General features: G+C 67.3%; 77 protein-coding genes and 6 pseudogenes (2 of these 83 only partly in view). 53 read left to right on the top strand and 30 right to left on the bottom strand.

Annotation, left to right across the window (positions count from 1 at the left end):
• The 15 genes in view from BLU81_RS45535 to BLU81_RS45615 are tightly spaced (at most 34 nt apart) and all read left to right on the top strand, a layout consistent with a single transcriptional unit that may run on beyond the window.
• Positions 1-426 carry the 3' portion of a 2OG-Fe(II)-dependent halogenase WelO5 family protein gene (locus BLU81_RS45535; protein WP_092555737.1) on the top strand. 348 nt of this gene lie to the left of the window's left edge, so only the last 426 of its 774 coding nucleotides appear in the window; its start codon lies beyond the left edge, outside the window; the stop codon is at positions 424-426.
• A gap of 31 nt (positions 427-457) precedes the next feature.
• A complete protein-coding gene (locus BLU81_RS45540) occupies positions 458-682 on the top strand; it encodes an MbtH family protein (RefSeq protein ID WP_092555739.1) in 225 nt (74 codons plus the stop codon).
• Position 683: 1 nt separating this feature from the next.
• A complete protein-coding gene (locus BLU81_RS45545; protein ID WP_092555741.1) occupies positions 684-3,839 on the top strand; it encodes a non-ribosomal peptide synthetase in 3,156 nt (1,051 codons plus the stop codon).
• Positions 3,840-3,847: 8 nt separating this feature from the next.
• Positions 3,848-5,524 carry a carbamoyltransferase N-terminal domain-containing protein gene (locus tag BLU81_RS45550; RefSeq protein ID WP_197686059.1) on the top strand — a complete coding sequence of 559 codons (1,677 nt, stop codon included), beginning with the start codon at positions 3,848-3,850 and terminating at the stop codon, positions 5,522-5,524.
• Positions 5,521-7,263 (top strand): condensation domain-containing protein, encoded by a 1,743-nt coding sequence (locus BLU81_RS48975; RefSeq protein WP_172890758.1) that lies wholly within the window; start codon positions 5,521-5,523, stop codon positions 7,261-7,263. The genes BLU81_RS45550 and BLU81_RS48975 overlap by 4 nt, the downstream gene beginning before the upstream one ends.
• Positions 7,260-8,198 carry a class I SAM-dependent methyltransferase gene (locus BLU81_RS45570; protein ID WP_092555749.1) on the top strand — a complete coding sequence of 313 codons (939 nt, stop codon included), beginning with the start codon at positions 7,260-7,262 and terminating at the stop codon, positions 8,196-8,198. The genes BLU81_RS48975 and BLU81_RS45570 overlap by 4 nt, the downstream gene beginning before the upstream one ends.
• Positions 8,199-8,201: 3 nt before the next feature.
• Complete coding sequence (locus BLU81_RS45575; RefSeq protein ID WP_092555751.1) at positions 8,202-11,423, top strand: non-ribosomal peptide synthetase; 3,222 nt, start codon at positions 8,202-8,204, stop codon at positions 11,421-11,423.
• Positions 11,420-12,652: an MFS transporter gene (locus tag BLU81_RS45580; protein WP_092555753.1), complete on the top strand. Its 1,233-nt coding sequence runs from the start codon at positions 11,420-11,422 to the stop codon at positions 12,650-12,652. The genes BLU81_RS45575 and BLU81_RS45580 overlap by 4 nt, the downstream gene beginning before the upstream one ends.
• Positions 12,653-12,686: 34 nt before the next feature.
• The gene (locus BLU81_RS45585; protein WP_092555755.1) at positions 12,687-13,919 is read left to right on the top strand and encodes a hypothetical protein; all 1,233 of its coding nucleotides are present in this window, start codon (positions 12,687-12,689) and stop codon (positions 13,917-13,919) included.
• Positions 13,907-14,140 (top strand): acyl carrier protein, encoded by a 234-nt coding sequence (locus tag BLU81_RS45590; protein WP_092555757.1) that lies wholly within the window; start codon positions 13,907-13,909, stop codon positions 14,138-14,140. The genes BLU81_RS45585 and BLU81_RS45590 overlap by 13 nt, the downstream gene beginning before the upstream one ends.
• Complete coding sequence (locus BLU81_RS45595) at positions 14,127-15,035, top strand: thiamine pyrophosphate-dependent dehydrogenase E1 component subunit alpha (RefSeq protein ID WP_231953838.1); 909 nt, start codon at positions 14,127-14,129, stop codon at positions 15,033-15,035. The genes BLU81_RS45590 and BLU81_RS45595 overlap by 14 nt, the downstream gene beginning before the upstream one ends.
• Entirely contained in the window at positions 15,032-16,033 is a 1,002-nt protein-coding gene (locus BLU81_RS45600; RefSeq protein ID WP_092555761.1) for an alpha-ketoacid dehydrogenase subunit beta, read from the top strand. The genes BLU81_RS45595 and BLU81_RS45600 overlap by 4 nt, the downstream gene beginning before the upstream one ends.
• Positions 16,026-17,153 (top strand): 2-oxo acid dehydrogenase subunit E2, encoded by a 1,128-nt coding sequence (locus BLU81_RS45605; RefSeq protein WP_092555763.1) that lies wholly within the window; start codon positions 16,026-16,028, stop codon positions 17,151-17,153. The genes BLU81_RS45600 and BLU81_RS45605 overlap by 8 nt, the downstream gene beginning before the upstream one ends.
• Complete coding sequence (locus BLU81_RS45610) at positions 17,150-18,676, top strand: hypothetical protein (RefSeq protein ID WP_092555765.1); 1,527 nt, start codon at positions 17,150-17,152, stop codon at positions 18,674-18,676. Before BLU81_RS45605 ends, BLU81_RS45610 begins: the two co-directional genes overlap by 4 nt.
• 1 nt (position 18,677) lies before the next feature.
• Positions 18,678-20,099 (top strand): amino acid adenylation domain-containing protein, encoded by a 1,422-nt coding sequence (locus tag BLU81_RS45615; RefSeq protein WP_092555767.1) that lies wholly within the window; start codon positions 18,678-18,680, stop codon positions 20,097-20,099.
• 17 nt (positions 20,100-20,116) lie between these two features.
• On the opposite strand, the gene BLU81_RS45620 is transcribed toward BLU81_RS45615, so the two are convergent.
• Positions 20,117-21,052: an acyl carrier protein gene (locus BLU81_RS45620; RefSeq protein WP_092555769.1), complete on the bottom strand. Its 936-nt coding sequence runs from the start codon at positions 21,050-21,052 to the stop codon at positions 20,117-20,119.
• Complete coding sequence (locus BLU81_RS45625; protein ID WP_157752068.1) at positions 21,049-22,377, bottom strand: condensation domain-containing protein; 1,329 nt, start codon at positions 22,375-22,377, stop codon at positions 21,049-21,051. Before BLU81_RS45625 ends, BLU81_RS45620 begins: the two co-directional genes overlap by 4 nt.
• Positions 22,378-22,541: 164 nt before the next feature.
• Here BLU81_RS45625 and BLU81_RS45630 point away from each other — a divergent pair, with 164 nt between their 5' ends.
• A complete protein-coding gene (locus tag BLU81_RS45630) occupies positions 22,542-23,573 on the top strand; it encodes a MupA/Atu3671 family FMN-dependent luciferase-like monooxygenase (protein ID WP_092555773.1) in 1,032 nt (343 codons plus the stop codon).
• 61 nt (positions 23,574-23,634) lie between these two features.
• On the opposite strand, the gene BLU81_RS52215 is transcribed toward BLU81_RS45630, so the two are convergent.
• Positions 23,635-23,877, bottom strand: a complete 243-nt coding sequence (locus BLU81_RS52215; RefSeq protein WP_092555775.1) for an acyl carrier protein — start codon at positions 23,875-23,877, stop codon at positions 23,635-23,637.
• A 78-nt stretch (positions 23,878-23,955) separates the two neighbouring features.
• Here BLU81_RS52215 and BLU81_RS45640 point away from each other — a divergent pair, with 78 nt between their 5' ends.
• From BLU81_RS45640 to BLU81_RS45660, 5 genes are all read left to right on the top strand, one after another.
• Positions 23,956-24,888 (top strand): beta-ketoacyl-[acyl-carrier-protein] synthase family protein, encoded by a 933-nt coding sequence (locus BLU81_RS45640; protein ID WP_092555777.1) that lies wholly within the window; start codon positions 23,956-23,958, stop codon positions 24,886-24,888.
• A 5-nt stretch (positions 24,889-24,893) separates the two neighbouring features.
• Complete coding sequence (locus BLU81_RS45645) at positions 24,894-25,187, top strand: hypothetical protein (protein ID WP_157752069.1); 294 nt, start codon at positions 24,894-24,896, stop codon at positions 25,185-25,187.
• A 114-nt stretch (positions 25,188-25,301) separates the two neighbouring features.
• Entirely contained in the window at positions 25,302-25,547 is a 246-nt protein-coding gene (locus BLU81_RS45650; protein WP_092555781.1) for a phosphopantetheine-binding protein, read from the top strand.
• 51 nt (positions 25,548-25,598) lie between these two features.
• The gene (locus BLU81_RS45655; protein WP_092555783.1) at positions 25,599-26,522 is read left to right on the top strand and encodes an aminoacyl--tRNA ligase-related protein; all 924 of its coding nucleotides are present in this window, start codon (positions 25,599-25,601) and stop codon (positions 26,520-26,522) included.
• 506 nt (positions 26,523-27,028) lie between these two features.
• The gene (locus BLU81_RS45660) at positions 27,029-28,252 is read left to right on the top strand and encodes a condensation domain-containing protein (RefSeq protein WP_203794758.1); all 1,224 of its coding nucleotides are present in this window, start codon (positions 27,029-27,031) and stop codon (positions 28,250-28,252) included.
• 36 nt (positions 28,253-28,288) lie between these two features.
• Here BLU81_RS45660 and BLU81_RS45665 read toward each other — a convergent pair whose 3' ends face one another.
• Positions 28,289-28,585 (bottom strand): hypothetical protein, encoded by a 297-nt coding sequence (locus BLU81_RS45665; RefSeq protein ID WP_231953839.1) that lies wholly within the window; start codon positions 28,583-28,585, stop codon positions 28,289-28,291.
• A 550-nt stretch (positions 28,586-29,135) separates the two neighbouring features.
• Between BLU81_RS45665 and BLU81_RS51255 the strand changes: the two are divergent.
• Positions 29,136-30,799 (top strand): annotated as a pseudogene (locus BLU81_RS51255) (ISAzo13 family transposase).
• Between the two features lie 75 nt (positions 30,800-30,874).
• Here BLU81_RS51255 and BLU81_RS45675 read toward each other — a convergent pair.
• From BLU81_RS45675 to BLU81_RS45690, 4 genes and pseudogenes are all read right to left on the bottom strand, one after another.
• The gene (locus BLU81_RS45675; protein WP_172890777.1) at positions 30,875-32,086 is read right to left on the bottom strand and encodes an IS256 family transposase; all 1,212 of its coding nucleotides are present in this window, start codon (positions 32,084-32,086) and stop codon (positions 30,875-30,877) included.
• Between the two features lie 178 nt (positions 32,087-32,264).
• A complete protein-coding gene (locus BLU81_RS45680; RefSeq protein ID WP_092555787.1) occupies positions 32,265-33,362 on the bottom strand; it encodes an integrase core domain-containing protein in 1,098 nt (365 codons plus the stop codon).
• 350 nt (positions 33,363-33,712) lie between these two features.
• Positions 33,713-33,940: pseudogene (locus BLU81_RS52220) on the bottom strand (hypothetical protein); the annotation flags it as partial.
• Positions 33,941-34,038: 98 nt separating this feature from the next.
• Complete coding sequence (locus BLU81_RS45690; RefSeq protein ID WP_092555789.1) at positions 34,039-36,144, bottom strand: HelD family protein; 2,106 nt, start codon at positions 36,142-36,144, stop codon at positions 34,039-34,041.
• A 745-nt stretch (positions 36,145-36,889) separates the two neighbouring features.
• Between BLU81_RS45690 and BLU81_RS45695 the strand changes: the two genes are divergently transcribed.
• The 8 genes from BLU81_RS45695 (at position 36,890) to BLU81_RS45730 (ending at position 46,048) form a co-directional block, all read left to right on the top strand.
• Entirely contained in the window at positions 36,890-38,158 is a 1,269-nt protein-coding gene (locus BLU81_RS45695; RefSeq protein WP_157752070.1) for an MFS transporter, read from the top strand.
• Positions 38,159-38,206: 48 nt separating this feature from the next.
• Positions 38,207-39,409: a condensation domain-containing protein gene (locus BLU81_RS45700; RefSeq protein WP_092555793.1), complete on the top strand. Its 1,203-nt coding sequence runs from the start codon at positions 38,207-38,209 to the stop codon at positions 39,407-39,409.
• 114 nt (positions 39,410-39,523) lie between these two features.
• Positions 39,524-40,909, top strand: coding sequence for a hypothetical protein (locus BLU81_RS45705; RefSeq protein ID WP_092555795.1), 1,386 nt, complete (start codon positions 39,524-39,526; stop codon positions 40,907-40,909).
• Between the two features lie 131 nt (positions 40,910-41,040).
• Positions 41,041-41,565 (top strand): phosphopantetheine-binding protein, encoded by a 525-nt coding sequence (locus BLU81_RS45710; protein WP_092555797.1) that lies wholly within the window; start codon positions 41,041-41,043, stop codon positions 41,563-41,565.
• Positions 41,562-43,004 (top strand): class I adenylate-forming enzyme family protein, encoded by a 1,443-nt coding sequence (locus tag BLU81_RS45715; RefSeq protein WP_092555799.1) that lies wholly within the window; start codon positions 41,562-41,564, stop codon positions 43,002-43,004. Before BLU81_RS45710 ends, BLU81_RS45715 begins: the two co-directional genes overlap by 4 nt.
• 60 nt (positions 43,005-43,064) lie before the next feature.
• Entirely contained in the window at positions 43,065-43,859 is a 795-nt protein-coding gene (locus tag BLU81_RS45720; RefSeq protein WP_092555801.1) for an HAD family hydrolase, read from the top strand.
• A 93-nt stretch (positions 43,860-43,952) separates the two neighbouring features.
• Positions 43,953-45,290 (top strand): condensation domain-containing protein, encoded by a 1,338-nt coding sequence (locus BLU81_RS45725; RefSeq protein ID WP_157752071.1) that lies wholly within the window; start codon positions 43,953-43,955, stop codon positions 45,288-45,290.
• Between the two features lie 41 nt (positions 45,291-45,331).
• Positions 45,332-46,048, top strand: coding sequence for an HAD family hydrolase (locus BLU81_RS45730; protein WP_157752072.1), 717 nt, complete (start codon positions 45,332-45,334; stop codon positions 46,046-46,048).
• A 6-nt stretch (positions 46,049-46,054) separates the two neighbouring features.
• On the opposite strand, the gene BLU81_RS45735 is transcribed toward BLU81_RS45730, so the two are convergent.
• From BLU81_RS45735 to BLU81_RS45760, 6 genes are all read right to left on the bottom strand, one after another.
• Positions 46,055-47,239: an arginine deiminase family protein gene (locus BLU81_RS45735; protein ID WP_157752073.1), complete on the bottom strand. Its 1,185-nt coding sequence runs from the start codon at positions 47,237-47,239 to the stop codon at positions 46,055-46,057.
• A gap of 118 nt (positions 47,240-47,357) precedes the next feature.
• Positions 47,358-48,407: a tRNA pseudouridine(13) synthase TruD gene (gene truD / locus BLU81_RS45740; protein ID WP_197686062.1), complete on the bottom strand. Its 1,050-nt coding sequence runs from the start codon at positions 48,405-48,407 to the stop codon at positions 47,358-47,360.
• Positions 48,404-49,966, bottom strand: coding sequence for a GMC family oxidoreductase (locus BLU81_RS45745; RefSeq protein ID WP_092555807.1), 1,563 nt, complete (start codon positions 49,964-49,966; stop codon positions 48,404-48,406). The genes truD and BLU81_RS45745 overlap by 4 nt, the downstream gene beginning before the upstream one ends.
• Positions 49,963-50,574, bottom strand: coding sequence for an AAA family ATPase (locus BLU81_RS45750; RefSeq protein WP_197686063.1), 612 nt, complete (start codon positions 50,572-50,574; stop codon positions 49,963-49,965). The genes BLU81_RS45745 and BLU81_RS45750 overlap by 4 nt, the downstream gene beginning before the upstream one ends.
• Positions 50,567-53,077, bottom strand: coding sequence for an aminotransferase class III-fold pyridoxal phosphate-dependent enzyme (locus BLU81_RS45755; RefSeq protein WP_092555809.1), 2,511 nt, complete (start codon positions 53,075-53,077; stop codon positions 50,567-50,569). Before BLU81_RS45755 ends, BLU81_RS45750 begins: the two co-directional genes overlap by 8 nt.
• On the bottom strand, positions 53,074-54,270 hold the full coding sequence (locus tag BLU81_RS45760; protein ID WP_197686064.1) for an acyl-CoA dehydrogenase family protein: 1,197 nt from the start codon (positions 54,268-54,270) through the stop codon (positions 53,074-53,076). Before BLU81_RS45760 ends, BLU81_RS45755 begins: the two co-directional genes overlap by 4 nt.
• Before the next feature lie 1,176 nt (positions 54,271-55,446).
• On the opposite strand from BLU81_RS45760, the gene BLU81_RS45770 reads away from it, so the two are divergent.
• The 5 genes from BLU81_RS45770 to BLU81_RS45790 all read left to right on the top strand — a co-directional run bounded on the left by BLU81_RS45770 (position 55,447) and on the right by BLU81_RS45790 (position 68,007).
• Positions 55,447-56,544: an integrase core domain-containing protein gene (locus tag BLU81_RS45770; RefSeq protein ID WP_092555815.1), complete on the top strand. Its 1,098-nt coding sequence runs from the start codon at positions 55,447-55,449 to the stop codon at positions 56,542-56,544.
• An 846-nt stretch (positions 56,545-57,390) separates the two neighbouring features.
• Complete coding sequence (locus tag BLU81_RS45775) at positions 57,391-59,094, top strand: putative Ig domain-containing protein (protein ID WP_172890760.1); 1,704 nt, start codon at positions 57,391-57,393, stop codon at positions 59,092-59,094.
• On the top strand, positions 58,995-66,377 hold the full coding sequence (locus BLU81_RS45780) for a putative Ig domain-containing protein (RefSeq protein ID WP_092555819.1): 7,383 nt from the start codon (positions 58,995-58,997) through the stop codon (positions 66,375-66,377). Before BLU81_RS45775 ends, BLU81_RS45780 begins: the two co-directional genes overlap by 100 nt.
• Before the next feature lie 131 nt (positions 66,378-66,508).
• The gene (locus tag BLU81_RS45785; protein WP_172890509.1) at positions 66,509-67,351 is read left to right on the top strand and encodes a transposase family protein; all 843 of its coding nucleotides are present in this window, start codon (positions 66,509-66,511) and stop codon (positions 67,349-67,351) included.
• 185 nt (positions 67,352-67,536) lie between these two features.
• The gene (locus BLU81_RS45790; protein ID WP_092555821.1) at positions 67,537-68,007 is read left to right on the top strand and encodes a DUF4259 domain-containing protein; all 471 of its coding nucleotides are present in this window, start codon (positions 67,537-67,539) and stop codon (positions 68,005-68,007) included.
• Positions 68,008-68,198: 191 nt separating this feature from the next.
• Here the strand turns inward: BLU81_RS45790 and BLU81_RS45795 are convergent, their stop codons facing one another.
• Together BLU81_RS45795 and BLU81_RS45805 are read right to left on the bottom strand one after the other, a co-directional pair.
• Positions 68,199-69,134 (bottom strand): transposase, encoded by a 936-nt coding sequence (locus BLU81_RS45795; RefSeq protein ID WP_269461124.1) that lies wholly within the window; start codon positions 69,132-69,134, stop codon positions 68,199-68,201.
• Positions 69,135-69,424: 290 nt separating this feature from the next.
• Positions 69,425-70,144: an IS6 family transposase gene (locus tag BLU81_RS45805; protein ID WP_092555823.1), complete on the bottom strand. Its 720-nt coding sequence runs from the start codon at positions 70,142-70,144 to the stop codon at positions 69,425-69,427.
• 13 nt (positions 70,145-70,157) lie between these two features.
• Between BLU81_RS45805 and BLU81_RS45810 the strand changes: the two are divergent.
• The 3 genes and pseudogenes from BLU81_RS45810 to BLU81_RS45820 all read left to right on the top strand — a co-directional run.
• Positions 70,158-70,502: pseudogene (locus tag BLU81_RS45810) on the top strand (integrase core domain-containing protein); the annotation flags it as partial.
• Between the two features lie 150 nt (positions 70,503-70,652).
• On the top strand, positions 70,653-72,785 hold the full coding sequence (locus tag BLU81_RS45815) for an NACHT N-terminal Helical domain 1-containing protein (RefSeq protein ID WP_157752074.1): 2,133 nt from the start codon (positions 70,653-70,655) through the stop codon (positions 72,783-72,785).
• On the top strand, positions 72,785-75,097 hold the full coding sequence (locus tag BLU81_RS45820; protein WP_092555827.1) for an NACHT domain-containing protein: 2,313 nt from the start codon (positions 72,785-72,787) through the stop codon (positions 75,095-75,097). Before BLU81_RS45815 ends, BLU81_RS45820 begins: the two co-directional genes overlap by 1 nt.
• Positions 75,098-75,152: 55 nt before the next feature.
• On the opposite strand, the gene BLU81_RS45825 is transcribed toward BLU81_RS45820, so the two are convergent.
• The gene (locus BLU81_RS45825; protein WP_231953840.1) at positions 75,153-75,539 is read right to left on the bottom strand and encodes a transposase; all 387 of its coding nucleotides are present in this window, start codon (positions 75,537-75,539) and stop codon (positions 75,153-75,155) included.
• Between the two features lie 52 nt (positions 75,540-75,591).
• Between BLU81_RS45825 and BLU81_RS45830 the strand changes: the two genes are divergently transcribed.
• Positions 75,592-76,824 carry an ISAs1 family transposase gene (locus BLU81_RS45830; RefSeq protein ID WP_231953841.1) on the top strand — a complete coding sequence of 411 codons (1,233 nt, stop codon included), beginning with the start codon at positions 75,592-75,594 and terminating at the stop codon, positions 76,822-76,824.
• 251 nt (positions 76,825-77,075) lie between these two features.
• On the opposite strand, the gene BLU81_RS50075 is transcribed toward BLU81_RS45830, so the two are convergent.
• Positions 77,076-77,651 carry a hypothetical protein gene (locus BLU81_RS50075; protein ID WP_231953842.1) on the bottom strand — a complete coding sequence of 192 codons (576 nt, stop codon included), beginning with the start codon at positions 77,649-77,651 and terminating at the stop codon, positions 77,076-77,078.
• A gap of 226 nt (positions 77,652-77,877) precedes the next feature.
• Here BLU81_RS50075 and BLU81_RS45840 point away from each other — a divergent pair, with 226 nt between their 5' ends.
• The 4 genes from BLU81_RS45840 (at position 77,878) to BLU81_RS45855 (ending at position 81,468) form a co-directional block, all read left to right on the top strand.
• A complete protein-coding gene (locus BLU81_RS45840) occupies positions 77,878-78,519 on the top strand; it encodes an NADPH-dependent F420 reductase (protein ID WP_092555829.1) in 642 nt (213 codons plus the stop codon).
• A gap of 820 nt (positions 78,520-79,339) precedes the next feature.
• Positions 79,340-80,011, top strand: coding sequence for a DUF6308 family protein (locus BLU81_RS45845; RefSeq protein WP_092555831.1), 672 nt, complete (start codon positions 79,340-79,342; stop codon positions 80,009-80,011).
• 195 nt (positions 80,012-80,206) lie between these two features.
• Positions 80,207-80,710, top strand: coding sequence for an NADAR family protein (locus tag BLU81_RS45850; RefSeq protein ID WP_092555833.1), 504 nt, complete (start codon positions 80,207-80,209; stop codon positions 80,708-80,710).
• A 92-nt stretch (positions 80,711-80,802) separates the two neighbouring features.
• Complete coding sequence (locus BLU81_RS45855; RefSeq protein WP_157752075.1) at positions 80,803-81,468, top strand: hypothetical protein; 666 nt, start codon at positions 80,803-80,805, stop codon at positions 81,466-81,468.
• 58 nt (positions 81,469-81,526) lie between these two features.
• Here the strand turns inward: BLU81_RS45855 and BLU81_RS51265 are convergent, their stop codons facing one another.
• Positions 81,527-82,372, bottom strand: a complete 846-nt coding sequence (locus tag BLU81_RS51265) for a hypothetical protein (protein ID WP_231953843.1) — start codon at positions 82,370-82,372, stop codon at positions 81,527-81,529.
• Between the two features lie 162 nt (positions 82,373-82,534).
• On the opposite strand from BLU81_RS51265, the gene BLU81_RS45865 reads away from it, so the two are divergent.
• A complete protein-coding gene (locus BLU81_RS45865; protein WP_092558602.1) occupies positions 82,535-82,870 on the top strand; it encodes a hypothetical protein in 336 nt (111 codons plus the stop codon).
• A 99-nt stretch (positions 82,871-82,969) separates the two neighbouring features.
• Here the strand turns inward: BLU81_RS45865 and BLU81_RS45870 are convergent, their stop codons facing one another.
• Both BLU81_RS45870 and BLU81_RS45875 read right to left on the bottom strand, forming a co-directional pair.
• Complete coding sequence (locus tag BLU81_RS45870; protein ID WP_092555837.1) at positions 82,970-83,749, bottom strand: P-loop NTPase family protein; 780 nt, start codon at positions 83,747-83,749, stop codon at positions 82,970-82,972.
• A 257-nt stretch (positions 83,750-84,006) separates the two neighbouring features.
• Positions 84,007-85,218 carry an ISAs1 family transposase gene (locus tag BLU81_RS45875; RefSeq protein ID WP_231953782.1) on the bottom strand — a complete coding sequence of 404 codons (1,212 nt, stop codon included), beginning with the start codon at positions 85,216-85,218 and terminating at the stop codon, positions 84,007-84,009.
• Positions 85,219-85,412: 194 nt separating this feature from the next.
• On the opposite strand from BLU81_RS45875, the pseudogene BLU81_RS45880 reads away from it, so the two are divergent.
• A pseudogene (locus tag BLU81_RS45880) lies at positions 85,413-85,880 on the top strand (IS701 family transposase); the annotation flags it as partial.
• Positions 85,881-86,036: 156 nt separating this feature from the next.
• Here BLU81_RS45880 and istB read toward each other — a convergent pair.
• Both istB and istA read right to left on the bottom strand, forming a co-directional pair.
• Positions 86,037-86,828 carry an IS21-like element helper ATPase IstB gene (gene istB, locus BLU81_RS45885; RefSeq protein WP_269460971.1) on the bottom strand — a complete coding sequence of 264 codons (792 nt, stop codon included), beginning with the start codon at positions 86,826-86,828 and terminating at the stop codon, positions 86,037-86,039.
• Positions 86,825-88,447, bottom strand: a complete 1,623-nt coding sequence (gene istA, locus BLU81_RS45890) for an IS21 family transposase (protein ID WP_172890773.1) — start codon at positions 88,445-88,447, stop codon at positions 86,825-86,827. The genes istB and istA overlap by 4 nt, the downstream gene beginning before the upstream one ends.
• Before the next feature lie 168 nt (positions 88,448-88,615).
• Here istA and BLU81_RS45895 point away from each other — a divergent pair.
• Positions 88,616-89,248, top strand: a pseudogene (locus BLU81_RS45895) (IS701 family transposase); the annotation flags it as partial.
• Positions 89,249-89,429: 181 nt separating this feature from the next.
• Here BLU81_RS45895 and BLU81_RS45905 read toward each other — a convergent pair.
• Positions 89,430-89,633, bottom strand: coding sequence for a hypothetical protein (locus tag BLU81_RS45905; RefSeq protein WP_092555843.1), 204 nt, complete (start codon positions 89,631-89,633; stop codon positions 89,430-89,432).
• 1,034 nt (positions 89,634-90,667) lie between these two features.
• On the opposite strand from BLU81_RS45905, the gene BLU81_RS45910 reads away from it, so the two are divergent.
• Positions 90,668-92,017, top strand: coding sequence for a hypothetical protein (locus tag BLU81_RS45910; RefSeq protein ID WP_092555845.1), 1,350 nt, complete (start codon positions 90,668-90,670; stop codon positions 92,015-92,017).
• A 3-nt stretch (positions 92,018-92,020) separates the two neighbouring features.
• Here the strand turns inward: BLU81_RS45910 and BLU81_RS45915 are convergent, their stop codons facing one another.
• Positions 92,021-94,660 (bottom strand): tetratricopeptide repeat protein, encoded by a 2,640-nt coding sequence (locus tag BLU81_RS45915; protein ID WP_092555847.1) that lies wholly within the window; start codon positions 94,658-94,660, stop codon positions 92,021-92,023.
• A 95-nt stretch (positions 94,661-94,755) separates the two neighbouring features.
• On the opposite strand from BLU81_RS45915, the gene BLU81_RS45920 reads away from it, so the two are divergent.
• A complete protein-coding gene (locus tag BLU81_RS45920; protein WP_157752077.1) occupies positions 94,756-96,033 on the top strand; it encodes a CHAT domain-containing protein in 1,278 nt (425 codons plus the stop codon).
• Here BLU81_RS45920 and BLU81_RS45925 read toward each other — a convergent pair.
• Positions 96,018-100,262 (bottom strand): hypothetical protein, encoded by a 4,245-nt coding sequence (locus BLU81_RS45925; protein ID WP_157752078.1) that lies wholly within the window; start codon positions 100,260-100,262, stop codon positions 96,018-96,020. The genes BLU81_RS45920 and BLU81_RS45925 overlap by 16 nt on opposite strands.
• A gap of 85 nt (positions 100,263-100,347) precedes the next feature.
• Between BLU81_RS45925 and BLU81_RS45930 the strand changes: the two genes are divergently transcribed.
• Entirely contained in the window at positions 100,348-100,749 is a 402-nt protein-coding gene (locus BLU81_RS45930) for a hypothetical protein (RefSeq protein WP_092555853.1), read from the top strand.
• Positions 100,750-100,955: 206 nt separating this feature from the next.
• Here the strand turns inward: BLU81_RS45930 and BLU81_RS45935 are convergent, their stop codons facing one another.
• On the bottom strand, positions 100,956-103,214 hold the full coding sequence (locus BLU81_RS45935; protein ID WP_157752079.1) for a hypothetical protein: 2,259 nt from the start codon (positions 103,212-103,214) through the stop codon (positions 100,956-100,958).
• A gap of 113 nt (positions 103,215-103,327) precedes the next feature.
• Here BLU81_RS45935 and BLU81_RS45940 point away from each other — a divergent pair, with 113 nt between their 5' ends.
• Complete coding sequence (locus BLU81_RS45940) at positions 103,328-105,787, top strand: tetratricopeptide repeat protein (protein ID WP_092555857.1); 2,460 nt, start codon at positions 103,328-103,330, stop codon at positions 105,785-105,787.
• Positions 105,788-105,803: 16 nt separating this feature from the next.
• On the top strand, positions 105,804-106,571 hold the full coding sequence (locus BLU81_RS45945) for an SMODS-associated NUDIX domain-containing protein (RefSeq protein WP_157752080.1): 768 nt from the start codon (positions 105,804-105,806) through the stop codon (positions 106,569-106,571).
• A gap of 811 nt (positions 106,572-107,382) precedes the next feature.
• Here BLU81_RS45945 and BLU81_RS51745 read toward each other — a convergent pair.
• From BLU81_RS51745 to BLU81_RS45960, 3 genes and pseudogenes are all read right to left on the bottom strand, one after another.
• Positions 107,383-108,480 (bottom strand): integrase core domain-containing protein, encoded by a 1,098-nt coding sequence (locus BLU81_RS51745; protein ID WP_092555861.1) that lies wholly within the window; start codon positions 108,478-108,480, stop codon positions 107,383-107,385.
• A gap of 311 nt (positions 108,481-108,791) precedes the next feature.
• The gene (locus BLU81_RS45955; protein WP_092555863.1) at positions 108,792-110,057 is read right to left on the bottom strand and encodes a hypothetical protein; all 1,266 of its coding nucleotides are present in this window, start codon (positions 110,055-110,057) and stop codon (positions 108,792-108,794) included.
• Between the two features lie 162 nt (positions 110,058-110,219).
• Positions 110,220-110,591 (bottom strand): annotated as a pseudogene (locus BLU81_RS45960) (transposase family protein); the annotation flags it as partial.
• A gap of 1,014 nt (positions 110,592-111,605) precedes the next feature.
• On the opposite strand from BLU81_RS45960, the gene BLU81_RS45965 reads away from it, so the two are divergent.
• Both BLU81_RS45965 and BLU81_RS51750 read left to right on the top strand, forming a co-directional pair.
• Entirely contained in the window at positions 111,606-113,210 is a 1,605-nt protein-coding gene (locus BLU81_RS45965) for an integrin alpha (RefSeq protein ID WP_157752081.1), read from the top strand.
• Between the two features lie 41 nt (positions 113,211-113,251).
• A protein-coding gene (locus BLU81_RS51750; protein WP_157752082.1) for a LamG domain-containing protein crosses the window boundary here: on the top strand, positions 113,252-115,343 show its 5' portion. Its footprint extends 1,436 nt past the window's final position; 2,092 of the gene's 3,528 nt are visible here — the first part of the coding sequence; it begins with the start codon at positions 113,252-113,254; its stop codon lies beyond the right edge, outside the window.

The following is a 115,343-nucleotide window of genomic DNA, read 5'->3' on the forward strand; positions in this document are numbered from 1 at the left end:
GGCACGGCCTGCAACGCCGACGGTGCGGAGTACTTCGCCGGTCTGGTCCGGATCATCAACGAGGCACTGCTGCACTGCGACTGGGCACCGCACGACGCGCCCGGATGGTCCATCGCCTCCGTCACTGGTCAGATCACCTGGAACATCTACTGCAACCTCGCGGCGGAGGGTGGCACGACCGTCGTGTACCGGCGTGGCTGGGACGCGTCGGCCGAGGAGTTCGCCGTCGACGGAAGCTACGGCTACGACCCCCGGCTGGTCGAGGGCGTCCCATCGGTTCGTATCGAACCCCGACAGGGCGACCTGACCTTCTTCAACAGCCGCAACTTCCACCGGGTCGAGGCGAGTTCACCGGACGCCCGCCGGATCTCGGTGAGTTCGTTCATCGGCCGCATGCCTTCCGGCGACCTGATCGCCTGGTCCTGACCCACCGGCACCCCGAGAAGAGGCCCCGTCAATGTACGAAGAAGCGGCGGACGAACGCACCTATGTCGTCGTCGTCAACGATGAGGAGCAGCACTCCGTCTGGCTTGCGGGCCGTCCCCTGCCCGCCGGATGGAGCCCTACGGAGTTCACCGGCAGCCGGCCCGAATGCCTGGCACACATCGACGAGGTGTGGACCGACATCAGGCCGCTGTCGCTCCGGCGGTGGCTGGCCGATCAATCCGGCGGAACCCGCTGAGATGACCGTGACGGATGGTGCCGAAGCGCCGGCCACACCCGGTCAGGAGGAGCTGTGGCTCTTCGAACAGGCGCAGCCGGGCACCGCGACGTACCATCTTCCGGAATTCTGGGTGCTGCGCGGTGACCTCGACCGCGAAGCCCTGGCCGCGGCGGTCGACGACCTCGTTGCTCGTCACCCGGCGCTCCGGACCAGGCTGCACACCATCGACGGTGCCGGGCTGCGCCAAGTCGTGAGCGCACCGCCCGTCTCGGTCCTTCAACAGTACGATCTCAACGACCCACAGACGCCGGCCGAGGCCGAACTGATCGAGCGCTTGGTTCACTCCCCGACGCGGCTCGACCGGGAACTCCCAATCCGAGCGGTGCTCATCCGGCGCCACAGTCAGGAGCACGTCTTCGGCATCGTGGTGCACCACGTCGCCGCGGACGGGTGGTCGTTCGCTGTGCTGCGCCGGGACCTCGGCCGTGCCTACCGAAGCCGGGCCACCGGGTGTCCGCCCGACCTCGGATCCTCCCGCGTGTCCTACCTCGACTTCGCCTCCCGGCAGCACGCCGATGGCACGCGCGTCGAGGCGTCGGGCACCTGGACCGCGGCCGACCCACCTCGTCTGCCACTGTTGCCGGCGTCCGGTACGAGGACCGAGGGCGCCCTCCTCGAAATCCCCGTCGATGACGAGTCGCTCGCCCGGCTTTCGGATTGGGCGATGGATCGCGGCACCACGCTTTTCGTCGTGCTGCTCGCGGTGTTCGGGTGGGTGACCGGACGGTGGACGAATCAAAGCCGCTTTCTGGTCACCACCCCGCTCAGCATCCGCGACGACCCGGCGCTGGACGAGACCGTCGGCTATTTCGTCAGGACCGCAGCCATGGTGGTCGACACCGCGGATACGACGGATCTCGGCGTGGTGGCCGGCCGTCTCCACGACGAAATGCTCCGCGCACTCGACCGTGATCCGGGGCGCGCTCCGCGCCTGACCGACCATGTGTCGTTCTCGGTCGAGAGTGGCCCATCACCCACGATCAACCTCGGTGAACTTACCGTGGACCCTCTCCACGAGCACACCGGAACCAGCAAGTTTGCCTTCGCCGTACGGATCGAACGTAGGCCTGGTAACTCGGCCATTCTTGCCGAGTACGAACCGAGCCGCTTCGGCACCCTGGGCGTCCGCCGCTTCCTGGACCACTTCCGCGAGGTGCTGCGCGTTGCGGCGGTTGAGCCGGCTACCCGGTGGCCGGACGTCCCGGCCGCCGACGCCGAGCTGATCGCCACCGTATCGTCCGGCAAACGCCGGGACGGCACCGCCGACACCGTCGGGCGGATCGCCGACGCGGTCCGGCGATGGCCGGGCGCACTGGCGGCGACCACCCTGGCCGGCACGAACCTTGAGTACGCCCACTTGTGGTCTCGAGCTGGGGACACCGCTCGCGTGCTGATGCGCGCCGGGGTTGAGCCGGGCGCGCTCGTCGCGACATGTCTCCCCATCGGCCCGGAGTTCCTGGTCGCCATCGTCGGCATCATGCGCGCCGGAGCGGCGTTCGTCGCGCTGGATCCGCACGATCCGCCAGTACGCCGAGCGGAGATGCTGCGGTCCGCCGGAGTGAGCCTCCTCGTGGCCGGTCGCGAGGTGGGGACCACGGACGACTGGGCGGGAAGGCGTATCGAGCCACCAGACGTTGCGGACGGCCCGCTGGCCGGTCAGCACGCGGAGCGGTCGGGCCCGTTGCCGGGTGACAGCTTTCATCCCCTCGGGATCGCCTATGTCACCTTCACCTCCGGCTCGACCGGTGCTCCCAAAGGTGTCGTGTCGACACATCAGGGACTCGCGAACTATCTCGACTGGGCGGTCACCGCGTACGGACTGGCGCCCGGCCAGACGGTTCCGCTGCACACACCGGTCGCATACGACCTCGCGATCACCAGTATGCTGGCACCCCTGGTCGTCGGCGCGACGATTCACACCGTCCCCGACACGCCGCGGCGGCACGCTGACGTGGCACGACGATTCGGCGACTACCACCTAGTCAAGACGACGCCGACGCACGTGTCGATCCTGCAGTCCCAGGCGACCGCAGGCCGGGGACCGGCCGTGCTGGTGCTTGGCGGCGAGCAGCTGTCACTGAGCCAGGTGGCGAGTCTGCGACAGGCATTTCCGGCGACGCGGGTGGTCAACGAGTACGGACCGACGGAGACGGTGGTCGGGTCGACGGCTTACAGCTGGGACGGGCCGGCCCCGGCCGGTCAAGCAGAGGGAGCGGCTCCGATCGGCCTGCCGATCGACAACACGGTGGTCACTGTCCTCGACGTGGAGCTGCGGCCGGTTCCGGTCGGCGTCTGGGGTCAGCTGGCCATCGGCGGCCGGGGAGTCAGCCATGGCTACCTCGGTGCGCCCGGCCGAACAGCGGACCGGTTCCGGCCCGACCCGTACTCGGGCGTGGCGGGAGCGCGGATGTATCTGACCGGCGACATCGTCAGGTGGACGGAGGCTGGCGAGTTGGAGCTCAGCGGGCGCCTCGACGACCAGGTCAAGATCTTCGGTCACCGCGTCGAGCCGGGTGAGATCGAAGCAGTTCTGATGGCGGGGGCCGGCGTCAGGCAGGCCGCAGTAGTAGTCGGCGCCGGCGAGCCCCGGCGCATTCGCGCCTTCGTGGCTGGTGGAGAGTCCGCGCAGCTGTGGGCTCATCTCCGGCAGCGGCTGCCGCAGCGGCTGCTTCCGGCCTCGATCACCGTGCTGGAACACCTGCCGATGACGTCGAACGGGAAGGTCGATCGCGGCGAGCTCCTGAGCTTTCCGGTGCCGTCCTCCGGTCCCGGCATTCCTGAACCGGACGAGTCGCCGCTCCGGACGGCCGCCGGTGCGTCGGAGTGGGAAAGCTGGATTGCTCGCGCCTGGGAGGAGGAGCTCGGCTGTTCCCCGGTGTCCGCGAATGACGACTACTTCGCCATCGGCGGCGACAGTCTCGCCGCCGTCCGCATCTGCCGGCGGATCAGTGCCCGCGCCGGACGGGACATCAGGGTGAACGACCTGTTCGCCCATCCCACGCCCGCCAGACTCGCAGCGCATGTCGCTGCCAGTGGTCAGGAACCGATGGCACGACTGCGGAGAGTACAACGGACCAGGATCGCCGACATCGTTAGGAAGACCGACCAATGTTGATCTGCGGCGTGAAAGTCACGCACGACGGCGGGGTCGCCGTGGTGGAGGACGGGCGGCTGCGAACCTCCGTGGAGGTCGAGAAACTCGGCAACCGCGCCCGGTACACCGACCTCCTCGACACCGACCTGATCGCCGTGGTGCTCAAGTCAATCGGATTGCACCCCAGCGACATCGACACCTTCGTCGTCGACGGCTGGGGTTTCGGTGGACCGACCGAGGTCAACACCATGGCCGCGGGTGAGCCGCTGGAACTAAGAGTCGCCGCCTATCGCGAGGCGCAGCTGGCCGACGACAGCCTGCGCCACGAGGTTTTCGACGGCCTGCGCATCGGTGGCCGGGAACACCGTTATCACAGCTACCACCACACCACGGGGCACGTCATGTCGGCGTACGCCACGAGCCCGTTCGCGGCCCGCAGGGAACCCGCCTTCGTGGTGGTATGGGACGGGGGAACCCTGCCTCGCGGGTACGTCGCAAGCCCGGACGGCGCCATCGAGAACCTCGGCCCCATCTTCGGCCTGATCGGCAACCTCTACGCCACGTTCTCGATGCGTTTTCCCCCGTTCCGGCCGGAGGACATCGGAGTGTCCGACGAGCGCCTGCCCTACATGCAGCTGTCCGTCCCCGGAAAGGTGATGGCATACGTCGCCAAGGGGCAGCCGAGACCCGAGCTGTGCCAGGTGCTCGACGACATCTATCGCGACGAGCTCGACGTCTCATTGGGCTTCGCGGAGGTGTTCGCCGAGTCGTTCCTCAAGCGGGCGGAACATCTTGCGGTCCGGCCGGAGGACGCTCTCGCCAGCATGCAGCACTGGTTGGGGGAGCAACTCGTCGACAGTGTGCGGACCATGCGGAGCTTCCGGCCCGGCCTACCCGGCAACCTGTGCCTCGCGGGCGGGTGTGCTCTGAACATCAAGTGGAACACTCGAATCCGCACCAGTGCCGGATTCGACGAGGTCTACGTTCCACCCTTCCCGAACGACTCGGGGTCCGCCTTTGGCGCCGCGTGTGCCGAGCACGCCCGGATCTCGGGCTCCGCGGCCGTCCAGTGGTCGGTGTTCGCGGGCCCGCGGCTCACCGACGAGGACCGGCGAACGTATGGCTACCGGCGCCGGGAGTGCGACATCGAGAATCTCGCGCGGATTCTGCACGAGACCGGTGAGCCGGTCGTCGTGTTGCACGGGGCCGCCGAACTCGGACCCCGAGCCCTGGGGCATCGCAGCATCATCGCACCGGCGACCGACCCGGCCGCCAAGGACATCTTGAACGAGATCAAGGTGCGGGAGTCGTACCGGCCGGTGTCACCGATCTGCATCGAGGACCGCGCTCCGGAGATCTTCGACCCCGGGACACCCGATCCATTCATGCTCTTCGACCACACTGTGCGGCCCGGCTGGCGCGATCGCATTCCGGCCGTCGTGCATTTGGACGGGTCGGCCCGGCTGCAGACCGTCGACCCGCAGATGGATCCGACCGTCGGTGCGCTGCTAACCGCGTACGACCGGCTCAGCGGTGTGCCGGTGCTCTGCAACACCAGCGCCAATCTGAACGGCAGCGGGTTCTTCCCCGATGTCGCATCGGCCTTGCGGTGGGGCCGTACCCGCCTGGTGTGGAGTGAGGGATGGCTGTACGAGAAGGAACCCGGCCGTGGCGACGAGCGTTCGACGGAGATGAATGCGATATGACCACTCCTCACGAGGCCCGCGTCGCGGGCTTGTCCGAGAAGCGCCGCGCCCTGCTGGCACAGTGGCTGGATTCGGCCGGGACACCGGAGCCGCCAGCCGCTGATGACCTCCCGGTGACCGACACCGAACGCGTCCTCGCCGAAGTATGGGAGGAGGTGCTGCAGATCTCCCCGGTACGGGTGACCGACGGCTTCCTCGCTCTGGGCGGCGACTCCATCACCAGCCTTCAGGTGGTCGCCAAGGCGACGTGGCGCGGTCTGCACCTGACCTCCCGGCAGGTCATCGAAAGTATGGACCTGCGATCACTGGCCGCCGCCGTGACGCCGATCAGCCCCCGCTCCGTCGAGGACGACATCGCGACAGGGAGGGTGGGGCTCACCCCGATCCAGCAATGGTTCTTCGAGCAGGAGCTGCCGAACTCCCATTACTGGGACCAGGCGATCCTTCTGGATGTCGATCCGGGGCTCGACTCTGGCGTCCTCGCCGCCGCCCTCGACGATGTGATTCGTCATCACGACGCGCTGCGCAGCACGTTCCGGTGCGTCGACGGCTCCTGGGAGCAGACGGTGACCCTCGACGCCTCGACGGTCGGCGTGCAGGTCAGTACCGGCGTGTCCCTGCCGGCGGCGATCCGGAGTGCGCAGAATCGAATCGACCTCGCCTCGGGCCGGATGGTGTCGGCGATCATCACCACCTCGTCGGACGACCAGCGGCCCATACTCCTGCTGGCCATTCACCACCTCGTCGTCGACGGCGTGTCGCTGCGGATCCTGGTGGATGACCTAGAGACGGCGTACCAGGCTCGGGTGCGGGGCCGTGTCCCGGTGTTGCCGCCGAAGTCGGCGTCGATGCGGTCGTGGTCGGACGCCTTGCGCGAGTACGCGAGGACACCTCGGATCACCCGGCAGCTGGATTACTGGCGGGCGGTGCCGGATGCCGCCGCGACTCAGCTTCCGGCCGACTACGACACGGTGTCGGATACGATGGCCACCTGCCGTACGATCAGCGCGGTCGTCGGTCCCGAGGTGACCGCCCGGCTCCTTCACGAAATCCCTCGGCGGCACGGCCGGCAGGTGCAGCACCTTCTCCTCGCCTCCCTGTTGTCGGCGTTCCGCCAGCGCACCGGACGCCAGCGGTTGCAGCTGGACCTGGAGGGTCACGGCCGCGAACCGCTGCATTGGCCGATCGACGTGTCGCGCACCGTCGGCTGGTTCACCACGATCTACCCGGTGTGTCTCCCGATCGACCGGACACCGCTCGCCGTACTGGCGCGGGTCGAGCAAGAGATGGCGGCGGTTCCCGACCGGGGCATCGGGTACGGCCTCTTGCGGTATCTGGGCGGCGAGGAGTCTCAGCGGGTGCTGGCAGGGCTTTCCCGTTCCCGGCTGTCCTTCAACTATCTGGGACGGTTCGATCGGGCGACGCTGCCCGGTTCGGTTTTCGGCGTACCCGTCGAGGTCCCCACCGTCCTGCAGAGCGACGAGGCGACCCGGCCGTACGCCGTCGAAGTCGTCGCGACGGTGGTCACGGATCGATTGACCATCGAGTGGCGCTACAACTCTTCCGCGTTCGCCGAGTCCACCGTCCGCTCCTTGTTGCAGGCTCAGGTGCAGGCCATCACCGAGTTGGCGGATCTGGTCGAAGAGGCGGCGCCGGGTCCCTCGGCTTTTCCGCTAGCGACGATCAGCGCGGATCAGATCGAGTCGGTGCGGCGGCAAATCCAGGGCGACGGCCGATGACGCCGATGCCTACCGGGGTCCGACCGGGTTCACCGCTCGCGCAACTCCTGACGACCGTGATACGTGTCTGGCCGGAGCACCACCCATACCTGTGCCGACGGTTCGCGGAGCCGGCCGACGGTGGCGAACCCGTCGCGCAACTGCTGGCGGAGCGGATCCTGCGGATCACCGGCGATGCGCTGGAGCGGGTGGTGGACGACTACCGATGGACCTGTTCGGTGATGCTAGAGGAGGAGCAGCACTTCCGCAGGCACGGACGGTACCGTCACACATCCTTCGCCGAGGTCCGGCGCCAGGTGTACGACGATCCGGCCTACATGCGGCGGTACACCAACGGGCTTCTGATGTCTCAGCTGCTCTGGACCAACCATTTCCGCGCCATGGTCACCTTCCGGAACGAGTTCCTGCCGGGGCTCGCGAAGGACGCTTCGCTGCTGGAGGTCGGGCCCGGTCACGGTCTGTTGCTCGCCCTCGCACGTGAACATCTTGTCGGGGGGCGGGTGACCGGCTGGGACGTCAGTCCGGCCAGTCTCGCCGCTACCCGGGCGGCGCTGGACGCGATGGCGACCGGCGCAGTGACCCTGGCTCAGCACGACCTCCTGGCAGCACCGGTGGCCACCGCGTTCGACGCCGTGGTGGCGAGTGAGCTGGTCGAGCACCTTGAGGACCCGGTCGGCGCGGTGCGGCGACTGGCGGCACTGACCAAGCCGGGTGGAACGTTGTTCCTCAACATTCCCGTCAACAGTCCCGCGCCGGACCACATTTCGCTGTGGCGGTCGCCGGCGGAGGTGCGTGAGCTGGTGACCGGCATCGGACTCGCGATCGTCGAGGTCCGTGACTTCCCGATGACCGGGAAGAGCATGGCCGAAGCGGTGGCTCACCAGCTGACCGTTTCGTGCGTGATGATCTGCCGCCGCTCGGGTACGGAGGGTTGAGACATGGAGAACCACTATCTGTTCGACCGCGTCGCGTCGATCATCGACGACATCCTCGGGTGCGGACCGGTGACACCGTCCGACCAGTTCGGTGCCCTCGGCGGTGACTCGATTCAAGGCGTGCAGGTGCTCTCCAGGTGTTACACCGATCTTGGTGTGGACCTTCCGCCCCAGGCACTGGAGGCACGGACGACTGTCGGGAGACTCGTAGATGCGATCAGCGAACACCTCGGTGCCGGGGAGGCCGAGGATTCCGTTTCGGCCGAGATCGTGCACCGTGCCGGCGATCCGGCCTGGACAACGGCGACCGAGCGGCAGGCCGTCCTGTACTCGGCGTTCCAGGCCAGGCCGGACCTTCCGCTCTACAACGTCCCGGTGGCTCTCTGGTGCGACGGTCCGCTGAATCACGATCGTCTCCAGCGGGCGCTCGACCAGGTGGCCCAGCGGCACGAGGCACTTCGCAGTGTCTTCAGCGTCGACGACAACGGCACGGTGCTGGTCCGGGCCGTACCGCCGGAGTCCTACTCGGTCGCCGTGGAGCGGATCGATCTGAGGTCCGGCAGCGTCGACGAACTCCTCCGGCGCGAGGCCGAGCGCCCGCTGGACCCGGCGACGTCGGTCCTGCGGGTCTGTGTGATCACGACCGGTCCGGATCGGGCCGTCGTCCTCGTGGTGGTGCACCACATCGTCTGTGACGGCTGGGGCCTCAACCTGCTCCTCGCCGACCTCGGGGACCAATACCGGACAGACGGCCCGGCCGGGCCGTACGCCGGACCGTCCCAGGCGGAGATAGTCGCCTGGGACCGATCGCGGAACGCGACCTCCGACGGAGACCGGGCAGATCGATGGGCGGAGCTGCTCGACGGGGCGAGCCCTGTCGTCGACCTGCCGCTGGACCGGCCACGTCCGGCAACGCGGTCCTGGGCCGGCGACAGAGTGGCTCTCCACGTGCCTCCCGACCTCTATGGCGAACTCCGGGCCCGAGCCGGCGAGTTGAGCGTCACCCCGTTCACACTCCTCGCCCTCACCTACGCGATCACGATGGCCCGCTACACCGGAAGCAAGGACCTGGTAGTGGGCGTACCGGTGGCGAACCGATGGCATGGCGCATCACTTAACGCGGTGACCTACCTCTCCATCACCCTTCCGGTCCGGCTGGACCTGCGTCACCAGTCCACCCTGGCCGGCGCCGCCGACCGGGTCTCGGCAAGTGTCGCGGCCTCGTCGGAGCTTCCCTGGGCGCCGCCGGAGCTGATCGCCGCAAGGATGGGCGCCCCCCGGTCGGCCGGTTGTCATCCGGTGTTCCAGACCGCTCTCGTCTGGCTCACGAACGCGGCTGCGAGCCTCGACCTGCCAGGCGTCGCGGTCCGGCGGACCGACCTCGGCACCGGGACGGCGAAGTTCGACCAGAGCTGGTACCTGGAGGAATTCGGTGACGAGATCGTCGGCTATCTCGAGTATTCGACCGAGCTTTTCACCGCCAGCACCGCCGCTCGGATGCGCGACCACTTCCGCCACGTCCTGACTCGCGTGGTGACCGATGCCGTCGACACACCGCTGGCCGACATCGCCCTGACCGGAGCAGAGGAGAAGGCGACGTTCATCGCCTCGTTGTGTCCGCCTTCCCCTGAGGGTGCTCACGCCTCCGTCGTCGACGCCTTTCTGGCCCAGGCGGAGCGGCAGCCGGAGGCCCAGGCCGTGTGGAGCGGCGAGGGCAGCCTGACCTACGGCGAGCTTTCCCGTCGCGCCCACGAGATCGCCGCGTCGCTGACCGCCCGGGGGGCCGGTCCCGAGCAGGTGGTCGGCGTGCACCTGCCCCGATCAACCGAGCAGGTGGCGGCGGTACTGGCGGTGCTCCTGACCGGGGCCGCCTTCCTGCCGCTGGACCCGGCGTATCCTCCGGACCGGCTCCGGTACATGATCGATGACAGCCAGGTCCGAGTCGTAGTCACCAGCGACATCACGGACCATTCGCTCGTCGGGGCCGCCGGCCGGCCGATCACCCTCATGGCGATCCGAGATGATGAGTGGCGCGGGACGCCGCCACCGGTCCGGCCCATCCATCGGAAGAGCCTTGCCTATGTCATATACACCTCCGGCTCCACCGGGGACCCGAAGGGTGTCGAGCTCACCCATGACGGGCTGATGAATGTCATCGAGGCGTCCCGGCGGTCGTTCGGGCTTCGAGCCGGTACGCGGGTGCTCCAATTTGTGTCTCTGAGTTTCGATGCGGCTGTCTGGGAGACCTTCATGGCGCTGGGCGCCGGTGGGACGCTGTGTCTCGGGCCGCCGGACCTCGCGTCGACGGCCGGCCCGATAGAGTCTGTCGTCGAACGTTCCAGCGCCGAGGTGGTCTTCCTGCCACCGGCTCTGCTCAGCATCCTGGACCCCGCGAAAGTGCCACAGGTCCGCTTGGTCCTGACCGGCGGCGACCGGGTCAGCAGCGCCCTCCGCGACCGCTGGGCCGGGCGGGTCGGCTTCTTCGCGGCGTACGGGCCCACCGAGGCGACGATCGTGCAGACCTGGGGCCAGTGTTCACCCGATCAGACCGGACCGGTGCCGGTGGGGCGGCCGTTCGGCGGCGTCCGTCTGTACGTGCTGGATCCGGATCTTGAACCCGTTCCGCCGGGCGCAGTCGGCGAGGTCTACGTCGGCGGCATCGCGGTCGGACGCGGCTACCGGGGCCGGCCCGGGCTGACGGCCGACCGGTTCGTGCCCGATCCATGGGCAGCCGCGCCCGGGACGAGGATGTACCGCACGGGCGACCTGGTGCGCCGGCGGCCGGATGACGAACTCATCTTCGTGGGCCGGTCGGACAACCAGGCGAAGGTCCGCGGCTTCCGGATCGAACTGGGCGAGATCGAGGCGGTCCTGGTCCGGATGTACGGGGTGGCCGCCGCCGTCGCGAGGGTCCGGGACGCGGGCACCAGTAGGGCACGGCTGGTCGCCTGGGTGGTGCCCCGGGAACAGGCCGGCGACGATCTCGCCACGCAGCTCCTCGAACGGATGCGCCGGCAGCTTCCCGCGCACATGGTGCCGCAGAGCCTGACCGTGGTGCCGGAGTTTCCCCGAACCGTGAACGGCAAGGTCGACTATGCGGGCCTGGAGGAGGCGGGAGGGGGCGGTACGGATATCGGCAGTCTGCTGGACCGGATCGAGAACCTCTCCGACGACGAGGTCGAGGAACTGCTGGCCGCGCGCGAGATGGGCAGGACATCGCGGTGATCGTCTTCCGCAACAGCCGGTTCGGGCTGATCTGGACCGCGACGCTATTGTCGAACACGGGCAATTGGCTCATGATCGTCGCCGTACCGGTCTACGTCCTCACGATGACGGGCTCCGTGCTCAGCAGCGGGCTGGTCTTCGCCGCCGAGACCCTTCCGGCCATCCTATTCGCGCCGCTCGCCGGTGTGCTGGCCGACCGGCTCGACCGGCGGACGGTGATGATCGCGGCCGACCTGTTGCGAATGGTGGCCGTTCTGGCTCTCGTCTGGGCCGACGGGCCGGACACGCTGTGGATCATCTACCTGGCCCTGTTCGCCGAGAGCGCGATCGGCCAGTTCTTCCTTCCGGCGTCCCGGGCGGTCCTACCGGCCATCGTGGGCAGAGGCGCCGACCTCGACACCGCCAACTCATGGCTCAATGCGGCCCTCGGGGTGGTCCGGCTGGCCGGGGCGCCGCTGGGCGGCGCGCTCTACGCCTTCGCCGGCTTCGACACGTTGGTGATCATCGACGCGGCGACCTATCTGTTGTCCGCCCTGCTGCTGCTCGGCATCGGCCGGCAGCCGGTCAGCCGTACGACCGGAAGTGCCAGGACAGGGTCGGCTGTGGCAGTCCTGTGGCGGCAGATGCGGGAGGGCGTCGCGTTCCTCGCCGGGCATCACGTCCTGCGGAGCCTGCTGGTCGTGTCCAGTCTGTTCCTGCTGGCGAACGCGGTGCTCAACGTCCTGTTGGTGCCATACGTGCTCAACCGGCTCCACGGCGGCGCGCGGGAGGTCGGATGGCTGATGTCCGCCCTGGGCGCCGGCTATCTCATGAGCGCCTGGTTGGGCAACGCGCTTTCCCGGAGCGGCCGACTTCGTTTGGCGGTAGCCGGGTGTCTCGCCGCCATCACCGCCTTCTTCGCCGGTCTCTTCTTCGTCGTACACCTGGCCGCGGCGTTGGTGTTCATCGGGCTGGTGGGCCTGGCCGGCGGATCGGTCCTCATGCTGCTGCAGGTGCAGGTGCAACGGCAGACTCCGGATTCGAAGATGGGCCGGGTGAGTTCCGCATTCGGAGCCGTCGAGATGCTCGCCACGGTTGTGGGAGCGGTGGTCGGCAGCGTGGTCGGACAGTATCTCCAGTTCGGCCTCGCCGTGGGGTTCGCACTGGTGACGGTCGCGGTGAGCGCCGTCTTCGCCGCGTCTTCACTCCCGGACCGGGTCGCGGTGACGACACCCGAGCCGATCCCGTAAGCGGGCGTGGTAACGGAGGAGAGGAAAGGCTGAGATGACCCAGGACTCGTCCTTCGCGGTGACGATCATGAGCTCCTTCACCGCCGGCCCGATGGAGCCGGCGTTGCAGTACTGGTGGAGCCGGCTCGGGCTGCCGGCACAACCGTCGTTCGCGCCATACGGGCAACTCACCCAGTCGTTCCTGGAGCTTGCCGCCCGAGGACCAGCAGAAGGGTGGACCAGCGTCGTCGTCCTCCTCCGATGGGAGGACTGGCTGCGGCATCGCCCCGACCTGATCGATCCGTACCGCGGCGGCGTCGCGCTGGAGGTGTTGCTCGCGGACCTTTGCTCTTCCATCGCCGCAGCGCGGCCGGCCATCAATGGCTTCATCGTCATTCTGGTATGTCCGCCATCGGCTGCCTGGTCGACGCCGGACCGGACGGGTGTCCTGTCGTATCTGACGGAGCGGTTGCGCTCCTCGACGCGGAGTCTCGACGTCCACGTTTCCTACGCCGCCGTGACGGCGGCGGCTTACCGGCCTGCCCGGATCCATGACGAGCATGCGGACCAGCTCGGTCACATGCCGTATCAGCCGGCCTACTTCACCGTGCTGTCCACCGTGGTGGCCCGGCATCTCCTGGCAGCTTTCGGACGGTTCCGCCGGTCCGTGGTGCTCGACCCGCTGCGGACACTCTTCGCGCCGGTCTCGGTCAGCACTGCGGACCGGGCGGCAATCTACGATCTCTTTTCGGTGATCGGTGTCGATCGACGGCTCGAGCTGCTGTCCGTCCGGCCGGGTGTCATGGTCAACCTGCTGATCGCGGAAAATCCGGGGCTGCGGATCCTGCAGGCGCGCGGCGCGCTGTACGGCCGGGGCGGATCAGCTGACGAGACCATCGAGGATCCGATCCGGGATCTGCGCCAGCTCTGTGCCACCGGCGTCCTCGACCCCCACGAGACTGTTCTGCTGGACGTCCGCCCCGATGTGTGCTCGGCCGCGATGGCCGCGTTCCCCGGGCTCGTGGCGGTACCACCCGGCGCGGATCCCGGCCACGCCTTCGCTCATGTGTGGGCCTGGGACCCGGGTCGGCTGCTGCCCATCCTGCCGGGCGCAGTCCCGGCATTGGACCCGGAATCGCCGGTATTGCCGGCCGGAGATCCCGGGCTCACCGACGCCGACAGTCTGCACCGCGAGGTGCTTCGCCATCGCCGTACGGTCCGCGACGCGGCCGCCCAGGCCGGCTCAGACGCCGTACCGACTCCAGAGAGGACCCCATGCGCCCCCTAGAGGAACTGATCGCCGCCGTTCTGACGGTATCGCGGGAGGAAATCGACGGTGGACTGAGCCGCACCACGCACGGCGACACGTGGACCAGCATGCGGCACGTCGAGCTGATGGTGGCGGTCGAAGAGCAGTACGGGACCTCGCTGACGGCCAGGGAGATGGCGGCGGTCGACAGCGTGGACGACCTTCGAGACCTCCTGGCGGTGAAACTTGCGCGCCGATAGCGGGCCGATCGATGACGTCGATCTGGCTTCGATGCTGCTGATACGACGGTTCGAGGAGCGTTTGCTGGAGCTGTTCGGCCAAGGACTGATCACCGGAACCACGCACACGTGCATCGGGCAGGAATACGTACCGGTCGCGCTGGCTCCGCTGACTGCGGCGGACTACGTGTTCAGCAACCACCGCGGTCACGGTCATTTTCTCGCGCGCTTCGACGACCCGGTGGGGCTACTGGCAGAGATCCTGGGTCGTGAGGGCGGCCTGTGCAACGGGGTGGGTGGTAGTCAGCACCTGTATCGCGGCGACTACCTGTCCACCGGAGTGCAGGGACAGAGTCTTCCGGTGGCGGCCGGTGTCGCACTCCATTTGCGACGTCACGAACCCGGGCGTGTGGCGGTCGCCTACATCGGTGACGGGACCTGGGGGGAGGGCGCCGTCTATGAGGGACTCAATCTCGCGGCGCTGTGGAAGCTGCCACTTCTGGTAGTGGTCGAGAACAACGGCATTGCCCAGTCGACATTTACCGCGAGGCAGATGTCGGGCAGTATCGCAGGCCGTGCGGCGGCCTTCGGTATCCGGTACCACAAAATCGTGCACCAGGACGTTCGGCGGATCCGGGCGGAGGTTTCACCCCTGCTGACCGCGGTGCGAGACGGTGAACCGGCAGTCGTGGAATTCGTGACCCACCGGATCGGACCGCACAGCAAAGGTGATGACAGCCGGGGCGTGGACGAGGTCGCCGCGGCCAGGGCGGCGGACTGGGCGCAGCATTACCGTGCGGCCTGTCCGGAACGGTTCGCCCGGACGGACGAACGCCAGCGGGCCCGGCTGTCTCAGATCGAGGCCGAGGTCCTGGCCCGGCCGCGGAGTGCCTGGACGGGGGCTGGCGCACCATGAGGATCGCTGACGAACTGAATCAGGCGCTGCACGATCTGCTCGCCGATGACGAGCGGATGTATCTGCTGGGAGAGGACATCGTCGATCCCTACGGCGGCGCATTTAAGATCACCAAGGGTCTTTCCACCCGTTTTCCTGATCGGGTGCTGAGCACGCCGATCAGTGAGGCTGGTGTGGTCGGCATGGCCGGCGGTCTAGCCCTGCTCGACAACACGGTGCTGGTGGAGATCATGTTTGCCGACTTTCTCGGCCTGGCCTTCGACCAGCTCGTCAACTTCGCCAGCAAGTCGGTGACCATGTACGGAGTCCGGCGCCCGATGCGGGTCGTCGTCCGCTGTGCGACCGGTGGCGGCCGTGGGTACGGCGCGACGCACAGCCAATCGCCGCAGAAGCACTTCTTCGGCGTCCCCAACCTCACTGTCCACGAATTGTCACCGGTGCACCCACACATCGAGACGCTGTCGCGGGCCATCAACACCGGCGCACCCGCGCTCCTCGTGGAGGACAAGACGCTGTACTCCACGGTGGCAGTGACGGAACGCGAGTATGCCTCGTTCGCCAAGCGGTTTCTCGACCCGGGACGCAATCTCGGATGGTTGTACATCGAGGGAGCCGGTGACCCGGACATCGTCATCATCTCGCCCGGCGGCATGGTGGACCGGTGCCTCGCGGCGGCGCACCGGGTCTTCGCAGCCGAGGAACTGGTCTGCGCCGTCCTGGTCCCGGCTCAGCTGTATCCGCTCCGGCTGGACGAGGCGCTGCCGCAGCTCGCGGCCGCCAAGCGCCTGTGTGTGGTGGAGGAGAGCACGGCGGGCGGAACTTGGGGTGCGGAGGTGGCCACTCTGCTTTACGACCGGCTCTGGGGCCACCTGACAGAACCGGTGCGGCTCGTGCACTCGGCCGACAGCGTCATTCCCGCCGCCGCCCACCTGGAACAGGAGGTCCTGGTCCAGGAACACGACATCGTCCAGGCTCTGAAGGGGGACATCCGTGCATGAGATCCGCGTCCCGCGGCTCAACGCCAACGACACGACGTACACCCTGGTCGAGTGGCTACAGCACGACGGCGCCTATGTGGAGGCCGGCGATCCGATCGCCGTCGTCGAGACGACCAAGGCGACTGAGGAACTGGAGATGGCCAACGCCGGGTTCCTGTTGCAGAGAGTCTCGCCGCCGACCGATCTTCCGGTCAATGCACTGATCGGGTACGGGTTCGACACCGCCGATGAGCTGGCGGCCGGCCGTTCTTCGACGGCAGTTCCCGCCGTGCCGCGGGTACCGGAGACTTTCGTTCTGAGCGATTCCGCCCGAGAGCTTGCGACCACCCACGGAATCAGCAGCAGTCAGCTCGCCAGGCTCGGGCTCCGGCTCATCCGGGCCGCCGATCTCGACGGCCTCATCACCCGTGTCCGTGATGACGAACCAGAAACGTCCGGGCGGCGTCATCAGCAGGCGGTGGCCGAGGTCGTCACCAGGTCACATCGCGAAATCCCGGCCGCCTTCACCGTGACCAAGGTGCTGCTGGACCGGACTGTTCATGCCCTGCGCGGTTTCTCCCGCCACGCCGAGGTGGTCGCAGGCATCCCCGAACTGGTGGTGGCGGCAGTTGCCCGGGCGGGTGCGGCCTTCCCTCGGCTGTTCGCGCCGTTCGGCAGCGGGACTGAACCCACTGGATCCAAGGACGTCGCCGTCACCATCGACATGGGCACCGGCCTGTTCCTGCCGGTGGTGAAGGCTGCCTCGGATTTGGGTCTGGGGGAGATCTGCGAGATCATGATGGACTTCCGGCGGAAAGCCCTGCGTAGCTCCTTCCGCGCCGCGGACCTGAGTGCCGGCGGGGACATCGCCGTTTCGCTCACCGTCGAGCCGGACATCGTGTTCACTCAACCGATAGTGTTTCCCCAACACTGTTGCATGGTGTCGATCGGCGCCACCCTCAACGAGCTTCGGTTCGACGAGAACCGGCAGGTGCACGAACGCTCCTATCTCTACCTTGGTCTGAGCTACGACCATCGGGTGGTCAACGGCGCTGAGGCGACGCGGTTCCTAAGTGCCGTCAAGGCGGATCTCGAGGACGCCGAACGCTGGCTGCCGATGCCAGACGGAGCGGCGTCTTGACGGCGGCGTCCGACCTGCTGTCGATCCGGTCCCGATGGCGGGAGCTGTCGGCGGACGACGCCGGAGCGGCGCTGAGCATTGCGTTGCTGGGTAGCTACACCATCGATCCGATCGCCCCGTACCTCGGTGTGGACCTGCACGACGCCGGCATCCGGGTGGACATCAGCGTGGCGCCGTTCAACCGGATCGTCCAGGAATGTGCCGACGACAGCAGCGCCACCGCGCACAAGCGTCCCCACGCGATGGTGGTCTCGCCTCGTGTTCAGGAGCTCGGGTGGACGGCGGGGTCGACCGCCGAGGAGACAGGCGAGGCGTTGGTCGCACTGGTCGACACTGCGGTGCGGGCCGCGCAGCGGTGGGAGGCGGCTCTCATCGTCGTGGTTCCGATGCTGGCCGACGCCGGGATGTCACCCCATCTGCAGACGCTCATACGGGATCGGATCGCCGGTCTCGCCGGGGTCGACATCGTCGAGGCCGACGACGCGGTCGCCGGCCTCGACGATGCGGAGCTCTTCCATCCTGCCCTGTACGAGTTCGCCAAGATCCCGTTCCGCGAAGCGGTCTTCGCCCGCATCGCGGCGCGGATCGCGCGGGTTCTCGTGTGCCGGCGGGCTGGTCCGATCACCGGCTTGGTGGTGGATGGCGCAAGCCCGGCCTGGCCGTCGGCCGCCGAGGCCGAAGCCTTGATGAACACGGTTCCCGCCGAAGTCCGGATCGCGGTGCGGTACGACGCAACGTACGCCTCGGTCCCGCCCTGGATCCCGGCCCGCTCCGAATGGTGGGATCCCGAATCCTCCTTGAGCGATCAGCTCGGCGGATTCGTCCGGCGTTGTGGTGGTCACCCGGCCGGCGTCCTCCTCGTGTCCCCCGAAGCGAAGGAAGCGGCCATCGCCACCGGCGTCACCCCGTGGTCGATCGACGAGCCGTTGCCGTCGTACCGGGGATCCGGCACCGGCCTCCGTCCCTCCGGCCCGGCGGCCGCCGAAATGGCGGGATCCGACGGCCTGGCGGGCTATATCGAATCTCTGGACGTCCGGATCGTTCCGTCGCGCCTAGGTGCCGGCGGACTGCCGACGTTCAAGGACCTGCTCCGGAAGACTGCCGAATTCAGTCTCGGCCCCCTTTCCGGACAACGGTTGCTCGAGGCTCTTTCAGCTGTCCGGATGTCACTGGAGGTGTTCGAGATCAGCGATCGGATGGGCGCGTACGGAAGGGCCGCGGCATGGTTGCTGCGTGCCGACCGGCAGACCTGTCATGTTGATGCGTTCCTGATCACCTGCCCGGCACTCGGACGCGGGGTCGAGGCACGTCTGCAACGGGAGATCGTCCGCTGGGCCAAGGAGCAGGGATGCGTCCGGATCGTCGTGGCGGCCGAGGACACTGGACGCAACGGCGCAGCCCTCGCCTATCTGCGTGACAACGACGACTGGGGTGGCATGGACATCACCCTGCACATCGGCACCAGCGACCGTCGTGCCGGTGTGTCGGCGGCCGCCCCGAGCACTCACAGATCTGGGGTGTGAAATGACGACGATCTGGTCCCGTTTCCTCGAGCAGGTTGAGAAGCGCCCGGAGGATCCGGCGATGGCCGGGCCTGGCGGGGTTTTCAGCTATGCCGACCTGGCCGGCCGTACGGAGCAGCTAGCGTCGATGCTCGCCCGCCGCGCCGGACCGGGTGACGTGGTCGGGATGTCTGTGCGGACCACGTACGGTGCCGTGCGAGGGATGCTGGCGGCGAGTGCGGCGGGCGCGGCGTTTCTGCCCCTTGGCGAGGACGACCGCAGTGCGCGGCGCCGGATGCTGCTCGACGACTCCGGCGCAGTGGCGTTGATGCACCAGCCGGCGCCGGGCGACGACATCGAGGTCGACCAGCTCGGCGGTGGGGAGCCGGGCAGCGTCCCACAGGGATCGGCCTACCTCATGTACACCTCGGGGTCCACCGGCCGGCCGAAGGCCGTCGTGGTCTCAGAGCAGGCGTTGTCCGACCGCCTCACGGGTCTGTCCAGGATGCCCGGGTTGCAGGCCGGTGAGTCGATCCTGGCCCTGACGGCCTTCACCTTCGACATCTGCCTGGCCGAATTGCTTCTGCCGCTGATGGTCGGCGCGACCGTTGTGGCCTCCAGCCCTTCAGCGCAGCAGGATCCCGCGGTATTCGCCGAGGACGTCGCTCGCCACCGTCCCGACGTCACGCAGGCGACACCCAGCTTCTGGCGATTCGTGGTACGGGCGGGCTGGACCGGTATCGGTGCGCGACGGATCTGGTGCGGTGGCGAAGCGTTGTCGCCCGCGCTTGCCCGGGATCTGCTGGATCGTGGCACCGAGTTGTGGAACGTCTATGGGCCTACCGAGGCCACCATCTGGGCCCTGGCTGACCGGGTCAACGACGCGAACAGGATTCGTCTCGGTGTCCCGGTGCCCGGTTCGGGTGTGCGCCTGATCGCAGGGAACGGCTCAACGGTGGAGGACCACACGCAGGGCAGCGGCGAGATCGTGTTGACCGGGGAGGGTATCGCGACAGGCTACCTCAGGCGACCCGAACTGACCGCGGCTGCGTTCGGATCGGTCGGAACCTTACCGCTGCCGCATTACCGCACGGGGGACTTCGGTCGCTGGGACAGCAGCGGCGCCCTGGAGTTTCTCGGCCGGCGCGACGCTCAGGTGAAGATCCGCGGCCATCGTCTCGAGCTGGGGGAGGTGGAGGCTGTCATCGAGCGGCATCCCGAGGTCAGTGAGTCGGTCGTCTTTCTGGTGCACGGTGACGATCCGGTTCGCGCCTATCTCGTCGCGGTGATCGTGGGTTCATCAGCCGGTGCCGTACGGACCTGGGCGAACGAGAATCTCCCCGGCCACGCGGTCCCGCGTCGCATCGTGGTGGTCCCGGCTCTGCCGCGCACGACTGCCGGAAAGGTCGATCGTGTCAGCCTGGGCGCGTCTTTGGGCCTGTGAGGAAGTGCTGCCGTTCATCACTGCTCCCCGGTGGACAACCGGGTGACGGCGGCGGTCAGCGTCGTGAGAGTCGGACAGTCGAACACGTACCGCATCGCCATGCGTTCGGTGAAGCGCTCCCGGATCTCGGCCACGAGTTCCAGAGCGAGAAGAGAATGACCACCCAGGTCGAAGAAGTCGTCGTCGGGCTGGACGCTGTCCACCTCCAGCAGCTCGCACCAGATCGCGGCTAGTTCGCCCAGGACGGCGCTGGCCGGGCCGGGCGCCGCCACCGGCGCCAGTTTCGCGGATTCGGACGCATGGCCTGCCTGTATCAGGGCCGCGCAATCAGCGAGCGGGTCGTCGACGAGGGATGCGACGAGCCGGGCGACCCGGTCGGCGGCCGGTACGCCGCCGGTCGGCGTTCGGCTGACGACCCGCAGGGTGACACCGTCGGTGTCGATGCGTCCGGTCAGCACGAGTGGCCAGTCCGCCTGGACCGTCTGGAGTGGCTCCACAACCGAGACCATGGTCACGCCGTGTGCCGCCGCGGCGGGACATCCGTCCGCTGCGTGAAGCACGTCGGTCAGCGATCCGAGGAACCGGTCGAGCAGTCCGGCCAGCGAGTCGCCGGGTTGTACCGGAACCAGTACGGGCAGCAATCCGCCGTCGGCGTCTGGCGTGGCCGTGCCTACGATCCGGTCACCCGGCTCAGCCGCGAAGAGTCCCGCCAGCAGGCTGAGAAGCGCGAGCAGCCGAACCGGCGCGTCGCCGGTGAGGGTTTGCAGATCGGCGGCGAGCGAGGCGGTGAGTGGGACGGAGACGACGCGAGGTTCGGCGGTGAGGTCCTCCCGAGGGACGCCGGCGGCCCGAGCGGCCGTCGGCTGCTCGGCCCACCATCGCCGGGAGCGGATGCCCTCGGTGGAGGTTTCCCGCAGGCGACGCAGCAGGAGCGGCGGGACAGCGGCATTCATCGCAACCGGCCGTCGTCGAAGCTGAATCCGTGCAGATCACGGACCGGGTCCGGACGAAGGTCGGCGAGTGTCGCGGTGTCGTCGGCGGCGAGCTGTAGCAGAATCGCCTCCATGGCGCCCAGCATCCGTGGGATCCCTTCCGTTCCGAGATAGGACCGACTAGCCCTCAGCGTGATGGTCAGGCCCGCTCCGGTGCTCATTGCGAGGTGGAAAGCCGGTCCGCTCTGGCGGCGGGGACGCTCCCATGAGATGGCGGTCACCGCAGGATGGTCTGGCGGGAAATCGGCCGGGCTGTCGCCGAGGAAGTTGAAGTAGCAGTCGAATTCCAGCGGGTGCGGCGCCGGCTGGCCGGCAGCACGAAGGTGTTCGCCGAGAGCATCGACGCTGTACTCGGCGTTGCTGTAGGCCTCCATGCTGCCCGCATAGACCAGCCGGACGAACTCACCCGCTGGTTGCTCCGGGCGATCCACCGCAGTGAGGGGAGCAAGCTGATTCATGGACGTGACCATGGTTGCCCACCGCCTCTTGAAGCGGTTCGACGCCATCAGGCCGAACGTCGTCGCTGACCTGCCAGTCGTCCGGAACAACGCGAGGTAGCCCGCCGACAGCGCCACCGCCTGCAGGGAGACGCCGAGACGGGAACTGACCGCGGTGGCCGCCGCCTGCGATCGGGTGGAGAACAGCGTGGCCTGACTGCGTGGAGTGCGGTCGGTGCCCTGCCGGTCGGCAGGGACGAACGACGCCCACCGCTGGGTCCAGAACGCCAGGGCCATCTCGTGCCGGCGCGTAGCACCGCGCTCGGCTTCGGCGAGCTCAAGCGGTTGGGCCGGGACCTGCACGGTGTCGCCGGCCAGGCAGGCCCGGAACTGCGAGGCAGCCGACCGCATGCCTGTGTCGTCGGCGGCGACGTGGTGGAACACCGCGATCAGACCGGTCACCCCGCCTTCGCGCTGGACTACCGCGGCCCGGCATGGCGGCTCGACGCCTACATCGAAGGGTTCCTGGGCCGGCGGCAGCGTTGTCCACCAGCCCGGTGCCAGATCCCATCCTGAGGCGTCAATGACCGGTAGCGAGGCTCTGGCGTGAATCCCGACCCGTTGCCGAGGGTCGATCGAATCGACACGCGAATACGTCGTCCGTAGCGATTCGTTAGCCTCTACGACAAGGTTCCAGGCGCTCTCCACCGCGGCGGCCCCGATACCTGCGGGTAGTTCCCAGAATTGCGCGGTATTGGCGTCCACCGGGCCGGGCGGCCCCAGATGTTCGACGGATCGCAGAACGGACAGCTGCCCGAAGGTGACGGGCCCTTCCTTCGCGACGATCAACTCGCCTCCAGTGCAATCATCCGATCCTGGTTTTCGGGTGACTATACCGGCGACCGGGTGGCCGTGTCCTTTGTGCAGAAGTCACCCGCGGTCTGGTGGATGCGATACGCGCTTTCCGCTTAAGATCGCTTCATCTCGGTCCCGTACAGGAAACGGGTGACTCTGTGGACTTCAGTTTGTTCTACTTCGCGGACGGCGACGCCTCGTCGGCGCAGGGATACCGGCTGCTTTTGGACGGTGCCCGATTCGCTGATGCAAACGGGCTCGTGGCTGTGTGGACCCCCGAACGGCATTTCCATCCATTTGGCGGCCGATATCCGAACCCGGCGGTCACCGGTGCGGCGGTGGCCGCGATAACCGAGAGGGTGCAGATTCGGGCAGGCAGCGTGGTCGGTCCGCTGCACCATCCGGCTCGGATCGTCGAGGATTGGTCGGTGGTCGACAATCTGTCAAACGGCCGGGTGGGTATTTCCCTCGCATCCGGCTGGAGCCCTGCCGATTTCGTCCTGCGCCCCGACGCCTATGCCGACCGCGGCCAGCGGGTGCTGGACGCGGTGACAGAAATCAGCACGATCTGGCGCGGCGGCGGTTTCGTCGGAACCGACGGCAAAGGTGCCGAGGTCACCACGTCCGTGTATCCGCGCCCGGTGCAGCGCACCCTTCCGATCTGGCTCACCAGCGCCGGGCGCTCGGAGACATTCAAGAACGCGGGGCGGCTCGGCGTGGGAGTGCTCACCCATCTGATCGGCCAGGACCTGGACCGGCTCGCGGAGTCCATCGCCGCCTACCGGGCAGCCCGGGTACGGCACGGGCATGCCGGGCGCGGGCACGTCGCCCTGATGCTGCACACTTTCCTCGCCGCCGATGTCGACGAGGCGCGGGACATCGTCCGGGCGCCCTTCTCGCGCTATCTACGCAGCAACTTCAGTCTGGTGGAGAAGAGTTTCGGACGGTTTGCCTCTCGTCAGCCCACTGCTGCGGACATCGAAATCCTCATCGATCGTTCCTTCGAGCGGTATTTCCAAACCGCCGGGCTGTTCGGATCTATCGACGACGTGCGTCCGATGGTTAACCGGCTTGCCCAGGCGGGGGTGGACGAGGTCGCCGCGCTAATCGATTTCGGAGTCGACCATCAGATGGTGCTCGACAGCCTCCCCCTGCTGGCGGAGTTGCAGGAAGCATCGATCAAGAATTAAATGTGGAGCACCATGGGCGCTGTGCAACTGCGCAAGTTACGCACTTGCACAGATGCTTCCGCTAACGGGGAGGGTTGTCGAAAACGGCTGCCATCGATCGGACCGTGGTCCTATCGAGCAGGACGTCCAGGGGCAGCTCGGAGTCGAATGCCTCATTCAATTCGAGTATGATTTGGATGAGCTCCACGGAGCCCCCCACATCCATGATGTCCATGTCGACCGCGATGGCCGAAGTCTCGCACTGGAGAACCTCGGCCCACACGGACCGCACAGTCCGCTCGGTGGCATTCAGGCCCGTTTCCATGTTGCCTCATCCCTATCGGTGCCCGGTTCCCTCTGTATACCTCACCGTCGTTCGACGAACCACCATCGAGGAGGTTCCGTGGCCGTACATCCGTTGCCGGTCGACGTGGAATGTCATCTGTCGGCGATCCGATTCGCTGTCGGCCGGCCGGTCCCCGTCGAGCAGGTCGCCGGCGGGTCGCTCGCCGGCAACGGCGAGACCCTGTCCGCTGAGGGGATCGACTTCTGCCGCATCGACGAGCGCCCTCCGGCTGTCATGGCCGCGGAGACCGCGCGAGCGACACTCGAGGCGGCTCCGGAGGTGTCGGTCGGTGCGGTCGTGTACTGCACCGACACCCCGACGGGGGCCACTCCCACCATGGACATGTGGACCTTTCTCGAGGGCGCCGGACTCGTCGATGTGTCGGCGACGGCCGTCAGCGGCGGCGCCTGCGGGAACCTCGGGCTAGGGCTCGCAGCGGCACGGGGAATCCTCGCGACCCAACCGGTCGACGCCGTGTTACTGGTGACCTCGGACGCTGTGCGCGACGGCACTCGGTTCAACCCGGACGGGCTGACGGTCATGAGCGACGGCGCCGCATCCTGTCTGGTCACCCGCCAGCCGTTCGGCGGATTCCGGCTGACCGGGCTCTCGTCGGCCACTCAGCTGGACATCGACATGAACCGCGGGTTCAACCAGGCCCGCACTATGAACCGCAACATCGGCCAGGCCGTCCGGCAGGCGTTCGCCGGGCTGGACCACCGGCCGGTGGACTGCCGTCATTTCGTGACCGCCAACTACGGCACCACACCGCGATCGTTCCTGGCCATGGCTGCGGGATGCCGTCCGGCACAGATCTTGACGCCGACGGCCCGGGAGGTCGGGCATTGCTTCTCCGCAGACATCCTGATCAACCTGTTCGCCCTGCTGGCCGAAGGCGACATTCGGCCGAATGACCGGCTGTGCATGCTGGCGACCAGTCGGCGGTCCTGGCACGCAATGGCGGCGGACTACGTGCCGGAGAAGCGGTGACCGGCGTGACGACCGCACTGCACCGGCTTCTGAATGATGCCACCGAGTTTCCGGATGATGCTGCCGAACAAGAGTTCATACCGGCTTTGAACTCGGAGAACGTGGTGCTCGGCGTTCTCCTGGACATATCGCACGAGGTGCTGATGCTCACTTTCCGTGCCGACACCCGGATTCTGCCCCGGTTTGAGGTGGCGCACGTCCTGGCGAGTCTCGACCTCCTTCTGGTGGCGGCGCTGGAGAGAGAGCGGCTGGAACGCACCGACGTCGTCCGTCTCATCGGCAACGGGGACCGTCGATGAGGATCGCGAGCCTCGTCGACCTTGCTCAGCCGTATCGCTGGGTTGTTGCCCAGGCGGTCCGCCGACGTCGAATCCGTTCGGCCGGGACCGAACAATCGCACCGGGAGCCCACTGATGGATGATCGCGTACTGGCCATTGTCGTCAACTGCACCGGGCTTACCGAGATCGGCCTGGACACCGACCTCTGGGCGGCCGGGATGTCGTCACTGCAGAGCGTAAGCGTGATGCTGGCCGTCGAGACCGAGTTCGACGTCGAGCTGCCCGAGAGCCTGCTTGTCCGAACCACCTTCTCGACGGTCGCGCGCCTCTCCGCGGCGGTCTGGGCGCAGCTCTCCGGCGATATCGATGTGGCTTCGTGATCCCAGAACCCGCACCTCCCCGCACCGTCTCGCCTCAGGAGAGAGCCGCCAATGACTACCGTCGAGCCGCCGTCCTGGCAGAGTCTGCGAGCAGCCGAAGCTCGCCTGATCAATACCGGGGTGCCGGGCGTCAGCGTCGGCAACGCCGTGTTCGAGAGCATCGTCACCGGGCTGCGCGAGTCGCTGCTACGTCTGGCCGCCCCCCAACAGGCACAGGCGCTCGGCGTGCCGCCGGTCGTGTCGAGGGGTCTGCTCGAACGGGTGGGATACATCGACGGATTCCCGAATCTGGTCGGTACGGTGTACTCCTTCACCGGCTCCGGCGCGGACTGGAACCGCCTTCAGGAGGCCCGGGCCGCAACCGATGCCGCCTGGTATCAGGAACAGCAGATCAGCGAGGTAGCGCTGCTTCCGGCAACCTGCCACCACATCTATCCGCTCTTCGAGGGCGTGGACCTGCCGGGCCCGGCAGTGCTTACCGCGGAAGCCCACTGCTACCGGCACGAGGGCACGCACGAACTAGGCCGGTTGCGCAGTTTCCGGATGCGGGAGTTCGTTCGAATCGCCGCCCCGGACGACTGCATACGGTGGCGCGACGACTGGATGGAGCAGCAGCGAGCCTGGCTGACGTCGCTCGGCCTGGAAACCTCCGTCGAGCCGGCATCGGACCCGTTCTTCGGCAGCGCCGCACGCCTGATGAAGGCGACTCAACGCGAGCAGGAGCTGAAGTTCGAGCTGAGGGTTCCGGTGGGCGATGGCCTGGTGCAGGCCGTAGCGAGCTGTAACTACCACAAGGAGCACTTCGGCGAGCCGTTCGGCATCCGGGTTGCGGGGGAACCGGCACATTCGGCGTGCGCGGCGTTCGGGCTCGAACGGATCGTGCTCGCGCTGATCGCCGCGCACGGCGACATCCCGGCCGACTGGCCGCAGCACGTGCGATCTGTGCTCTCGCTGGATGATGCCGGCGTCGCGTGACCCGGTCGTCGGACGCCCTGAGCCGTCCCGTGGACACCTCCCAACACCGGCACGGACTGAATACCGTCACCACGCTGGCCGCCGTGACCAGCAACGAAATCGGCCGACAGTGGTCCGGCGAAGAATGCTCCCCCGGAAGTATCTGATTCCCGCTCCCATCATCCGGGTCGCAAGCAAGCACGGTTCGTGGCCGGCAGGAGCGACGAGCGGTCATCCCGTGACCTCCCGCCTGCGTCGAGCATTTTCCGAAACCCAACGGGGCGTGTCGGACGACCCGTACGGATGGCGGCATATCGCGACAACCACCGCACCCTCCGGCAATCGATGACCACGGGGTGAAGTGATCTGCGGAGCCTAAATCGCCAGGCTCTGTATTGGTAGCCAGCCAAGGCTGAATTCACAACGGGAAGGGTGGAAATGCTGTGGGTACCGACGCTCAGTTTTATATCGTCAATTACCACGGGTTGGCGACCAGGGCCCACGGGCTCACTTGGGGTCAGCGTCATATGAGATCGCATTTCGACGATGGTGCGCACCAGACTCCAAGGACCGACCTTTACCGCCGGTGGCCGGTGCCGCCAGGAACTGATCTGCAACGCGCTCTCGCTGCCATCGCGGGACTCGTAGAGCGACACGAGGCTCTACGAACTCGGATTGTCTTCGAATCCGGAGACTGGACGCAACACGTCCAAGGGGAGGGAAGCCTTCCGGTCGCAACGCTGGTCGGACCCTGGACTGAGCAGACTGCCGAACGTGCAGCGTTCCAGGTGGCACACGAAGACCTGAAACAGGCGGCCGGCCCACCCGTCAAGTTCGCCATTCTGATGTCCGGCCGCCACGCCCGTTGGGTCATCTTGGCGGCACCGCACGCGCTTCTGGATGGACACGCCTTCGAGATTCTGGAATACGAGCTCCGCACCCTGATCGAGACGCCGGGAAAAATGGCGGAGCCGAGTGCGCAACCCGCGGACTGGACGGCCAGCGAGGGCGGGGCGGCGGGACGTCGCCAGAGCGAACGGAGCATCGGGCACATCGTAAGGGTTTTACAGCGGTTTCGAACGCCACTGTTCCCGATGCCAGCAGGGCGCGAGCGCGGTGCGATCAATGTCGTCAGGGGCGTGGGGGCCGGCTTCGGCGTCCACATCCGCCATGTCGCCGAGAACTCTGGGGTTTCCACCGCGGCCGTGTCGATCGCCGCCCTGTCTCTCTCGTTTTCCCGGAATTCAGGCTCGACGGCTTTTGCCCTCGGTGTTACCTCCTCGAATCGCTTCATGCCGCGTTCCGAGTCCTACGTGGGAATGATGGCTCAGAATGGTGTTCTCGGTGTGGACGCGTCGAGTGGGAATCTCTCCGAGGTCTCCGCGGAGGTCGCCTCATCTCTGATGAGTTGCTACCGGTATTCCCGGTACGACCAAGATGACCTCGGCGCGGAGCTACGGCAGCAGTCGCTGGACTTTGACTACATCGCCTTCGGCGCAGTCGGTCACTTCGTCAACTTCATACCGGACGGCCCAGGGCGGCATCCGGACTTTGCGGACGACACCCTTGCGGTGAGTCTGTCCGAGGAGTCGCTCGCCGAGTCCCGGATTCCCAGATTCGGTGTGGTAATGAACGCAGGCGAGACGGACGTCCGGATCCGCATATTCGCCGACGAGGGCGCCATCAGCGGACAAACCGCCAAGGCGATAGTGCGCGACTTCTTCGATGCCCTCACTTCCCACACCGGGTAGAGCACAGGGCCTCTGCAAGATAGAGGTTTGACCGTTTCAGGCAATTCCGAGGAGTTGTAGCGGTCGGTGGGGGTTGCGGCTATTTCGGCGTAGTGCTTTGGCGATGTTGGCGATGCCCGCCTGCCGGAGCAGGCTGATCACGAGGTTGCGGATAGCGGCGAGGGCGCGGGGTGCGTTGCCGGTACGGACCTGGCTGGCGTCTTCGCCGAAGGTCACGTCGCGGACGTGGTGCAAGGATTCGATCAGCCAGTGCCCGCGAAGCCATCCGGCCAGGTTGGCGGGCTTGGCCTGAGCGGCGATGAGGTTGGTGATCGCGTAGACGGTACGGATCATCCGACACGTCCGGGCAGACGTGCGGACAAACTCCTGATCAACGATGATGACTCCACGAGCGCGGTCCCTCGGTACTCGATCATTTGGCCTAGACACCTGAATGATCAACCGAAGGCACGCTCTTCTACGCACCACCTGATACCGGCGTGAATAACCCAAACCCGACTAGCCGGCCATATTCCTATCTTGCAGAGGCCCTGGGGTAGAGCGAGCGTGTCGAATTATCGAAAAGTGGGGACTACACATGTTTCCGAACGGCGCGTATAACGTGATCACCTGTGTGACCGGCGAGGCCTCGGTGCAGCGGGCCGAGCAGGAATGCCTGGAAGGGTGGGCGGTGACCTTCAGCGGAACGAGACAGGAGTGCATGGCATTTCTGTACCGGTTGGAAGGCGCGTGGATCTCATGGCCACGATAGGTTGGCCTCGGCTGGCTTCGTGTAGTCCGCTCCGGCCACGCCGAACCCTAAGGCGTCGCAGAGAAACAAGCCGTAGCCTCCGGGATCGTTGCTCGTTGATCTGTTACGGCGGTGACGGATGAGACGCGGTCGATGTTGGCGGCGAAGTTCGAGGTGATCTTCCCGCATCTGGATGAGCGGCAGCGCCGGCTGTTGATGGCGGCCGAGGCCCGGACGCTCGGTCATGGCGGTATCCGGGCGGTTGCCCAGGCTGCAGGCGTTCGCGAGGCGACGGTATCGGCAGGCGTGGACGAACTCGACGCCGGTGCGCCGCCGCTGGGACGGGTCCGCCGGCCCGGCGGCGGCCGCAAACGAGCCGTCGATCTCGATCCGGGACTACGGCCTGCCCTACTGGCGATGGTCGAGCCGGACGAACGCAGCGATCCGATGTCGCCGCTGCGATGGACTACGAAATCGACCCGGAACCTGGCCGCCGCGCTCACCCGGCAAGGCCACCGGGCCAGCGCGGACACCGTCGCCGACCTGTTGCGCGGCGAGGGCTTCAGCCTGCAGGCCAACGTCAAGGCCATCGAGGGCCGACAGCACCCGGACCGCGATGCGCAGTTCAGCTACATCAACGAGCAGGTCACCGCCCACCAGCACACCGGCGACCCGGTGATCAGCGTCGACACCAAAAAGAAGGAACTGGTCGGCCAGTTCACCAACACCGGCCGGCAGTGGCGCCCACCGGCGAGCCGATTACCACCCTGACCCACGACTTCCCCGGCGACAGCGACGGCAAAGCCATCCCTTACGGCGTCTACGACCTGGCCGCCAACACCGGCTGGGTCAACGTCGGCACCGACCACGACACCGCCACGTTCGCCGTCGAATCCATCCGCCGCTGGTGGACCACCACCGGCCGCAACGACTACCCACAGGCCACCCGACTGCTGATCACCGCGGATGCGGGTGGCTCCAACGGCTACCGCACCCGCGCCTGGAAAGCCGACCTCGCCGGCCTTGCCGCCGAGACCGGCGTGCAGATCACGGTGTGTCACTTTCCGCCCGGCACATCGAAGTGGAACAAGATCGAGCACCGGCTGTTCTGCCACATCACCATGAACTGGCGCGGCCGGCCGCTGACCAGCCACGAAGTCATCGTGCAGTCCATCGCCGCGACCACCACCCGCACCGGCCTGCGCGTTCACGCTCAACTCGACACCGGCAGCTACCCCACCGGCCGCACCGTCACCGACACCGCCATGACCGCCCTGCCCCTGGCCCGGCACACCTTCCACGGCGACTGGAACTACACCCTGCACCCGGCAACGATCCCGGCCGCCCCAGCCGACCGGGACCAGCAGCCCACCAGCCCGGAAACCGAGATCACCGCTCTGTCGGACCCGTTGCTGACCGGAATGAGCCCACACCAACTCGACGAACTGACCGATCACCTCGACACGCTCCGCATCCAGAACGACCAGGCAAAACACCAACACCGCCGACAACAGGCACTCGCCGCGGGCAAGAAACCACACCTCCCGCGATCCGGACGCCCGCTTCAACTCGGCTTTCCCGATCGGGTCCTGGCTACCGTCCTGCATCGAAGACTGCAGCTACCTCATGACGTTCTGGCCGTGCTGTTCCACTCCCACCGCAGCACCATCCGCCGAGCCGTCACCGAAGTCCGGCAACTCCTGCACCAACACGGCACCACCATCACCCCGGCCGCGCTACCACCAGCCGCGACAGCACTCCTGCGCACCGCAACCAACCGGCACTATCCAGGCACGGAGATCAAAGCCGCGAGTTGAAAACCCGCACTGCCTTAGCGGTCCGAGCCGTAAATCCTTGGGCGTGTACCACGAGCGGTGTTTTTGGCGTTCTCGTTAGTAGGTCTCGGCTCCTGGCCATCGGTCACTGAAGGTGATGGCGAAGGCATCGATGGCAGGTTTCCACCGCATCGTCCATCGTGTACGGCCGGCTCCGGTCGGGTCCAGGCTGCGTGTGACCAGGTACAAACACTTCAACGCAGCCTGCTCGGTCGGGAAATGCCCGCGGGCGCGGACCGCCCGCCGATATCGGGCGTTCAACGACTCGATGGCATTCGTCGAACAGATCACTTTCCTGATCTCGACATCGTAATCCAGGAACGGGATAAACTCGTTCCAGGCGTTGCGCCACAGCCGGATCATGGCCCGATATTTCTTCCCCCATTTCTCGTCGAGATCGTCCAGTGCCGCGAGTGCGGCTTCGGCGTTCGGGGCGGTGCAAATCGGCTTGATGTCACGTTTTATCGTGTCGGCGTCGGCGCGGGACGTCAGCCGGAAGGTATTACGGATCAGGTGAATGATGCAGGTCTGGACCACGGCCAGGGGCCACACGTTCGTCACGACTTCGGGTAGGCCTTTCAACCCGTCACAGACCACAAAGAACGCGTCCCGCACGCCACGGTTCTTCAGATCGACCAACACGCTCATCCAGAACTTCGCCCCCTCTCCGCCGACGCCGGCCCACAGGCCCAGTACGTCCTTGCAGCCGTCCAGGGTGACGCCGATGGCCGCGTAGATCGGCCGGTTCGCGACCTGGCCATCCCGAACCTTGACCACGACGGCGTCGATGAAAACGGCGGCGTAGACCGCGTCCAACGGCCGGGCCGACCACTGCGCCTGCTCATCGAGGACCTTGTCGGTGATACGCGATACCGTCTCCTTGGAAACGGATGCACCATAGATCTCCGCGAAATGCGCCGAGATCTCGCCAGTAGTCAAACCCTTCGCATAAAGCGACAATATCACCTGGTCCACTTCAGAAAGACGACGTTGGCGCTTTTGGACGATCTTCGGTTCGAATGTCCCCTCCCGATCCCGGGGAACATCAATGACTACTTCACCGACGGCATCAGAGACGACAACCTTCGAGCGACTGCCGTTCCGCACGTTCACCGACGGCCGGCCCACCTCGGCACGATTCTTCTCGTGACCGAGATGTTCGGTCATCTCCTCATTCAATGCCGTCTCCAAGACATTCTTGGTGAACAGCTTCAATAACCCGTTCGGGCCGGTCAGCTCCAGCCCGCGAGCCTTCGCGTCAGCCATCATCGCCGCGACGGCGACCTGCTCCGGAGACAGCGTCCGGTCCGTTCCGGTGACCTTCTTCGGCGCGCTCGTGATCCCTGATGCCATTACTCACAGTGCCCATCCCGCCGACCCTCAAGTCCGGCGAATCAGGCCAAAAACACCTTTTGGGTTACAGTCCCGATAATGCCATCCGCGCTGTTCAAGCGGCATGTTCGTATTCGTGGATGAGTCCACCGAGTCGGTCGTGTCGATGGATACGGAGCAGTGCGAGGGCCTCCGGGTCGGTGGTCGGTTCGGGCAGCGGTGCGCGTGGTCGTGCGTTCGCGATGCCTCGGTGGGGGCGGTGCTCGTTGTGGTGGCGTTCGTACTCGCGCAGGGCGTACAGCAGATGTGCCTGGTTGAAGATCAGGGTCCGGTCGAGTAGTTCATGGCGGCAGGACTGGATCCACCGCTCCATGATCGATTTCATCCGCGGCATCCGGACGCCGCTGAGCACCTCTCCGATGCCGGCATCGGAGAGGATCGTGTCGAACAGGGCCGGGTATTTGCCGTCTCGATCGCGGATCAGGTACTTCACCTGGTAGCCGGTGTCCTCGAGGTCCATGACCAGGTTCCGGGCGGCCTGCGCGACCCAGGCGGCGGTCGGATGGGGCGTGATACCGAGAACCCGGACCCGGCGGTTGGCGTGCTCGATCACGGCCAGCACATACAGACGGGCGCCGGTCAGCGTCATGGTCTCGAAGAAGTCTGCGGCGATGAGCGCTTGAGCTTGGGAGCGCAGGAACGTCGCCCCCGTACTGCTCGTACGATCCGGTGCCGGGTCGACGCCAGCGTCTTTGAGTATCTCCCAGACGGTGGACGCGGCGACCTTCAGGCCCAGGGTGAGTAGTTCGCCGTGGATACGACGGTAGCCCCAGCCGGTGTTCTCCGACGCCAGGCGCAGTACGAGGGTGCGGATCGATCGGAGGGTTCGTGGCCGTCCGGTCCGGCGGGGCCGGGAACTCACGGCGTGTCGGCGGGCGATCAGATCACGGTGCCAGCGCAGCACGGTGTCCGGGCACACCAGCAGCCGCAGCTGGTTCAGCACGGTTCGCGGTAGCGGGTGCAGCAGAGCGGCTAGCCACGCCCGGTCGGCTGGGTTGAACCGGACCCGGTCGCCACCGAGTTGCCGTTCGAGCACCATGATCTGGTGACGCAACACCAGGATTTCGGCGTCCTTGTCGCGGTCACTCATCGGCAACAGCCGCAGCAGGGCCAGAGCGTTGGTCACACCGAGGTACGCCAGTCGCAGCAGCACAACCGATCATTCTTGCCGAGCACTCTGCAGAGAACGTCGCCGAGGTCCGCTCGCTGAAACCAGCCCGGGGTCCCGTTGGGGAGCATCGGCGATCAGAATGGCTGTGACCAGGACGGATGAGATTTTCGGCACCCGCAGGACCCTGTTGCCTAATTCGTTGCCTGCTCAGGGACACTTTGAGGTGGTAGGGCTACGGCGACGGCTGGTGGTCCTGGGGTCAGGGCCCGCGGCGCGCGTCACGCGGCTGACCAGACGGAGCGTTCAGCCGTGACGCCGCGCTTCGTGATCATGGCCGTGGCCAGGCTCGACACCACTGAACTGAATTAGGCAACAAGGTCCCGCAGGGTGAACCGGGCCGCATCGGCCAACAGCGGTGTGAACCGCTGCACCCACCGGTACACGGTGACGTGATCCACCTCGATACCGCGCTCGGCGAGTAGCTCCTCGACGTCGCGGTAGGACAGGTTGAAGCGCAGGTACCAGCGCACCGCCACCACGATCACCTCCGGCGGAAACCGGAACCCCGCAAACGCCGACGGCCGAGAAGACCACGAACGCGACCGAGTTGAAGACCTCACCGATCAACGGTGCCCGACCACCCAGCCGAGCCGGTACAGCAGCGCCCGATCCCTCAACGCAACGGCTCCGCTACGGACGGCAGGGACCCCTTTCGCCGTCACCGTGCCACCCAGCCTGGCGCCCCCCACAGCGGTGCGGGAAGCGGCTCAGCGTGGACGATGTGCAGACTGGTGACGGCGCGGGTGAGAGCGACGTACAGGCGTTGCAGGCCGCGCGGCCCGGCATCGACGATGCGGGCCGGTTCGATGACCACGATGGCGTCGAACTCCAGGCCCTTGGCGAGGCTGGCCGGGACGCACACCAGTCGGGAGGTCTCCAACGCGTCGGCGGTGGTGCCGAGCAGCGCGGCCTCGAGTCCTTCGGCCAGTAGCCGCTGGTAGATGCCGCCGATGTCGGAGTCGGCGGCGATCAGGCCGAGCGACCCGTCGCCTTTGAGCTTCTTCCGGACGGTCAGGACGAGGGATTCCGGCAGGTGTTCGTGGCTGATTTCAGCGATGGTCAGGGCTCCGGGGTTGCTGCGTATCGAGGTGGGGTTGTCAAGGCCGGGTGCGATGTACGGCAGCAGGCGGGCCGCGTAGTCGAGGATCTGGGCGGGCACCCGGAAACCGCGATCGAGTACGACGATGTGAGCGTCGGGTTGGTCCAGGTGTTCCAGCAGCGTGCGCCAGTCGTCGACAGCCCAGGGGCTGGTGCCCTGAGCGAGGTCACCGAGGACGGTGAACGAGCCGTTGGTGCAGCGGCGGGCGAGAGCGCGGCACTGCATGGGGCTGATGTCCTGGGCCTCGTCGACGACGATGTGGTTGATGGACGGGGTTCGTTCGATCAGGTCGGCGAGTTCGTCGAGCAGGGCGGCGTCGGCGGTGGTCCATTTCGCCGACTTCGGCGAGCGGTACGGCTTGGACCACAGCACCAGGGCCTGCTCGTCGGAGGTTAGTAGCCCGTCAGCGGCCTGGGCGAGGAATGCGGCGTCCGACAGCAGCCGGTGCAGGACCCGCTCGGGGGTCAGCCTCGGCCAGGCCCGGTCGACGATCTGTTTGACGGGTTTGGAGCGCGCGACGGCGTTCTGATCGCGGTCGTCGGGTGTAGCTCCGCGCCGTTCCATCTGGACGAGGACGAGGTGGGCCAGGCGCTGGGCGAGTGCGGTGCGGCCGACATGGTAGCGGGTGGCGCCGCGCAGCGTCTGGATGGTTTCGCTGACGCGGGAGGTGGTCACGCGGTACCGGTAGGAGCCTTCGGCGTAGACGAGTTCGTTGTCATCGCCGGTGGTGACGTGCGCCCACAGCGCCCGGTGTAGGACGGCGGCCATCCGGGCGCTCCCTTTGACGCGCTGGACCTCCGGAGCCTCGGCCTGGCCGGAGTCGGCACGGCCGATGAGGTCCTCGACGGTGGTCTGTGCGACGTCGACCTCGCCGAGAGCGGGTAGTACGTGCCGGATGTAGGTGAGGAAGGAGCGGTTGGGGCCGATGACGGCGACGCCGCCGGCGAGCCGGTCGGGTGAGGTGTAGAGCAGGTAGGCGAGACGGTGCAGGCCGACGGCGGTCTTTCCGGTTCCGGGAGCGCCCTGGATGCAGACGGTGGGGTGCAGCGGGGCACGGACGAGGTGGTCCTGCTCGGGTTGGATGGTGGCGACGATGTCGCGCATCGGCCCGACGCGGGGGCGCTCGATCTCCGCCACGAGCAGGGCGCTGGCCGAGTCGGCGCCGGTGGCGGCGCCGGTCAGCGGCTCGTCTTCATAGGCGGTCAGTTCCGCCGTGTCGGAGAATCCGTAGCGGCGGCGCAGTCGCACGCCCTGCGGGTCGTCGCGGGTCGCCCGGTAGAACGGGGCGGAGACGGCCGCTCGCCAGTCGATGACCATCGGCCGGCTGTCGGCGTCACGCACGTGGCGTCGTCCGATGTAGACGCGATCCGCGTCGGTGGGCGGGACGCCGGCGTCCCGCTCGTACACCGTCCCACTCCGGTAGTCGAGGCGGCCGAAGAACAGCGGGACGTCGGGAAGGTCGACGAGCGCCTCGGCGCGGCGCTCGCGCGCCAGCCGGTAGACCGTGTTCTGCCAGATCTCGTCAGAGTCCTCCGAGGAGATCTGCGGGGTCTCGGTTTCGACCACGCTCCGATGCATGCGTCGCAGGGCGGCACGGGCCGCGGACAGGAACGCACGCTCCGAGTCGATGTCGTCCTCGGCTGGGCGAGTGGCGGCGTCGGACATGGTGATGGTCAGCCTCGACTTTCTCCGGATAACACGGCAAGCGGCAAGCAAGGATCACAAGCTGCGGCAGCGAGCCGGCGCCCACGATCGTCGGTTGTCCGGGGGCGAGCTGCGTCGCCAGACTGCCGAAGCCGCTGCGCGGTCACGAAAGGATGATGGGGCCGGCGCTGATTTGCGGCCAGTGTACGCATCGCCGTCGACGGCGATTGTCGGTCTCTTTGGTTCTCCATAATCGTATCCGGCGTCCGTGGCGAAGAATGCGCCGACGCGTCAGCCATGGTCAGGGCACTGCTGCGCAGCCTTCCTTTTTGGAAGGCTTTTCCGGGTGGCCATCCCGGGTAACCATGTTCCGAACAATGTCGCCGCATTCCCGGCCCGCCCTGCGCGCCATTCGACGGCGTTCAGGATGCCCGCACCGCGACGAACGCCTCGCCGTCATCGGCATCGCCGGACCGCGCTACAAGCCCCTGAGCAGCACAAATTCGGCCGTCTATCGGCGCGCCGCACTTTCGTGGACCGATCGACGTTTTCGCTGGTCAAGCGCGCCTATGTGCCGAGGCCATAGCGCAACCGCATATAGTTTCAGCAGGCCAGCGTGGGTGTACGGCGCCCTTTCGCCGTTCGGTGACGGCGGGTAACCAGGTTGACCACGAGACGGGCTGGCATTACAGTAAGCTGCGGCTAGAGATCAACGTTGATTGATGGCGCTGTGATTGTTTCCGGGGATATCGCTGCGGGTGGACCTGTGACGGGGGATTTGTTGCAAGAGGAAGTGTCACAGACGAAGGATCGTCCCGGTCTCTCCGTTGCGAAGCGCAACATATTTCTCCTCTCCGTCGTCATCGATTCCCTCGGCAGTGGCATGTGGATGCCTTTCGCCATCATCTTTTTCACGCGTTCCCAGGGAATGGATCTCGGTGACACCGGCCTTGCGATGACCATCGGGGCGTTCGTCGGCCTCATGGCCGGCTTCGCCTCCGGGCATGTCGCCGACAGGTACGGCGCCGGTCTCGTCGCCATCTCCAGCCACGTCGTCCGTGTGCTCGCCTTCGCGGCATATCCGTTCGTCGAGTCACCCTGGCAGATCACGGTGGTCGTGGCCGTCACCGCGTGCGGCGAGCGCATGTTGTGGACGGCCAACACCCCGATGATCTCCAGCATCTTCCGGGGCCGCAACGTCGACAACATCCTCGGATTCGCCGGCGTCCTCGGCATCATGGGCCTCGGCGTCGGCGCCGGCATCGCCGGTCTCCTCGCCGACTCCGTGAGCGGTCTGCGCCTCATCGCCTGGCTCAACTCCGCGTCGTTCGCCATAACCGGCGTGCTGCTCGTCATCGCCCTCGGCAGTCGCCTGCTGGATCGGCCCGCCGTGGCGAGCACGATCGACGGTCTCACCAGCGTGGGCTCGGTCTGGCGGAACCGGCCCTATCTCCAGCTCTGCCTGATCCAGATCCTCTTCGTCCTGGCGGCGTCGTCGTACGTCATGATCCTGCCGCTGGTGATCATCGATGTGCTTCATGGGCCGGCCTGGTTGCCCGCGGCCTCGATCGTGATCGGCAACGTGGCGATCGCCGTGGCTCAGCGGCCGGTGCTGAAGGTGTCGCGACGACTGCCACGCTCGCGGATGCTGTTCGTCTCCGTCGGGCTCTACGCGGTCTCGCTCCTGCTCCTGGTGCCTGGTGACCTCTTCGGCGCGATCCTGATCGTGCCGGTCGTCGCTCTGGTGGTCGTCATCGGCGGCGTCGCTGAGGCGACGGCGACCCCGCTGATGTTGTCGGCTGCCAACGAGGCCGCTCCGGAGGGGCAGAAGGGCAGGTACAGCGCCGTGTTCCAGACGGCCTGGGGCGTGGCGGAGGTGGCCGGCCCGCTGGTCTACACCACCCTCCTGGCGGTGGGGAATGCCGTGCTGTGGCTGTCCGTCACGGCTGCCGTGCTTCTCGTCGCACCGATGTTGCTGCGCGTTCGGCCGATGCTTCCTCCGAAGGTGCTGCTGGAGGCACCTACGGCTAGCTGAGTGTGACCTGTCAGCGTCGACGTCGCTGGAGTACGAGAGGGGCAAGGCATGTCTGCTAACGGGATGTGGCCGGTCAGTCACACCCAGGGCAGCTTTGCGCACCGCTTCGCCGAGGACGGCGCCGGACCGGCCAACGTGGCCACTGCGGTCGCCGTCGAAGGCGTCCCGACGGAGAACCTGCGGGCCGTTCTTGATGCCGTCGCGGCGAGCCAGCCGCTACTGAGGACCTCCTTCACCGGCGACTGCCTGCACGTCGCCGACCGTCCGGTCGTCGCACCGCAAGAGTGCGGCTTCGTCACCGAGGACGAGGCACTGGCGCTGCTCCAGGAGCAAGCCGAGGAGGTCCGGCGACATGACGAGCCGCTGTGGACGGCCCGGGTCCTCGACCTGCCGCATGGGCGGCGGATTCTCGGCTTCGCGTTTCACCACATCATCTTCGACGGCATGTCCGGGCGCGCGTTCTGGGAGCACCTGCGCAATCCCGGCGCCGCGCCACCCGGCCGATCGTATCGAGAATTCGTTCAGTGGCAGCGTGACCGCTTCGACGATCCGGGAGCCGGTCTGGCCTTCTGGCGCCGCCATCTCGACGGCCTGGCTCACAACCAGCACACCAGGCTCCGGATCGCCCGGCGACTCGAAGAGCCCCTGCTCGGCCCATCCGACAACGTGAAGCACATCCTGACGGGCCGGCGGCTGCAGAGCGCGGTGGCCCTCAGCCGATCGCTGCGCCTCTCGCTCTTCGCGCTCACGATGTCCGCCCTGACCATCGTGATGGCGAATGTCTCCGAGGATGACGAGGCTGTGGTCCGGATAGCCTTCCACGGCAGGCCGGCTGGCTTCGAGACGACCATCGGTGCCTTCGCCCACGACGTCACCGTGCGGCTGCCGACCGTACCCACGTCGTTGACCCGAGCGATTCAGACCACCACCCGGGTCTGGGACGACCTCGGTGAGCACCGGTTCACTCCGTACTCGCTCGTCCGGCGCGCCGCAGGGGCGAGTGGAACGCCGTACCGGCCGGTGGTCGTGACCCTCAACGCTCGGCGCCTGGCGGAACGCATGACCGTCCTCGGCCTGCCGGCCACCCCGGTGACCATCCCCGCCCCGATCACCGAGGAAGGCCTCCACATCGCCTTCGTACAGCGCCTCAACTCCCTGGAGCTCTCATGTTCCTTCCATCCGACCCGCTTCGACCGGGCGGACATCGTGGCCTTCGTGGACGACCTCGCCCGGGTGATCCAGGGCGGCTGATCTTCCGGTTCACCGAAAGGACCTTCTCAGAACGATGACGACCGATGGCACGTCCCATGACGCAGGCGCTCCCCGCGTGGCCGAAGACGCCTTCCATCAGGAAGGTTCGCTCCCGTGGTGACCCGCCATGAGCCGGCGTCGCGCCAGCCCCCGGCCGGCCTCGTCGGCCTCACCGACCTCGTCCGTTCCGCGTGGCGTGGCCGATACGTCGTGCTGACCGAGTCACTCGGCTCCGCGGCCGACTCGCTCGTCAACGAGATAGCCGCCGCCGGCGGCGTGGTGCTCGGCATCCTGGCGGCCAACGGCGGGCCGCGGCCCGCCGGCACGACTCCCGTCCACGTCCTGGCCGAGCCGGGCACGCGCGGGCTGTCCCGCGCGGGCTTCGCGGCACAGCTTCGTGACCTTCCGCGGGCGGCCACGGACTGGCTGCTGGCGGTCGACCCGGACGGTGAAGCGCAATGCATCGGCACGAACTTCCTCGAGGTCACGGCTGTGGGCGGCCGCACCGTGGTGGGCGGGCGGAGACCACGGTGGGCGGCGTACGAGGACAAGACGGTGACCGACGACGTCTTCCGGCGCATCGGTATCCCGGTTCCGCCGTCGACGGTCCTCGCCAGCGATGATCCGCGGATCGCCGCTACCGTCCGAGGGCTCTCCTCCGCCCACGGCGCGCTCGTGGCACTCGACTCGTCCTCCGACTACCGCGGCGACGCGGAGGGGCTGCGCTGGATCCGCCGGGGCGACAGCGTTCCGGACGCGGTGCTGGCCTGGGCGGCGACGCACGCCCGCCGGATACGGGTGTCGGCCTTCTATGAGGGCACACCGTGCAGTGTGCTCGGCATCGTGACGGCCGGCGGGATAGGCGTCTGCGATCCGATGGAGATCGTGACGCTCCGGGTGGCGGGATCCGGGCGCCTGGTCTTCGCCGGCTCGTCCAACCGCTGGCGCCCGGCGCCCGGCGCCGCCGCCGAGATACGCCGCGCCGCCCGGCTGCTGGGCGAGGAACTGCGCTCCGCGGCGGACTACCGTGGCTTCTTCAGCCTCGACGGCATCCTCGGCGACGAGGGCTTCCGCGCCACCGAGGTTAATCCGCGGCTGGCGTCGGGGCTGGGCCTGCGGGCGGCCGTACCCGGCTTCCCGATCTATCTGTTCTCGCGATCCCTGCAGCTCGCCGGTGACCCGCTGGCCGGGCTCGACGCAAAGTCCCTGACGCGCGAGATACGCGAGCTCGTCGCGGCGCGGCCGTCGCACTCCCTGCGGCTGCCTGCCGAGTTGGACGGCTGGCCCACCCCGCTGGCCGGCCTGTGCGGTGCGACGCCGGCGGGCACGTGCCGCCGCACGAGTGCGGGCGTCCGGTACCAGATCTTCCCGGACGGCGTCACCGTCGCCTCGTCGCTGCCCGCCGGCCCGGACGGCGCGGTCGGCGCGGGGGTCGCGGACCTCGGTCGGGAGCTCGGCTGGTCGCTGTTCGCGAGGGCGGACCAGGATGCCCTGACCTGACGTCGCCACTAACCCTCAGCCCGCCGTTCGCGCGCTGCACGTTTCAAGGACGGGACGAGGAGCGGGCGCGCCGCCTCCGGTGTGAACGGAGGTGATCACCCGACAGCTTCCCCGCAGAACCTGGGAGAGACATGGACACGACAACCATCGAGCAGGCCGTCCTGGCGCACGAATGTGTCAGCGAGGCTCTCGTCTGGACCCTTCCCGACACGGGGGAGACCCTGCTGCTGGCGGCGACGCCGGACTTCTTGAGCGGCCTGCAACTCCGGCTGCACCTGAACCAGGCGGGGGCCTCCTGCCCCGGCCTGGTGGTCGTCGTGGAGGAGATCGTCCGTGACGCCGACGGCGCCCCGGACGCGGCGTGGCTGGCCGATGCTCTGGAACAGGGCGCCTACCGATACGTCACGCCGGACGGCCCGGTCGAGACGGCGCTGGCCGAGTGCTGGCAAACCGTGTTGGACGTGCCCCGCGTCGGTGTCGAGGACGACTTCGTGGACCTGGGCGGGGACTCGTTCTCGGCCGTGCTCATCGCCAACCAGGCGGAGGAGCGGATCGGTGCCCCGGTCTCCGCTCCGGACCTGTACGTCGCCGGCACCATCCGAGCGCTGGCCCGGGGCATCACACCCGCCGGGGTGATCGCGGAGACGCGCCCGTGATCCGCTCGACGGTGTGGCGGACGCTGCGGGATCGGGCAGCCACAGCACCGACGTCACCGGCCGTCTCCGTGCGTGGCCAGACGGGACAGTGGCGGACGCTGACCTGGCGCGACTTCGTCGATCTGGTGGACTTTCGCGCCGCTCGGTCCACCGGCGTCCGGGTGGGTGCCCGCGACGCCGTCCTCGTGGAAGAGCCCAACGGGCCGGAGTTCCTGGCGTCCGTCGTCGCCGCCTGGGCAGTCGGCCGGTCTCCGCTGGTGGTGCCGCACGGAATTCCGGAGAACGAGCGAGCCGCACTGCTCGGCAAACTGCACGCGACCGGCGGCGCGTTCGACGGCGGAGCCGAGACGGCGGACGGCTCGGAGCCGGACCTCGCATGGTTCTTTCCGTCCGGTGGCACGACGGGCCTGCCGACCCTGACGCCGGTACGTGGGCTCCCACGGGACCTGGTGGCCAGTCAGCAGATGCTGCTCAGCCAGATGAGGTGGAAGCCCGAAGGCACCCAGCTGGTGATGGGACCGCTGTCGCATACCGCGCCCTTCACGTCGGCGCTGGCCGGTCTGGCGGGGGGCAACCACGTCGTCGTCCTGCAGCGGTGGAGCCTTCCGGCGGTGCTCGATGCGGCTCGCCGGTATCCACCGACGTGGTTCCAGACCACGCCGCACCAGATGAGCATGATCGCCGCGCACGAGCCGGCGTTCACCGCCCTGGTGGCACGCCTCGACGGGATGATGCACACGGCCGCGCCCTGCCCGGAGAAGGTCAAGGCAGTCTGGATGGACCGGATCGGCCCGGAGCGCGTGTACGAGCTGTACGGGTCCACCCAGATGGTCGGCGCCGTGTTCTGCAGCGGCGAGCAGTGGCTGGCGCATCCGGGCACGGTAGGCCGGCCGTTCATGACCCAGGTGCGGGTGGTCGATCAGCGTGGCCGCCGCCTGCCGCCGGGTCAGGTAGGCGAGATCTATCTGCGGTCGGCTGCCACCCAGCGCCTGCAGCCGGCTCAACTGCGCCATGTGCGGACGCTGCCCGGCGGCTTCTGCAGCGTGGGAGACCTCGGCAATGTGGATGCGGACGGCTACCTCTACCTGACCGATCGGGTAGATGACGTGATCATCGTCGGTGGCGCCAACGTCAGCACCCGGGAGATCGAGGCGGTGCTGCTGCGGCATCCACGGGTGACGGACACCGTCGTGGTGGGCCGGGCCGACAGCCTTCTCGGCATGGTGCCGGCCGCGGTGATCGTTGCCGACAATGCCGGGCCTGCTCCGGGGATCCCCGACATTCAGGCACACTGCCGGGCGTCGCTGTCGGCCCACAAGGTTCCGGTGCACGTCGAGTTCGTACCGGCCATCGAGCGGTCGCCGGCCGGCAAGGTGCAGCGGTTCAAGTACCGGGACCATGACGATGCCGGCCGGCGTGATCCGGCCCCGCGGCGGTGACCGGCAGCGCCGCCGGCCCGGCGATGACCGTGACGGTGTCACCCGACGAAACGGTGGATCATGTCCGAGCCAGACCCTAGGCTCGTCGCACTCGACCTGGACGGCACCCTCCTCAACCGGCAGGGGCGCGTGTCGGACCGTGTGGGCCGTGCGCTGCGCATGGCCCGCGGTCGCGGATGGACGCTGGTTCTCGCCACCGGCAGGCCGTGGGCCACGACCAGAACCGTGGCGGGCCAGTGCGCCGACCTGGGTGACTGCTGGGCGGTCTGCGCTGACGGTGCCCTCTTGTACGGGCCCGGCGAGGAGAAGCCGGCCTACCGACGGCTGATCGACGGGCGGGCCCTGGCGGGGCTGACCGTTGACCTGCCCGACTTGCTGCTGGTGGCTGAGCAGCAGTCCGGGATCTACCTAGGCACGGAGGAACTGCCTGCGGGCGAGTTCGCCGGGACGCAGCAGACCGCGGGCTGGGAGGTGGTGTGCGAGGTGGCCGCTCCCCGTCTGTATCTGCGCACCGCCCACGCCGATGTCGCGGATCTGCGGCGGCGGCTCGAGGAGCCCCGGCTGTTTACGCCGGTCGTCTACTCCCGCGACGGCTACACCTGGGCGGACCTCACCGCGGCCGGCGTCTCCAAGGCCAGCACGCTGGAGTTCCTGAGAGCCCGGTTGGGCATTCCGGCCGCGGCCACGATCGCGGTCGGCGACAGCTGGAACGACATCGGCATGCTTCGGTGGGCCAACCTCGGCGCGGCGACCGGGGACGCCGCATCAGAGGTCGTCGCAGCGGCCGACATCGTCATCCCGTCCTGTGCGGACGACGGTGTGGCAGTCCTGCTGGAGTGCGAGGCCGGCGGCTGACGTCACCGTAGCCGCCTCGGCGGATGGACACCGCAGGGCTGCGCGTCGCGCAGCGGTTTCGAACACCTCGACGACATGCGAAGGGATCCGGACGTGGGACCACTTGAGACAGTGCGGCTTCCGCTGGAGGACAACGCGAGCCGCTCCGGGCCGTTCTCCTGGGCTCAACTGGGAATCACCGAGGGATACCTCGAAGAAGTCGATCTACCCCCCGAGGTACGAGCGAAATTCGACCTGCACGCCACGCTCAATCTGCGGGGGCGCTGGCGTTCGCCGGCAGCCGATGTCATCGAGACACTCCGGCGCATCGTGAACAGGCATGAATGCTTCCGAACGACCGTGCATGACCTGCTGGCGGAGCGGCCGAACCAGAAGGTGAACTCGGTGACTACGTTTCCGGTCGTGGTCAGCGAGACTTGTTCCGGCGGCAGCACCGAGGCCCTCAGGAACGAACTCTGTGGAAACTTGATCGATGTCCGCGACCCGCACCTCGTTCGGATCGGCATGGCGAACAGCCAGGACGTCTGCGAGAGCATCGTCATCAGCGCGTCCAGGATGGTGGTGGATGGCTGGGGGTTTTCGAACCTGGCGAGAAACATCATGCAGGAGATCGGGGGAAAGGAGGAGGCGCATTCCCCTGATTTCCATCAGCTCGATCAGGTGGCGTGGGAGGACGGAGCCGCCGGACAGGCTCGGCACATCGCGGCCATGGCGTTCCGGGAGCAGGTACTGGAACAGCTTCTTGCTGCCTCGATCCCGTCTCGGCCGAGGTTGTCTCCCACCCACGGATACGAGGCTCGCTGCGAGGGTTCTGCCATCACCGGCCTATGCGAGCGGATCGCCGCAAGATATTCGACAAGTCCTTCGTCGGTGCTGCTGGCGGCCTTCGGCCATACCGTTTCACGCCTCCTGAACCAGAAGAAAATCGGCATCACCTTGAGCTATGCCGATCGCGGCGACGCATCGCGCAAATCGTCTGTGACGAGGCTGAAGAACGAGGCGATCATGGCCTATGCCGACGGAGACAGTTTTCCCTGCGTGCTCCAAAAGACGTTTCAGTCCGCGCTTTCCGCGTACTCGAGGGCCGGCGTCGACCCGGTCGCGCTTCGCCGGGCAGGTGTCAGCGCTGCGCTGCACGGAGCCCAAGATGTTCGCTTTGAATTCAACGATGCCCGCGGGCCGTTCCATCGAAATGACAGATTGCACGGCACGGCCAGGCCGGCGCACGGGGCGGACGATCGCATAGGCGGTCCGCGCGTACGAACGGTCATCGACGGAAAGCCACCGCGACTCGGTCTCTGGGTGGGCCCTTCGTTCAGTGATTTCGCGGGAAAGACGTCACTGACGGTCCGGACCAACATTCTTTCGAGGGAGGACACCGCGGCGGTCCTCCGTGGCACCATCGACGTTCTGCGGAATCAGGCCGTCTGACCGGTCCGGACGGAGATACTATCAATGGTACTATTTCGCATATGACGAGATATAGCCCGGTCTTCGCCGAGATGCTGGAGGCAAACGACGTTCGAGCGTTTATCTATGACCTCGAAGGCACGATTCTCGACACCGAAGGGGCCTGGGACGCCGCTCAAGAGAAGATGCTGGCGCGACACGGCCGCCGTTACGATCGGGACGGCGTCAAGCATCTCCTCACCGGCCGGTCGGCCGCCTCGGCGACCCGCATCCTGCTCGACTTCCACGGGGTCGACGCTCCACTGGCCGCCGTCGTCGCCGAGCGGTTCAGCATGATCCAGGCCGAACTGGCCGCGGGTGCGCCGTTCGTCGCCGGGTTCCAGGCCTTCCACGCCGCGGTCCCCGAGTGGATCGGCACCTGTGTGGCCACCGGCATGACGCCGGAACTCTTCGAGATCGTCGAGAAGCCCGCGGGCATCTCCAGCCTCTTCGGCGGCCGCGTCTATCAGGCCGATGCGCTTGGTCTGCCGTCCAAGCCGGCACCTGACCTGTTCCGGCACGCCGCCGCCGTGCTGGGGGTGCCGCCCGCCAAGTGTGTCGTGTTCGAGGACGCGCCGAACGGTGTCGCCGCCGCCCGGGCGGCCGGCATGCGCTGCGTGGCTCTGGCTACCACCCACGCGCCGGACCTGCTCGGCCCAGCCGACCTGGTGATCTCCGGCTGGGCCGAGTTGGCCGGGCTGGTACCGGTCAGGCGGAGCGGGCCGGGCCGCGCCGCCTGACCGGGCTCATCCCGGGCCGAAATGCGGGAAGTAGTCGGCACATTCGCCGGTGCGGCGCACGTCCCATGTCGCGCAATGCAGCGATCCGCCGAACTCGTAGACGTTGCGGAACGGCACCGTGATCACCTCGAAGCCCTCGGCCCGCAACAGCCGGTGAACGCCGACCTCCGAATCCTCGCAGATGATGGTGTCCGGGCTGATGCTCAGCACGTTCATCGACAGCCACCTCGACGACTGGCAGTACTTCGGCATCTCGTCGTTGGTGGAGCTGGCCTCCGGCGCGTCCAGGAACCGCCAGTCGTTCTTCGTGAAGAAGGTCGCGTCCTCGTCCTTGATCGGCCGGTCCGGGTTGGTCAGGACCAGCCCGGGGCGCAACGGTACGAAGGTGCAGTCGATGTGCGACGGAAAGAAGTCCAGCGGGAAGTGCACCGGATGGACGCGGAGGCCTCGCGGCTCCAGCTCCCGGCGCAGCCACGCGATGCCCGGCCGGTTGGTCGTCATCGACTCCTGGACGAAGACGTCCCGGCCCATCCTGGTCATGTCGGCGGCGTCGAAGACCGGCTCCTCCTGGCCGACGCAGAACTCGAACTCGTGCATCCGGGCGAACCGCTCCTCCTGCGTCAGCTCCCAGAATTCCTCGCGGTACATGTCGTCGGCCATCGAGGGTTTCGGGGCCGCCGTCCAGATCATGCGGGGGTCGCGGTTCCAGTAGTCGCGGATGAGCCGGCGATACGGCAGGTATTCGAAGTACCGGGCCCGGCGCGACATCGTCGCCTCCAGGACCTGCCGGCCCAGGGTGATAACGACGTCGCGCGGGCAGACCGAACAGTACTGGGTGGGCACGTCGAACTCGGGCGTGCGCAGCGGATGGTCGAAGTTCACCACGTCCGGGCGCCGTACCACGATTCCACGATCGGCCAGCAGCGCGGACAGGTTGTCGAGTTCCTCATTGGCCCGGCGGATCGTCTCGGCGCTCTTCGGGCCGACCGGAAACGTCTCTCCCGGAGCCCGCGGGCCGCGGATCTGCGGCCGGTAGCCGGGCTCGGCCGGGTCGAAGCAGGCGCCGTCGGCCCGGCCGACCACGACCTCCTCGAGCGGGTCCCACTCGTTCCACGAGCTGACCACTGTGGGCACTTCCGGGCCGGAACTGCCGGCGAGGCCGGCATCGGTCGGGGACGTGGTCACGGACATGTTCATGCTCCCGTCGTGGTGTTGAGTGCCTGCGTCGCGCTGGGACACCCCGCGCCCGCCGGATGTTCCGGGCCGAGATCGACGGCCAACCTGTCGGATGGCACGGCGGCGACAGGTGTCACAGCCGGCCCAGGAGCTGGCGGATCGCGGCGGTGGCGTACGACCCGGACGGCAGGAAGAACCGCAAGTGGACGCGGTAGCGGCCGGGCAGGCGGTCGTCCGGCTCCGACGCGCCCACGGCGATCGTCGTCTGCACCACGGTCGACCGGTGCGAAATCCGCGTCACCAGCTCGCCGTCGCGGATGGTGTGCCGGGAGTACGGCAGTGCGGCGGCGGTGCCGAGGACGGCCACGGCGGCCTCGGTGGATCGCACGTAGCGGTACTCGAGTCCGTCGACAGTGAGGTCGAACAGCTCGTCCAGAGCAGCCTTGCCGGTCACCTCCCGCAGCGTCTCGTTCCACTGGTAGGACGCGTCGGCGGCTAGGTAGAAGGACGTCGTCCGCCAGTCCAGACCGGCGAAGAAGTCGGCCGGCCGACCGGTCCAGGCCGCGGCCGACGCGCTCTCCGGCGCGTTCAGCCCGATCAGCTCGGACAACGCCTGGTCCCAGTCGCCGGCCAGGATGGCCGATCCGACGAGGTGGGTCCGTTTGGGGCCGGCTGGCACGCCGAATCGCTGGGTGTCGTAGTAGTTGAGGTAGAACAGGGTGATCTTGCGGGCGTCGGCCAGTGCGGTGGCCCGAGCCTCGTCGAGATTGCGCAGCACGATGCGGAACGCGTTGCCCTCGAGGCCGCCGATCTGCAGTTCCTCGCGGCCGGCGCCGTACGGCAGCACCTCGAGCGACCGGTCCGGATCGGTGTCGAGGCGCCAGCCCTCACCGGTGACCGCCCCGGCCGGCACCGCGATCACCTGCTGGGTGATGCCGTCCTCGTCCTTCAGGCCGCCGTAGGTCACGTCGGTCGAGGCGAGACCGAAGTGCTCGGCGACCAGGCGGATCGCCTCCATCGTGGTGTAACCGCGTTTGCGCAGCAGCAGATAGTGCTGGTCGGCATCCCCGTCGATCAGGTCGACCACGAGGGACTCCTGGACCACGAAGTCCGCCGGGGCGTACTTGAGGATCGGAGCCGTGCCGGCGCCGTTCGGTCCGACCTGCATAAGTTCGGGGGTCATACCCGTACTCCTCCTTGTCGTGTGGTGTCCGACAACAGCCGGAGCGCGGTGTGAGCGACCGCCATGACGGTCAGGTTGGTGTTGGCCCTGATCGGGTCGGGCAGGGCGGACGCGTCGGCCACGTACAGGCCGTCCACGTGCCGTACGGAGAGATCGGGCCTCAGAACGGTGAGCGGGTCGTCCGCCGAACCCGCGCGGGCGGTGCCGACGGGGTGGTGGCCGGGCTGGACGTTGGCCAGGATCCAGGCGTCCAGGGCACTGTTGTCGGAAAGCGTGTCCTCGGTGGGCCGGTGGATCTGTTCGATCATCTCGGTGAACGGCTTCCGGCTGAGGATCCGGCACACCCAGCGGACACCCTCGCGGTGCCTGGCCAGATCCTCGGGGTGATCGGTGAAGCTGTAGGAGATGAACGGGTCTCGGCCACCGGGCGCTAGGTGCACGGTGCCCCGCGAGCCAGGGAGCATCAGGTTGGCGGTCAGCGACGACGCCACCGCGGACACCCAGGCACGGGCCAGATCGGGACGGTAGCTGGGCAGGTCGACATGGTTGATCAGGCAGAGCTGCATATCGTTGCGCCGGCTGCCCGGAGCCGTCGAGGTGTATCGCAGCAGGGCCTGTACACACGGCACACCATCCCGCTCGTCGAGATCGCGGAACAGGAACGGCACCGGGACCTGCGAGTGGTCGGCCAGGTTGGCGCCGACGCCGGGCAGGTCGGCGATCGGGACCACGCCGGCCGCCTCGATCTCGGCACGCGGGCCGAGGCCGGAACGCAACAGGACCACCGGGGTCCCGTACGCGCCGGCCGCCAGCACCACGGTCGGTGCGAGGGCGACTCGCGCTTCCGGCAAACCGTCCGCTGTGTACTCGACGCCGACGGCGCGCCGCCCGGAGAAGACCACCCGGTCCACCGTGGCCCCGCTGAGCACCGTCAGGTTGTCGCGCGCCCTGGCCGGATCGAGAAAGACCAGCCGGGCCGAGAGCCGCCCGCCGTCCACCGTGAGGTTCAGCGGCGCCAGACCGACCCCGGTGGTGCCCGGCTCGTTGTGATCGTCGACCGCGGCGAACCCGAGCGCCTGGCAGGCCGCCACGAACGCCGCCGAGGCGTGGGTCAGCGTTGCCGCCGCCGGTCGCCGGATGGCCAGCGCACCATCCCGCCCGTGGTGTGGCCCGGCGAAGTCGGTGTCGCGTTCGAGGTCCCGAAACGAGCCCAGCAGGTGCTGCCAGTGCCACCACGGCGCGTCCGGGGCCGACAGGGCGGCGAAGTCGGTTGGTTCGGGCCGCAGTGCGATGCAGCTGTTGATCTGCGAGGTACCGCCGACCACCCGTCCGCGGGGCAGCGGGATGCGCCGCCCGGCCGGCCCGTACGCGTTCAGCCCCCAGTCATGGGAGCCGAACGCCGGCGTCGTGCCGTCGTGCAGGTCGGCCGGCAGCGCCCGGACCGAGTAGTCCGGCCCCGCTTCGAGCAGCAGAACACGGTGGCGGGGATCCCGGGACAACCCGGCGGCGAGGACGCACCCGGCCGAACCGGCGCCGACGACGATGTGCGTGAACGTCATCGCGGTGCCTCCGCGCCGGCCGGTTCGAGCGCATCGCGTACCCAGTCACTGAGCTGGGCCGGCGTGCGGAAGCGCCAGATCTGCGGCCCCGCCCGGCCCGGTGTGAGGACGGGCGCGAGGCTGTCACGCAACCGTCGTCCGCCCGAGGTCACGGCGTAGCGCAACGCGTGGTGGGGGTTCCACAGTACCGACAACATACCGCCCTCTCGATTGCCCGCCCACAGCACCTCGTGGTGGATCCGGCGCAACCAGCTCCGCAGGACCACACTGGTCGCGGTGACATGACACGGGTAGTCCAGCCAGATGACCAGGTCGGCGCGCTCGGTCAGCAACGGGATGACCTCGTCGTACTGCCACTCGGTCACCCAGCGAGGCCCGCTCAGCGCTGCCTCGGCGACCTGTGCCAGGTCGTCGCGCCGGGTCCAGCCGGGCCCGTAATAGAGGCTGTCCAGCTCGACCCGTTCCAGGCCGTGCGCCCGGGCCAGGCGGGCCGCCAGGGTGGTCTTGCCGGCACCGCTGGCGCCGGCCACGGCGATGCGGGCGTGCCGCTCGGTCAACCGGCCGGGCGACGTCGCCCGGGTGCCCGGCCGGCGTGCGCGCTCAGCCATCCGGGTCCTCGCAGACCGCCGCGTCAACCGCCGCCGCGACGAGGCCGGCCAAGGTCTTGACCCCCGATTCGTCGATGATCAGTGGTGGGATGGCCATCAGGTGCTGCCGTTGCCGGCGGAGAATGACGCCGGCCTCCCGGGCGAGCTTCTCGGCCCGCTCGGCGAGCGTCTCGGACGTGAATTCCACCGTGACGACCAGGCCGAGGCCTCGCACGTCGTGGACGCCGGGCAGGTCGGCCAGCGACTCCAGCAACACCAGCAGTTCGCCGCCGCGCGCCGCCGCGTTTTCGGCAAGCCGATCGGTCTTGAGTATGGCGAGCACCTCCAGGGCCACGGCGCAGGCGACCGCGTGCCCGCCGGTGGTGTGCCCGTAGCGGAGCACGTCGGGTGGCGTGGCGCTGTCGTAGCTGCGGAAGATGCGGTCGTCCGCGCTGGTCGCGGCGATCGGCACGAACCCGGCGCCCAGCCCCTTGCTGGTGGTGACGATGTCGGGAGTGATGCCCTCGTGCTCGAATCCGAAGATCCGGCCGGTCCGGCCGAGTCCACAGAAGACTTCGTCGAGAATGAGCAGCGTCCCGGTCTCGTCGCAGAGCCGGCGCAGCCCGGTGAGGAAGCCGCGCGGCAGGATGACACCGCCGCCGACGTTGAGCAACGCCTCGACGATGACGGCGGCGACCGGCTCGGCCAGCAGGGCGTCGGAGAAGAGCCGCAGCAACTCGTCCGCCGAGGCGTCGCGCAGCTCGCGAGCGTCGGTTGGCAGGGCGATCCGGGTGACAGGTACGGCGATCGGCAGGTCGGCGGTGTTGCCCGGCAGCCCGGTCAGCGACTTGGCGAGCAGGGTGCTGCCGTGATAGCCGTCGGCGAACGACACCAGGGCCGACCGTGGCTGCCCGATGTTGCGCCAGTAGTCATGGGCCATCTTCACGGCCAGTTCGGTCGCCTCGGAGCCGCTGTTGACGAACACGGTGTGCCAGGAGCGGCCGGCCGGGAGGAGATCGGCCAGCGCGACGGCGAGCCGTCGCGCCGGTTCGTGTGCGGCCACGCCGAGGTCGACGTGGCACAGCCGGCTCAGCTGGGCGGTGGCCGCCGCGACCAGCCGGGGCTCGCCGTGGCCGCAGTTGGCGTTGAGCGCGCCGGACATCGCGTCGATGTAGGTGTGCCCGGCCGCGTCGGTCAGGTGGTAACCGGTCCCGTAGTCGTAGACCGTCTTGCCCTCCTGCGCCGTCGCCGGGTTCCAGGGATGCCAGAGTGCCGTCATGGGTTCCTTCCGATCCTCGTTCGCCCACACGGCGGCTGTGCGCCACCAGGCGTCGTACGCAAGCAGCCGGTCCATGACCCGCGTTGATCCATCGATCTCGAACGAGATGTCGACCACGGCATCGGTCACCGCGTGCGGTCCGTCGAAAGACCGGCCGACCGCTCCGGCACCGCTGTAGCGCACCGTGCCCGGCACGGTGCAGCTCTCCGGCAGGGCGACCAGCGTGCCCCGGTGCGGTGGGAACCATCCCCAGCCGTGCCGCTGCCGCGGGGCGGCGGCGAAGCACTCGGCATGCGGCGCCAGGCCGAGCTGCTGCCGGATCGGTTCGCCGTAGAGGCTGACCCCGAAACTGCGTTCGTACGCCTCGGCGATGCCGGCACCGCCGGCCCGCGACGCGATCTCGCAGAGCACCGGTTGACCGTCCGGGCGGACGAAGTACTCGGCGTGGAACGCGTGCATGCCCTCGGCCGGTGGCAGCGCGGCGACCACGCGGGCCGTCGTCGCCAGCAGCCGGGTGGTCAGGGGATCGGCCGGTGGCAACATCGCACTGAGGTTCGGCCGGGCCTGGTACATGGTTTCCCACTGCTGGTACAGGTAGCGCGACGGCCACGCCTGGACCATCGCGCCGTCGAGCATCAGGCCGTCGACGTGGAACATGTCGCCGACCACGAACTCCTCGACCAGAAACCGGTCCACGTCATCCAGCGTGGACAGCAGGTGGTGCAAATCCGCGGGGGACTCGGCGACGTGGGTGTCCTTGGAGGCCACGCCGGCGACCGGCTTGACCACGAAGCGCCCGCCACGGCCGGTGAGCCGGGCCAGTCCCGGCGCGTCGGTGGCCATCGCCATGGCGGCGGTGCCGAGACCGGCCTCGGCGCAGTGCGACTTCATGACGAGTTTGTTCCGGTAGGCGACGGCGCTGGCCACACTCTGCCCCGGCAGGCCCAGGTCGGCCCGGACCTCGGCACAGCGGATCACGTCGACTTCGGTGGTCGACAGGAGCCGCTCGGCCCGAGAGCGGACGCAGGCGTCACGGATCAGTCCGGTGACCGCGGGGGCGTCATAGTCGTCTAGCACCGTCACCGCCACACCGGCGGCTCGCAGCGCAGCCATCCCGCCGTCCGCGCCGATCGAGTGGTGAGAGGTCAGCAGCGTGACCGCCGCGCCGGACTCACGGATCCACCCGGCCAGCTCGAGCAGAATAGGCCGCCGGTTGACGAGCACGGCGGTGCTGACGGCGCTCATGCCTCGACCGAGTCGGGAAGCAGGAATTCGACGAACCGCTCGGGTGGCGAGAACGGGCGCATGAACGCAGCCGCCTTGACGTCGCGATAGCCACGTTCCAGCGGATGGCCGGCGGTGTAGCTCCGGCCACCGCAGATCTGCATCGCCGCGTCGATGACCCGGTTCGCCGACCGCTCGACGACGATCGACGCGATCAGGCAGTCACGCAGCAGCGACCGGCCGACCGTGACATCGGCCCGGCGGGGTGCGGTGGAGCGGAACATGTCGTCGATGCGGACGAGCGCGTCGCGGAACACCGCGGTCGCTTCGGCGAGAGCGATGGTCAGCTCGGCCATCTGCCACTGCGTCACCACCGCGTCGGACCGGCCACGGGCCGACGGCGACGAACGGCCCTTGGCGAACTCGGTCAACGCCGTGTCCCGGGCGGCCTCGGCCATGCCCAGGTATGCTGCCACGATCGGGATGGATGCGGCCGCACGACCCTCGAAGTCGGTCGGATCCGGGGTTCCCCACCGGCCGCCGGCTCGGACCAACCCGGCTGGCACGGCCACGTCGGCGAACCGGACCGCACCGCTGCCGGAGCCGCGCAGGCCGAGCCCGCGCCAGTCGTCCAGCACGGTGACCCCGGGGGCATCGGCCCGGATCATGGCGGTCGCCATCTCGTATCCGCCGTCGCGCTCGGCGCGCAGCCGCGTGTAGAAGTGGGTTGCCGCCGGGGAGTTGGATACTAAGATCTTGGTCCCGGAGATCACCCAGCCGTCCCCGGCCGGGCAGGCCGTGGTCGTCGGCCGCCACGCTTCGGCACCGGGCTCGGCGACAGCGGATCCCAGCACCATCAGCCGGCGGCCGATCTGGTCCAGCCACTGCTCCTGCGCCGGCCGGCTGCCCGGCTCGGCGGTCTCGACGGTCCGCGCGAAGTAGACCGCCAGTGCCAGGTGCATGGACACCGCCACACCGACCGATCCGTCCGCCGAGGCCAGTTGCTTGACCAGCAGCGAGACATCATGCAGCGAGGTGAGCCCGAGGCCGCCGGCGGCTGGCGGCGCGCTGACCGCTAGGACTCCCTCGTCGCGCAGCCGGGCCATACTCTCGGCCGCGAAGCGGCCCGCGGCATCGTTGGCGGCGGCCTGCTCGCTCAGGAACGGCGCTAGGCGACGGGCGGCCTCGACCGCCTCGCGTCCGGCGTCGGTCACCGGTTCGATCACACACTCGCCGGGTAGCACTCGAAGTTCCTCCATCTGAACACGCGTCCGAGCGCGACGCCCGAACCGGCTGGTCGCTGCCATTCGGTGAAGTCTCCCCAGCGGTCACCTGGATACCGCCGTACGAGATAGCCGGCGCTCTCGCCGCGTATTGACCATCCGAGCGCACCGGCGATTTTGACTTCGGTCAGCATCGGGAAGGTGACTTCGTCACCAGGGAACCGTCATTGTCATTGACGGCGTTTTTTGAGCTTTCTGTCGCCTGTCTCTATTTTCCCCTGGAACTGTTCTGGTGGACGCGTCGCGATATATAGCCGGGAGAATGCGGTCCTCGGTCCACTGGGCGCGGACGCCATGGGCAATGAGATCGAGCCGCTCTATTTGTCCGTACTCCCCCATGCATGTCACGGCCAGATCGGGTTACAAGTACGTAGAGTAGCGATCATCGAAGTGGTGTCAACTGGTCTTTAGTCGACGGCACGCCATTTCGAACTGGTTATCACAAACCTCGGAGCGATCTTCCCAGTTCGGGGCGGACGGCCCGGTGAGTCTCGGTATTCGAGTGTGATCCATATCACAATTCGATTCACTGCGGCCAATGGAAGTTCCGTATCAAATGAATGCGACCGGAGTGATGCCGCTCCCGGATGGCCGCTCAGGACCGTGTCCAGGGCTATCACGGCCCGTTTCAACATCATCCGGCGAGTCTGAGGATGGTGAATGGCCTGGTCATGTTCCGGTTAGCCCAGCGGGTGGCTTCGGTGATGTCGGTGCGGCCGGCCAGGCGTAGGGCGTTGATGGCGAGGTTGCGTAGTGAGGCCAGTACGCGTGGCCCGGAGCGGGTGCGGATACGGGAGTGGTCCTCGCGGTAGCAGGTGTCGCGGATGAAGTGCAGGGTTTCTGATGGCCCACTGGCCGCGGTTGAACGCGGCGATCTCGGCCGGTCCGGCAGTCTCGGCGGTGTGGCTGGTGAGGCCCAGTTGCGCCGCGGCGGATTGCCGGCCGTCGCTGGCGGTGACGTTGTGCATGCCGAAAACCTCATCCACCCTGGTCACAGCCATGTGATCGCCGTGATCACCAAGTGTTGGAGCAGCCGGTTCCCGGCGCGGGTCCGGCCGGCTGAGTCGCGACAGTGGTCGACATCGAGCGCTGCGCGGCAGTAGGGGTGTGCTGTTTCGACTGGCCTGCCTCGGCGTGGCCAACGCCCTCGCGCTGCTACGGCTGTTGCCGATGAGTGACCGCGACAAGGACGCCGAAATCCTGGTGTTGCGGCACCAGATCAAGGTCCTCGAACGGCAACTCGGCGGCGACCGGGTCCGGTTCCCCTCGGCGGATCGGGCCTGGCTGGCCGCTCTATTGCATCCACTATCCCGACCGGTGCTGCACCGGCTGCGGCTGCTGGTGCGCCCGGACACGGTGTTGCGCTGGCATCGTGACCTGATCGCCCGCCGGCACGCCCGAGAGTCCCGGCCCCGCCGGGCCGGACGGCCACGAACGATCCGGTCGATCCGTGCCCTGGTGCTGCGCCTGGCTCGAGAGAACAGTGGCTGGGGCTACCGGCGCATCCACGGCGAACTCCTCGTCCTCGGAGTAAAGGTCGCCGCGTCCACCGTGTGGGGGATACTCCACGACGCCGGCATCGACCCGGCACCCGAACGCACGCACAGCACCTGGGCAACCTTCCTGCGCTCCCAAGCCCGAGGCCTGCTCGCCGCAGACTTCTTCGAGACCGTGACACTGACCGGCACCCGCCTGTACGTCCTCGCGGTGATCGAACACGCCACCCGTCGCGTCCGGGTCCTCGGCGCCACACCCCATCCCAGCTCCGCCTGGGTCACCCAGGCCGCCCGGAACCTGGTTATGGACCTCGAAGACACCGGCTGCCAGGTCACCCATCTGATCCGTGATCGCGACGGCAAGTACCCGGCCCTGTTCGACGCCTTACTCGCGGATGCCGGCATCGAGGTCGTGCTCACCGGGGTCCGCATGCCCCGCATGAACTCGATCATGGAACGCTGGATCCAATCCTGCCGCCACGAACTCCTCGACCGGACCCTGATCTGGAACCAGGCGCATCTACTGCACGCCCTGCGCGAGTACGAACGCCACCACAACGAACACCGGCCACACCGAGGCATCGCGAACGCCCGACCCCTGCGAGCACTACCCGAACCGACCACGGAACCAGCAGCCCTCGCACGTCTGCGCGTCCACCGACATGATCGACTCGACGGACTGCTCCACGAATACGAGCATGCCGCCTGACCAGCACGGATGGCATTCTCGGCACCCGCAACGTCCAGGGTGATCGCGTCGAGGCCGGTGACCCGGTTCCATCCAGTCACGGAATCGGTGAGGCGTCCGACGACGCCAGCCGCGTCGGCGCCGGCGGTGAGTCCTACATCAAGACGTACGGTCGACTCCGCAGCGGCGGCCGGGGTGACCCAAAGCCCGGTCAGCAACACGGCGATCAGGCTGGATGAGATGGCGCGCACGGATGGCTCCCGCATCGAGATCAATGAAGATGCGGGAGACTCTAACCGCAGCGGTACGGTCCCGTCACGTCGTTTCCGTCGGATATTCGCGCGGTCACTGCTGCGCGACCGTTATGGGCGTTAGCTGGCGACAGCGGCAATCTCGGCCTCCATGGCGACGAGAAGAGGCTTGTTCAACATCGCTCACCGTCTGCACCGGTCACACTGTCGACGCCGCCATCAGGCGCGAGCCAAGATCCCGTTGCGCAGACTCACAGGTGATTCTTAGGCAAAATCGGGGAGAGGTTTCTAACCGGGTGCTCGCGGTCGTCTTCTTCGAGGGCGGTGAGGGTATTCCTGTGGCTGTAGCGGTGTTTTGAGGCGGTCCCGGTCCGTGGTGGTCGTCTGAACGGCTGTCCTGGTTCTGTCTTTCCCGGTCGGCTGGCGGCCGGGTCGGTGGGCTGCCTTTCGCTGATCGCATCTTCTCGTCTTATGCCGCAAATCCGTACCGTTCGGGCATCTGTTTGTTGTCGAAGGGTTGCAGATGCTGCGGCAAGAACCTCGCACATTCGTCGGTCCGGCGAGTGGCCGAGCGAGCTGGCGGTCCCGCCGGTTCACCACGCTGACCTTGGCGTGGGTGCTCTCTCTGCTGATCCCCTTCGTCGCGGTGACACCCGCGTCGGCGGCCGACGTGGTCACGGTGAGCAACCCGGGCGGCCAGGTCGGCCCGACCGGCGTCTCGTATGCCAAGTCGATGACCGCGACCGGTGGCACGGCCCCGTATGCGTGGTCGGCGTTGTCGTTGCCGCCAGGTCTGGCCATCGATGCGGGTACTGGTCTGATCTCCGGCACCCCGACCGCGGCCGGTAGCTACACGACGAAGGTCACCGCGACCGACACCGCCGGTACGGCGGGGACGGTGTCGTTCTCCTTTGTGACCGGTGTGATCGTCACCTACCCGAACAGTCGGGGCAGCAAGACCGGCACCCCGATCACCCCGCTGTCCATCAAGGCCGCCGGTGGCACCGGCACCTACACATGGACCGCCACCGGTCTGCCCGCCGGTCTGGCCATCGACGCGGCGACCGGCACCGTCTCCGGCACTCCCACGGTTGACGGCACGTCCACGGTCAAGGCGACCGCGACCGACACCGCCGGCAAGGCCGGCTCCACCAGCTTCCCGTGGACTGTCGGGCCCGGCGCCACGGTGGCCGATCCCGGGACCGTGCACGCCACCACCGGTTTCGCCGTGTCCAAGCAGCTGACCGCCTCCGGCGGCGCCACCCCGTACACGTGGTCCGCGACCGGCCTGCCGGCTGGTCTGACCATCAAGTCCGCCACCGGTGTCATCTCCGGCATCGCGGCCACGGCCGTAACCGAGCAGGCGCAGGTCACCGTCACCGACGCCGCGAAGATCCCCACCACGATCACCATCGCGGTCACGGTCGCCGCCCCGGTCGTGGTGACCGACCCGGGCACCCGCAACGACGTGACCGGAACCCCGATCTCGGTGTCGCTGGCCGCCACCGGCGGCGTCGCCCCGCACACCTGGTCGGCGACCGGCCTGCCCGCCGGCCTGACCCTCGACCCCGCCACCGGCGTCGTCGCCGGCACCCCCGCCGCCGCCGCGACCTCGACGGTGACCGTCACCGCCACCGACGCCGGACAGCGCACCCACACCGTCTCGTTCACCTGGACCATCAGCGGCCCGATCACCGTGCCCAGCCCGGGCGGGCAGGTCGGCCCGACCGGCGTCGCCTACACGAAGACCCTGACCGCCACCGGGGGCACGGCCCCGTACCGGTGGACCGCGACCGGACTGCCGGCCGGCCTGTCGATCGACGCGGCCAGCGGCGTGATCTCCGGAACCCCGACCGCCGCGGGCACCCAGACCGTGAAGGTCACCGTCACCGACACCGACGGGATCACCGGCACTGTCTCGTTCTCCTTCGCGACCGGCGTCATCGTCACCTACCCCAACAGCCGCGGCAACGCCACCGGCACCCCGATCACCCCACTGACGATCAAGGCCGCCGGCGGCACCGGCACCTACACCTGGACCGCCACCGGCCTCCCCTCGGGCCTGACCATCGACGCGGCCACCGGCACCATCTCCGGCACCCCACCGCCGATGGCACCTACACGGCCAAGGCCACCGCGACCGACACCACCGGCACGGCGGGCTCCACCAGCTTCCCCTGGACCATCGCCGCCGCCCCCGACCTGCCCAACCCCGGCACGGTGCACGCCACCACCGGCACCGCGATGTCCCAGCAGATCACCGCCACCGGCGGCAAAGCCCCCTACACGTGGACGGCCACCGGCCTACCCGCCGGCCTGACCATCAAATCCGGCACCGGTCTCATCTCCGGTACCGCCACCAGCGCGGGCACTGCGTCGGTGACGGTCACCGTCACCGACGCCCTGAAGATCACCAACACGGTGACCTTTGCCCTCACCGTCGGCACCCCCGTTTCCGTCGTGAACCCGGGTACGCGTACCAGCACCGCCGGCACCGCTATCCCCGGTCTGTCGTTGACCGCCGACGGCGGCACCGCCCCGTACACGTGGACCGTCACCGGCCTGCCCACCGGCCTGACCGTCACGGCGTCCGGTGTCATCTCCGGCACCCCGGCCGCCGCAACCACAGCGACCGTCACCGCCACCGTCGTCGACGCCGCCAGCCGCACCGCCGCCACGACGTTCACCTGGAACATCGCCGGAGCTGTGACCGCCACCGACCCCGGCGCACAGGCCGGCACCGTCGGCATCGACACCACCCTGCCGCTCGCCGCTGTCGGTGGTTCCGGTGACCTGCGGTGGGCCGCGACCGGCCTGCCCACCGGGCTGAACCTCGACCCCGCCACCGGCGTGGTCTCCGGCACGCCCACCACCATCGGGTCCTGGACCGCCACCGTGACGGTCACCGACGCCAACGGCGGCACCAGCAAAATCGCGATCGTCTGGACCGTGGCGACCGCCGTCGCGGCAATCACCCCCAGTACCCAGACTTCTGTCGCCGGCACCGAGGTGACTCTCACCCTGTCTGCGGGCGGCGGCACCGCTCCCTACGCCTGGACCGCCACCGGCCTGCCCGACGGTCTGAGCCTCGGCCCGGGCACCGGCATCGTGACCGGAACACCGACCGACGCTTCCGCCGGATCCGCCGTCACCGTCATCGTCACCGATACCGCCGGGCGTACCGACCAGACGTCGTTCACCTGGATCGTCGAGCTGACCGCCCCGATCGCGCTGACCGCCGCCCCCGACGGCGTGCAGACCGTCCAGCTAAGCTGGGCCGCGGTCGACGGCGCCACCGGCTACCGCATCTACCGCGACGGCACCCGCCTGACCGACACCGGCGCGGTCACCACCCTGCGCGACTCCCAGCTCGACGGCGCGACCACCTACCAGTACCGGATCGCCGCGCTCAGCAGCGAAGGCCTGGAAACCGCCACCAGCCCCGCCACCACGGTCACCACCCTCACCACGCCAGCCGCCGGTGAGAACTACACCACCTGCTTCACCAGCGAGCCCCGCGGCTGCACCTACACCGTCAGCGGACCCGCCGACCCGATGCACCCGGACGCCGGCCGTGAACTGACCGACGGCATCCACGGCACCCTGGACGCCGGACCGGCGTGGCAAGGCCGCCGCCCGAACAACCAGTACACGATCACCGTCGACCTCGGCGCCAGCCGGTCCCTCACCGAGATCAACAGCAGCTGGCTGCAGAAGCAGAGCCAGGACGTCGCCCTCCCCCTGACCGTCGCCTACGCCTTCTCCAACGACGGCCAGAATTTCACCGACCTCGCCCTGATCACCCGCCCCTACGCCACCGACGCCGACCAGATCAAGACCTACCGCGCCATCGGCCTGGCCGAAACCGCCCGCTACGTCCGCGTCACCGTCAACGGCAGCAGCGGCTGGAGCCTGCTCGACGAGATCGAACTCCGCGGCGTCATCACCGGCATCCAGCCCCCACTGACCCTGACCACCCCCGCCCCGGCCCCGGCCGCCGACCAGGGCCAGCAGATCGCCGCCCTGCAGGTCACCGTGACGGAGTCCGCCGGACCGCTCACCTGGACCGCCGACGGCCTGCCCCCAGGCCTGTCGATCGGCCGAACCACTGGCGTCATCACCGGCACCGTCCGCACACCCGGCACGTACACCGCCACCGTCACCGCCACCAGCGTCAGCGGCCGCACCGGCCGTACGTCCTTCCCCTGGGTGATCTATGCCGGTCCTGCAACCGGGCCGGTCATGGATTCGGGGAAGGTCACCGGGTTCGATCCGGCGGTGAGCAGTGCTGGTGTGGCCGTGTTGAACGGCTTTGCCTACACCGTCGTCGGTAGCAAGGTCGTCAAGTACGACCTTGCCGCGGGAGCCGCAGCGACTGCCCTGCCGGTCGCCGGCGGTGATGTCTACAGCTGCGCCGATGCCGGTAATGGTGGTCAGGCCCGCTTCCACACCGGAGCCCGGGTCATCGGCACCGACGGATCACTGATCTACATCGCCGACACATCCTGCGGTCTGAAGGCGGTCACCCCCAGCACCGGTGCCTCCCGCACCATCTCGGCCCGGTTCACGACCGAGTCGACCATCGCCGGCCGTTACCTGTACACCCTCGACACCTACAAGCAGATCTGGCGCTACGACCTGCAATCCGGCCAGACCACCCGCCTGTTCGAGAGCCTCTCCCTCAGCGGCGCCATCGCCGCCGACAACGACGCCCTGTGGGTCTTCAACAACAGCGACGTCAAGCTCTACCGCCTCGCCTTCAACGGCGCCGAGACCAAGACGTTCCCGCTGCCCAACGGCAGTGTGACCGCTACCCGCCCTGCCGGCGATCACATCTACTACACCGACAGCCGCAACCTGCTCAGCCGTATCAGCAAGATCGACGGCGGTCTGCAGGTCGTCGCCGGCGACGGCGCCCACGGCGACGACCTGCTCTACGGCACCACCGGCATCGCCACCGACGGCACCAACCTCTACACCGCCGGCAACCAAGGACTCGCCAAACTCACCACAACGCCGCGCGTTTTTGCCCCACCGGCCTCTGGTCCGGTCATGGATTCGGGGAAGGTCACCGGGTTCGATCCGGCGGTGAGCAGTGCTGGTGTGGCCGTGTTGAACGGCTTTGCCTACACCGTCGTCGGTAGCAAGGTCGTCAAGTACGACCTTGCCGCGGGAGCCGCAGCGACTGCCCTGCCGGTCGCCGGCGGTGATGTCTACAGCTGCGCCGATGCCGGTAATGGTGGTCAGGCCCGCTTCCACACCGGAGCCCGGGTCATCGGCACCGACGGATCACTGATCTACATCGCCGACACATCCTGCGGTCTGAAGGCGGTCACCCCCAGCACCGGTGCCTCCCGCACCATCTCGGCCCGGTTCACGACCGAGTCGACCATCGCCGGCCGTTACCTGTACACCCTCGACACCTACAAGCAGATCTGGCGCTACGACCTGCAATCCGGCCAGACCACCCGCCTGTTCGAGAGCCTCTCCCTCAGCGGCGCCATCGCCGCCGACAACGACGCCCTGTGGGTCTTCAACAACAGCGACGTCAAGCTCTACCGCCTCGCCTTCAACGGCGCCGAGACCAAGACGTTCCCGCTGCCCAACGGCAGTGTGACCGCTACCCGCCCTGCCGGCGATCACATCTACTACACCGACAGCCGCAACCTGCTCAGCCGTATCAGCAAGATCGACGGCGGCCTGCAGGTCGTCGCCGGCGACGGCGCCCACGGCGACGACCTGCTCTACGGCACCACCGGCATCGCCACCGACGGCACCAACCTCTACACCGCCGGCAACCAAGGACTCGCCAAACTCACCACCATCCCCCGCAGGTTCGAGGAGCCTGCCGCGAGCGCTCCCGTGGAATTCGGTGATGTCCGTCCTGTCGGTCCGGCGGTGAGCAGTGCTGGTGTGGCCGTGTTGAACGGCTTTGCCTACACCGTCGTCGGTAGCAAGGTCGTCAAGTACGACCTTGCCGCGGGAGCCGCAGCGACTGCCCTGCCGGTCGCCGGCGGTGATGTCTACAGCTGCGCCGATGCCGGTAATGGTGGTCAGGCCCGCTTCCACACCGGAGCCCGGGTCATCGGCACCGACGGATCACTGATCTACATCGCCGACACATCCTGCGGTCTGAAGGCGGTCACCCCCAGCACCGGTGCCTCCCGCACCATCTCGGCCCGGTTCACGACCGAGTCGACCATCGCCGGCCGTTACCTGTACACCCTCGACACCTACAAGCAGATCTGGCGCTACGACCTGCAATCCGGCCAGACCACCCGCCTGTTCGAGAGCCTCTCCCTCAGCGGCGCCATCGCCGCCGACAACGACGCCCTGTGGGTCTTCAACAACAGCGACGTCAAGCTCTACCGCCTCGCCTTCAACGGCGCCGAGACCAAGACGTTCCCGCTGCCCAACGGCAGTGTGACCGCTACCCGCCCTGCCGGCGATCACATCTACTACACCGACAGCCGCAACCTGCTCAGCCGTATCAGCAAGATCGACGGCAGTCTACGGATGGTGGCCGGCGACGGTGCTCGTACCGGCAAGCTGCTGTTCAACACCTCCGGTATCACCAACGACGGCACCTTCACCTACCTCGCAGGCGATCGAGGCATATCCAGGGTAACGAATACTGTTCCTGTCCCCGCCTCACCCGCAGCCGGCCCGGTCCTGGAATCTGGCAAGGTCACTCAGTACGGCCCGGACAACTACGCCGCGGGCGTGACAATTATCGACGGCTACGCATACGTCGGCATGGGCTACAAACTCGTGAAGTACAACCTCAAAGATGGCGCGGATACCGACCCCGAGCTTGTCGCAGGTGGCGACAGTTATGGCTGCGTCGACGCGGAAAATCACGGCCAGGTCCGCTTCAATCAGGCACACGTCATCGGCAAACGCAAGGGTCAAATCTACGTCACCGACCCCGCCTGCGGTCTACGGTCGGTCAACCCAGAAGACGGCGCCACCCGCAAGGTCGCAGACCCGGTCAGCAGGAACAGCGTCATTGTCAACAACAACCTGTACAGCACTGACGCCTCCGGCAGGGTCTGGCAGTACAACCTAGACAGCGGAGCCAAACCCACCCGCATACTCGAAGACATTACCCTCAGTGGCCCCCTGGCTGCCGACAACAACTTCCTGTGGGGATTCAACAGCAGCGGCAAGTTCTACGGCCTTTCGCTTGACGGCATTAGGGCCGCAGACAGGGAGTTCGCGATGCCCGCAAATGCGGTCTTCGCGGCGCTTTCCATCGGCAACTTCGTCTACTTTGTAGACGGGCGGCAAATGCTCAGCCGCATCAGCAAGCTCGACGGCAGTCTCCAGATTGTCGCCGGCGACGGCCGTTTTGACGACGACCTGCTATACCTCACCATGGGCATCGCTGCCGACGGGCCCAACATCTACACCGCTGGTGATCGCGGCATGTATGTAATCTCGAGTGCGGAACGGTGGTTCGCGCCGCCAATCGGCGACTCCGAAGGCCCTGAACTGGGCGCCGGGACCGCCCAAAGCTCAGTCACGCATAGCCTCACCGGTGACCGGTCAGGAATTGCTGTCTCCCTAGGCCGCGGTCAATTTGTCTATACCGCGTCGGGTCCGACGGTCTCCATGACCGCAATTAATTCGGGCGATACAATCTCCTTGACTGAAGGCGGCAGGACTGGCTGCACCGACGGAGGGAAAGAGGAAGCCACCTTCTCCAACGCCTCTATCGTCGGAACCGATGGACCGCTGGTCTACGTCTTCGACTCTGTGTGTGGTCTACGTGCTGTCAACCCGAAAACTGGCAACACACGCACCTTGCGGGTAATCGCAAACGAACGATCCTCGATCGCCGACGAGTACCTCTACACCCTCGACTCGACCACCCTTTACCAGTACGGTCTCAAGAGCGGTGTCACCAGAGTCGTTCAACGTAATATTCCTGCCGGTTCGCTCATGGCAACCGACGGATCGATTGTCTGGCTCCTTAACGGCGAGAAACTCACCAGGATCACGGTCAAAGATTCCGGAGGGCGGCTAGTAGGCCAGGATCTCGGCTCCCCGCTGGACAGCAAGGACGGTCTGCCTTACCCCGCCATCGGGACACACGCGACCGTCAATGGCGGCTTCATCTACTACCTATCGAGCGCGGTTAACCCGGCACAGGCACCCACAACCGGCGTTGTTCCGGCCCTTCGAGTCACCCGGACCGACAAGTACGGCAACACCAGCCTGCTTGGCAACGCCTGGCCAGGAGTCATGAGGGGAATCACGGTAACCCGCAATGACGTCTATGCCCTGAGCACCGCCAACGGCCTTACCGGTGTCGAACGCATCCATGAGCCAGGCCTCGAGACTCCCGGCTTCGACGTGGACCTGACCCTCTACATCGAAGAAGGCACTAGATTCGTGCCGAAAGGCGATGAAGGCTTCGCCTACTACCTTCCTGGAGCCGGATCTCCGCTGGTGTGGGACCCCGACACGGGAGTGATGGACCTATTCGCGGGCCGCTGCGTCGAAGGCTGTCAGGGAATTACGTTCCTGGCTAAACAGTTGGCCGCGCAGCGATACGACTCACCAACTTCATTTCTCTGCTACTTCGACGGTGCGCAAGAATGTAATACTGCCGAAGAGTGGGAAAGGGCAATTGTCTATTACTACGTAGACAAGCAGGGGTTTTATGATCACGACGGAAACCTCCTTCCTGAGAAGCGAATCGAAATCATGCAGCAAGAGTGCGGCACGGTAGAGGACGTGCCAGCCGAATGCTCCGATCGAAGTTTCCTTGAAAAACTGAGCGACAATAAGGAGACCATCGCAGAGGTAGTCGAAACAATCCTCGACCTTCTCGAGGCCGGCAACCGCCCAGACAATGAATGTACTGACAGCTTCCGGGCCGATACTCGAGTTCTCATGGCCGATGGCAGCACGGCTGCGATCCGCGACATCAGAACAGGGCAGCAGGTGATGGCTGGTGACCCTGTCGGAAACGCCATCGCTGGCCAAATAGTTACCGAGGTTCATATTAACACCGACACCGAGCTGACCGACCTAACCCTGGCTGATGGCTCAGTTGTCCATACCACAGCACACCATCCTTTCTGGGTTCCTGAGCGCCAGGAGTGGATCGACGCGCAAGACCTTAGCGCCGGCATTAGTCTCAGTAGTGCCGACGGCGGCACTGTCAGCGTGAGTTCGATAGAAAAGTTCACTGGCAGTATGACCATGTATAACCTGACCGTCGACCGCCTGCACACGTACTATGTGCTGGCAGGGAACTCGTCAGTACTCGTACACAACGGCAACTGCCTTGGTTCAAAGTGGGGGGTCCCAAACAGGCCGGGCGTTTACACAATTAAAATGAAGGACGGAACCGTCTATATTGGATCTGCACGAAAGAGTATGCGCGAACGTGTTAACGCCGCTGGCGATGAAGCAGCGCCGGGACGCAAAAAGCATGCACTCGAGAACGCACGATATAAGCATGACGACGTTGAAAGCGTGACATGGGAAGAGATGCCACCAACTTTCGGAAGCTTCATAAGTCGTGACGCTGCCACTCTCCGCGAGCAAGCGAGAATCGATGAAAAATTGGCTGAGGGTGTAGTGAACTGATCTCAGCAAGGAATTGAAGCCGATTCGGGATGACACGGGTGAATAGGTAGTTTCGGACGGTCCTCGAAAAAGACGTGGAGCCATCGATAGACAGGTCTTGCGACAGATCCACGTCTTCGAGAGGGCTCCACGTGCTGGCTTATCGTGCCATGGTCGACGTCCCGAGGGAACTGGTGCAGTACGTGGCGCGGTTGCTCCATGCCGAGCGCCGCGCCCGTGGCACGCGGAAGAAGACACGTGCGCTGACCTGCTTCTACCAGGCGTTACTCGTACTCGTCTGGTTCCGTAAGCAGGAAGACCTGACACTGCTGGGCGCCGGTTTCGGGGTCTCCCGGGCGACCGCGTACCGCTACCGCGACGAGGGCATCGCGGTGCTCGCCGCCCAGGCACAGGACCTGCACACCGCTCTGAAGCGGGTCGCCGCCGACGGCTGGTCGTACGTCATCCTCGACGGCAAACTGTTCGACTGCGACCGGCTGACCGAGACCACCCTGTCGGTCAAGGGAAAGACGATCGACGCCTGGTTCTCCGGAAAGCACCGCGACTTCGGCGCGAACATTCAGGCGATCATGCGCCCGGACGGACTGCCGATCTGGACATCGGCGGCGATGCCGGGGCATCTGCACGACACCAGCTGCGCCCGCGACCTCGGCGTCACCGCCGCCCTGAACTGGTCCGCCGCCGAACTCGACCTGCCGGCCTTGGCCGACTCCGGCTACGAAAGCACTGGTCAGGGCATCAAAACCCCAATCAAGCAACCGGCCGACGGTAAACCCCTCGCCGTCGACAACCGCGCCTACAACCGGCTCCTACGCGGTCTGCGCTGGCAGGGCGAACGCGGCTTCGCGATCCTCGTCGGACGCTGGAAAGCCCTGCGCCGCACCACGATAAGCCCACGCCGCACCGGCGATGTCGTCGCCGCCGCGCTGCACCTGACCCATTTCGAATACAAATACCTAACCGGATCTTGCTGAGATCAGTTCAGTTATGGTGAATCGTGTATACCCTGTAGTGACGGTCGGTCTTCGGGAATCGCGCCACCAGCCAGGATCGCCATGGATGGAGAGTATAAAGCCTCTACTGCCTTACAAGAATTGGTAAAAATATGCATTTCCTCAGGTAGTTTCAGAAGCGTTTCGGGAAAGGATCAAATATAATTATGGGCGCATGGGGTCAAGCGGCTTTTCAGAACGACCTAGCCTTGGATATACTAGAGGAGATCAGTGAACTAGATTCCGCCGCAAAGGCCGAAAAGATCCGTGAGGTCTTAACGGAGGGACTTGAATCCGCGCCCGACAACGCACCACTGGCGCACGAAGTGATCGCCGCGGCGACACTACTCGCAATCGTGCTGCCAGGCGGCTTGGCGCTGGTCATAGAACTCCCAGACGCTGATGAACGCCTGTCAGCCAGCATTGACCCAGACGATCAACAATATGCTAACGACGAATGGTTCCCGGCTTTATTGCGGTCGCCAGGAGTGGACCTTATTGAACTAGCGCTTAGGTCCGTTAATCATGTGACCGCGGTGGATAGCGATTGGCGCAGTGTGTGGGGCGACAGGGACCGTGAACTAGCATTGGAGGAGGTGGGCAAAGTTATTGCCGTACTCGAGCGTGCTGTTCGTTAGCACGCCAGCACGAGATTATTTCTGACCTGACCTCAATCCGTCAGAGGGTTTTGATCCCTGCCTGAACGTTTCGGCTTGACCGTTTTGTCCGCTGGTTTCGGGCGGTGCATCACCACGTGTCGCTGTGGACGCGCGAGGTCTCCGGTCCTCGGGAAGCGGCCTTTCTGCTGGTAGGTGCTGGGATTTGCGGGTCAGGTGGCTGCTGGTAGCTGGGTCAGGCGTTGCCAGCAGAGGGTGAACGCATCAGCCCACGGCCAGGTGCTGGAGATGGACAGGACTCGGCGGCGGGCGTGGGTGGCCAGTTTCGCGGGTAGGTGCAGCAGCCGGTAGCGCAGCGTGTCGGGTTCGGCGTGGGCGAGGTCCGGTCGGTCGTGCAAGCCGAGCAATCTCGTCCAGGCGGTCAGGTCCGCGGCGATGTTGCAGGCCAGTACCCAGCCGCGGTTGACGGTCCAGGCTTTGCTGGGCAGGTTGCGCAGGCCCATCGCCTTTCCCGCGCGGACTTGATCTTCCACCCCGGCGTGAGCCCTGTGGAGCGCATCGATCCATTGCGGCTGGTGAGAGCCGGGCACCCCGGCGATGCGGGCGATGTTCGTGGCCACGATCTGGTACCGCCAGCCGGTGCGTTTCTCCAGGTCGGTGAGCTTCTTGGCGTGCCGGGCCGAAGGCTTCGTGCGCCGCACGGTCAGCCGAAGCCGGCCGCTCCATGCGTGCAGGCGCTGGTTGAGGCCGGTCAGTTCGGCGACGTGCGCGTCACTGGTGGCGGTGCCGTCCTGGTTGAGGCTGTCGCCCCACGCGCCGGCGGGCAACCGGTCGATCGCAGCCTCGTCGGCGTCGGTGATCGTCCAGCCGACGGTGAACTTCACACTGCGCCATGCCCGGTTCATCGCCTCGATGTGCTCGAGCAACTCGTGGGTGGCGCCGGCCCCGTCGATACGGATGAGAATCTTGCGCCGGTAGGCGACGGGCAACTGATCGATCGCGTCGCCGAGAACCCGAATGTGATCAGCGACGGTATTCGTCCCGGCGTTACCGGATCGCAGCAGCATGGCCAGACACTCCGCCGTGTTCGAGCACCACGCGCCGAGCGGATGGAACCCGTAACCCTTCTTGTTCTCTGAGCTATTGATTTGTGGTGTTTTGGGTGGCGCGTCCGGCGATGTTGGAGTAGCTGGGCATGCCGAGGTTGACGGTGTCGCGTTGGGCGGCGAGCTGGTCGAGCTGGTCGAGTTTCTGGCGGGCTCCGGCGAGGCTGATCTGGAGTCCGTCGACTTCGCCGAGCCAGCCTTCGTGTCGGGCTTCGGTGATGCGGGCGTGTAGGTTGTCGCGGATCTCTTCGATGCGGTGGCGGCTGGCGGGGTCGGGGGCTCCGTTGCGTTGTTGGATCGGGAGACGCGTTCAGCCCGGCCAGGTGGCGTGGTCAGATCGCCGTGGTGAGTTCAGCGAACGCGACGGTGACTCGTAGTCGAGGGTGTTCGTCGGCGGCGAGTTCGTAGTGTCCTCGGTGTAGGTTCTGGACGAAGGCGTGTCCGGCGATGATGGTCTGGGCGGTACGGTCGGTGCGTAATCCGCGCATCGATCGGAGTCGGTGTTTGAGCCGGCTGTGATCGGCCTCGACGGGATTGTTCGCGTACTGCTCGACGTGATGCCAGGCGGCCGGGATCAGGTCGGCGAGCACGGCGGGGTAGACCGCTGCGGCGTCGGTTACCACCTCGACAGGCACCGTTTTGAGGGTGGCGAGGGCGCGGGTGAAGAACCTTCGGGCCGCCGCACCGTCCCGGCGGGCGGACACCAGCACGTCGATGACCTGGCCGTGCTGGTCGATCGCCCGGTACACGTACCGCCAGACACCGTTGACCTTGACGTAGGTCTCGTCGACGAACCAGCGGTCACCCGGCGAACGCCGAGCGAAGCGGGCAGCGTCTGCCAGCAGTGGGGTGAACCGCTGTACCCACCGGTACACGGTGACGTGATCCACCTTCACGCCGCGTTCGGCGAGTAGTTCCTCGACGTCGCGGTAGGACAGGTTGAAGCGCAGGTACCAGCGCACCGCCATCACGATCACCTCCGGTGGAAACCGGAAGCCGGCGAACGCCGAAGACGGAGCAAACCACGAACGCGACCGGGATGACGACCTCACCGATCAACTGTGCCGGAGCACGCGGCCAACCCGACACCACAGCACCCGATCGCTCAACGCAACAGCGCCGTTCCGCAGCCGTAAACTCGTCCAGGCGCTGAACCGGCACCACATGATCGGATCGATGGGCCGAGTCGGTGCCGCCGGCGACAACGCCGCCATGGATTCCTTCTTCGGCCTGCTGCAGAACAACGTCCTCGACCGCCGGAACTGGTCGAGCCGGCAGCAGTTGAGGACGGCAATCGTCACCTGGATCGAACGGACCTACCACCGCCGCCGACGCCAACGATCACTGTCCCGGTTGACGCCTGTCGAGTACGAAACCATCATGATTCCACCGGCCAGTCAGGCCGCGTGACTTGAACTGTCACCTATGCGTGCAGCAGACCCCATTTTCCACGGTTGAAGGTCCCGACGGAGCGAACCTGCGCGCGGCGGGGTCGAGCACCTTCTACAGGCCCTACCATGGGTGAGGCTAACGTGAGGTGCTGGAAGGGGTCGACCACTGGTGAGCCGCGTCAGCAAGGCTACCAAGCTGCGGATTGCAGATGTGGTGGTCAAGACGGTCGGTGCCCTCATCCCTGGTCCTGTTGGCACACTTGCAGGTGAGCTGGCCAGTTGGTCCGTGGGGGCGCAGTTCGCGCTCGCCCCGGAAAGGGAGCTGACGATCCAAATCGGCGAGGCCGCCGACACTGTCAGTAAGAGGGCTCTCCGCCATCTTGAGACGACCTTTCCCGGCGATGCGGAGGCCGCTGCCGCGATGGTCGCTCTCACGATGGAGTCGGTCAACATCCAGCTCGACAACCTGGTGGACGTTGGCCTGTCGGCTCGTCGGCTCAATGATCTTTACCTGACCGGTGCGCCGCCGGGTTGGGAGGACGAGCTTGGGGACGCTGGTGGCGCCTACCGCATGCTGCTGGCCGAGGTCTGCTACCGCATGGAGGCCCTGTTCCTGGGGAACAGCTATGTACACGGCCGAATTCTCCGAGAGCTGCTGGAGCGTCGCCGGACTGAGGATGTTGGACTCTTCCGACGCAAGACCGAGTGGGATGACGACGAATTCACGTGGAACTACCGCTTCGAGGCGCGCGAGCTGATGCCGCGGCTCGCGACGACCACGCCGAGCGGCACCCGGATCGAGATTCCTCTAGACGCAGTGTTCCAAGAGCCGCGCGGAGAACTCGACGGCACGAGAGGCCGAATCTTCGAGCTGTTCGACGCAGGTCGCGGCTGGATTGTCCGTGGGCCGGCTGGCGCTGGCAAATCCTTCCTGCTCCGATGTTTGGCGCTCAAGACTATGGTTGGCGGCTTGCCGACCGCGCTCGCCGACTGGCACGGTAGGGTCCCGCTCTACCTTGACCTGACCGACGGCCTCGAGCCGGTGCCGGCCGAGGCACTAGCCCGATTCGATGGGCGTTTGGCGAGTCGTGCTCCTAAGGGCTGGGAGGAGCGCCTGATCCAGAGCGGCAAGGCGTTGCTACTGCTCGACAATATTGACGGGCATCCAGGCCTGAACAAATTGACTCGGCTGATTTCCGACGGACTAGCGGCCGGTTGCGTCGTCATAGTTAACGCCCGGTCGGCCGTACCAGCTGCGTGGACGGCAGAACTGGGACTGCGGGAGATTCGTCTGATGGAGATGTCTCCGTTGGAGATCGATAGGTTTTTGATCCGCTGGCACGAGGCGGTGGCCGAGGAGTGCAGCACCGAGGAAGAGCGCCATGCGGTCCGTGCGGCGCGCGACGAGCTTCTGATGGCCGTCGGTCGATGTATCGACATCCGTCGCTTGTGCGCCAGCCCGATTTTGCTTACCCAGTTCTGCCGCGAGTTCCTAGCTGGAGCACTCACCCTCCCGGCCGATCGGGCGGATTTGGTCGAGCGCGTTCTTCAAGGCACAAGCGGAAAGGATTTACTGGATACGGGTGCACCCGTCCCAGACGATGACTGGGACGACCTGCTTGAGCTGGCGCACTGTTCGGTCCAAAATGATTTGGAATTCACCACAACTCAGGCCGCCACATGGCTGGGTGTTCCAACGGACCGCATCGGCGAACTGACCCACCGGCACCGGTTACTTCGAGCGGAAAACCCTGACCGGCTCGCATTTGCCCAGGACGGTGTCCGCGCCGCGCTAGCGGCCCGGTTTCGTGCGCAGCGTCAGTTTATCGGCGATCTCGCCGCCGCGGCCACCGTCCGTGACAAGCGGGAGGCCGTGGTGGCTGCAGCAGCATGTCTGCCTCGATCTGCGGCGAGCGAGCTTCTGCGCCGGCTGGTGGCCGCCGGTCACCCTGGTGTAGCGCGCGCCGCGCTGCACGTGATGAGACAGGTCGAAACGGACGCCCGAGAGGCGACTTTGGCGGGTACGGCCGAGTTGATCCCGCCGAGTACCCCGGAACAGGTCGCACGCGTCGTGAAGGTCGGGATTTGCCTTCTGGACCTGCTCACCCAACAGGAGCCAGTCGACCCGCATACGGCCACCGCCGTACTCGAACTAGCCGGGCCGGGAGACATTGCAGCGGTAGCGACGGTTGCAGCCAGGGCCGAGGTGGCGACACAGCGAATGATGCTCGAGGCATGGGATGATCACGGGCAGCAGGCGGCTTTGAACGAGATGATTCGGTATAGGGAGGGGCGCAGCTAATGGAAATCCAGCCCTTCTTAACACTCGGCTCCGAAGTTATCGAGGTTCTCACCAGCTATTGGTTGCGGCGGCAGAAGCGGCCTGATGAACCGCTCGCAGACTTCTTGGCAGCTCATTTGCCCGATCCTCTGGACCGCCGTCGCCTCAACCGGCGGCTCGAATCGCTCACCGAGATCGTTGCGGCCGGTCTCGCCGCAGACCCCGGCGACGACCAGCTTGACGTGGATTCCCGCTCGCAGGTCGTCGACGCGGTGCGTAGCACCCTCTATCACGCTTCTCTGTTGCCCAGCGATCTTGAGGAATCGGAGTATCAGCAGGGCCGGGTGTTGGCGCTCATTCACCGGCGGACCGATCTCAACCTCTTCCTCGACGAGCGGGAGCAGGCTGCCCACGACCTCCTTCTCGCCCGGACTGTCGCGGTACTGCTCACCGCTGCTGCCCTGATCCCCCCGTCAAGCCCATACGTCGTGGCCGAACTGCTGCGCGACGAGGACGAGATCGGCAACGCGCTACGAGCCCGGCTCGGCGAATTGCCGTCAGGCGGCGTCGACTCGTATCGCTTGGCCGTGGTGACTGATCTTGACCAGGCCGAGATCGTAGGATTCACGCTGCCCGCTGCGCTGCGCCGGTTCTCGCTGAGCCGTACGTACAGCCGGCCGCGCGTGGCGGTTCGAGGCGAGGACATGCCGGTGGAATGGGCGCTCGCTGACTTTCCTAGATTGTTCCTGACCGGCCCGGCCGGTTCGGGTAAGTCCGCCCTCCTGCAGTGGCTCGCCGTCGACAGCGCACGAAAGGCGCTCGACGGACTCCTTGAGTCCTACAACGGCCTGCTGCCGATCTATCTACCGGGCAGCCGTCTCGGCGAGCTTCCTACAGAGGAGCCACGCTCCGCCGTCGACTTCATTCTCCAGTACGCCAGGCCATCGCTCCGCCACAGCATGGCGCCCGAGGCGCTGGACCGTCGGTGCCTAGACGGCGGAGCGATCCTCTTGCTGGACGGTCTCGACGAGTTCGGACACAAGCAGCTTCCACGTATCCGGCATTGGGTGACCCAGCTAGCCGAGCGCTATCCGAAGTGCCGATTCGTGGTGGCAACTCGGCCCGGGGCAATTGATCCAGCCTTCTTCACTGACCTCGGCTTCACCACAGCGAACCTCAATCCGCTCGACGACAGGGGCATGTCCGACCTGGTTTCCCGCTGGTTCGCAGCAGTCGGCCCGGCAGTGCCGGAGCGGTCTGACCGTCGAACGCCGGTGCAGCTTAGCCAAGAAGTCGTCCGGCTCGTCCGGAGCAGCCCTCAGCTACGTGAGCTTTCCTCCAGCCCGCTTATGTGCACGCTTATCTGTGGCGTCTACCTCGACCGTGGCTCCGAGCCGTTGCAAGGATCCGAGATCTATGCCGCATTCGTCGAGATGATGATCGAGCGTCGCGACGTAGAGCGTGGCCTCGGACGAGATCGACTGCCCCGGTCGTTGGCTTCAATCTTCTTGGAGGAACTTGCAGGATTCATGCTCCGAAACGGACGAACCGAACTACCAATCGACGTCGTTCTGGAGCATTTGGAGAATACTCGGTCGACGCTCACCATGGATGCCCCGCAAGCAGAGAAGGTCCTCAACTCGTTACTGGTCGAGAGTGGCGTCCTCGTCGAGCCCGAGCGTGGCCGGGTCCGCTTCTTGCACCTGACGTTCCTGGAATACCTTGCGGCCCAGCACTTCCTGCACGACGGGGATCTCAACATGCTGATCGCGCGGGCGCATGAGCCTCTCTGGCGTGCGACCCTGGTCATGGCGGTGACACAGGCGCGGCACCGCGAGGGTGACCGGCTGGTCGCTGCTCTAGCCGAACGCATCGCGACGGACACCCTTCGGAGTGCCACGCTAGCGAGCGTGCTGGAGGAGTGCGTGCGCGGCGCCCGGCGGCTTAATCCCGGAGTGCGTGACCAGGTGAAAAGCGTCCGTACGCTCTTGGCCCAGCGAAACGACAAGAACGGATCACCCTGGCAGCTTTGGCTTAATACATCGGAAGGCGCCGTATCCGACAGCCTTGCGGCATGGTTGTTGGCCGAACCGTCCCTGCGCCGCGAAGGTGGCCTCGCCTTTGCGGAGGGCAACCCAAAGGTTGTAGGCCAAGCTATCCCGTCCGGTATGGCAATCTGCCTATTTCTGTTAGTTAGTAGCCCGATTGCCACCGGTGACCTAGTGGCCGCGATCGTTTCTTGGCGCGATACCCGCCCTGATGCCGGCCTCTTGGAACTTGCTCTGGTGGTCCCAGAATCGGCTCTGACGGTTCGCATTTCCCCATCCGTATGAGGGCGTCGGTCATTAGCCACGATCCTGCGGGTGCCGATAATGTCATCCGTGCTGGTCAGGCGGCATGTTCGTATTCGTGGATGAGTCCGCCGAGTCGGTCGTGTCGGCGGATGCGTAGATGGGCGAGGGTTACGGGTTCGGTGATCGGCTCGGGCAGCGACTGCAGTGGCTGGGCGTTGGTGATGCCGCGGTGCGGCCGGTGTTGATTATGGTGGTGCTTGTACTCGCGTAGGGCGTGGAGCAGATGCGTCTGGCTCCAGATCAGGGTGCGGTCGAGGAGTTCGTGGCGGCAGGACTGGATCCACCGTTCCATGATCGAGTTCATGCGGGGTATCCGGACCCCCAGGGCGGTTGCGTAGTCGGTGAAGGGGTCTGTGAGCTGGGGTTTTAGGTAGCTCTGCGAGAAGACCGGGTCCATGTAGGACGGGTGCGACCCGTTCATGATCATGGTGTTTGCGAAGACAACCGTGATCGAGAACTGGACGCACCCGCTGATGACATCATCACTGACCGAGATCGTGCTGCCGCAGCGACCCCCGGGTATGCCGTGCCCGACGGCGGTCACCGATGGTGATCGCCGGAGCCTGTTCGTCGCGTTGGCGGCGGTGGCGGATCCGCGGGATCCGCGGGGCCGCCGGTATCCCCTCGTCGCCATCCTGGCGGCGGCGGTGTGCGCGGTGATCGCCGGAGCGTGCACGTTCGCCGCGGTCTGCGACTGGGTGCGTTTCCAGGACCGCGCTGTCTGGGCACGGCTCGGATTCGATGACCGGGTACCCGTCGCGACGACGGTGTGGCGGCTGCTGATCCGGATCGACGCCGAAGCGTTGTCGCAGGTCCTGGCCCGCTGGCTGCGCAGCCGGGTGGCTCCGGTGCCGGCTGCCGGCCACTGGTGGCGCCGGGTCATCGCCGTCGACGGCAAGGTCGCCCGCGGTGCCCGGCTCGCTGACGGCAGGCAGGTCCACCTGCTCAGCGCGTACGACACCAGTACCGGCGTCGTGCTCGCCCAGGTCCAGATCGCGGTGAAGTCGAACGAAATCCCGGCGTTCACGCCGCTGCTGCAGCTGGTCAAGACCGTGCTGGGTTCGCTGGACGGCGTCCTGATCGTCGCGGACGCCCTGCACGCCCAGGTCGGGCACGCCGACCTGCTCGCCGCGGACAGCGCGCATCTGATGGTCACGATCAAAGCCAACCAGCCGACGCTTCACGACCAGGTCAAAGGCCTGCCCTGGAGCAGGGTTCCGATCGGAGCGCAGACCCGCGACACCGGTCACGGCCGTAAGGAGACCCGTACGGTCAAGGCGCTCACCGTCGCGACCCCGGGTGGGCTGGGCTTCGCCCACGCGCAGCAGGCCGTCCGGATCACCCGCACCCGCACGGTCAAGGGCAAGACCAGCCGCGAAACGGCGTACCTGACGAGCTCACTGCCCGCCGGCCAGGCCCGGCCCTCCGACCTGGGCGCATGGGCGCGGGCGGAATGGCAGATCGAGAATCGCCTGCATTACGTACGAGACGTCACGCTTCGTGAAGACGCGCATCAAGCCTGGACCGGCAACGGCCCAGCCGTATTCGCCACCCTCCGTAACACCTCAGTCGGGTACCACCGCGTCAACGGCGCCACCAACATCGCCGAAGCCACCCGAGAAGCCAACCACCGCCCCCACGACCTCATCACCGCCGTGACCACCGGAAAACCGACCGTGAACAGCGAAAAGGCCACTACGCAATAGCCCTGTCCGGACCCCGCTGAGTACGACGCCGATCCCTGCCTCGGTGAGGATGGTGTCGAACAGGGCCGGGTACTTTCCGTCTCGGTCACGGATCAGGTATTTCACCGGGCGTCCCGCGTCGTCGAGGTCCATGACGAGGTTCCGGGCGGTTTGGGTCACCCAGGCTGCGGTCGGATGCTCCGTGGCACCGAGGATCCGGACCCTGCGGGTGGTGTGTTCGATGACGGCCAGGACGTAGAGACGGGCGCCGGTCAGGGTGGTCTTCTCGCGAAGAAGTCGGCGGCGATGATTGCGTGGGCCTGGGACCGTAGGAACGCCGCCCAGGTGCTGCTGGTGCGTTCCGGTGCCGGCTCGACACCGGCATCCTTGAGAATCTCCCAGACGGTGGAAGCGGCGACCTTCACGCCCAGGACGAGTAGTTCGCCGTGAATCCTGCGGTAGCCCCACGTCGGGTTCTCGCGGGCCAGGCGCAGGACCAGCCGGCGAATCGACCGGACCGTTCGGGGACGCCCGACCCGGTGGGGCCGGGAACGGCGGGCATGCCGGCGGGCGATCAGATCCCGGTGCCAGCGCAGCACCGTGTCAGGGCTTACCAACAGCCGCAGATGACGCAGCACGGTTCGCGGTAACGGGCGCAGCAGGGCGGCCAGCCAGGCCCGGTCGGCCGGGGTGAACCGGACCCGATCGCCGTGGAGTTGCCGTTCGAGCACCGTGATCTGGTGCCGCAGCACCAGGATTTCGGCGTCCTTGTCGCGGTCGCTCATCGGCAGCAGCCGTAGCAGGGCGAGCGCGTTGGTCACGCTGAGGTAGGCCAGTCGCAGCAACACAACCAATCATCCTCGCGGAACACTCCGCAGAGAAACATCGTCGAGGTCCGGTCCGGTCCCCGAGACCAGCCCGGGGCCAGGCCACACGCTGGGGCGATCGAGATAGCGGTGACCAGGGCGGATGAGGTTCTCGGCACCCGCAGGGTCAGGTGCTTGCGCACTAAAACCCACCCGCTCGATTGTCCTGGAAGGAATAGGTTTGGGTACGCCGGAGTTACTGCTCGCCATGACGACTTTCGGAATCATCGGGGCTGGGCACATCGGGAGCCAGGTCGCTCGCGCGGTGATCGCACTGGGACACGACGTGGTGATCGCGAACTCGCGCGGACCAGAGACGCTCACCGCCCTGATCGACGACCTCGGCCCGTCCGCGCGGGCGGCGACGGCGCAGGAGGCCGCTGCCGCCGGTGATGTGGCGGTCGTCACCGTGCCCTTCGGTAAGTACAAGGACGTTCCCGTCGAGCCGCTGGCCGGGAAGATCGTGCTCGACACCAACAACTACTACTGGGAGCGCGACGGCCGCTTCGGGGAACTCGACCGCGGCGAGGCAACCACCTCGGGCCTGCTGCAACAGCACCTGCCCGATGCCAAGGTGGTCAAGGCGTTCAACCACATCACCGCCGTCGACATCACCACCACCGGCTCCCCGGCCGGTACGCACGGACGGCGCGCACTCGTGGTGGCCTCGGATCATCCCGACGCTGTCGACTTCGCCACCGACCTCTACGACCGGATCGGTTTCGACACGGTCGCCGTCAGCCCTCTGAGCGAGTCGTGGCGAGTCGAGCGCGACCGCCCGGCGTATGTCTCCCGGCAGGACAAGGCCGAGCTCGAAGCGAACCTGGCGAAGGCTCCACGCACGATCTGACCCACGAGGGTTCCGCCGCACGACCCGCCGGTGTGGTGCAGCGGAACCCTCACTCGCCGGGCTGGATGCACCGACCCGGTTGCTCCACAGCGAACCGGACCAGCTTCCGGAACGCGACGTCGTCGGCCACCAGGGCGGAGGGCGCGGGGGCCCGCGTGATGGAACAGCGCGAGGCTGGTCGCCACCTCGACGCTGGTGGGGTGACCGTCGTAGCCGATGCTGCGGTGGGTGCCGAGGCGCACCTGGCACAGGGAGCACCTGGTCCTCGCCGGCCATGATGTTTCCCTGTTCAAAGGCCATCCTCAGCGATGGTAGGGAGCACCGCCACGATGAAATCGGGCCGTTCGGGGCGGGTGGCGCGGCGCTGCTCCCAAAACCGACGATCGGATGGGGAGCACGCGGGGTTGAAATCAGCAGCGCCGAACAACGCCGAACGGTGTTCACCGGCGCCGGGTGACGGTGGCTGAGCAGGATAAGGCTGTGTTTTTGCTGGTCAGTGGCTTGATCGGACTACGTTCACACAGGAGGGCTCTATCGAACAGCGCTCAACAGCGCCGAAGAGCATGTCTACACAGCTCAACAGCGTCGTGCCGAGGGATCGATCTACTACGTCTGCTCCCGTGTATCTCGCCTCGTGGCCGGAGCGTTCTGTCGAGCGTTCGGGCGCCGGCTGACCTCTCCCCGGTTGCAGGAGCGGTCGGATGCTCTGTGGGACGCGGTCGTGACTGATGAGGCGTTGGGTGGCCTCTCCGGTGTACCTTCTCAGGAATCTCAGGTCCGGCCTGATCCCGAGCTCGCAGGTTGTCGATAGCATCTGCCGATGCCGGAGAAGTTGATCGACATTGTCCGCTGTGAAGGCGTGGACCATCTCAAGGCCTATTTCGCCCTCGGGGCTTACACCGGGCAGTGGTTCGAGACGTTCGCGGGTGGCGGCGACCGTACTGAGACTCGCGATCGAATAACGGTAGATGATCTCTACGCGGTTGAGGCGCTCAACGTCCAGGTCCCCTTCGCTGTCGGCAAGGAGCTGATCGAAGGGCAACTCGGCCGTGAGATCGGCACCCGCTTGCGGAAGATTTCCATCGATGTCGAACTGGGAGCGCTCAGCGGTGACGAGTTGATCGCCGACGGCGGGCACGCTGATCAGGCCTGGCGGCTACTCAACGACCGGAACGAGAAGACTGGCATCGGGTGGGTGATCGCCGGCAAGCTCCTGGCTCGTAAGCGACCGAAGCTCATTCCGGTCTACGACTCGATCGTCAGGTGCCAGTTTGGGGCGCCGAAGCAGGTGTGGCTGAAGCTGCACCACGCGCTCGCCGAGGACGACGGTGAGCTGCGGGCCGCACTTGCCGAAGTCCGTGCGACCGTCGGCGTGGATGACAAGGTGAGCATCTTGCGAACTCTCGATGTCGTCCTATGGAGGCGGCACGTCAGGGGGCACCACCGTGACAAGCCGGCAGCCTGCCCGCAGCGTGGTGCGGTGGAGCTCTAAACGATGCCGACGCCGATGCGCCTGGAGTGCCCAACTTCCTCGAATGGGCTGTAAACCATCACTCCCCGTTCGCGCTTGGCGCCCTCGGCCGCGCCTTGTCTGCGGCATGTCCGGATGTGGAGCAGCAACTCGGTTGCGGCGTTGCCGGTGACCGTGGCACGGTGCGGATCCTGACCCTTCTGTTCCGAGGCCCTGGTGACGATCTACTTTTACGGTGCCGACGAGGTTCCGTATGGCTGCTTCTCGAACTTCTCCGCGCACGGCTTCGACCTGGACGGCCGCTGGTGGCCGACGTCGGAGCACTACTTCCAGGCGCAGAAGTTCGCCGGTACCCGCCACGCCGACCTGATCCGCCGGGCGGCCACGCCGCTGCGCGCCGCGCAGTGGGGTCGCGATCGGTCCCGGCCGCTGCGCCGTGACTGGGACTGGGTCAAGGACGACGTGATGCGCCGGGCAGTTGCGGCCAAGTTCACCGCCCATGCCGACATCCGCGTGGTCCTGCTGGGTACCGGCGACGAGGAGATCGTCGAAGACACCGACACCGACCATTACTGGGGACGTGGCCGGTCCGGGGTCGGCAGGAACATGCTCGGCCGGATCCTAATGCGCACCCGTACCCGGCTTCACGCCGACCAGGCACACACCGGCGACAAGGGTCATGGCGGCATCCGCTCATCAGCACGACAGCACGACGGTTGATGCCGTGGTGAGCACGCAGCGTGATAGTCCGAGGCCCCACGGGATGGAATTCTCGGTCGACCAGCGCCGGCTGAGTGGGTGAAGATCCGGCCGTGTCCATCTCCTTCCGCAACGCTGATCACCGAGACGTCGAACGCACACTTCTCGCGGCCGGATGGACGCCCTGCGGCACCGGTGACTGGGCGATTGCGCTGCGGTCGCCGGACGGTGCGACTGCGGCGCGGATCAGCCCGTTCGACCCGACAGGCCCTTACACCGCGGCCCTGTACCGGCAGGCCGGGCACACCCGGCAGGTCCCCGAACTGTTCGCCCACGACCGGCTGGCCGGAGGCGGCGACCTTCAGATGATGGAATGGCTGCGGCCCGTCGCCGAGGACGAGGCCGTCGCCTTCCACCAGGCAATCGTCAGGCGAGCCCCGGAGGTCGCCGAGCTCGTTGACGTCGTACGCCGGGTCCACGAACAGGCCCGGCGAGAATTGCCCTGGTGCGGACCGCTGGACCACAACCCGGCCAACGTCATGCGCGCCGCGGACGGACGACTCGTCGTCGTCGACCTGTTCTACGCCGACGGCCCGAACCTGTATGCGACCGCGGCCACGGACCCCGATCTGGTCGTCGCGAAGATCCCCGAAGCCGAGCGACGGTTCATGACCGATATTCCCCTGGCCGCCTCCGGGCCGTGGGAGCCCGAAGCACGAGACGCGATGCGCGCCGCGCTCATGGCGGCCGAAGCCCGCAAACGCCACGGCACAACCTGATCGGCGCCTTCCGCATACGCTCTCGGCGGCAAAAAGGTGGATTAGCCGGGCAGTGGGGTCATCCGAGTCGATCGGGGCGGATGACGATGGTGCTTACGGTTGCGTCACCCCACACCGTCGTGTTCAGCATCATCTCCTGGTCGAGGGACAGCATGGTGAACTCGGGAACGAAACGTTCGGTGAAGACCCCGGCGAAGTGGCTTCGAAGCGTGCTTGAGCCGCTGCCGGCCAGGTCCCATTCCTCGCCCAGCCTGACGCGAACCCAGCGGGGTTCGGATTCGGCAGTGTCAGGGCCGGCGTAGTCGACGGCCAGGAGGAACTCACGGTCTTCGTCGAAGAGGCCGAACTCGTTGGCCATGCGCGACCAGCTCGTGTTGACCTTGGCTGGCATGTCCAGGGCGTCGACATGCACGATCTCGTGCGGCTCGGAGTCGAACCGACCGTGCTCCGCGCCGCAGGACGCCGGTCCTTGATCGGAGGCGGGCAGCGGGTAGGAAATCTCTGTTGCGATCCGTTCGATGAACTTGATGCCAGCCCGGGCCAGGTCCACCGCAACCTCGTCATCCGTCCGTGACACGCTCGAACGATGCGCTTCGTAGCCCCTGTCCTGGACGGGCGGAAATCGTCGGGGAGCGTCAGTAAGCCATGCGTCGATTGCTTCCGGGGAGTTCCTGATCGCCTCGATGAGCTCTTGCACAGCTTCTCGTTTGGCGCGACTGACGTGCCGGTCCAGATCCGTCTCGGTCACCTCCTGATATGTCATGGCCAATTGCCACCAGAACTTCATCAGGACGCGGCACTCCTCCTGCTCGCGGTCGTCAGCCAGGTGGCCCATGACAATCGCCTGGGCGAGTCGAAGCTGGTCTTCGTCGCGGAAACCACGACGCAAGTCTGTCAATGACACAGGCGCACCCTAGTGAGCGAAATTCCCGAACGCGATGCGATATCGGGGCGCACTCAAATCGGCACGAGCGTGCCCCGGCCCGCGCGGATGGCCGTCACGCTCGATGACGCGCGACTTGCGGCAGGAGAGTGCGTCGTTCGGCTGATAGGGCACACTCCGAGGGTGGATAAGCAGGAAGCTTGGTTTTCGGTCCGGTGCCTGTTCCGGCTTGATGCGGAAGCGCCCACGACGTACGAGGAGCGGATAACGCTCTGGCGTGCAATCTCGCCCGAGGAAGCGGTGACCTTGGCCGAGGCTGAGGCCGGCGAGTACGTCGCAGACCTGGCCGGCGAATATCTCGGCTTGGCGCAGGTCTACTCCATGGCCGCCGAACCCGGCCATGGGGCCGAGCTGTTTTCCCTCCTCCGCGACAGCCCACTCCAGCCGGCCGCGTACCTCGATGCGTTCTTCGACACCGGTGATGAGCACCAAGGCGTCATTGAAACTTCCGAGGCTTAGCCGGCGCCGACCTGGCCCGCACTCGCCCGATCAGCGGCGTGTGAGCGCGTCGACGGCTTCGGAGGGTCGCGCCGACTGATGGTAAAGCGTAGGAGAGTCTCAGCCGTCGGCTCGGTACTCGGCGGACGTGGCCGCGATCGTGTCGGTGCAGCCGCTGCGTCCACAGATACACGCGTAAGGAAACGGCGAAAGGGCCGCGCCTATATGCCGCTCGTGCGCCACGATCTGACGATGGACGACGTCATTTTCATGGCGTCGTCGTAACGTTAGTTCCCGGCCTGGCCGAAGCCGGGCGAATGGCGCCGTGGCGGTGATGACGGCTCCGCGCACCGCTGTCACGACGTCACTCCAGTCGACGTTGGTCGGGACCTCGATGACGGCGCGGCCCGCATCCGAGGCGGCTGATCGAAGCCGCGCACCGATTACCTGGTCTCGTTCGACCAGGGCTTCTACCCGACGGCGGGCTGCGTCGTCACCCGCCACGAGTCGTTCCCGTCGAGCCATACGTGTGCGCTCGGCGGTAGTGATCAGCCAGATTGCGCCGATGGGTGACCACCTTGCCGCCGCTCGGGGGTGGAGCTGCGGTCCCTCGACGAGCGTCGGCACCCCCGCAACCTGAGCGGTACGGACGTCGTCCATCACGGCCGGGAGCCTCAGAGCCGCGACGCGTTCGAAGTCGTCGGCCGCCATCGTCGCACCCAGGGCGAGCGCCTCATCGAGCGAGGGCCCGATGGCGCCGAGGCGTTCCAGGTGGTCATAGGTGTAGGCGTCTATCGGGTGCAACGCGAGGTCGAGCTCGCGAGAAAGATGGCGGACCGTCGTCGACTTTCCGGATCCCGGTGCGCCACCGACCCAGAACATCGGCATGCTCGTCGCCATTCACGCCATGCTGTCAGACGACCACCAGCGCTGGTCGCGCCCTCTGATCAAGTACGCGATTGTGGGCGCAAGCGCACGACGGATGGCGTGGATCCCATAGAACGTGACTGCCGTGCGGATACCGAGCACGATCGGCGGCAAATCCGGATACCCAACCTTGCGGTGGAGCCAATTCCGGCTAATACTGCAACGGCGGGTCGCCACTTCGTGTGGTTCTGAATCGTTTGCTGGGCGTGGTGACGGCTGAACAGGCAGGGTCATTGCGTTCTGGGGTAACTGCTGGTCACGGCGGTGATGAGGTCGTGTGATCGGCGGTCGGCGCGTCGGTTGGCGCGGGCGATGTTGGTGGCGCCGTTGATGCGGTGCCAGCCGATCGCGGTGTTACGCAGGGTGGCCATGACGGCGGGTCCGGTGCCGGTCCGGGCTTGGTGAAGATCCTCACGGAAAGTGACGTCTCTGACGTTGTGGACCTGGTTCTCGATCAACCACTCTGCCCTGGCCCATTTTTGCAGGTCAGTGGGCTGGGCGTTGGCGGCGCTCAGGGAGGTGATCAGGTAGGTGGTCTCGCGGCTGGTCTTGCCGTCGATGGTGCGGGTCCGGGTGATCCGGGCGGCCTGCTGGGCTTTCGGGAAGGCGATTCCGCCCGGGGTGTGCAGGGTGACGGCCTTGACCGTGCGGGTCTCCTTACGGCCGTGCCCGCGGTCGCGGGTGCGGTCACCGACCGGGATCTGCGCCCACGGCAGGGTCTTGAGCTGGGTGTGAAGGGTGGGCTGGTTCCCCTTCGCCTGCAGCAACAGGTGTGCTCCGCGGCGGGTGATCTGCTCGGCGTGATCGGTCTGGGTATGCATCGCGTCGGCGACGAACAGGACCCCGGTCAGGCTGCCCAGCACGTTTTCGACGGCGGTGAGCAGGGGTGTGAAGGCTGGGATTTCGTTGCTTTTGGTGTCGACGGTGACCTGGGCCAGGACGATGCCGGTGCTGGTGTCCAGCGCGGACAGCAGATGCACCTGGCGGCCCTCGGGCAGGCGGGCGCCCCGCAAGGTCTTGCCGTCGACGGCTATCACGGTCCGATAGCGGCGTGGCCGGGCGGGTGCCGGCGGTGTCCGCGACCGCAGCCAGCCGGCCAGAACAGTGCTGACCACACTCGCGTCGAGGCGGGTCAGCAGCCGCCACATCGTCGTGCCGGCCGGCACGCCCCGGGTGAACCCGAGCCGGACCTGGTCGGGCTCGTCGAGGTCGTACAGCCAGTCGGCGATCGCAGCGAACGAGGTGGCACCGGCCAGGACCGCGCAGACCGCGACTGTCAGCAACGCCACCAGGGAATACCGGGTCCCGTGCGGGTTACGCGGGTCCGGAATCCGGCCCAGGGCTTCGGCGAGCCCGGTGTGTTCACTATCGGTGACCGGTGATGGTGGAGTGTCGGAGCCGGGGGTTGTCACGGTCAGTGCGCGAATCAGAGATGATGCCATCGGCGGGTGGAGTTCCTCGGTGGTCGTGCAGCGTGAAGAACTCCATGATCACCTTGAGGGCTTCACCCGCTTCCACTGCCTCCACAGAGGCCGATCACCCCACGAAATCCCTGTTCAGCGGGTCAAGGACCGAGAACGCAACAGCCCTGGCTGAACAGGTAGGCGGCTGGGACGATGACCTCTGGGATTTCTTCCTGGGGTTTTCGCATTGGTTCAGCCGGGCGGATGTCCGGTGGCAGGCGTGGAAGTATCTGCGGGGGTTGATGGCGCCGATCGAGCGGCGTAGTGGCTGGAGTCTGGCCGAGCATGCCGGTGACGCGACGCCGGACAAGATGCAGGGTTTGCTGGTCAGCCGGTGTCTGGACCGGGACAAGCTGCGTGATGAGGTGCGGTCCGCGCTGGTGGCGGCGATCGGCGATGAGGCCGGGGTGCTGGTCGCTGACGAGACCGGCTTCATCAAGAAGGGAAGATCATCGGCCGGTGTTCAAAGGCAGTACACCGGAACGACCGGGAAGATCGACAACTGCCAGCTCGGGGTGTTCCTGACCTACCACACCCGGCATGGGCGGGCACACGTCGACCGGGAGTTGTACCTGCCGAAGTCCTGGACCGACGACCGGGACCGGTGCCGGCGTGCGCACATCGGCGACGACGTCCCGTTTGGCTATGACGGTTGTATTCGGCTCCACCAGGGCGGCTTGACCTGGCCCCACTCGCGAGGAGTGTGACGGTTTGAATCGGCTCCACCAGCACGGCTTGAAGTGGCCCCACCTGCGGGCCGGATTCAGTCTTTCGGGGCCGGTCCAGTGGCGTGCCGGTCAGGATCTGCTGGTGGCGGGTTGTTTCGCGGCGGTTCTGGAGAGTCGGTAGGAGTCGGTGCCGGTCTCGATGATCGTGCCATTGAAGGTGAGCCGGTCGACGATCGCTGCGCAGAGCCGTGGGTCGGTGAAGGTGCGGGTCCAGCCGGAGAAGGATTCGTTGGATGCGATGGCGACGCTGTTCTTCTCTTCGCGTTCGGTCAGGACTTGAAACAGCATCTCCGCGCCGCGGCGGTCGAGTTCGAGGTAGCCGAGTTCGTCGATGCAGAGCAGGTCGACCCGGCCGTAACGGGCGATGGTCTTGGTCAGTTGCCGGTCGTCGGCGGCTTCGACCAGTTCGTTGACCAGCTTCGCGGCGAGGGTGTAGCGGACCCGGAACCCGGCCATCGCGGCTGCTGATCCGAGGCCGATTAGCAGGTGTGATTTGCCGGTGCCGGAGTCACCGATCAGGCAGAGTGGCTGGCCGGAGCGGACCCAGTCGCAGTTGGCGAGGTTGTTGACCAGGCCGGGGTTGATGTTCGGGTTGGCGGTGTAGTCGAAGTCGCTGAGCCATTTCTGGCGGGGGAAGCCCGCTGCCTGCAGCCGCCGCTGGGAACGGCGCCGGTCCCGTTCCTCGCATTCGGCCATCAGCAGTTCGGCGAGCATGCCTCGATAGCTGAGCTGGTCACGTTCGGCGCGGGTGATCAGTTCGGAGAACTGGCTGCGGACCGTGGGCAGGTGCAGGACCCGGCAGGAGGTCTCGATCGCCGCGTCGGCGGCGCTTTCGGTCATGGCTCGAGGAACACGGCTCACGATGATTCCTTTCTCCGGTGGTGTAACAGCTGGTCCCAGCGGTTTAGGTCCGGTGGCGGCCGATGATCGGCGGGCAACCGCGCCACTCGCTGCAAGGTTCGTTCGGTGACCGCTGGCGGTGGCGGTGGCGGCGGTGGTGCCGGCGGCGGCCCGGCCGTGATCGTGGGTGAGGGGCCGGCGTTCTGGGCGGCTTTGCGAGCTTCGACCGCGACGATGTCAGCGGTCGCGGCGCCGACGCTCAGGGCGGCCCGGATGCCCGCGGTCACGTCCTGACCGCGCAGATGCCGGTGCAGCAGTAGGACCTGGATCAGTTGCCGGGTGCCGGTGGCCTCGTTGGTGGCGGCCTTCGCCGCTGCCCAGAAGGCTTCATGATCGGCGGTGAAGGTGCCTTCCCGGCGTGCTTGGTCGAGGGCTTCCGACCCGGCGAGGGCTCCGGGTTTGCGCAGCAGGATCTCCAGGTAGTGATCCAGCAGCAGCCGCTGGCCGCCGCGTCCGGGCAGGCGGGGATGCCGGGCGATCTCGGTGCGGCCGTCGGCGATGACCACTTCGGTGGTGCCGAGCGTGACCTGCAGCTTGCGGCCGATGAACCGGGCCGGGACCGAGTAGTTGTTCATCCGGACGGTCACCGTCGCCTCGCGATCGACCCGCGGCCGCAGCGTCAGTGAAGCCCCGAACTTCTCCGCCGGCAGCCGGGCCAGCAGCGCCGCCTCAGCGGCGAAGTCCTCACCGATGGTCCTCGACCGGAGCCGGATCTTGCGGTCCCGGTCGGCCAGATCGGCGACCGCCAGCCGCTGGTTCAGCTCTTCCAAGGTGGCGACGGCCGGGACGGGGGTCAGCCGGTTGCGGCGGTAGTAGCCGACCTGGCCTTCGACGCCACCCTTCTCATGAGCGCCTTCCAACCCGGGGATGCAGTAGAAAGCCGTGAATCCATAGTGCTCTCGGAAGCTTTCCCACCTGGGGTTTTCCATTCTTGATCGGCTCCGGAAGACTACCCGGCGCACTGCCGAACTCAAGTTGTCGTAGCGGATCTGCCCGACCGGGATCCCGCCGATCAGCTCGAAGGCGTATTCGTGTCCTTCGAGGAACGCTTCCTGTCCGCAGGACACCGTCACGCGATGCACCGACAGGCCGGAGTAGGCCAGCCGGAACGCGAACAGGTGACAGCGGGTCATGATCCCGGCCAGGCAGATCACGACCTCACCGAAGTCGACTTCGGCATCGGCGCCGGGCCGGTTGTGCCTGATGATGAACCCGTCCGCCGGTGCACCCGCTTCCGCCGCGATCTGCCGGCGTCGCGTCGACACGTAGTCACGCACCGTCGAGTACGGGACGTCGGCTTTCAGCTCTTCTGCCAACCGGTCCTTGATCCGCCGAGCGGTGTGCCGCTGCTTGCGCGGTGCTTCCAGATCCGCCCGCAGCCACTCGTCGATCGTCTTCTTCACCGGATCCAGCCGCGGCGACCGGCGAACCGGCTGCCGACGCGGCGTCGGCTCGGCCGAGGTCAGCGCTTCCCGGACAAACCGGCGGTGCACCCCGTGCTTACGCGCCAGCGCCCGGATCGAGAGCTCTTCGAGCACCGCGTCAGAACGTATCCGGCGGAACAGTTCGACCTTGGTCAACGACACGGGCGCCCCCAACAACGGCGAGCACACTCAGGACTTCAAGCGCAACACCGCAGGTGGGGCCATTTCAAGCCGCCATCACCCATTCGTGCGGGAAAGTCACTCGCGAGTGGGGCCAGGTCAAGCCGCCCTGGTGGAGCCGAATACAACCGTCATAGCCACCCGTTCGCCACCAAACCCGAGCAGGCCAGGTCCATGCTGGAACGTGCGGTCGACGCGAAGGTGCCGTTCGCCTGGTTCACCGGCGACGAGGCGTACGGCCAGAACCGGGCACTGCGCGAATGGTGTGAACAGCAGGACATTCACTATGTGCTGGCCACCCGTAAGGATCATGAGGTCGCGTCCGGGCTGCACACCACCACCCGCGTCGACGCGTTGATCGGCAAGGTCCGGGCCGGGGCCTGGCGGCGGATGTCCTGCGGTGACGGCGCCCACGGCCCGCGTGTCTACGACTGGACGAGTGTCCCGATCCGCACCGAGTTCGAGCATGGCCGGCGTGGCTGGGTGCTGGCCCGGCGCAGCATCAGCAGCGGCGAACTGGCGTACTACGTGTGCTTCGGCCCGCGCGGCACCCGGCTGCGCAGGCTGGTGGCCACGGCGGGCGCGAGGTGGGCGGTCGAGGAATCGTTCCAGATCGCGAAGAACGAGGCCGGCATGGACCAGTACCAGTTCCGCCGCTACGACGCCTGGTACGCCCACATCACCCTGTCCATGGCCGCCGCCGCGTTCCTGACCATCACCCGCGCCCGCGAAGCCGAAAAGGGGGCACCACCGGCGACCACGGCCAGGACGGCCTGATCCCACTGACCGTCAAAGAGATCAGACACCTACTCGCCGTCCTGATCCTGACCGCGAAGAACACCACCAAGCATGCCTTGGCCTGGTCGAACTTCCGACGACGTTGCAACCACCGCGCCCGAACTGCCCACTACCGCAAACGACTCAGCACGCTCGGAAGCTACGAGCCGCCGTAGCAGTACTAACGGCACATCCAGCCAGCATGCCGGGTCACGCGACCATGGCGAGTCACCCGGTCGCCACCGCGCTCCACGCACAACTCGCTGGTCTCGCGATCGATCCAGTAGCACTGCCCGACGTCAATGAAGGTCGGCTCTTGCAGGTGGAACCAGCGATCCACCACGTCAACGAGGATCAGCCTGTCGGCGATCGCACGCTTGACCATCTGAACTCCTCGAGCAGGCATCGAACTCGACGCATCTGCGTGATCGTACGCGATCCGAGATACTCGGCGGTTCCGAAGTGTCGGTAACGCCACGACACGTACCTCCGGTGCCCGTGTCCACGGCTGACTTTCCTCGGCGACCACGTCTGGCAAGGGGCTGAGTACAAGCCCACCGACGTGGCGCGCGATCCTACGGATCTTCGATCGGCGATGTCGATCAGCGATTCTCGGAATCGGGCGTCAATGAACCGGCGAGTTGTAGCCGTTGAGGAGTGTCAAGCCCCGGGTTTGATGTCTCCATCAAACCCGTTGCGGAACAGTGCTGCCCGATCGGCAGCCATGCGGGCGCCCCGGATGGCAGCGGCCCCCCGTTTACCCCCCGAAAACCCTGGCATGCAGTCCACAATCAGTGACATACGATGATCACCGATGTGCTGCGTTTGTGCAGCTCATTGCCAGTATGCGACAACGGATGACAATCTCGGTACGGTCGCCGTTGGTAGCAAGGGGTCGCAGGTTCAAATCCTGTCAGCCCGACCATTGAAAAGCCCTGACCAGCGGAGATGTTGGTCAGAGCTTTGAATTTTGTCTATGAAGATTTGATCCATCCCCCGAAAACCTGTCCGCCCAGGTAGCCATACGTCCGCCTGGCTTGGGTCAAATTCTGAAGCGCATGGCGTTGCGTTGGAGTCACCGGGCGTCGGGCCGTCGACGCTGCCCGGTTCCTTCGAGATCAATGGCCGCGATGCGATCGCAGTAGATGAACCAATCAGCGCGAAGTGGTTCCGTTGATCCACGATTCGACGCGGTCGACATGGCAGGGTCGTCGGAGTCGATGAAGATGTCCCTGGTGCAGTGGCGTTGTCACCGGTTCAGCCGGTGAAGGTGCGGCAGTGGCGGCGGAATCGCCTTCTCGTCTGCTCCGGCGCCCAGTATGGCATCATTCGCGTCCCTTGTCCTGGAAAGTCTTGTCAGCGGACGATCAGGTTTGACGGCTGGTCGAGCCGGGGTGAGCGGGTTCCTACCATCGGCGAGTGCACTTCGACCTGACGGACATGATTCTCGCGATGGACGACGACCGGTTCCTGCTGCTGCTGAACTCCTGGGAGGATCCCCACGATCCCAGGACCGACCACCTACTCGGAGTGCTGCCCGCTGCCCTGCTGCAACGATGCAGCGATGGTGGCCGCCTGGAACTGCTCGACCGGGCGATCCCGCTCTTCCGGGCCGGCGCCACCGATCCCGGCATCGATGCCGAGGTCCGCTCGAGTTTCCGGGCGAACCTGGTTACGGCGCTGCGGCTCGACTACGAGCGCACCGGCCGTGCGGCGATCCTCGAGGATGCGATCGCCGAGGCCCAGTCGCTGAGCGAGGAACCGGCATCAGGTGACGAGATAGCCGGGCGACTCGCTACCTTGGCCCGGCTCTATGCGCTGCGAGCCGAGGGCTTCAACTCTCCCGGCGACGTGACCCGGGCCATCGATGCTCTCGAACAGGCCGTCGACGTGCCGGGAATCAGCGCGGAGAAGGCGGCTGCCTGCTGGTCGGATCTCGCGGGTGCTTGGCGGACGTGGGAGGCGATGTGCTCGGGACCCGACGTGCTGCGGCAGATCCGGTCCGCGATGGAGGAGGCCGTCCGTCTCGACCCGAGCGTTATCAACCGCGTGAATCTCACGAGTGCCCAGCGGTTGTGCGCAGTCGCAGCCGGTGACGTCACCGAGCTCGCCGAGTCGATCATCGAGCTGGGGGTTATCGCTGAAGGACAGGACGAAGTCGGCGCGCACGTGCTGCACAACCTCGGCCGGGGACACACGGCGATGTTCACCATCACCGGATCCTCGGTCTCTCGTGATGCGGCGGTAGCCGCCCTTCGTGGGGCCTTCGCCGCGACCCCGGCCGGCTATCAATCGGCCGCGAGTATCGCGGTGGATCTCGCCGAGGCGCTGCTGTTGGGTCCTCAACGGGCTGAGGACGAGGCACTGCGGCTACTGGATCTCGCCTCCGAGCATCCGGCCGCGACCGTGCTCGTGCGGTTCAATGCCGCCACTACCGCCGCGTCACTGCGCCCGGGAGCCGATGCCCTGGACCGCTGGCGCAGAGCGGTCGCGCTGCTACCACTTCTCGCCTGGCGGGGCTCCCGTTATCGCGATCGGGAGTCGGCGGTCGCCAGGTTCGCCGGGGTGGCCCGTTCCGGGACAGCCTGCGCCGCGGGACAGGGCATGCCGCGGGAAGCGATCGGCATGCTGGAGACCGGCCGCTCCCTGCTATGGAGTCAACTGCTGGAGACTCGCGCCGACCTGCACTGGCTCGGTACGATCCGGCCGGACCTGGCGGAACAGTTGGCGCGGGTACGGCGGGAACTGGACCGCACCCACCATACGTGACGGTCACCCGTTCGTGGCGAGCAGTCGCTGCCTGAGGTGATCGAGCCGGGCGGCCAGACGTGGATGACGGTTAGTGAGGTCGCGGGTGTCGCGTCGCAGGCGCAGTTGCTGCTCCCACAGCAGGGAGCGGCCTCGGTCGCCGAGTTCGACGGCCAGGCCGGGCCGGTCGGCGAGCAGAGCCGCCGCCGAGGTGTCGGCGGCCAAGGTGTTCCAGGTCCGCAGGACGCGTTCCTGATCGCGGCGGGCCAGTCCGGTCCAGCTCACCTCTGGCAGCAGACCGATCGCGGCGGCGAACGCCTCGGTCGCCGAGCGGGGGTCGCCGAGGGCTAAGGTCTGCGCCGCCCACTCGCCGGCCGCGTGGATGCGGACCAGTGCCGCGGTCGTCGTCTGCGCGACCGCCGTCCGATACAGGGTGACGGCTTCGCGCCGATGGACCGGATCGTCGGTGTCGTCGGCTAGAGCGGCGAGGGCTCCGGCCAGGTCGTACCGGTTGAGGGCCTGGTCCGGGTCGGCCTCGGTGGTGGCGGCAATGGCCTGGCGGTAGGCGCCGATCGCGGCATGTAGGTCGGTGACATCATATGTGGCCTCCCACCGATCCATAAGAGCATCGCCGAGCGTACGTAGCCGATAGCCGGGCGGAGTGCTGGCATCGGTGCGACCGGCCACCTCCCGCAGAACCGTCACCGCCTCGTCGATCAGGGCGGGATCGCCGGTCTTGGCGAGGGTGCTGCCGAGCATGGTCTGCCGGCCGGCCCGCTGCACGTGCTGGGGCGGGGTAGCGGCGACGGCGGCGCGGATCAGGGTGACCGCCACGGCGAGATCGGCCGGATCACCGTCGGTGCTGTGCCGGGTGATCAGGGCGCTGGCCAGCAGCGTCTGACGTCGCGGACGATCCTGATGGTTCGGCCGGCAGCCGGCGGCGTCGCGCAGCAGTTCGATGCAGGCGGCCAGGTCACCGTCGCGTCCGTACAGATGGAACCGCAGGTGCAGGGCGATCGCCAGGGCTGATGCGTGATGTCGGCGACGGGCGGGCGGTGCGCTGTCGCAGGCGTCGCGGTGCAGGTCGATCGCGGTGTCGAGGTCGGTGGGCACGCCGGTGCGGGCGTAGCGGGAGTCCAGGGCCATGGCCAGATTGGTCAGGCGCCGGGACCGGTCGATGTGCCGGGACGGCGTGCACCGCACGGCCTCCCGGTCCGCGGTGATCGCCTCGGCGAGATCGGCGAGGTCGTGGGTGCGCTGGAAACGCTCGAACCACACACTGCCCAGGTTGCTCAGCAGCGCGCCACGATGGATGTGCGTGCCGGGCAGGGCATCGACCGCTTCGACGTACGACCGCAGTGCCTCGTCCAGGTCGCTGATCCGGTCGAACCGATCGAACCGTGCAGTGCGCGTGTTCGCCGCGTTCCCGGCCCGCACGGGATGGCCGGAGCCGTGGGCGGCGTGCACGACGAGCGCCTCCTCCAAGTCGGCGACGGCGCCGGAGTCCTCGTACCGGTCGTGCAGGGCGTGCCCGAGATGCGACCGATAATCCAGGCGGTGCGGGTCGTTGTCGCGGGCGCAGCCGACAGCATCGCGGTGCAGTCCGACGGCGGTGTCCAGATCGGCCGGGTCGTCGGTCACGGTGAACCGCAGCGTGAGGCCGGAGCCGAGCGCGGACAGGCGGCGGGCCCGGTCGGGGTCGCCGGGGGAGGTCTCGGCGAGCGCTTCGTGCAGCAGAGTGATCGAGTCGTGCAGGTCGGCGGGGTCGCTGAGCAGTTCGAAGCGGTGCCGCAGCATCAGGGCGAGGTTGACCCGGCTGATCGGCCCGGCGTCGCGGGAGCCAGCGATCGCCCGTTGCAGGTCGCGGCGGCGGCCGCTGATCTCGTACCGGGTGTGCAGGACGGCGGCGTACTGCGAGCGATAGCTCTGGGTGCCCGGTTGCCGCCGCAGAGCCTGCCGATGCAGGTGGACGGCTTCGGCCAGGTCCTGGTCGCCGCCGTTCAGCTGGTAGCGGGTGTGCAGCACCACCCCGAGGTTCGCCAGGTACCGGGCCTGTTCCTGATCGTCGCCGTACCAGGAGTCGACAGCCGCCCGGAACATGCCGGCCGCCTCGTCCAGGTCAGCACCGTCGTTGTGATGCAGATACCTGGCGAACAGCCCGGACCCCAGATTGCAGCGATGCTCGGCGGCCTCCGGTGTACCCGGCGCGGTGAGCGCGACAGCGCAACGGCCCAGCGAGATCCCCAGCTCCACGGCGATGTCGTCGAATTCGTGCAGGCACCCGTCGATCAGGTCCCGGGCCTCGTGGTGCAGCAGATCCCCGATCGGTTCGTCGTTGTCCGGATCAGACAGCGCCTCGGCCAGTTCCGGTGGCACCGTGGTGTCCGGCGCCATGGCGAGCAGCACCCGATAGAGGCGGTAGGCGGTCTGACAGTCCGGGTCGTCGTGCCCGGTGGGCGCCTCGATCCATCGGTACCAGAAGAACATCGCGGCCAGGGTCAGGGCCGCCTCGTCAACGGCCACCTCGCCGCCGCCCAGGGCCTGGAGAGCGGCGGTGAGCAGCAGCCGCCCGCTGTCGCGGGCCTGGTCGCCGTCGAGCGCCGTGGGGTCAACGCCTTCGAAGTACGTTTCGAGGCGGCGGCGCACGTCGTCGACCGGCGTCATCGGTCGAGCGTAGGCCCAGCCTGTCGCCCGGTTGTGGACGGACCCGGTCCGCGCTAAGCATGGACGGGATCGGGCAGTCGGCGAAGGGCGGGCGTGTGGCCATCAGCGAGTTCCCCGAGGACACGGACGTCTCCCGGCTGGTCGACCGGCGGATGGCGCTGACCCGGGAGTGGGACACGCTGGTCGAGCAGGTCCGCGCTCTGCCGGGGTTCGAGGATTTCCTGCGCCCGCCGCCGCTGGAGAAACTGCTGCCAGCCTCGGCGAACGGCCCGGTCGCGGTGATCAACGTGAGCCAATGGCGGTGTGATGCGCTGCTCGTCGTGGACGGTGCGGTGCGCACCTGTCCGTTGCCGGATCTGACCGCCGCCGATGTGGAGCAGAAGACCCTGGCGTATCTGGCCGCGCTGGAGTTGACCGGGCAGCGGCGGGCCGCATGGCGACAGGCCGGGGAGCAGGACGACGAGACCAAGGCAGCGTTCACCGAGGCGGAGGAGCATGCCGAGGCGATGCTGCGGGCCATCCTGCGCTGGCTGTGGCGGACCGTGACTGAGCCGGTCCTCACCGCGCTCGGTTTCGTCTCGACACCGTCCGGCCCGCCGGTGCCGCGTAACGGTGGGAAGTCGGCCTGGCCGCGCCTGTGGTGGTGCCCGACCGGGCTGTTGACGCTACTTCCGCTGCACGCCGCCGGTGACCATCTGGCCGACGGCCCCGACCGTCCCACCGTGCTGGACCGGGTGGTGTCGTCGTATACGCCGACGCTGCGGGCGCTGATCCAGGCCCGCGAGCAGTTGCCGGACGCCCCGCCGTCACGGCTGCTCGTCGTCACGGTCCCGGAGGCCGACGGCGAGGAACCGCTACCCGGCGTGGAGCAGGAACGGGAGATGCTGATCCGACGGTTCGACGGCAGGTGTACCCCGCTGCACGGATCGGACGCCACCAAGGAGCAGGTGATCGCCCAGCTGCCGCAGCACCGGTGGGTGCATTTCAGCTGCCACGGTTACCAATTGCTCAACGATCCGTCCAGGGGCGGGGTGCGGCTCGCCGACGAGACGCTGACCATCGCCGAGCTCAGCGCCCGGGAGCAGCAGGGCGAGTTCGCGTTCCTGTCGGCGTGCAAGACCGCGACCGGCGGCACTGATCTCGCCGATGAGGCGATCACGCTGGCCGCCGCCCTGCACTACACAGGCTACCGGCATGTGATCGGCACGCTGTGGACGGTCTTCACCGATAGCGCCACCGAGGTCGCTGCGGCGGTCTACGCGCAGCCGTTCGATCCGGCGGCCGCGGTGTACCGGCTGCACGAAGTGCTCAGCACCATGCGGGAACGCGAGCCGTTGACGGTGTGGACGCCGTTCAGTCACCTCGGGCCGTGAACCGGTACATCGGTCAGCTGCCCGCTGCGTTCGGACAGTTCCCGTAGCAGCTCCAGCAAGGTGGACCGGGCTGCCGGGTCGTGTCGGCCGGTGCGCAGCCGGCTGGCGATCGTGTCCCGTGCGGTACCTGGGTTGCGATGGTCGCCGGTGGCCCAGGTCGTCATTGCGCGCCGGGCCGCGGCGTGCAGGCGTGGCTCGGCGCCGTTCAACGCGTCCAGGACCGGCCCGGCCTGGCCGAGATAGGACAGTGCGATCAGCCGGCCGGTCTCGTCGCTCGGGTGCCCGCCGAAGACACCCAGGCTTTCGACGTACCCGACCAGTGGGTCGCCTGGTATAAGGGTGAGCAGGTATCCGGTGGCGGCCAGGACCTCCGAGCGGGCGCTAACCTCGAGGACACCGTACACCGGGTGCGGGATGAGCCGGATCATTCTGCCGAGACCGGGATCGTCGAGAAGCCGCCGTGCCAGCGGCAGAGCTTCGTGCAGGCTGGCGGTGGCCGCGGCGCGCAGGAAGTCCACGGCCGCCCAACCAGCGCCGGGTTCCGGGAGTAGCGACAGCAGGGTCTGCCGGGCCGGTTCGTCGAGCGCTGGGCCGGGTGCGGGGGAGGCGTCAATGGGGAAACCTGCCGCACTCAATGCGGCTACGACCAGCGTCTGGTCGTCCGGGTCGTTGGAGAGCAGCAGCGCCGCCACGGTCTCCTCGTCGGGGGCACAGCGGCCCAGCGCGGCCCGGAGCGGCCAGCGCAGCCGGTCGGGGCCGCCGTCGGCCTCCAGCGTTTCGCGGGTACGCTGCGCCAGACGTGCGCCCTGGAACCGGTCACCGGCCCAGACCTCGACCAGGGCGGAAGCCAGCCTTTCGTTGTCGGCTGTGGTGCGTTGGTCGAGGGCGAGGATCCGATAGACATCGGCGGCGGTGAGCGGGTCGGGGGTGGACGGGTCCGGCAGCAGATCGGCGACGTGTCCGCCGATCTCGAAGTCGTTGCGGTGGGCCAGCAGCACGTCGGGCCGCCCGCGCAACAGCTTCAACAGGGCGATGCGTTCCTCCTGCGCCCTGGTGTAGGAAGCCCGGGTGGTGAGCCGGGGCAGGAACGCGGTGAGCCGGTCGAGGCGCCGGGCCGCGGCGGCCCGGTACCGATCGGCGAGCGGCCGGGGGAGCACCGTCCCGAGGGAGCGCAGGCCGTCGTGCGCAGCTTGCCAGTACGACCACGGAGCCCGGTCGTCACAGTGCGCGGCGATGAGAAGGGTCAGGCCGGTGGCCCGGTGCCGGACGGCGAGCCGCACTCCGGCCGCACGCAATCGTGCTGGTTGTGGGTCTTCGCCGAGCAATCGCGTGGCCAGCCGCACCGGATGCGGGCCCGGGGCCGGTTCGCCGTCGAGCAGTGGCTGGACGGCGGCGTGCCGCACCGCCGGGGACCGGCCGGCGTCCAAGGCCACCTCGCACAACAGCGCGATCCCGGGTTCACCGAGTTCCCGCAACGCCGCGGCGGCGATCCGCCGGGCGACGTGCCCGGACCGCACGTCGAGCAGCACCGTGACCTGCTCGCGGGCGAACGCCTCGTCGGTGGTGGCGGTCATCGCCAGCAGCCGGGCCGCGAACACCGGATCGGTGTGCCGGACCGCGTCCACCACGGTCGCGGCGAGCTGCTCGGCGCCGCTACGGGCGACGGCCAGCCGCAACGCCTCCTGCCACGACAGATGGCGGGCCCGGGCGGACGCCGTGGCCGGATCACGGCCGGCGAAGTAGTCCCGGTACACCGGATGGGTGAACGACCAGCCCTTGTCGGTACGTTCCATCACCCCATGATCGAGTGGCGGCTCGACGCCGGTGGTCCACGTCGTCCCGTTGTCGACCTGGTCGGCGGCGATCCTCTCGGCGGCATTCAAGGCCGTCGCGTGCGCGGCGAACGACTCGTCGAGCAGGTCGGTCAGGCCGGGCCTGCTGCCGGGCCTGCTGCCGGGCCGCAGATACCGGGCCAGCAGACTGACACCCATGGCGGTGCCAAGCAACTCGTCAACGCGGGCGGTGCCCTGCCCGGCCAGCACGTCGCGCAGCACCGACAGCGGGACGCCCCGACGGACCGCGGACTCGGCGAGAAAGGTGATCGATTGCTGCACCGTCGGCGGCCGCAACCGCCAGCCCTCACTGTCGGTGGCCGGTTCCCGGCCGGTCACCAGTAGATGCGTACGCGGGTAGGCCTCACGCAAGTCCGCGACGTCGGCCGCACGGACGTCATCGGCGAGCACGTGCAGGCAACCGGCGTGCAACAGATCCTCGACCAGACGCACGTCGCCGACCGGAGCGTGACGGGCGATCATCTCCGCGGTCACGCCGCCGGCGGGGCCGACGATCACCGGAAGACGATGCCGTTCACGGTCGGACAGTGCCGCACTGTTGATGGCGACCGCGCTCATCCGGAACGCCATCTCCCGGATCACCGCCGACTTGCCCGACCTGGCCGAGCCGGCCAGAATCCCGTACGCCATGCCGGTCAGATGCTCGACCGCCGGTCGGGCCTCACCATCGGCGCCGGACACCGACAACTCCATGAACAGCTCCCGGCCTGCCCCCTCACGCGACCGGTGGACGACGGCAACCAGAGTGTTCGCCGCAGTGGTGAGCCCATCCTCCAGATCCGTGACTCCCCGGCGATCCACTTCCCGGGTCAGCGCGCCGAGCAGCAACGCCACCGATCGCGGCGACCGGCGGGCCGTCGCGGCGAGCAACGTGGGCACGGCGGGCAGATCCTCGGCCGGCCAGTAGCGGAAGGCCTCCCGGGGCGTCAGCCACTCACCGGCCACCCCGGCGGTGACCAGCGAGACCGTCGACTCGGGGCCGGGCCATTTGAGGGTGCGATGCGCGGCCAGCACGAGATGGCGGGAATAGTCGGCAAGCCACGTGCCGCGGCGTACCTCCGGATAACAGAGGTACGCATGCCAGCGCAGCCGGACCAGGATCGGCCAGAGCAGCCCGGCCGGTCCGCCGAGATCGGCGAACGGGGTGAGATCGAGCCCGTCGTCGTTCGCCGGTTCCGGGAACAGGGCCGCGGCCAGCGTCACCCGTCGCTGCAGCCGGATCAGATCATCCGGCTGCGGGTCGCCGGCGATCGCCCGCATCAGATTGATCTCCAGCCAGGCGAAGTCGGTCAGCAGGGTCAGCTCGTCGGTGCACTCCCGGTAGTCGATCAGGTAGGGCCGGCTGCCCTCACGATCCTCGTGATCGGCGCCGACGAGCAGCACGTTGCGGGCGTTCAGGTCACCATGCACGGCCGTGCCGCCGACCCGTACCAACGCGACGTCGAGGGCGGCGCGCAGCGCGGCGAACGGGTGCAGGATCGACAGAGTGGGACGGCCTTTCATGACGGCCTCCTGCCGGGTCTCCCTTGCCCACCCCGTTACCTGAAACGTCCCGTCCTGCACCGGGAAATCGCCGCCGAGATCAACGATCGCCGTGTCGATACTGCCCCGCACGCCGGAGTCGTGCCTGGCCACCGCCAGATCGTCGATGGTCACGACGCGGCCCGCCCACGGCTCGGCGTCCGGGTAGCCGGCCCCGGCCCGCCGGATGGCCCGTGCGCGCATCGGCTTGGACCCGCCCGGCAGGACACCCCAGACGGTCCGCCCCTGGTTGTCGGCGACGTGCAGAACCTCCAGTGTGAGGTCAGGTCCTAGCCTCGCCGCCACGTTCGGCAGAGGCACCTTCGGTCCGGTCCCGGTCGCACCTAGATAGAGCGACACCCGCAAGTTCTTGAACAGATCCTCAATCGCTTCGCCGGCTCGGCGGGCGGCGAGAGTGCTGCCGCGCGAGGCGTCGGCGAAGACATCCTCCAGCGTGACCAGCGCCGCCCCCGGATCACCCGCGAACTGTGCGGCGTCGCCGTAGACCAGCGCCTCGAACCGATCCGGCTGGAACTCCTCGTCCCGGTCGGTGGCGTACAGGATCTGGGTGAAGATCTTGTTGTTCACCTTCGCGATGTGCCGGCTGAAGGCAGCGTGCTCGGCGGACATCTCCCCGGCCGGGCCGATCTTGACAACCTGAAGGTACGTCGCGTTCCCGTCGTCGACCTGGATCTGCACTACCATCGCACCGCCCGCGCCGGAGAACCGCCGCAGAACCAGGACCGCCCGGTCGCCGTCACCCCACACCTGCGACGGCAGCCGCCCCAGGACATTCTCGACCATGCCCTCTTTGTCGAGATCCGGCACCACCCCGGGAACGAAGTCGATGTGCACACGGTCTCCGGCCACGGCGCCGCTCCTGTCGCGACGCCCGTTCGGGGAACGCTGACGGGGGGCGTCAGCCCTCTAAGATAGTCCGATGGCGAACGAGGGATCCGCCGACGAACAACCACCGGACCCGGCTCAAGGCTGGGCGGTGATCTGCCGCGAATACCCCAAGATCAAGCAGCGGGCGTACGCGATCAGGCAACACGACGTGGTTCGTGAGCTGCGGAGCAAACCCCACGACGACGAGACACTCACCGCCTGGTTCACCTTGCGCGAGCAGCTGCGCCGTCAGGACCGCCGGGAGCAGGGAAACGCCAAGGACGCCTTGGGGCCGGTGGACAAGGCGCTGGCCAAGATAGTCGGCTCGCCGTTCCCGGCCGACGAAAGCACCTACGTCTGCCCCGGCTACGTCTGTGCCCTGCGGTCCCGGGACCTTGCCGGCGAAGCACCCTACTGCGAACTGACCGGCAAACCGATGGAGCCGGAGAGGTGATCCGCCCTGGAACGACACCTGAGCCGCACCGCCGCGGTCGCCGCCGACGTCGCGGCTTTGTAAGGTGACCCCAGCGGACCTACTGGCCGGGATCGTCCTGCTGGAACTCGGCCGATCCATGCTGTGGACCAGCATGCTCGACCAGCGCCTCGGCCTGTCACCGCTGCGACGCGAACACTCGGACCTGGCCCGCCGCCTAGCAGTATCTACTGCGCTGACATCGCGGACCCGGCCGTCTCCAGTTCAGCGCGGACCTGATGCAGTCGGTCGAACAGGTGAGGCGCACTGCCTCGGAGCGCGTCGTGATCCACGTGGCTGTCCAGAGCCTGCGACCAGAGCACCGCACGCCCGCGTTCGAGCAGTTCAAGGGCGCTTGCCTGATGCCCGGCACGCAGTGCGCAGGCAGCCGCGTCGGTGGCGAGCGAACGGTTCGTCTGCAACGCCCGCTCCTGAGTGCTGCGGTGCAGGCCGCGCCAGGCGGCGACGGGTAGGACGCCGATGGCTGCTTTGAATCCTCGCTCGGCCAATTCGGGAGAGTCCGCCACCATGGCTATGTGTCCCCACAGTTGGGCCGCGGACAGGCGCGTTTTGGCAGCGACGGTGACGATACCGCAGACCTCCTCGAAGCACCGGATGGCCTCGGAGATTCCGTTCAGGAGCGCGGAGAGGCTGCCCGGACGGTGCAGATGCAGTTTGCCGAGCAGGAAGAGCGGTTTCGCTCGCAGGTGAGCATCGGCTCCTGCGTCGATTAACGCCTCACCCACAATGCTGAACGCTTCGTTGACGGGGAGTCGGCTATCGGTGATGCGAGTCCAGTTGAACAGCATCTCGGCGAGCAGCACGCTGCTCTCTACCCGGGCGGCGCTGGCAGCCGGATAACAGTTGCGGGACGTACGACAGAGGCGCACAGCCTCCTTGAGGTCTGCCACCGTGTTGGTGCGCTCGTACCTGGTGAACAGGGCCTGAGCCAGGCCGAGGACGTACTGGGGGCGCTCGGGGTTCGCAACCGGGCTTACTTCGATCGCTGTCCGGCTGGCTTGGATGGCATCGTCCAAGTCACCGGGCTCACCGAACTCGGCGAAACGTGAGTGGTAGGCGAACGCGAGGTTCGACCAGCACCGGCCTCGATCGGGCTCGGTAGTCAGCCGGGTCGCCTCCACACCGACGGCGATCGCCTCATCGATGTCGTCGCGTTCTCGGTGCAGAGCGAACCGAGTCTTCAGGACGCCCATCAGGTTGGTGAGCCGGTAAGGCTGCTCGGCGTGGTGGGGCGGCAACTCGCGAGCCCCGATGCGGCCAGCGGTGACGGCGTCGTCCAGATCCCGCCGGTCACCCCGCAACCTGTAAATGTCAAGCAACGAGCCGATCATATTGCTCAACAGGCGTCCACGCATCGGGTCGCCGGTCTGTGCGTGGGCGACCGCCGCCCGATGCATGCTGACGGCGTCGTCCAGGTCGGACGGCTTTCCGAGGTGCTGGTAGCGTGCCTGAAGGGAGTTTCCCAGGTTCGACAGTAGCTTCGCATGTTCGGGTTTTCGCGGATCGGACATACTGACGGCAGCCCGGCCCACGAGCACGGCTTCGTCGATATCGGTCCCTAGACCTGTCAGTTCGTATCGTTTACACAGTCCGTCACCGAGATTGCTGAGGATCCCGGGTCGGTTCTCGTGAACGTCTGGCAGCAGATCCAGGGATTTCCGGTACAGTCTGATGGCCTCATCGATGCCGCCAAGTGCGCCGACTCGCTTTCCACAATCAACGAGGGCCGTCCCGAGGTCATTGATCCGCAGCGGCCATCGAGGGTCGCCGGGCGGCGTCTTTTCTACCGCACGGCGAAGGACCTCGACGGCCTTGTCACCGAGTTCCGGGCGGCCGAACCGGTTGGCCCCGGAACGGAGATCGATAGCGAAGTCGTTCAGGTATTGCCCCACCTCGCTATCGCCGGGTTCGGCGATAGCGAGGACGAGTTCCCCGATCGCCAGGAGGTCTTCGAGGTCACGATCGTGACCGAGTGCCGCGCGTCGCCGTAACGAGCCAGCCAGAGTACAAACGATCTCCGTGAGCAGCGGATTCGCTGGTAGCACACCGCCGATACTCGCCCGACCTGCTTCCACCGCTTCGTCCAGGTCGGCTGGATCACCGGCATGGTCGAACCGGGCACAGAATGCCATACCAAGGGTGGCGATGAGGGCAGCACGCACGGGATCGGATGGAGCCACGAAAGGAAGATTGACCTTGAGCGACATGAAGGCCATCTCGATGTCCCGCTCCTCATGGAGCAGGTCATAGCGGTGGATGAAGCCCTGCCCGAGTCTGACAAAGGTTTTCACCCAGTCGGGATGAAGAGGGCTCATCCGAGAGGCCACGGTAACCAGCGCGCTGATCGCCGCTTCGACTTCCGCGGCACTGTCGCTGTTCAGGGCCTGCGTGAGCAACGCTGAAGCGTGTTCGAGGTCGTCCGGCAAGGAGGGCATGCCACATTCTCGGCACCCTCCCCGGGTTTCGGCACGAGGAATCCCTCCACCGTGTGCGTGCACCACCGGCCTGGGACGGGCAGCATGGACCGGGGAGGCCGACGATGGACGATGCCGTACAACGGCTGCGGGCAGCGGTCGAACGGTTCTCCGCCGGCGATCGGGACGCGGTGACCGACCCCGAGACCGTCACCCTGGCGGTGCGGCTGGCAGCCGGTATCCGCCCGGGACAGCCGGTCGGCGTGCCCGTGCTGCAGGCACTCGGGCACTTCCACCTCGCCCGGTTCCAGTTCCTCGACCGGGAGCCGGACCTGCAGAAGGCCATGACCTACTACGCCCACCTGCACGAATCCCGGCCCGACCTGGTACCGGAGTCCCTGCGCGGCCTGATCGCCGACCACACCGACGGCACCCGCCTGCTTCGGATCGCGATCGACGAGGACGACCCGGAGATCTTGGACGGCGCGATCGAACTGCTCACCGATGAGGCTGCCGACGACGACCCTGCTGTGCTGAGCAACCTCGCCACCGCACTGATTCGTCGGCACCTGACCGCCGGCTCCGGCGACGACCTCGACAACGCGGTACACGCCTTCACTCGCGCCGCCGCCCTAGCCGAACCCGGCGATCCACAACGGGCCGTCTACCTGACCGGCCTAACCGGGGCGCTGCGCGAACGCGGCGACGTCGACCGCGCGGTACAGGCCGGTGGCGAGGCTGTCGCCGCTGCCGGACCCGAAACCCTGGTGGCCGCCCTGCACAACCTCGGCAACGCGCTGCTGGATCGCTACCGGCACACCGGCGCCGACCCGGACGCCCAGCAGGCGCTCGACACCCTCACCGCGGCCGCCGCGGCGCTCGACGGCGACGACCCGCCGCTGATCAGCATCCTCAACACCACGGCCGTTCTCCTGCGTGCCCGCTACGACCGGCACGGCGCCCCCGCCGACCTGGAAGACGCCCATGATCTCCTGCGGCGTGCCACCGGATTACCGGGTGACGCGAGGGCACGAGCAAACACCTACAACAATTACGGTACGTCCCATATCGACCGTTTCGAGTTCCAGGGCGACCTGGCCGTCCTGGATCTGGCGATCGACGCCTTCGAACAGGCCGCCGACCTGGCCACCGGCACGACAGCCGCCGCGGACGTGCTGATGAACCTCGGTAACGCCCGGGTCACCCGGTACGAGCAGCGCGGCACCACCGCCGACCTGACCGCCGCCATCGGCCTGCTCGAAGAAGCCGTCCAGGACACCGCGCCCGACCATCCGGTGCTGGCCGAGCGGTTGAGCAACCTCGGTCTCGCCCTGAGCTCGCGCTTCGAGGAGACCGGCAACCGGCTTGACCTCGACGCGGCACTCGAGGCGTGCCGCCGGGCCGCCGAACTCAGCGACGATCACGCCGAACGGGCCGCGATGCTCGGCAACCTCGGCAACGTGCTGGGTGCCGTCGCCGATCACTCCGGTGCGCTGCTCGACCTGGACGCGGCCCTCACCGTCCTGGCCGAGGCGTCGGCGACCGTACCCCCGCACCATCCGGACGCCGCCCGGCACCGCAACAACCTGGGGCTGGCCTGGCGTGCGCACTTCGAACGGACCGGGCGGCCCGGTGACCTGGACGCCGCGATCGACGCCCACCGGGACGCGGTGGCCCGCGTGCCGCAGACCTCGCCGGAGCGCCCCGGATACCTCTCCAACCTGGGGGTCACCCTGCACTGCCGCTACTACGCCACCGGCGATCTCGGCGACCTGGACGAGGCGGCCGCCTGCTTCGAGTCGGGCCTCGCCGGCCTGCCGCCAGGCAGCCGGGACCGGCCCAGCATGCTGGGCAATCTCGGCAGCGCCCTGACCGGGAAGGCCCGGCAGGCCGGTAACCGTAGCCTGCTGGACCGTGCGGTGACCGTGCTGCGGGAGGCGTCCGCGAGCGGCCCGGACCGGATACTGGCGACCTCGCACCTGGCCACGGCGCTGCTCACGGCCGGCAGCGGGGAGCCGGGGTTCACCGAGGCGATGACCGCACTGGTCCGGGTTGCCGGGTCGGCCGCGGCAGCCCCGGCGCTGCGGCTGTCGGCCGCCACCACGGCCGGTGGTGCGGCCAGGCAGGCCGGTGATCTGGGGCTGGCTGTTTCGGCGTACCGGATGGCGCTGTCGTTGCTGCCGTTGCTTTCGGGCCGCCGGTTGCGCAGGGCCGACCAGGAGTTCCACCTCGGTGACCAGGCAGGACTCGCCGGTACGGCGGCGGAGGCCGCCATCCGGGCCGACCGGCCCGCCGAGGCACTGGAACTGCTCGAACACGGCCGGGCGGTGATGTGGGGCCACCAGGTGGCGTTGCGGGGCGCGGCGGCCGTGCTGCGTGTCCGGGATCCGCAGGCCGCGGACCGGCTGGAGCAGTTGCGTGACCTTCTCGACGCGGATGCGCTGCGGCGGCCCGGCCCGGGAATGGACAGCGTCCTGCACGAGATCCGGGTGGCCGGCCGCCGCAGCGGGCTGCTGCGGGAGATGGGACAGGTGCTGGCAGCCATTGACGTAACCCATCAAGATGGAGAGCATCGCCGCCAGTGACCATCGGAGGTGCCGTGTGCTCGGTAACATCATCGCCGGACTCATCACCGCCGTCATCCTCGCCGTCGGCGGTCTGCTCTGGAACCACCGGCGCAGACTCGGCCTGCTGCGGCTCACCACCAGGCGGGGCGGCCGACTCCGGCTCTCGGTCGCGGTCCTGCTGCGGGTCCGCGACGACGACGGATACGTACTGATCCACCACCCGTACCGGCCGAACGCGTACGGGCCGCCCGGCGGTGTCGTCAAATACGACGACCATGCCCGCCGAGCCCTCGACGAAATGGGCTTCGTGGAACACCGATCGGCGGGCCGGACCACCGAGATGAGCCACGACCTGCGCGGTTTCGTCCCCGCCCGGCGCGGCCTGGCCTTCCTGCGCTGGTATGAGAAGACCACCGACCGGGAGACCCCGGAGCAGTGCCTGCTGCGCGAGCTGCGGGAGGAACTCGCCGAGGCCGGGCACCCCGAGCTGATCCCGCTGGCCGCGAGCCTGCGCTTCGACCGGGTCCGGGCCGTGGAGGACGGGCCACGGCCGACCCCGGGCAAGGACTATCCGACCCTGCGACAGTTCGAGGTCTACGACATCGTCACCAACACCCCGCAGGCCACGCAACTCGTCACCCGCCTGCTCGCACTGGGCCGCGACCCCGCCGAGAACCAGATCATCGTGGCGTCCGCCGCTGACCTGGAGAACGGCCGCTGCGGCTCGCACCTGATCACCCCGCAGTCGGCGTTCCTGATCGGAAACCGCCGCATCCACGAAGACATCCCCGCCCTGCAATGAGCGACTGGCCGGAACTCAACGCCACCGCAAGCGCCGCCTTCGACACCTTCACCGAGACCGGCGAACCCCGATTCGCCGACCGCGCCGTCGACGGATTCCGCACCGTCTGCGACCTCGTACCGCCGGACCACCCACAACGAACCATGTACCTGGCGAACCTGTCAGTGACACTGATCAGCAGATTCGAACGCACCGGAGAGGCCACCGACCTGCACGAAGCAGTCCGCACCGGACGCCTGGCCCTGGCCGCCGCCCCGGCCGGGCACCCGGCACGAGCCGGCCGCCTGTCCACGCTCAGCAGCCTGCTGTGGACACGCTACGAGTACACCGGTGCGCTCGACGACCTGACCGAGGCCGTCCGCACCGCCGGCGAAGCGGTCACCAGCGCGAACCCCGGCGACCCGGACATGCCCGTCTACCTCGCCAGGTTCGCCAACACCCGGTTCCAGAGCCATCTACGGTACGGCGACGCGGCCGTGACCGCAGCCGGCCGGGCGGTGGCCGCCACCGCCGACAGTGACCCGCTACGCGCCGGATGGTGGTCCAATCTCGGCATCTACCTGCGGACCCGATTCGAACGCACCGGCTCCCGATCGGACCTCGACCTCGCGGTGCACGCCGCACAGCAGGCCGTCACCGCCACCGGCGACGGCGACCCGGACCAGGCCCGGTATCTGTCGGACCTCGGGAACTCGCTACGCACCAGACACCACCTGACCGGCAGCGACACCGACCTGGACCAGGCGATCGAAACCGGCCGCCGATCGGTGCGCGCCACCCCTGCGGGTGCCGATAATGCCATCCGCGCTGGTCAAGCGGCATGTTCGTATTCGTGGAGGAGTCCGCCGAGTCGGTCGTGTCGGCGGATGCGTAGACGGGCGAGGGTTACGGGCTCGGTGATCGGCTCGGGCAGCGACTGCAGTGGCCGGGCGTTGGCGATGCCGCGGTGCGGCCGGTGCTGATTGTGGTGGTGTTCGTACTCGCGCAGGGCGTGGAGCAGATGCGCACGGTTGAAGATCAAGGTCCGGTCGGGGAGTTCGTGGCGGCAGGACTGGATCCACCGTTCCATGATCGAGTTCATGCGGGGTATCCGGACCCCGCTGAGTACGACTTCGATGCCGGTGTCGGCGAGCACGCTGTCGAACAGGGCCGGGTATTTGCCGTCCCGGTCGCGGATCAGGTGTTTGACCTGGCATCCGGCGTCTTCAAGGTCCATGACGAGGTTCCGGGCGGTCTGGGTCACCCAGGCTGCGGTCGGATGGGCGGTGACGCCGAGGATTCGGATGCGGCGGGTGGTGTGTTCGATGACGGCCAGGATGTACAGCTTGGTACCGGTCAGGGTGGTCGTTTCGAAGAAGTCCGCGGCGATGATGGCGTGGGCCTGGGACCGCAGGAACGCCGCCCAGGTGCTGCTGGTGCGTTCCGGTGCCGGTTCGACACCGGCATCCTTGAGAATTTCCCAGATCGTGGAGGCGGCGACTTTCACGCCCAGGACGAGGAGTTCGCCGTGGATTCTGCGGTAGCCCCAGGCGGGGTTCTCGCGGGCCAGGCGCAGGACCAGCCGGCGGATTGACCGGATCGTTTGGGGTCTCCCGACCTGGTGGGGCCGGGAACGGCGGGCATGCAGGCGGGCGATCAGATCCCGGTGCCAGCGCAGCACCGTTTCCGGGCGCACCAGCAGCCGCAGATGACGCAGCGCGGTTCGCGGCAGCGGGTGCAGCAGGGCGGCCAGCCACGCTCGGTCGGCCGGGGTGAACCGGACCCGGTCGCCGTGCAGGTGCCGTTCGAGAACCATGATCTGGTGCCGCAGCGCCAGGATTTCGGCATCCTTGTCGCGGTCGCTCATCGGCAGCAGCCGCAGCAGAGCCAGAGCGTTGGACACGCCGAGGTACGCCAGTCGAAACAGCACACTCCATCGTCGCGCAGCACGCGACGTAGACCACTGTCGTGATTCAGCCGGCCGGATCCGCGCCGGGAACCGGCCGCTCCAAGGCTTGGTGATCACATGGCTGTGACCAGGACGGATGAGGTTTTCGGCATCCGCAACCTCAGCAGAGCCCAGCAACGTAGTCGGGTCACCGCCGGTTGCACGTCCGAGTAGACGGTGTCGACGACGCCGGCATCGGCGAGGTGCTCCGGGCGCCGTCCTGGGTCGGGCTGTCGGTGCGGGCCAAGTTCTACTGGACGCCGAGGCGCCCAGCGCGGCAGCCGCCGACCTGGTCACCGGCGACGGCTGGGCGGAAGTAGCCGGATCAACTGGGTCAACCATCTGCCTTCGGACCGGTCCTTGCGGATGGCGGTGAAAGCTGCGGCGAGCGTCTCGTCGCGTTCCTCGGCGGGCAGCGCTTCGGCCAGTGTGACCAGTGCGAAGGCCCGGTCGGTGGCTAAAGGGATGCCGGTCGCGGCGAGCAGGGCGGCGTCTACCGTCGCGGGCCGCCGATCCACTGGTAGATGCTCGACGATCCCGGCGAGTGAATGAACCCGTTGCTCCGGATCCCGGATGGCGACGGCCGCGACGACGGCCCGGTCCAGCAGATCCGGCCCCAGATGACCGGCGGCGCGCATGAGCCCTTCGCCGCGCACCCATTCTGGTTCGAGCGCGATCACCGCGTCGAGAAGCTCCGGGAGGTGGGCCGGGTCGAGATGTTCAGCGATGTCACCGAAGCCCCGGCTGAGGTAGATCGGTTTCACGAATCCGATCAGGTCGCGAATCTCAGCTTGAGTGAGATAGGGCAGAACCGTCTCGAGCTGGAACTGACAGTGCCCATTTCGGATCTGGACGGCGGTCCGGGCGGCTGCTGGCCGCCGATCGGCGGGCAGCCGGGAGATCATCTCGTTCAGGCGGATGTCTAACAGGATGAGGTCCGGCCACTCGTCGGGCAGTGACTCCCCGAGCCGGTACGGCGCGATCTCCGCGTCCAGCGCCGCGGCCAGCTTCTCGGCTGCCGCCTCGTCCCATGTCTCGGCGGCCTGCGCGTTCGGCCGGAGTGGCTTTCCGGATAGTGAGGAGCGGAGATCAGCGCGTTCCGCCTCGCCGGGGAGGGCCGCCATCCAGGTGTCGAGGAGCGATGCCATCCGCTCCGGGCTCAGGTACCGGGCCAACCCTTGGTATGCCTCACCCATCGAGGACGACGCTCCCACGAGTGCGAGCAGGCGGGCCACCTCCTCGGCGCTGCGTGACCGCTCGTTCTCGGCCAGGTGGGGGAGCAGATCGGTCAAGACCAGCGCCCTTGCGTACGCCCGGGTCAGTCGGCTGGCGCTGTCCAGTAGCTGGGGGACCAATGCCGAGTCTCCTGAGCGGATCAGCGCGTGCAGAACCCGGCCTCGGCTGTACTCTTCGCTGATTTTCTCGGCCCGGTCGAGGATCTCGCCGCCCCTGCCGGCGGGCGTCCGCGACGCCAGCTCCTCCAGGGCGCTCGCCCGGCTCGGTTCATCGGTCAGAGACGCGGCGAAAGTCAGGACGTCTTCGAAGGTCGGTGCAGTCACAACGGGATCGAATCATCGACGTACGACATTTCAGTGGCTCAGCACCGCGGTCGCGGAGCTCTTGTGAAGGCTTCGTGTCGTGCCTTCCCCGAGGCCCCGGCCGGAGCAGCAGGATCGTCGATGTCGGCCGGACGATCGCGGGGGGTGACTGAGCACCGTCCATCCTGCGTAGCGGTTGGCTTCGACGTGGTGCAGGACGAGGATCGCCTGCACCATCGCGGTGGCTCGGCGTGGGCAGCAGCGCAGCTTGGCGAGGATTGTCCAGGTCTTGAGCGTGGCGATCGCCCGTTCGTCGCGGGCGCGGATCCTCGCGTGGGCTCGGTTGACCGCCTTCAGCCGGCGTGACAACTTCGGCCGCAAACAGCGCCGCTTGAACGGCGTACACACATTCCCACAAGCGCCCTGAGAGCCCTTGTCCGCGAAGATCATCACGTTTGCGCTGGTCAACGCCTCGATGATGCCGTGGGTGCGGGCGGCGGTCAGGTCATGGACCGCACCAGAAAAGGCCGGTGACGCCCAGACAGGACGGCCGACCGCGGTGTTTCCGACCCGAGACGACGAGATTGAGAACACTAGCCTCCTAGGATGATCTAGCGGCAGTGCTCCAAGCCGCAAGGACGGCTTCGTCGACGGCACAAATCAGGCTTGATCGCCAGAGCGGCTGGCGCGATAGTGTGCCGAGCCGGCATTCCGCGATTGGCGGTAAGGCCAGGGGTGTCTCGGCCCGGCACGCGTGCGCGGGTTCAGATGATTCCGCGATTGAAGCTTGCCGACGTAGAAGGCCACGTCACGGCCGGGGGTGTACAACTCGCCGAGGAGCTTGTCTCGGAGGGCCCTGTACGGGGCCTCGTCACCGGAGCGGGCCAGGTTGCGCTGGAAGGTCACCAGTTCCCAGTCGGGCACCCCTGGCGGTGGCCAACGCAGTCGCTGTCGTGACAGTGGTAGCGGTAGAAGGCCCCGCAAGCGGGCTGGTGCGAGCGCGATGCGGTCGCGGCTGTCGAACGTAGGCATCGATCTTGCGCTGTTTGGCCGGGGTTCAGCCCGGGTGCGGTTCCACATCCAGACCGTCGACCCGCCGCGGGCCCACCAGCGCGAGGGACGGAGCATTGGCGTCGGCACGGGCGGCCCGGTTGAGCCGGCGCATCGAGTCCTCGAGGTACGGGCCTCCCCAGTAGTTAGCGGCCCGGAATCAATGGCAGTGCTGGTCAGCTGTCCTTCTCGGGATCAGGGTCTTCGTAAACTCCATGATCACCGTCGGGCCGCACCCGTTCCTGCATGGCCCCGGTCGAACGCGCAGTTCAACAGCGCCTCAACCGGCTACGCAGCAGCCCTGGCCCGGCGGCGGATGGGTGTCTCTTGGTGGGGTCTGAAGTCTGGAGTGGATCGCACCTCGTGGGCGAAGGTAAAGGTTTGGTAACGGGGTGGCCTGTAGGAGTTGACCGATGTTGATCATTACCAAGAGTATGTATCCGGTCACGTATCGACTGACTTCGGTTGGTTGTCCTTTCACTCACGGGGTTCCGGTTGCTGCTCCACAGTGGTTTCGTCATGTCCCGATTCGGCCGCTTGTCGGAGGCCGCCAACCTTCATCGACAGGGTGCGCCAACAGTCCAGAGCTTCGTTGCCGTACTGGCGTCTGGCATCGTCCTGGCCGCCGGCCTTCTCGTACCGGCGACGCCGGCACTCGCTGCGTCCTGCGCCGGGACGATGGAGAACGATTTCAACGGCGACGGCGTAAGGGATCTGGCCTCTGCGGATCCCGAAGCCGCTGCCGCTGGTGTTTCTGCTGCCGGCACCGTGACGGTGCTCTACGGGGCGACCGGAGCGGTGCAGGTGATCCATCAGGACACCGCCGGTGTGCCGGATGCCAACGAGGCAGGCGAACGGTTCGGACTCTCCCTCACGAGCTACGACGCGAACAGCGACGGCTGTAGCGACCTTCTGGTCGGTGCCCCTTATGAGGACATCGGAACCCAGGTGGATGCCGGGGCCGTCTGCCTTCTTTATGGGTCTCCCGCCGGACTGTTGACGGGCGCCACCGCCGCCATCAGCTATGACCAGAGCAGCAGTGCCGTTCCGGGCGAGGCCGAGGCCGGCGACTGGTTCGGCTACTCCCTCGCGGCCAGCAAAACCCCGGCGAATGTGCCATTCCTACTCGTGGGCGCACCGGGCGAAGACCTCGGTACGACAGCCGACGCGGGTACCGTCGACCTACTCCATGCCGGAACCTGGGCGGGATTCGATCAGGGCTCCGCCGGCTATCCCGACACCGACACGTCCGACTCCGTGGTGACCACGTACGAGGCGAACGACCGATTCGGGTACGCGGTAGCTGCCACTCCGTACCACATCGCGGTAGGAGCCCCGGGCGAGACGGCGTTGGGTAGTGCCTTCACCGGCGAGGTCGCGGTGTACTCCACTACCTTGACCACCGCGACGACTCCGATTCCGACGTTGCTGCGGGCAGCCACTCAGGACGGGCCGCTGTCGGGCGCGGCGGAGGCGAACGACCTCTTCGCGGCCTCACTCTCCATGGCCGCCTACCACCCGAGCGGAGCCATGTTGCTGCCGCGTTCCCTGATCGCCGTGGGCATCCCGGGTGAAGATCTCACGGTGGATGGCGTGGACCATGACAGCGCGGGCCGCGTCATGGTGCTCCAGGCCAACGAGAGTGGCACCGTCGTCGAGTTCGGCGAGTACTCACAGAGCGTGGCGAACGTCGATGACGACATCGCCTCCGGTGACCACTTCGGGCAGCAGGTCCTCGTGGTCAACCGCACCCCGAACGGCTACGCCACCTCGGACACCATGCTGCTGATGGTCGGCGTCCCCGGCAAGGACGCCCCTGGCAAAGCCGACACCGGTTATGTGCACTCGTTCTCCCTACTCGGGGCAGCAGGGGACGCGGACCGGATCCTCCGCCCGGGCACCGCGGGCCTGCCGGGGGCCGAGGCCGCTCAGGACTTCCGCGGGCTCAGTTTCGCCGCCTCGGCCGATCACCTTTACCTGGCTACGCCATACGCCGAGAACCAGGCCGTGCACCGGGTGCCATGGGCCAACGTCCTGTCCTCGGGAACCTCTGCGGTGACCACCTACCAGGCCGGTAGCACATCCATCCCGGCAGGCGCCTCGTTCGGCGCAGCCGTCTCCTGACCGGGCTCCGGCTCCTACTTCTCGACAACGAGGCGAACCAGATGAAGAGCGATTCCCGGCGGGCGCCGAAGACAGTCCGCCGTCGAGTGGCGGCCGCGACCGCGGTGACGCTGTTGGCCGGTGTTCTGCACGCGGCCTGGACCTTCTCCGACGTGGCGGGATCTCCCGCGACGGCACAAGCCGCGGAGACGGATCCCGTCCGTGCCACCGAAGCCGAGGCCAGGGCGCTGGCCTCGGATCTGGGCAAGCCGGTCGAGGTCGCCGCGTTCCGTTCGGAGACCCGGTCCGCCTTTGCCCACCCGGACGGGTCGCTGATCTCCCGCGAGTACGCCCAGCCGGTGCGGACCTTCCGCGACGGCGCATGGGTGGATACCGACGCGACGCTGGTGAAGGCCAGCGACGGCTCCTTCACGCCCAAGAGTTCGGTGGTCGGGCTTCGTATCTCCGGTGGCGGTGACGGGCCGCTGGCGTCCATATCCAAAGCCGGGCGGACCCTCAGTCTTTCCTGGCCCGGCAAGTTGCCCGAACCGGACGTCGCCGGTGACACAGCCACCTACGCCGAGGTGCTACCCGGCGTGGACCTGGTTGTCCACGCCGCCGCCGACGGGTTCTCCCACTCGCTGGTCATCAAGACCGCAGAGGCGGCGACGCAAGATGAATTGAAGCGCATCGAAATGCCGATGGTGACCGGTGGTCTCGACATGACCGAGACCGCGGAGGGCGGCATCATCGCCGTGGACGAGTCCGCCGGCGGTGCGGTCTTCGAGGCCCCGGCGCCGCGGATGTGGGATGCCGGCGTCACCAAGACGGCCTCGGCCAAGGCGGCAGCGAACGCGGAGGCCCTGTCCGCGGCACCAGCGGGCACATCCCAGATCGCCGACGTCGAGGTGGAACTGTCCGAGGACGTACTGACACTCGTCCCCGACCAGGCCCTGCTGACCGGAGCCGACACCACCTACCCGGTGGTGATCGACCCAGTGCTCAAAAGTGCCAGCCGTACGGCCTGGGCGATGATCGCCAGCGGGTACCCGAACGAGGAGTACTGGAAGTTCGACGGCTCGAAACACGAGGGCGTCGGCTACTGCCCGATCGCCGACGGAACCTGCAACGACGTCAACGTCAAACGGGTCCTCTACCGGATGTCGACCTCAGGGCTGCTGGGCAAGAACAAGCAGATCGTCTCGGCGGCCTTCCACGTCACGCTCTACCATGCGTACGACAGCACCGCCCGGCCGGTTCGCCTGTACCGCATCGGCGATTTCACGTCGGCGACGAACTGGAGTAACAGGCCCGGCTCGCTCGGACTGCTGGACACGCAGAGCCCGAAGAACCCGACCAGAAGTTGCACCACGACCAATCAGAACACCGAGTTCGACGCCACCACCGCAGTCTCCGACGCGGTGGGCGCGAACCAGAGTACGGTCAGTCTCCTGCTGCGGGCCGATGACGAGACCGAGTACCGGCAGTGGAAGCGGTTCTGCGACAACGCATACCTCGAAGTAAAGATCAACACCATTCCGGACGTGCCGCTCCAATCGAAGATGACCTCATCCCCGGGTGGGGCCTGCGTATTCGGCAGCACCCGCAAGTACGCGAGCCGGGAGCCGACGCTGTCGGTCGTCGCCACCGACCCGGACGACACCAGCCTCACCCGCGCCGAGGTGAAGGTCGAGTTTCTGGTGTTCTGGACCAAGGACGGCATCTACAAAGAGATTCCTCCGTACACCACCAGGTGGAACTACTCGGGTAAAGCCTTCACCTACAGCATCCCTGCCGGAGCGATCCCGGAGAACATCCCCATCGGTTGGATCGCCCGAGTAGGCGACCGTAAGGACAGCAAAACCGACGACGTCGCGAGCTGGTCGGACTGGAGCTGGTCCGGCGACCAGACGCGCTGCGAGTTCGTACTCGACAAGACCAAACCGCTGCCGCCCGACGTCTTCTCCGCCGATTACCCGTCCACCGAGGACACCACTGCCGACGGTGTCGGCGTCTACGGAAAGTTCACCTTCAGCTCCGCGTCCACCGACGTCGTGTCCTACCGGTACGCCTTGAACAAGGACGCGGCCCAAGGGACTCTGGTGAACCCGGCGGCCAAGGGCGGCGCGGTCTCGGTGAACCTGATGCCGGCAT

This window comes from Actinoplanes derwentensis (genome assembly GCF_900104725.1).
Lineage (GTDB): Bacteria > Actinomycetota > Actinomycetes > Mycobacteriales > Micromonosporaceae > Actinoplanes > Actinoplanes derwentensis.

Excerpts from the sequence above, each read along its gene's own strand:
- BLU81_RS45790 (WP_092555821.1), top strand. The coding sequence starts at position 67,537 with ATGGGCGCATGGGGTCAAGCGGCTTTTCAGAACGACCTAGCCTTGGAT.
- BLU81_RS45905 (WP_092555843.1), bottom strand. The coding sequence starts at position 89,633 with ATGGTCAAGCGTGCGATCGCCGACAGGCTGATCCTCGTTGACGTGGTG.
- BLU81_RS52215 (WP_092555775.1), bottom strand. The coding sequence starts at position 23,877 with ATGGAAACGGGCCTGAATGCCACCGAGCGGACTGTGCGGTCCGTGTGG.
- BLU81_RS45575 (WP_092555751.1), top strand. The coding sequence starts at position 8,202 with ATGGAGAACCACTATCTGTTCGACCGCGTCGCGTCGATCATCGACGAC.
- BLU81_RS45750 (WP_197686063.1), bottom strand. The coding sequence starts at position 50,574 with ATGGCTGAGCGCGCACGCCGGCCGGGCACCCGGGCGACGTCGCCCGGC.
- BLU81_RS45665 (WP_231953839.1), bottom strand. The coding sequence starts at position 28,585 with ATGATCCGTACCGTCTACGCGATCACCAACCTCATCGCCGCTCAGGCC.
- BLU81_RS45825 (WP_231953840.1), bottom strand. The coding sequence starts at position 75,539 with ATGAACGGGTCGCACCCGTCCTACATGGACCCGGTCTTCTCGCAGAGC.
- truD (WP_197686062.1), bottom strand. The coding sequence starts at position 48,407 with ATGACCCCCGAACTTATGCAGGTCGGACCGAACGGCGCCGGCACGGCT.
- BLU81_RS45660 (WP_203794758.1), top strand. The coding sequence starts at position 27,029 with ATGAGATCGCATTTCGACGATGGTGCGCACCAGACTCCAAGGACCGAC.
- BLU81_RS45570 (WP_092555749.1), top strand. The coding sequence starts at position 7,260 with ATGACGCCGATGCCTACCGGGGTCCGACCGGGTTCACCGCTCGCGCAA.
- BLU81_RS45675 (WP_172890777.1), bottom strand. The coding sequence starts at position 32,086 with ATGATGGCTGACGCGAAGGCTCGCGGGCTGGAGCTGACCGGCCCGAAC.
- BLU81_RS48975 (WP_172890758.1), top strand. The coding sequence starts at position 5,521 with ATGACCACTCCTCACGAGGCCCGCGTCGCGGGCTTGTCCGAGAAGCGC.
- BLU81_RS45840 (WP_092555829.1), top strand. The coding sequence starts at position 77,878 with ATGACGACTTTCGGAATCATCGGGGCTGGGCACATCGGGAGCCAGGTC.
- BLU81_RS45730 (WP_157752072.1), top strand. The coding sequence starts at position 45,332 with ATGACGAGATATAGCCCGGTCTTCGCCGAGATGCTGGAGGCAAACGAC.
- BLU81_RS45965 (WP_157752081.1), top strand. The coding sequence starts at position 111,606 with ATGTCCCGATTCGGCCGCTTGTCGGAGGCCGCCAACCTTCATCGACAG.
- BLU81_RS45755 (WP_092555809.1), bottom strand. The coding sequence starts at position 53,077 with ATGAGCGCCGTCAGCACCGCCGTGCTCGTCAACCGGCGGCCTATTCTG.
- BLU81_RS45655 (WP_092555783.1), top strand. The coding sequence starts at position 25,599 with ATGACTACCGTCGAGCCGCCGTCCTGGCAGAGTCTGCGAGCAGCCGAA.
- BLU81_RS45875 (WP_231953782.1), bottom strand. The coding sequence starts at position 85,218 with ATGGCATCATCTCTGATTCGCGCACTGACCGTGACAACCCCCGGCTCC.
- BLU81_RS45700 (WP_092555793.1), top strand. The coding sequence starts at position 38,207 with ATGTCTGCTAACGGGATGTGGCCGGTCAGTCACACCCAGGGCAGCTTT.
- BLU81_RS45940 (WP_092555857.1), top strand. The coding sequence starts at position 103,328 with ATGGACGATGCCGTACAACGGCTGCGGGCAGCGGTCGAACGGTTCTCC.
- BLU81_RS45845 (WP_092555831.1), top strand. The coding sequence starts at position 79,340 with ATGCCGGAGAAGTTGATCGACATTGTCCGCTGTGAAGGCGTGGACCAT.
- BLU81_RS45870 (WP_092555837.1), bottom strand. The coding sequence starts at position 83,749 with ATGGCGACGAGCATGCCGATGTTCTGGGTCGGTGGCGCACCGGGATCC.
- BLU81_RS45830 (WP_231953841.1), top strand. The coding sequence starts at position 75,592 with ATGACATCATCACTGACCGAGATCGTGCTGCCGCAGCGACCCCCGGGT.
- BLU81_RS45600 (WP_092555761.1), top strand. The coding sequence starts at position 15,032 with ATGAGGATCGCTGACGAACTGAATCAGGCGCTGCACGATCTGCTCGCC.
- BLU81_RS45540 (WP_092555739.1), top strand. The coding sequence starts at position 458 with ATGTACGAAGAAGCGGCGGACGAACGCACCTATGTCGTCGTCGTCAAC.
- BLU81_RS45585 (WP_092555755.1), top strand. The coding sequence starts at position 12,687 with ATGACCCAGGACTCGTCCTTCGCGGTGACGATCATGAGCTCCTTCACC.
- BLU81_RS45820 (WP_092555827.1), top strand. The coding sequence starts at position 72,785 with ATGGAAATCCAGCCCTTCTTAACACTCGGCTCCGAAGTTATCGAGGTT.
- BLU81_RS45735 (WP_157752073.1), bottom strand. The coding sequence starts at position 47,239 with ATGTCCGTGACCACGTCCCCGACCGATGCCGGCCTCGCCGGCAGTTCC.
- BLU81_RS45720 (WP_092555801.1), top strand. The coding sequence starts at position 43,065 with ATGTCCGAGCCAGACCCTAGGCTCGTCGCACTCGACCTGGACGGCACC.
- BLU81_RS45620 (WP_092555769.1), bottom strand. The coding sequence starts at position 21,052 with ATGAATGCCGCTGTCCCGCCGCTCCTGCTGCGTCGCCTGCGGGAAACC.
- BLU81_RS45745 (WP_092555807.1), bottom strand. The coding sequence starts at position 49,966 with ATGACGTTCACGCACATCGTCGTCGGCGCCGGTTCGGCCGGGTGCGTC.
- BLU81_RS45690 (WP_092555789.1), bottom strand. The coding sequence starts at position 36,144 with ATGTCCGACGCCGCCACTCGCCCAGCCGAGGACGACATCGACTCGGAG.
- BLU81_RS45710 (WP_092555797.1), top strand. The coding sequence starts at position 41,041 with ATGGACACGACAACCATCGAGCAGGCCGTCCTGGCGCACGAATGTGTC.
- BLU81_RS45930 (WP_092555853.1), top strand. The coding sequence starts at position 100,348 with ATGGCGAACGAGGGATCCGCCGACGAACAACCACCGGACCCGGCTCAA.
- BLU81_RS45650 (WP_092555781.1), top strand. The coding sequence starts at position 25,302 with ATGGATGATCGCGTACTGGCCATTGTCGTCAACTGCACCGGGCTTACC.
- BLU81_RS45615 (WP_092555767.1), top strand. The coding sequence starts at position 18,678 with ATGACGACGATCTGGTCCCGTTTCCTCGAGCAGGTTGAGAAGCGCCCG.
- BLU81_RS45545 (WP_092555741.1), top strand. The coding sequence starts at position 684 with ATGACCGTGACGGATGGTGCCGAAGCGCCGGCCACACCCGGTCAGGAG.
- BLU81_RS45590 (WP_092555757.1), top strand. The coding sequence starts at position 13,907 with ATGCGCCCCCTAGAGGAACTGATCGCCGCCGTTCTGACGGTATCGCGG.
- BLU81_RS45915 (WP_092555847.1), bottom strand. The coding sequence starts at position 94,660 with ATGACGCCGGTCGACGACGTGCGCCGCCGCCTCGAAACGTACTTCGAA.